This is a genomic window from Methylobacterium sp. Leaf87 (assembly GCF_001422775.1).
Classification (GTDB): Bacteria; Pseudomonadota; Alphaproteobacteria; order Rhizobiales; family Beijerinckiaceae; genus Methylobacterium.
On record NZ_LMMI01000056.1, the window covers coordinates 1 to 114,015 of the forward strand.

A 114,015-nucleotide genomic window follows, 5' to 3' on the forward strand; every position below is an offset into this window, starting at 1 on the left:
TCCTGGTGGTGTCGGCCGCCGACGGCCCGATGCCGCAGACCCGCGAGCACATCCCCGATGATCGAACGCCTTGAGGCGGATACGAATATTCTGACCGTTCATGACCTAAACCTTGGCGGGGCGATATAGGGGCGGGCGCGAGGACCCGCCCCTCTGTCGTTCCCTGCAGACGTGACCGTGGGACGGAAGACTACTCGTTGATGGCGGCGACGACGCCTGCGCCGACGGTGCGGCCGCCTTCACGGATGGCGAAGCGCAGCTTCTCTTCCATGGCCACCGGCACGATGAGGGTGACGTCCATGGTCACGCTGTCGCCGGGCATCACCATCTCGGTGCCCTCGGGGAGAACGCACACGCCGGTCACGTCCGTGGTGCGGAAGTAGAACTGCGGGCGGTAGTTGGTGAAGAACGGCGTGTGGCGGCCGCCCTCTTCCTTCGTCAGGATGTAGGCCTCGGCCTTGAACTTGGTGTGGGGCTTGACCGAGCCGGGCTTGCACACGACCTGGCCGCGCTCGACGTCCTCGCGCTTGGTGCCGCGCAGGAGCACGCCGACGTTGTCGCCGGCCTGGCCCTGGTCGAGGAGCTTGCGGAACATCTCGACGCCCGTGACCGTCGTGGTCTGGGTGTCGCGGATGCCCACGATCTCCACGGTCTCGCCGACCTTGACGATGCCGCGCTCGACGCGACCCGTCACCACCGTGCCGCGGCCCGAGATCGAGAACACGTCCTCGATGGGCATCAGGAACGGCTTGTCGATCGGACGCTCCGGCTGCGGGATGTAGTCGTCCACGGTCTTCATCAGGGCGATGACGGCGTCGTGGCCGACGGCCTTGTCGCCGTTGTCGAGGGCCACCTTGGCCGAACCCTTGGTGATCGGGATGTCGTCGCCGGGGAAGTCGTACTTGGAGAGGAGCTCGCGCACCTCCATCTCGACGAGCTCGAGGAGCTCCTCGTCGTCGACGAGGTCGACCTTGTTGAGGAACACCACCAGGGCCGGCACGCCGACCTGGCGGGCGAGCAGGATGTGCTCGCGGGTCTGCGGCATCGGGCCGTCGGCGGCCGACACCACCAGGATCGCGCCGTCCATCTGCGCGGCACCCGTGATCATGTTCTTCACGTAGTCGGCGTGGCCCGGGCAATCGACGTGGGCGTAGTGGCGGTTGGCCGTCTCGTACTCGACGTGCGCCGTCGAGATCGTGATGCCGCGCGCCTTCTCCTCCGGCGCCTTGTCGATCTGGTCGTAGGCCGTGAACGTCGCACCGCCCGACTCGGCCAGGACCTTCGTGATCGCCGCCGTCAGCGACGTCTTGCCGTGGTCCACGTGACCGATCGTGCCGATGTTGCAGTGCGGCTTCGTACGAGCGAATTTCTCTTTGGCCATCGTAGATCGCCGCCGTCAGCGACGTCTTGCCGTGGTCCACGTGACCGATCGTGCCGATGTTGCAGTGCGGCTTCGTACGAGCGAATTTCTCTTTGGCCATCGTCTCTTTCCTGCGGCAAGCTCACACGAGCGGGCGCCCGGTCAGTCGCTCGAAAACTTAATCGAGCCGGGCGAAAGACGCGGCTCGCTTAGAGGCTTGCCGTCCTTTGATCAAGGGCTTTGCCGACAATCGTCCCCGGGCCGCCGTGCCGGAGCCCCCTCACCCGATGGAACGCTTGATCGGAGACGCTTCGAGCAGGGCCGCCTTGTCGACGCCCAGCGCTTCGGCGATCTCGTCCAGCGCCGTCGCTTCGAGGGGGGAGATGCCGTCGTGATCGGCGACGTCGGCGGCGATCAGGAAGGCGGCGGCGCGCTCCGTCTCGCCGCGTCCGAGGATGCCGGCGACGCGGCGGAGGTTCTCCGCCCGTCCGGCGCGGGTCCGCGCCCGGGCGATGCCGTCGTAGAGCTCGCTCTCCAGCATCAGGCGGTCGTAGCCCTTCTCGAGGATCGGATTGGCCTGGATGCCGGCGAGCGCCGTGTCGAACTCCTCGCTCGCCACTTCCCCGTCGGCGACGATGACGTTGGCGGCGGCCGAGACCATGGCCTGCATCAGGGCCGTGTCGCCCGCATAGGCGGTGACGGTCTGGCTGAAGCGGGCGACGATGTCCTGAAAGATGTTCATGGGACGCTTCTCATGGGGCCGTGAGGATGGGGCGACCCGCGCTGTACGATTCCGGGGGACCTCGCCGTTTCGCGCCGGGAAGGCAAGGGGTCGTGCGACGCGAGACCGCCGGGTTTCAGAACAGGGCCACGAGGGTGACGCCCAGGACCATCAGCACGCCCCCGACGATCCGCCACGGGCTCGCCGCGTGGACGGCAAAACCGATCCAACCGAAATGATCGAGGACGATGGAGGTGGCGACGCCGGCCGTGACGAGGATCGCCAGGAACGGAGCTGCTCCGATGGCCTGCGCGGCGAAGAACTGCGACAGGACCACGAGGGCACCGAGGCATCCGCCGAACCAAGCCCAGGCCGGCACCTGCGCGGCCTGGGCGAGGCTCGGCAGGCTGAAACGGCCGGAGACGAGGCCGATGAACAGCAGGGTGGTCCCGGTGCCGAGGGCCACCGCGAGCCCGGCGGCGAAGGGCTGGCCGAGGGCCTTGGAGAGGGTGGCGTTCGTGCCGCCCTGGACGGCGTTGGCAATGCCGGCCACAAGCGCGAGACCATAGAGATACCACATCGGGATCACCACTCGGTTCGGGCGGTCACCGCCTGACGGAAGCGACCTCCCGCATATAGGGCAGCGACGGCCGAACATGACCGAAGGGATGGGACGCGAGGACGCGGCGCGCGCGCGGGTGGTCGATCAGGGCCTGCGCGGTCTCCTGCGGCGGGCGACGTCGGACGCGCACCACCGCCTCGATTCCGGCTGGGCCGGCCACGATCTCCAGGAACGCGGAGCCTATGTCGGGTTCCTCGCCGCCATGGCGGCAGCCCTGGTGCCCCTGGAGGCGGACCTCGCCGCGTCGCCTCCCGAAGCGCTGCCCCCGGACTGGCCGGCGCGCCGCCGCACCGACGCGATCCGGGCCGACCTAGCGGCCTTGGGGCATCCCGCCCCGCCTGCGCCGGCGATGTCCCGCGCGCAACCGCCGGCCGAGGTCGCGGGGCTGCTCTACGTTCTCGAGGGCTCGCGTCTCGGGGGCCAGATGCTCCTGCGCCAGGCTCTGGCGAGCCCCGATGCGACGGTTCGGGACAACACCCGCTTCCTTCGGCAGGGCGAGGGTCAGCGCCTGTGGCCGAGCTTCGCCGCATGGCTCGAAACCCGGCCCGCCTCGGATGCCGACGGCGCCGTCGCCGGTGCCCTCAGGGCCTTTTCACTGTTCGAGAATGCCCAGAGCGCCCGGGCCTAGCCGACCCGCTCGTCCGGCGCACTTTCGCACAGGGTGGTCGACGGTGCTGCAGCGCGCACCTGCGACGGACCGGGACCCTCGACAGGGTGAAGCCTTGGCTCCCCGACCGGAACTGGTTCGGCGCGGCGCGCCCGGGGCCAGGACCGGCCGCAGGATGGTGCCGGGTCCGGGCGGCATCGGCCAAGGTCCGGCCGCGAGGCAGGCCCGTCATGCCCTCGCGAGTTCCCGTGTGATGTGCTTCACCGAGGGCGTGACGATGGCCACGAACTGCGCCTCGCGCAGCCGTCGGAAGGGTTCTGAGCCTTCAAGATAGCCGCGCGCGCCGAACTGGAGCATGGTGGCTTGCGCCGCGTCCAGGGCGAGCCAGGACATGTCGAGGCGCAGGCGCAGGGTCTCGCGGAAGGCGCCCGCCGCCGGATCGGCATGGCGTTCGACCGCGTGCACCAGCCGCGTCCACAGGTCGGCCGCCCGCGCGTCGATCCCCTCGGCCCCGAGGGGGAGCGCCGCGCCGTCGCGGCTGCCTCGGGCATCCGCGCGCATCAGCGCGGCGACGCCACGGGCGAGCCCCAGTCCCATGCCGGCCTGGAGCAGCACGAAGCCGTTGCGGATGCGGGGGACGAAGGCCGCGGCGTCGGGGGCGATCACGTCGTCGTCAGGCACGAAGGCGTCGCGGACCATCACCGTGTAGGTCCCGGTGCCCTCAAGCGCCACGAAGCGGGCATTGGCCGCGATGTCGACCCCTTCCTGGCCTGCCGCGAACACGGCCATGACTCGGCGGCCGTCGTCGAGGGCGAAGATGCTGGCGAAGGGGTGACCGGGGCCGAGATTGGAGACCCAGGGCAAGCGCCCGCGCACCCGGTAGCCGCCCGGCACCCGCCGACCCGTGAGGGCGAGGGGCTCGATGCCGGCGAACGCCTTCATCGGATTGGACAGCCCGGTGCCGCCGAGGCGTACGCCGCTGGCGATGCCGGACAGATGGCGGTCGCGGGCAGGTGCGTCGCCGTGGGCGAGGTACCAGACGAGGGCGTCCTGGCACCAGACGCAGAAGGCCGTCGACAGGCAGGCGGACCCCACCAACGCCATCGCTTCCACGGCCGCGATCAGTCCCTCGGGCGTGCCCGGCGCGTGGTGGGCATAGGCACCAGCTGCGCCGAGGCCGCGCAGTACGCCATCCGGATAGAGCCCCCCGTCGATCGCACCTACGAGGGGCCCGAGTTCGTCCCGCACGACGCCGGCGACGTCCCTGGGGGCTTCGGGCAGCGCCGCGGGACGAGCAAGGGCCGCGCTCATCGATTGCGGACGAGGCTGACGGCGACGGGATTTCTGACCGTGTTGAGCACCGGCGACCAATCACCGGCATGGGCCACGAGGTCGTCGAGCTCGGCCTGGCTCGCACCCTCGATGTCGAGGTGCGCGGTCAGGCGCACGGCGGTGAGGCCAACGGCCTTCGACGACAGGTCGCCTGTCCCCCAGACCGAGGTGATGTTGATATCGCCCTCGCTCTCGATCTCGATGCCGCGCACGGTCCAGCCGCGCGCGACCGCGTTGGCCTGGAGGCCAACCGCCACGCAGGTGCCGAGGGCTGCGAGCAGCGCCTCGGTGGGGTTCGGGGCGGTGTCGTCGCCGAGGAGGCCCGGCGGCTCGTCCACCACGTGGGCGTCGAGGTTGCGCACGTAGTTGAGATGGCGGAAGCGCCGACCCTCGGCGATGGTCCGGGCGCGCACGGTGCGAACGGCCGTCGGATCCGCGCGGCCCTTCTCCGACAAGGCGGCTAGGGCATCCCGGTCGATGGTCTCGAAGGTCTGGACGATCTCTTTCACGGAGGCGGACGACATGGGCGTTCCTTTCAGGTCGCGGGAATCCAGCGGGCACGGGCGGCGAGCCGTCCGAGGCCGCTGTCGAGGGCGTAGCCGATCAGTCCGATCAGCAGGACGAGGGCGGCCAGGCGGTCGTACGAGAGGGTGTCGCGCGCATCGTTGATCGCGTAGCCGAGGCCGCTGGTGACCCCGAGATACTCGGCCGGCACGAGGACGATCCAGGCGACGCCGAGCGCCAGGCGCAGGCCGGTGAGGATGTCCTGCAGCACGGCCGGAACCACGATCCGGCGCAGGGTGGCGATCCGGCTGCCGCCGAGGTTTCGCGCGAGGGTGAGCCAGACCGGATCGATCCGCTTCACGCCGGCCGCGGTCGAGAACAGGATCGGCCAAATTGCGGCGGCTGCGATGAGGAACACGATGGCGCCCTCCCAGGTCGGGAAGGCCAGCACCGCCACCGGCATCCAGGCCAGCGGCGAGACCATGCGCAGGAGCTGGAAGGGAGGCTGCAGGGCGCGTTCGGCGAGCGGCGAGGCCCCGATGAGCAATCCGAACGGCACCCCGAGCGCGAAGGCGTAGGCGAGGCCTTGGCCTATCCGGGCAAGGCTCGGCAGCGCGGCCCGCCAGGCCTCGCCGGAGGTGAGAAGATCGGCGAACGACGCGAGGGCCGGGCCGGGAGCGAAGCCCGCGAAGGCGGTATAGGCCGGATCGTTCGCGAGGAGATGGCTGGCCGCGAACCACAGCACCAGGAGGGCGCCGACACCGAGGAGCGGCGCTGTCCGATTCAGCAGGCCGGCAAGGAACCGGCCCTCCGGCCAGGCGCGCGATGACGTGGGGCCGCCGATGTCCGATGAAGCGGTCTTCAGGAGGCCCGCGGTCATAGCGACAGCGTCTCGGTGCGGTCGGGGCCGGACCCGGGGAACGCATCGGGGAAACGCTTGAGGGATGCGGCCACGAAGCGGTCGTCGACGAGGTCGCGAGCGACGAAATCCGGATCGAGCCCGTTCAGGAAGGTGGCGTCGCCCTCCACCACGGTCCGGCCCATGGCTTCGACGATCAGGCGGGTCGCGGAGGGATAGGGCTAGGGCTGGAAATCGATGCGGCTCGCCCCCGACCCGATCGTCGACTACGGCGACCATTTCGACGGCTACGCGTCCTCGGTGCGGCTCACTGCGCAGCCGGACCTCGCGGGGCATGCCCTCGACGGTTCCGGTGGTGCGCGGGGCTCCTTGGCCTGACGTGTCGTGGTGGCAGGGCGGGCGCCTGAGCGAACTCTGGGAAATGAAGTTCCCAAGGGCCGGAGGTGGTGTTGATAGCAGAACGGATGCTCAGGAGTGGGTCTATTACAAATATATTGCAAAATACCAAAGCCAGCCTGGTGGAAATTGGTCAAAGTCAAAGAAATAGATGTTTCAGAAGATTGTAATTGCGGCAACATAAACAAAGTAACAGAAAATCGACAGAAGTCCCAGATTATATTCGTTGGCAAAGCAGGCGCGACCATTCTCAAATAGAAACACAACTGGTTTATCGGTCAAAAAAATTCAATAAAATCGTTTCACGTGTAGGCGGAATGGTATCGTTATATTTTCTGGATGGACACAGGCCCGACCAGCGGCAAAAAATTTCATTTATATTAGGGAATACATAGAAATATTTGAAAAAGGCTTACTCATTTCAAGGAGGCTGGAAGTCGTTCGTATAAAGAGTTGGATCCTGTCGAACTTAGAAAATATTGTAGAAAATTTATAAATTCTGGAAACACAGAGGATTTTTACTGCTCAATTATCAATTTTGATTCCCGTGAAGAAGACGATCCTTCCCTCTGGAGAGGAATCGCATTTGGCTTCGATCAAGAAAATACTACTCGCCGGCTGTCAGGTATCAAGTTTCATTTTCCGCCTTCGTTCATCCTAGACGATCCGGATCGTTTCGTCAGTCTCATCTGCGACTGGGCCGGAAGATTGGGGGTCTTACATGGCTCTGGAGGACTTGGAGTCTTAACCGAGCCGGGTCGTGAGACGGTTGGCAAGGTCTACTACTATCCCCTGATGCAGCGCTATCCCGCCCTCGAATACGACGCGATGGGCGACTACTGGTCAGAGACGCGGTTCGGCGGCTACGAGGTGCCTCGCGCCTCGAACTGGCTCACGCTGCTGGGGGACGCCAACATCGCCCGGCTCGGCGGAGAGGACGCTATCCGAAGCCAGCTCACCCCCGAGTTGAGCTTGGCGCCCTATGCGGGCGGTGTGCTGATCCGGGCCGGGCAGGCGCCGGTCGTGGACAGCAACGGCATCCGATCCGCTTTGAAGGATACGAGTACGGTATCATCGAAGTTCCGGAAGAGAAGGACGATCTCGAAGAGACGATGAAGTGGGTCCGCCGTTTCGACTGACGGTCGAACGGGCGCGAGGGACAGAGGATGTCGCGTCCCGATCCCTGGACCACGAATCGCCCGCTGGAGGGCGGCCGGGTGTTCCTCACTTGGCGCGCCGGCTTCCCCTGGGCCGAGAGCCTGTCGCTGTCGATCCTGGAGGCCAGCGCGAGGCCCCATGAGACGGCGCTATGAGCGACGGTCCGCCCTCGACCACGCTGGGGACGATCTCGGTCTATGGCTCGGGGCCGGTCTCCAACTCTGCCCTCTCTCAGGAGATGGGGGTGCCATCAAACGCGCTCCTGACGACAACGGCATCCAGTTCGCCGAGCTGCTCAGGAACCGTCGCGGCCCGACCGCTCTTTACCGCGTCAACCGCTTCGATCGGATCGGCCGGACGCACAACATCGAACATCGGCTCACGAAGCCAAATCACGCGTGGACCAGTGGCTAGGTCGAGCGCATGAACCGAACCCTCAAGGAAGCGACGGTCAAGCACTGCCACTTCGACAGCCACGATCAGCTGCGGGACCACTTCGCCGCCTCTCTGAATGCCTACAACTTCGCTCGATTGCCCATGTGATGCGAGGCCAGCGTGCCCACCACCATTCCATCCTGGCGCGAGGGTGAGGCGAAAGCCTCGCCGTTCTTCGTTTCGGATGTCGCGAACGGCGATTTCGTATTCCGATCAAGCATCCCCAATCATTGATTTTATCGATAACAGCTATCGATCCTATCTGTTTGAATGATGGTGCAGTGCGAAGCATATTCCTCTCATGAACCGGGGCAGGCCCCGGACCACCAGAGGAATCGACATCATGACCGTTCGTACCTTCGTCCTTGCTGCCTTCGTGTCCGTCACTCTGGCGCCCGTGACTCTGGCGGGCACCGCGATGGCCGACGAGCGCATCAACATCACCCCGACGCTCTACCGTGAGCAGGCGCGTGCCACCGCCGCGGTGCGGCCGGCTTCCGAGCTGACGACCACGCCCTCGCTGACCCCGCGGGCGCCGACGGCCCGGCGCGTCGTCGCTGACGCCTCGGCCCGTTGAAGCAGCCTCGTGCCTCGTGGTTCTGGAACACTTCGATCACAGCGTAACGGCGGGGCGAAAGTCCCGCCGTTTTGGCGTCGCGGCTGCGTTTTTGTGTCCTGCACGACGTCCCAAAGAACGGCGGAAGACGCTTGTCCGTCGACGTGGTCGCCCATAACTCCCGACCATGACTGCGATCCCGTTCGACAACAGCTACGTCCGCTTGCCGGACCGCTTCTTCGCCCGCCGTGCCCCGACGCCCGTCGCGGCCCCGCGCCTGATCCACTTGAACCGCGCGCTGGCGGCGAACCTCGGCATCGATCCGGATTGGCTCGCGGGTCCCGACGGGGTGGCGATGCTTGCCGGAAACAGCGTCCCGGAGGGCGCCGCCCCGATCGCGACGGCCTATGCCGGGCACCAGTTCGGCAACTTCGTGCCGCAGCTCGGCGATGGGCGCGCCGTCCTGCTCGGCGAGGTCGTCGACCGTGACGGGCGCCGCCGCGACATCCAGCTCAAGGGTGCCGGCCCGACCCCGTTCTCCCGCCGCGGCGACGGGCGGGCGGCGCTCGGGCCGGTGTTGCGCGAGTACCTCGTGAGCGAGGCCATGGCTGCGCTCGGGATCCCCACCACCCGGGCGCTGGCGGCGGTCGCCACCGGTGAGCGCGTCGTGCGCGAGACCCGGCTGCCCGGGGCGGTGCTCGCCCGCGTGGCGGCCAGCCACATCCGGGTCGGCACCTTCCAATACTTCGCCGCCCGCGGCGACACGGAGGCGGTGCGGGCGCTCGCCGACCACGCCCTTGCCCGGCACTATCCCGAGGCGTCCTCCGCGGGGCACCCCTATCGGGCGCTGCTCGACGGCGTCGTCGCCCGCCAAGCGGACCTCGTGGCGGCGTGGCTCCTGGTCGGCTTCGTCCATGGGGTGATGAACACCGACAACATGTCGGTGGCCGGCGAGACCATCGACTACGGCCCCTGCGCCTTCCTCGACGCCTACGACCCGCGCACGCGCTTCAGCTCGATCGATGCGCATGGGCGCTACGCCTACGGCCAGCAACCGGGGATCGCCCTGTGGAACCTGACCCGCTTGGCCGAGACCTTGCTGCCGCTCCTCGCCGATGACGAGGCGGCGGCGGTGGAGACGGCCGAGGCGGCGCTGGGTGGGTTCGGCCCGCGCTTCGAGGCCGCTTATCACGGGGGTCTCGCCCGCAAGCTCGGACTGTCCGGGGACCGGGACGGCGACACCGCCCTCACGGACGATCTGCTGGAGCGGATGGCGGCGAACCGAGCGGACTTCACCCTGACCTTCCGCCGCTTGTGCGACGCGGCCGAGCGACCGGAAGCGGACGCCGGAGTGCGCGACCTGTTCGTCGACCCGACCGCGTACGACGCCTGGGCGGTGCGCTGGCGGGGCCGGCTGGCGGCGGAAGGACGAACCCCCGCAGCGACGGCGACGGCGATGCGCGCGGTCAATCCGGCCTTCATCCCACGCAACCACAACGTCGAGGCGATGGTCGCGGCTGCGGTCGAGCACGACGACTTCGGCCCGTTCGAGGAGCTGTCGGCGGTGCTGGCGCGGCCCTACGACGACCAGCCTGCCCACGCCCGCTACGCCGACGCCCCCGAGGGCGGCGGCGCGGACTACCTTACGTTCTGCGGGACGTGACCGCGCGCCGCCGTCCGAATCATCCGGCCCTCGGACTCGGAAACCAGTTCCCGTGGAAGCCCGGCGGGATCCGGTGCCCGAGGTGGACCGTGGCGACGGGCGGTGCCTCGAACGCGCGCGCATCGAGGACGGTGAAGTCCGTCGTGTCGCTTGCCGTGTCGATGACGAGGCCAACGAGCCAGCCCTCGTCCTCGGCGGCCTCCGGCCTCGCCGGCACGAATACGAACTCCCCCGGGACGCGGTCGGTGCCGAACTCGTGCACGCGCCGCTCCCCCGTCGCCAAGTCGTGCTTGTAGATCTGCGTCGCGCCAACGAGCTGCGTGTTGCCGTCGGCCGGGACTGAGCCCGTATAGACGTACCGGTGGGGCCGCCCGAAGCGGCGTTCGTCGATCCGGGGGAACTCCTGCGCCGCGGGGTCGATCACCCGCCGGTCGACCCGCCCCGTCGCGGGGTCGGCGGTCCAGCGCTCTAGCCGGCCCGGCGCGTCGAGGCCGCCGCCGGCCGAGTCGAACACCCTGTCGTAAGCGACGACGTCGAGGACCACCCGCCCGTCGTCGTCGTAGGCATTGGCGACGTGGAAGACGAAACACGGCGAGACCGCGCACCAGACGATGTCGGCGGCGGTGCCGTGGCGACGGAGCAGGCCGACGCGGGCGCGGTGGGCGGGGTTCCAGCGAAACGGGAAGCGGTGCCCGGCCAGCACCGCCCGCATGGAGAAGGTGACGGGCAGGTCCAGCACGACCACGAAGCGCGCCGTGATCGCGCAGTCGTGGATGCACGGGCCGTGGTCGACCGGGATCGACACGTCGCGCACGACCCGGCCGCCGGGCGAGAGGACGACGTGGCGCACGCTGTCCCAGACGCGGCCGTCATAGGCGATTGCGTGGAGCTCTCCGGTCTCCGGGTCGCGGTGCGGGTGACCGCTGAAGGAGCCGATGAGCGTACCGTCGAACGGATCGTAGCGCTGCGTCTCGAGGTCCTCGGATAGCGCAACGGGGTAGCTGCCGGCCTCCACCACGGCGAAGGCGCGGCCGCCGATCTCGACGACGTTGGTGTTGACGGTGTCGTCGCCACGGCGCGGCCCTGGAGCAGCGGGCCGGCCGAGCGCTGCGGACGCCGCGCGCGAACCGATCCATCGGTTTCGGTACCACAGCGCCTTGCCGCCCTCGATGCATAAGCCGTGCACCATGCCGTCGCCCAGGAACCAGTCGTGGCCGCGCGTCGTCGGGCGGGCGGGGTTGGCACCCATCTTGAGGTAGCGCCCGTCGAGCCCTGCCGGGATCGTTCCGGTCACGGGTAGATCCAGCAGCGTCAGTTCCTCACGCATCCGGTTGCAGGCTGCCACCAGCGCGACGAGGCCCTCGGCGGCGGTGCGCAGGATCGACTCGACAGGATTCGGCATCGGTTGCGGTCTCGGGGAGATGCGTTCGGACCGAAATGGCCAGCTGTGGTCGTCGCGGCAACAGCCGTCGCCGTCGTTCCGATCATGCTCCCCTCGTCACCGCACCTTGCAGGACGATGACGCCTGTCCGAATGTAGGATGCTGCATACCAGGGCTTGGTCCCGCCGAGGGCCTCGCGCCAAGGCCCCTCTGCCAACGAGCTCGCTCCTCCGTGAACCTCGATCGCCTTTGCGCTGAGCCGGTGAGCACTTCGATCGCGACATCCCAGATTAACGGCCAGCGTCCTTTGAAACCTCCATCAGGAGGCGGGTCGCGAGGTAGAGCCGCGGCGTGATGCTGGCGAGGACCGCGAATTCGTCGGCGCTGTGATAGTGCCCGCCGACGATGCCGAGTGACTCGATGATGGCGGGTTTTGTCGGGCTATCGAGTTGGAAAGCATAGCCCGCATCGGTACCGCCACCGATCTCGGCGAGGGAAAGATCGGCGCCCAACTCTGCGTAGATGGTCCGCGCGCGTTCGCCGAGCGCCTGGGTCGCCGGGTTTCGGGGCAGCGGTGGGCGGCCTTTGGCGAGATCGAAGGTGACCTGCGTGTCGGGAACGCGGTGGGCGCCGATGATCCTGCGTGCCGTCGTCAGCACTCGGTCGTACTCGCTTGGTACGAAGTAGCGCATGTCGCCCTCCGCCTTCGCCTCCTCCGGGATGATGTTCGGCTTGGTACCGCCATGAAACACGGTCCAGTGCAGGCTGGTCCCCTTCGCCGGGTCGCCGAGATCCTGAAGCTGGAGGATCTGGTGGGCGAGCTCGACGACCGCGTTGCGGCCCGCTTCCGGCGCCCCGCCGGCATGGGCGGCGCGACCTTTCACGGTGAGGCTCGCGTAGTTGATGCCCTTGGTCGCCACGGTGACGGCGTCGACGCCGGCCTCGGCGAAGGACGGTTCGAAGGACAGAACCACGTCCTGATCACGGGCGATTTTCGTGATTTCGTCGCGCGACCCGCGTGAGCCGCGTTCCTCGTCGGGGTTGAGCACCACCGTGAGGGTGCCGTACCCATCGAAACGCAGCGCTTCCAGTCCGGCGAGGACATGCAGGATCATTGCGATGCCGCCCTTCGCATCGGCGACGCCGGGGCCATACGCGCTGCCGTCGCGCTCCGTATAGGGGCGCTTGGCGGCGTCACCGGTGCCGAACACGGTGTCGTAGTGCACCAGCAGCATGATCCTGCGCGTGCCCTTGCCCGATCTCGTGCCGATCAAGGTATTGCCGCCGAACACGGGGGCGGCTCGGGTGTCGACCGAGAGGCCCAACGCTTCGAGACGCGCCGTCAGGATCCCCTCTACCTTGGAGAGGCCGGACACGTCGCCGGTTCCGGAATCGACGTCGACCAACCCCTTCAAGGTCTCGCGATACGGACCGTCCTGGGCTTTGGCCACTGCAAGAACGGCATCGTCCGGCGCAGACAGGGCCGGGACGGACGCCAGGGCGATCAACAACGCCAGTGCGAATGAAGAGACGGTTGCGCGCATGACGGTCCTGATCATTGGCGCGTCGACGCAGCGATTCACTGAACGCGCAGGTTACGGATTTCCAAGGCCTTACGTACCAGTGCCCCCAAAATGCCGAGGTCGCAATTCGGCGCCCGGATCATGCGGCTTACACGTGCGGCCGCCCATTCGAGACGGCAGTCGGCGGTGCTGCGGTCGGCGGACACGTTCTCGAATGGATCAAGACTCATTCTCTGCGAGCGGACGCTTGTCGAAACAGCTTCGATGGAGTTCAGCCTGGATCGAAAACAGGCCCTTCGGAGTGTCGAAGGTGCCCCTGCCGGATCACTCCGCCGGATCCCGCCGCGCGCCCTGCGCTACGATCCGCATCTCGGCATCCGGCAGAGGGCGCTGAAGCTCCAGGGCGATCTCCGTGGGGGCGGCGAGCCACGTGCTCCACTCCTCCGGCGTCGTCAGCAGCACCGGTATGGCCTTGGGGTGGACGGGGCCGACGACGCCGTTCGGCTCGCAGGTGAGGAACGAGAACAGGCGGTGGTCTTCCTCGATCCGGTCGGGGTTTTCCGCTTTCGTGCCGCGCACACCGGTCCAGGGGCGCCGGATACCCGCGAAGGCGAACAGCGGGCGCGCGCCGTCGAGGGCGAACCAAGTCGGGGTCTTCTTCGGGTTGGTGTCGGCGTACTCGCTGAAGGACGAGACCGGGACCAGGCAGCGGAACTCGGGCTTTCAGCCAGGGGCGCCAGTGCGGACTCTTCACGTTGCGCACGTTGGTCACGGGATGCTCGCCGAACTGCTTCGGCCCCGGGATGCCCCAGTCGGAACATCTCCATCACGCGCGTGCCGTCCTCCCGCACCCGTACGATGGGCGCGCGCTGATCGGGGAAGATCCCCGGCATGGCCGGCAGGTTGCCGGTGCGATCGACCGAGACGCCGAAGGAGGCCCGTGTCTCGGCCTGTGGCGTCACCAGGGTGCAGCGGTTGCACATCGCTTATCCGCTCTTCGCCACAACCAACAAGCCGAAGCCGACGGCCAGGAAGGTGCGAGAGATCCACGAGAAGACGACAGCGCCGACGCCGTCGTCGATGGCCCGCAGATGAGCGATCTATGCGAACATCGCAGCCCAATACGCAGCCCACAGGCTCAAGACGGAAACAATCCACATCGGCATTGCTTCGGCCGAAGTTTCAGGCCGTAGGCCGGCGCTCGTGACGCCACAGGGCGACAGCCTGGCAACGTGCATCGTAAGCATGTCGGACGGCTGTTCCATCCTCGCCGCGGCCTTCACGCCTGTAGCCGAAGCGGAGAACGCCGTCGGGACCGTAAAGGCGCGTCACCTCCGAGCGCCACGCTCGATCGATCCGGGCGAGAACCGCTTCCGTCTCTACCAATCGGTTCGGATACATCGGCTGCCTCAGATATCGGTGTGCCGAGTCCAACGCGGTCCAGCGTCATCTGCTCCCATACAACGCCGATGAAGTCCGTGCCCGAAATGCGAGTTGGTTTTCCGCCACCGGCTATCGGGAAGACCTTCCCCGGCGCCTAGTTCAGGCGGATCGACGACTCGGTCGAAGGCTGGGAGGTCAACCCTCTTGGGGCGGTGGCAAGCCTGGAAGCCTGCCGTCCCAGCCTGAGAATGGCCGGCCTCAACCAAGTCGAGATCTGCCCGACCGTTCAGTCGTGGCGAGCTCTGCGGGCCGCCACCGCTGCAGTGGGGCTCGGCCTCGACCGGCTAGGGCACTGCTTCCTGCCGTGCCGCTGCGATCAGGCGATCGCCGTCCTCTCGAAGCAAGAGGCGATCCGACACGAGGGCGTCGACGGATTTCGTGACGGCCGCGACGTAGGCGTCCGGATCGGCGTAGCGCTCTTCGATCGAGGGGCGCGGATCCCCGGTCGCCACCCGCTCCGCCCGGGTGCGTGCGAAGGGGAGCTGGCTGCCTTCGCGGTCACAGAGGACACCCGCTGGAAACGGATCGGCATAGAGGTTCCAGCCCGTAAAGGTCGCGCGCGGCGCCGCCACGGCGGGAAGGCGGATGCCTGCCACATCGTTTCCGTCCGCATCGACGCGCGGGACGAGGGGCCGGTACTGCGGCCCGCTCTCGGGCCGCGGATCGACATAGGTGTCGAACCGCGCGAGGGCGTTCGGCGCCGTCGGAACCGGCACTCCGACGAGGAACGGAAAGCCGATGCCGGCGGCCTCGACCAGGGTGCCGTCCGACAAACGGGGGACGCGGCTGTCCGGCGGGGTCTTGCCGGACGTGACCCAGTCCTCGAGGGCTACGAGGAGCACTCGGACCGCCGGGGCCGGGTTGAGGGTGCTGCGCGGGTTGGTGCACGCTCCCTTGGTCGAGGCCAGACCGGCGCGGCCGTAATGAAAGCCGCTCGAGACCAGAAAGGCACGCGCCGTGCCCGGCAGGGGCACGTCGGTGCGGCCGAGGGGATCTGTCGTCAGCAGCGAGGCACCCTTTTGCCAGTACTCGGTGCCGGTGTTCACCTCGATCAGGAGGGGATCGAAGCCGTCGCCGCGTGGGAGCGCGCCGGTTCGTCCCATGACAGGGTCGTGCTGCTGGGCGGCGGAGAACGGGAAGGCGTTCTCCGGGTAGAAGTGGTCCTCGTGTTGCGTGTTGGTGCGCGAGGGCTGGCCGAAGCGGGCATTGAGAAAGATGCCGCCGACTCCCGCGATGTGCGACAGCACGCCGTCGAAGACCCGGCAGCCGGCCTCGTCGCGGTTGAAGCCTTGATGGATGAAGTCGCGCAGGTAGCGCCCGCTCTGCGACACGCCGAGGGCGACGGCATGGCGGATCGCTCCGGCGGCCGGGTTGGCCCCGCCGTCGGCGTCGCCGCGCAGGTAGGCCACCACGTCGCGGGTGGCGGCGAAGCCGATGCCGAGCACCTTCGGTTCCGTGGCCGTGTAGGTGAACTGGTAGATGGATCCCGGGAGCGGCTTCGTACCCTTCGGAAGTAGCTCGAGCTGACGCGGCGTGACGTAGTGCCAGGCCTCGGCCGGCACCGGTCGGGGCGGATCGCTCTCCCGGCGGCGGACGGTGAGCTGCGCGTGCGTCTTGTCCGAGCTGGCCGTCCTGAACGTGAGGTAGAACGGGGCCTCGGCCGGCCCGCGCGTCGCGCTGACGAGCTCGTCGCGGACGGTCTCGACGATGGGTTTGCCGTTCCCGAAACATCACGGCTATGTGAGCTGGGCCCGTGAGATAGTCCCACGAACGGGGATGCCCAGTGGGCTAAGTGATTGATGTCAAACGCGAAGGGAGTGGAGCGGGTACCGGGAATCGAACCCGGGTATTCAGCTTGGAAGGCTGCTGCTCTACCATTGAGCTACACCCGCATCGACGATCGTCCGACACGATCACCGAAGGTCGAGACAGGGAGCCGGAAACGTCGCTCGCGATCTCGTCAGACGTTTGGTGGGGGAAGTAGGACTCGAACCTACGAAGCTTACGCAGCGGATTTACAGTCCGCCCCCTTTGCCGCTCGGGACATTCCCCCAAACCGCTGCCCGTGGGCAGCGCGCGGGTCCTTATGATGAGGCCCCGCGCGGGTGTCAACGGGGATCGCTCAATCGATCGGCGCGAGGTCGCAAATCCGGACCTGGGCACGGTCGGCCCCACGCCAGGTGTCCACCGCCAGGGTTCCGGCGACGTGGAATTCACGACCGATACCGGCGAGGATGGCCTGACCGAGGGGGCCCTGTGCCGCGCGGAAGCAGATGGCGCCCACGGCCTGACCGTCGCGGCTGCGCAGGCGCGCCCGGACGTGGCCGTTGCCGACGATGCCGGCGTCGACGATGCGGTGGCGCGGCAGGGCGAAGATCGGTTCGGGCGCGCCCGAACCGAACGGGCCGGCGCGCTGGAGCAGGCGGACCATTTCGGCCGTGGCTCCGCCCGCGTTCACGGTGCCATCGAGGAGGAGCGCCTCGACGGCACGGGCCGCGCCGACGGCTTGCGCCAGATCCGACCCGAGGTAGGCCGCGAACGCCGCCGTGTCCGGCCCCGCCAGGGTGACGCCGGCCGCCATGGCGTGGCCGCCGCCCTTGAGGGCGAGGCCCGCATCCACCGCCGCGCGCACGGCCCGGCCGAGGTCGGCGCCGGGGATGGAGCGGCCCGAGCCCGTGGCGGTGCCGTCGGGCCGGAGCGCGAAGGCGAAGGCCGGGCGGCCGAAGCGTTCCTTGAGGCGTGCGGCGATGAGGCCGACGACGCCCGGATGCCATTCTGCCGAGGCCGCCACCAGGACCGGGCGCTCAGGGTCGCCCGTGAGCGCGTGGTCCATGTCGGCTTCGGCCGCCGCCACGGCCTGGGCCTCGATGGCCTGGCGCTCGCGGTTGAGACGGTCGAGTTCGGCGGCGATACCGGCGGCTTCCGCCGCGTCGTGGGTGGTGAGCAGGCGGGCGCCGAGGCCCGCATCTCCAATGCGGCCGCCGGCGTTGATGCGCGGACCGACAAGGTAGCCGAGGTGCCAGGCTTCCGGCGCTTCGCTCAACGCGGCGGCGTCCAGAAGGGCGGCGAGGCCGATGCGTCCGCGTCCGCGCATCACCTTCAAGCCCTGCACCACGAAGGCGCGGTTGAGGCCCGTCAGGGGCACCACGTCGGCGACCGTGGCCAGCGCCACGAGATCGAGGGCGGCGGCGAGGTCGGGGAGGTCCGCCACGCCGTCCCGGCGCAGGCGCCGGTTCAGGGCCACCAGGGCGAGGAACACCACGCCCGCCGCGCAGAGGTGGCCGAGACCCGACAGGTCGTCGAGGCGGTTGGGGTTCACCACGGCGCGGGCGGGCGGCAGGGTCTCGGGGGCGCCGTGATGGTCGAGGACGATGACGTCGAGGCCGAGGGCTTCGGCCGCCTCCAGGGGGGCGTGGCCGCTGGTGCCGCAATCGACGCAGACGAGGAGGGTGGCGCCGGCCTCCCACAGGGCGGTGACGGCGGCGGCGTTCGGCCCGTAGCCCTCGGTGATGCGGTCGGGGATGTGGATGCGGACCTCGAGGCCGAAGCCGCGCAGATAGGCGGCCAGGAGCGCGGCGCTGGCGGCGCCATCGACGTCGTAATCGCCGAAGATCGCCACGGTCTCGCGGGTCGAGACGGCTTGGGCGAGGCGGTCCGTCGCGGCCGCCATGTCCACGAGGCAGTCCGGATCCGGCATCAGGTCGCGCAGGCGCGGGTTGAGATGCGCGTCCGACTCCGCCGGGCGGATGCCGCGCCCCGACAGCACCCGGGCGAGGAGGTCCGGCAGGCCGTGGGCCTGGGTCATGGTGGCGGCGTAGGCCTGGAGCACCGGATCGGCGCAGCGGTCGTGCCACGGCCGTCCGAGGACCGAGCGGGTGACGTCGAGGAAGGCGCGGGGGATCTCGGCTGACACGGGGCGACCCTACTCCAGCCCGGCCGGCCCGAACTGCACGAAAACGACGACGGGGCCGGCGATGGACGCCGACCCCGTACGCTGTCCTGGCGGCGCGGGCGAGGCCCGCGCCAGAGGTTCAGAGGTTCTTGACGATGGAGTCGACGACCTTCTTGGCGTCGCCGAACAGCATCATGGTGTTGTCGCGGAAGAACACCTCGTTCTCGACGCCGGCGTAACCGGAGCCCATGCCGCGCTTGATGAACAGCACGGTCTTGGCCTTCTCGACGTCGAGGATCGGCATGCCGTAGATCGGCGAGGCCTTGTCAGTCTTCGCCGCCGGGTTGGTGACGTCGTTGGCGCCGATGACGAAGGCGACGTCGGCCTGCGGGAAGTCGCCGTTGATGTCCTCGAGCTCGTGGACCTCGTCATAGGGCACGTTGGCTTCGGCGAGCAGCACGTTCATGTGGCCCGGCATGCGGCCGGCGACGGGGTGGATGGCGTACTTCACGTCGACGCCCTCCTTCTTGAGCATGTCGACCATCTCGCGGAGCGAATGCTGGGCCTGGGCCACCGCCATGCCGTAGCCCGGCACGATGATGACGCGCTCGGCGTTCTTCAGGATGTAGGCCGCGTCGTCCGCCGAGCCCTGCTTGACCGGACGGGTCTCCACGGCTCCTCCGGCCGCGCCTGCCGCGGCATCACCGCCGAAGCCCCCGAGGATCACGGAGATGAACGACCGGTTCATCGCCTTGCACATGATGTAGGACAGGATCGCGCCCGAGGAGCCGACGAGGGCGCCGGTCATGATGAGCGCGAGGTTGCCCAGGGTGAAGCCGATGCCGGCCGCCGCCCAGCCCGAGTAGGAGTTCAGCATCGACACGACGACGGGCATGTCGGCGCCGCCGATGGGGATGATCAGCAGGCCGCCGAGAGCGAACGACAGCAGCACGATGACCCAGAACACCAGCTTGCTCTCGGTGCCGATGAACACCGCGATGAGGCCGACGAGGGCGATGGCCAGGGCGATGTTGAGGGCATGGCGCTGGGGCAGCATGATCGGCTTGCCGGACATGCGCCCGTCGAGCTTGGCGAAGGCGATGACGGAGCCCGTGAAGGTGATGGCGCCGATGGCGACACCGAGCGCCATCTCGAACAGCGACTCCTTGTGGATGTGGCCGTTCTCGAGGATGCCCACCGCCTGCGGTGCGTAGAGGGTGCCGGCCGCACCCGCCACGGCCGCGAGGCCGACGAGGGAGTGGAAGGCCGCCACGAGTTGCGGCATGGCCGTCATTGGCACGCGCTTGGCAATGACGGCACCGGCGCCGCCGCCGATGCCGAGGCCCAGGAGCACGAGGATCCAGGCGCCGAATCCCGCCGGCGGATGGCCGACGAGGGTGGTGAGGACGGCGAGCCCCATGCCGACCATGCCGTACAGGTTGCCCTGCCGGGAGGTGGTCGGGTGCGAGAGCCCCCGCAGCGCCATGATGAACAGGACGCCGGAAACGATGTAGAGGAGTGCCGAGACGTTCTGGGACATCGTCTCAGGCCTTCTTCTTGTACATGCCGAGCATGCGCTGGGTGACGAGGAAGCCGCCGAAGATGTTCACGCTGGCGAGAACGATGCCGAGGAAGCCGAAGAAGCGGGCCCAGCCGGTGCCGTGCTCGAGGAGCGGCACGCCGGCCGCCAGGATGGCGCCGACGATGATCACCGAGGAGATGGCGTTGGTCACCGACATGAGGGGCGTGTGGAGGGCCGGCGTCACCGACCAGACCACGTAGTAGCCGACGAAGATCGCCAGAACGAAGATCGCGAGCTGGAACACCGTCGGGTCGACGGCACCATGCGTCACGGCGCTGAGGCCGTGACCGATGCCATCGGCGTAACTCTGCGCCTTGGCGGCGTGCTGCTGCGCGATATCCGCAGCGGTTCGGGCTGCGGTGGCAGCGGCGCGCGCCTGCTCGGCGGCCTGATCGGGGGGGAGCGTGGCCATCGTATCCTCCGGCGGGATCAGGATTTGGTCTGGAAGGCGGGATGCACGACCTGACCGTCATGGGTCAGGTTCGTCGCCCGGACGAGTTCGTCGTCCCGCTTCACCGCCAGGGACTTCGCCTCCTTGTCGATGAGGGTCTCGACGAAGGCGTAGAGGTTGCGCGCATAGAGGCTCGACGCCGTGGCGGCGAGGCGGCCGGGCACGTTGAGGTGCCCGACGATCTTCACGCCGTGATCCGTGGTGACGATCTCGCCGGCCTTGGCGCCCTCGACGTTGCCGCCACGCTCGACCGCGAGATCGATGAGCACGGAGCCGGGCTTCATGGTGGACACCATGGCGGCGGAGACGAGCTGCGGGGCCGGCCGGCCCGGAATCAGGGCGGTGGTTATGACGATGTCCTGCTTGGCGATGTGGGTCGCCACGAGGTCGGCCTGCTTCTTCTTGTACTCCGCCGACATCTCCTTGGCGTAGCCGCCCGAGGTTTCGGCCTGCTTGAACTCGTCGTCCTCGACGGCGACGAACTTGGCGCCCAGGGACTCGACCTGCTCCTTGGTGGCGGGCCGCACGTCCGTGGCGGTGACCACCGCGCCCATGCGGCGGGCGGTGGCGATGGCCTGGAGCCCGGCGACGCCGACGCCCATCACGAAGACGCGGGCGGCGGGCACGGTGCCGGCGGCCGTCATCATCATCGGCATGGCGCGGCCATACTCGGAGGCACCGTCGACCACCGCGCGGTATCCGGCGAGGTTGGCCTGCGAGGACAGCACGTCCATCACCTGCGCGCGGGTGATGCGGGGCATCAGTTCCATGGCGAAGGTGTCGAGGCCGGCTTGCGCCATTTCACCCAGGGCGGCTTCGTTGCCGTAGGGATCCATGATCGCCACCACGGTGGCGCCACGCTTCAGCAGCCCGATCTCGTCGCCGTTAGGGCGGCGGACCTTGAGGACGAGGTCGGCCTCGTTGGCCGCGTCCTGGGCCGAGGAGGCGACGGTGGCACCCGCCGCCTCGTAATCGGCATCCGGGACACCGGCGGTCAGGCCGGCACCGGACTGGACGGTCACGTCGGCCCCGAGGGCGATGAATTTCTTGACCGTTTCGGGCACCGCCGCGACCCGCGGCTCCGCGGGATCAGACTCTGTCAGGACAGCGATGCGCATTCAGGAAGCCCCCTCGGCGATCCGTCCGGACCACCGTAACTCGGCAGGAATATAGAGCCCGACGACTGGTATACCAGTGCGCCCGGGCTACGTCACGCGAAGAAGAGGTAGAGCAGAAGCAAGACCGCGACCACGACGGGGGCCTTCCAGCCCACGGCCGGCGCGAGGGCGCCCACGGCACCGGCGGCGCCGGACACCACGACGGCGAGGATCGCAGTCAGCCACGCTTCATGAATGCCGCCGATGGCGAGGGCCAGCACCCAACAGATCACCACGGAGGTGCCGATTTCGACGAAACGAACGAAGCCGCGATAGGTCTGCTCGTGGGTCTTCTCGTCCATGGCGGGGCTGTAATGCACGCCGGACACGGTCTTCATATCGGCCATCGTGTGGTCGTCCCCATGGATCTGTCTTGATTTGTTCCAAGGGGATTTAGCGCAAGCCTCGGCGGCTCGCAATCAGCATGCATGCCACGCAATGGCCACGAACCGGTTTTTGTCGCGCCGGCCAAGTTTCGCAGGGCCAGCCGCGTGACGCCACACCGATAGGGTCACGCCGGCAGGGCGAGTCCCGCCCGCGTGAGAGCCTCGCCCTGCCGGGTCTCGAGTTCGGAGAGCGAGAAGCGCTCGATCTCGGCCTCGAACAACCGGTGGTAGTTCAGCTCCGAGCGCAGGTGGAGGAACACGGCGCCGAGGCCGACGGCGGCGCGGTCCATGAACACGAATTCCTGCGGCACGGTCACGGGTCCCCGGGCTTTCAGGGCCTGATGCACCTCGAAGGCCTGGCGCCGGCCGTACTCGCCGGGCTTGACCCCGTCGGCCACCGTGCGGGTGCGGTCCTCCAGGATCGGCCCGTAGATGAAGCGCGCCCAGATGTTGAGGATCTCGATGAGCTCCTTGTTGAGGTTCTTGAAGCCCCAGACCTCGTAGGCGTGGACGATGCGCGCGCCGTCGTTCTCCAGGAGCCCCCGATAGAGATCGACCACGCCGCCGACGAAGCGCGGATGGAAGATGCGCACGCAGCCGTAATCGAGGAGGTTGATGCCCTGCGCCTCGCCACCCTCGGAAAACACCGTGTAGTTGCCGAGATGCGGGTCGCCGTGGATGACGGCGGCGCGGCTGAACGGGTGCCACCACGCCTTGAACATCGCCTGGGCGAGGCGGTTGCGGATCTCGATGGGACTTTGAGAGAAGTTGAGAATGCCCTCGCCCTCGAGCCAGCCGAGGGTGAGGAGGCGCTTCGTGGAGAGATCGGTGTGAATGGCCGGCACGCGGACTTCGGGCACGTCGCGCAGGACGTTGCCATAGAGCACGGCGTGCTTGGCCTCGCGCGCGTAGTCGAGTTCCTCGCGCACCCGGGCGCCGATTTCCTTCGCGATCTCACGGGTATCGAGCCAGGAGCTCATGCGCCGGTGCAGGGCGAAGGCGACCTCCAGCTGCTTCAGATCGGCCTCCACGGCCGATTGCATGTCGGGATACTGGAGCTTGCAGGCGAGCGCCGTGCCGTCGAGGCCGGTCGCCCGGTGGACCTGTCCGAGGGACGCGGCCGCCGCCGGCTTGAGGTCGAAGTTCGTGAACCGCCCCTGCCAGTCGGCGCCGAGTTCGGCCATCATCCGGCGCTTGACGAAGGCCGCGCCCATGGGCGGCGCGTCGGCCTGGAGCTTCTGCAGTTCCGTCGCGTATTCCGGTGGCAGAAGGTCGGGCACCGTGGCCAGCAACTGGGCGACCTTCATGATCGGCCCCTTGAGGCCGCCCAGCGCCTGGGCCAGGGCGGCGGCGTTGCTGGGCGCCTCCTTGCCGCCGAACAGGCGGGCGCCGGCCATGCGGGCGGCGACCCCGCCGACATTGGCACCGACGCGGGCGTAGCGGCTGGCGCGCGCGGAGAAGCGGTTGGCTTCGCTGTCGTGATCGGCCATCGGGTTCTTCGGATCTCGGATAAGGGCGCGTCCGGCAATCCGGCCACTCTCTTGAGATAAGTCCGCCGGCGTCCCGCGCCAGGGCGCTGCGCCGTTGCGGCGCGGGAGAGGGGTCAGGCGGCCGGCCAGTTGTCGCGGATCCAGCGGGCGAGGCCCGCTTCGGTGATCTCGCCAGCGGCGAGGCCACGGATCATGACCACCGCCTCGGCCTCGTCGGTGACGAAGTCGATATCGTTGAGGCCGAGAAAGACGACGAGGGCGAGCAGGGCCGCGCGCTTGTTTCCATCGATGAACGGATGGTTTTTCGCGATCCCGAACGCGTAGGCGGCTGCGAGCTCGGCGAGATCGGCCTCGCCATAGGCGACCCGGTTCACCGGGCGGCCGAGGGCCGATTCGAGGGCACCCTCGTCGCGCAAGCCGCTGGGGCCGCCGAACAACTTGAGCTGGCGGGCGTGGATGGCCTGGACGAGGTCGCTCGTCAGCCAGACAAACGTCGTCATTTGGCCAGCTCGGACAGGGCGTTGCGGTAGGTCTTCATCGCCTTCTCGGCGATTTCCATGCCCTTCTCGAAGGTCGGGTCGAGGGGCGACAGCCGAACGGAACCGTCGCCGCCCTCCGTCAACGAGAGCCAGTCGCCCTGCGCGAGGTTGAGCCGGCTCAGGAGTTCCTTGGGCAGGATCAGCCCGGTGGAATTGCCGATTTTCTTGACTTCGAGTTTCATGACGCCCCGCCTTTCGTTGTACGGAATGTACAACGAAAGGCGGGGCATACCAAGCGGCGCTCAGCCCTCCATCGCCTCCAACTCCGCGATCATGCCCTCGATCATGGTGAGCCCGATCTGCCAGAAGCCCGGGTCGCGGGCGTCGAGGCCGAAGGGAGCCAGGAGTTCGCCGTAGGGCTTGGCGCCGCCGGCCGAGAGCAGGGCGAAATAGCGCTCCACGAATCCGTCCTCGGCCTTGGCGTAGACCCCGTAGAGGGAGTTCACGAGGCAATCGCCGAAGGCGTAGGCGTAGACGTAGAACGGCGAGTGGATGAAGTGCGGGATGTAGGCCCAGAACGGCTCGTAGCCCGCATCCAGGGTGATGGCCGGACCGAGGCTGTCGCGCTGCACCGACATCCACAGGGCGTTGATCGCTTCCGCCGTGAGCTCGCCCTCGGCACGGGCGAGGTGCACCTTGCGCTCGAAAGCGTAGAACGCGACTTGCCGGACCACGGTGTTGATCATGTCCTCGACCTTGGCGGCGAGCATGGCCCGGCGCTGGGTCGCGTTGGTGGTGGCGGCCAGCAGCCGGCGGAAGGTCAGCATCTCGCCGAACACGCTCGCGGTTTCGGCGAGCGTCAGGGGGGTGGGGGCCATCAGGGCGCCGTTGGGGCCGGCGAGCACCTGATGCACCCCGTGGCCGAGCTCGTGCGCCAGGGTCATCACGTCGCGCGGCTTGCCCTGGTAATTCACCAGCACGTAGGGGTGGGCCGAGGGCACGGTCGGGTGGGCGAAGGCGCCGGGCGCCTTGCCGGGCCGGGTCGGCGCGTCGATCCAGTTTCGGTCGAAGAACGTCTTCGCGATGCTCGCCATGCGCGGCGAGAAGGCACCGTAGGCGTCGAGCACCGTGTCGCGGGCCTCCGCCCAGGGAATCGTGCGCTGCTCGACCTTCGGCAGCGGCGCGTTGCGGTCCCAGTACGGCAGGGCCTCGACCCCGAACCACTTCGCCTTCAGGGCGTAGTAGCGGTGCGACAGGCGCGGATAGGCCGCCTGCACGGCCTCGACCAGGGCATCCACCACTTCGGGCTCGACGCGGTTCGACAGGTGGCGGGATTCGGCCACGTCCGTGAACCCGCGCCAGCGATCATTGATCTCCTTGTCCTTGGCGAGGGTGTTGGTGATCAGCGTGAACGTGCGCAGGTTCGCCCGGAACACCTCGCTGAGCGCGCCGGCCGCCTCCTTGCGCACGGCCCCGTCCGGGTCCTGCAGGCGGTTGAGGGTCGGCTCCAGGGTGAGCTGCTCGCCCTGTACGGGAAACCGCAGGGACGCGATGGTGCCGTCGAACAGGCGGTTCCACGCCGAGCGGCCGGTGACCGACTTCTCCAGGAACAGCTTCTCCGTGCGGTCGTCGAGCTGGAACGGCTTCTCGCGACGAAGGTCCTCGATCCAGGGGGCGTAGGTGGAAAGCGGCCCGTCCGCCATGGCCGCGTCCATGGCGGCGTCGTCGATGCGGTTGAGCTCGAGGGCGAAGAACAGGAGGTGGCTGGACGCCGTCGTCAGGCGCTCCTGGGTGTCGCCGTAGAATTTTTCGCGCGTCTCGTCGGTGGTGTCGCCCGAGTAGACGAGGCCGGCGAACGACATCAGGCGGCCGAGCAGATCCTCGATGGCCTCGTAGGCCCGGACCGCCTCGGCGAGGCGCGCGGAGGCGTCCGGGCCGGCGGCGAGGTCCGCCAGCCGGCCGGCATAACGCTCGGAGACCTCGCGGCAGGCCGTCTCGGCGCGGGCGAGGTCGGCGCGGAAATCGGGGGCGTCGATGCCGGAATAGAGGTCGCCGAGGTCCCATTCGGGCAAGGCGCCGAGGTCGGCGGCGAGTGCGGCCGCCCGTGCGGCGCTGGCCCCTTCGGCAATGGCGACGATGCCCGCGCGGCTAGCTTGGGCGACGGCTCGACTCGGCATGATGGGAGGCTTCCTGGGGCTGGGCACTGAAGCGCCGCTGCCCGGTGATATCGAGCGGGCCGGCCCCGCGATCAACCGCCTTGTGGGCGAAAGCCGACGTCCCGGCGCGGGAAAAGCAGGGGTGCGGCGTCGCCGACCGACAATCCCCGGAAAAGTCGGATCGTCGTTAAGCGCGGCTTTACGCTCTTGGGGCACCCTGCGGATCGAAACGAAACAGTCTGGTGCCGCATCACCGAGCCCGTCTCGCGGTGCGGCCACCTCCCCGCGAGACCAAGGCGCCCCCCATGTCGACAACGGTCCTCATCGTCGACGACGATCCCGTGCAGCGCCGCCTCGCCGAGGCGATGGTGCGCCGGCTCGGCTTCGACGCGAAGGTCGCAGAGACCGGCGCCGACGGGCTCGCCGCCTTGCGCTCGGGCGAGCCCATCGACGTGGTTCTCCTGGATCTCGTGATGCCCGGCGGTCTCGATGGCCTCGGCGTGATGGCCGAGATGCGCAAATCCGGCCTCGACGTGCCGGTCATCGTCCAGACCTCCAACGGCTCCATCGATGCCGTCGTCACCGCCATGCGGGCCGGGGCCGTCGATTTCGTGGTGAAGCCCGCCGGCGCCGAGCGTCTGCAGGTCTCCATCAAGAACGCCCTGAAGGTCGATCAGCTCGAGGAGGAGGTCCGCCGCATGCGCCGGCGCGCCTCCGGCTCCCTCTCGTTCAAGGATCTCACCTCGAAGAGTCCCGACATGGAGCGGGTCACGCGGCTCGCCGAGCGGTCGGCCAAATCCAACATTCCCGTGCTCATCGAGGGCGAATCGGGGGTCGGCAAGGAGGTCCTCGCCCGCGCCATCCAGGGCTCGGGCGACCGGCGCGGCAAGGCCTTCGTCACGGTCAATTGCGGCGCGATCCCCGACAACCTCGTGGAATCGACCCTGTTCGGCCACGAGAAGGGGGCGTTCACCGGCGCCACCGAGCGCCACATGGGCAAGTTCGTCGAGGCGTCCGGCGGCACCCTGTTCCTCGACGAGATCGGCGAGCTGCCCCTCGACGCCCAGGTGAAGCTCCTGCGCGCCCTGCAGGAGGGCGAGGTCGATCCCGTGGGCGCCAAGCGCAGCGTGCGGGTGGATATCCGCCTCATCTCGGCGACGAACCGCTCCCTCCTCGATCTGGTCAAGCAGGGCCGCTTCCGCGAGGACCTGTACTACCGCCTCAACGTCTTCCCCATGACCCTGCCGCCCCTGCGCGCCCGCCGCGAGGACATCCCCGATCTCGTGCGCTCGTTCTGCGCCCGGTTCGCGGCGGAAGAGGGCAAGAAGGTTCGCGCCGTCACCCCCGAGGCCATGGCGCTGCTGACCCGCTACGGCTGGCCCGGCAACGTGCGCCAGCTCGAGAACGCCCTGTTCCGCGCCGTGGTGCTGGCCGATGGCGATGAACTCACCGTGGCGGAGTTTCCGCAGATCGCCGCCCAGGTCGAGGGCTTCGACGTGCGCATCCCGGCCGCCCCCGTGCAGCCCATGGTGCAGGCCGGGGCGCCCGAGCCCGTGCGCGAGATCGTCCGGGTCGAGGTCCGCGATCCCCACGCCATGAGCCTGGTGGCCGAAGAGACCGGCGAGATGAAGACCATGGACGGCCTTGAGGCCGAGATCATCCGCTTCGCCCTGCAATTCTACCGCGGCCGGATGTCGGAGGTCTCGCGCCGCCTCGGAATCGGCCGATCCACGCTCTACCGCAAGCTCAAGGACCTCGGGCTCGACGGTGACGACAAGGCCGAAGAGGCCGCCTGAACCAAAATGGCACAGGTGCGCCCTCTCGCGAGGGCGTGCCGTTGCGCACCCGTACGCGCCGGTCGATATCTTTAACTGAAGCGACCGGCCGTCCGGTCCGCAGGAGTTGCACCCATGGGCGTCACGCGCTCCGCCTCCGTCGCCCTGTCGGCCCTCGTCGCGGGCTGCCTCGGCTACGGCGCCCACGCCGAGGTCGCCGCGCCGGACCGGCCGGACACCCCCGTCGTGCAGAAGGCCTCCGTCGATCCCGCGCTCCCGGAGACGGCGAGCCCCGTGGCCGTGCCCGCCTCCCCTGAAGCCGCCGCTCCGCCGGCCGACGCGTCCCCCACGCCCGTCGCCGAGGCGCCCCCGCCGGTGCCGAGCGATCCCCTGGGCGCCGCCGTGGCGGCGCGTCTCGCCGACCCCGCCCCCCTGCTGCCGCGCCTGACCACGAAGGACCGCGAGGCGATCCAGGCGTTCTACGCGCTCGGCGCCTTCAAGCCCGTGTGGATCGTCGACGGCGCCTACACGGCCGCCGCCAAGGCCGCCGCCGCGCGTCTCGCCGCCGCTGGCGAGGACGGCCTCAAGGCCGCCGCCTACCCGGTGCCGGTGCTCGGCACCCAACCGCTCACCGAGGCCCAGGTGGCCGACGCCGAGCTGAAGCTCTCGGCGGCCGTCGCCCTCTACGCCCGCGACGCACGCGGCGGACGCGTTCACCTGTCGAGCGTGTCGCGCCTCATCACGCCGACCCTCGACCTGCCCGCCGCCGACGCGGTTCTGGGCCGGATCGCCCCGGCCGGCGTCCAGGCCGGCGTCCTCCTCCAGGCCTACAACCCGAGCCAGCCGGGCTATCTCGCCCTGAAAGGCCGCCTCGCCGCCGCCCGGGGCGGGCAGGCCCCGGCGGGCGAGCCCACCGTGCACCTGCCCACCGGCCCCGTCCTGAAGCTCGGCATGCGCGATCCGCGGGTGCCGGCCCTGCGCACCCGCTTCGCCCTCGCGACCCGCACGGCGGGGACCCTCGACACGGCGCCGGGCGAATCCGATGCGTACGATTCCGCCGTTTCGGCCGCCGTCGCCGGGTTCCAGCGCCGCCGGGGGCTGCCCGTCACCGGCACCCTGACCCAGCAGACCGTGGCGGCCCTGGGGCGTCCCGACGCCGCGCCCGTGTCCGACGACAACGAGGCCGCGCTCCTCGTCAACATGGAGCGCTGGCGCTGGCTGCCGGCCGACCTCGGGCGCGACTACGTGATGGTCAACATTCCCGAGTTCCAGGTCCGGGTGTTCAAGGACGGCGTCAAGCGCGACGAGGCCCGGGTCATCGTCGGCAAGACCGAGAGCCCGACGCCGATCTTCTCCGGCCTCATGGAATACGCCGTCGTCAATCCATCCTGGAACGTGCCGCCCTCGATCCTGAAGAACGAGTTCCTGCCCGGCCTCGCCCGCGACCCGAACTACGCGGCGCGGCGCGGCTACGAGGTGGTCTACCGCAACGGCAACGTCTCGGTCCGCCAGCCGCCGGGCGAGCGCAACGCACTGGGCTTCATCAAGTTCATGTTCCCCAACAACCATGCGGTCTACCTGCACGACACGCCGAACCGGTCCCTGTTCTCCGGCTCGCGCCGGGCGCTGAGCCACGGCTGCGTGCGGGTGGAGGATCCCTTCCGCTTCGCCGATTCGGTGCTGCCCGCGGCCTGGTCGGGCGAGCGTCTGAAGAAACTCATCGGCAAGGGCGAGCGCACCATCCGCCTCGCCGAGAAGCTGCCGGTGCACCTCGCCTACTTCACCGCTTACGTCGACGATCTCGGCGGCTACCGGACCCTGCCGGATCTCTACGGCTACGATTCGCGCATGAAGATCGCGCTGGGTCTCGCCCCCGGCAGCCTGCTCGTGGCCAAGGCCCCGGCCGGCAAGGCGACGCCGAAGCTCGCGGGATCCAGATCCCCTGCAGCGGCGTCGAACGCCACGCCGTCGCCGGAGGTGCGGCGCAAGCCCGTGCGCGAGGTCCGGGCGGTGCAGCCCGCCCGCACCGCCGCGCGACCGCCGGCGGATTTCGGCGAGCCCGGCCTGTGGACCCCGACCCCGTCGCGGCCGTCCTCCGGCTGGTGGTAGGCAGGGTTTCGGCCCGGCGCGGCGCGGCCGCGAACCGGAAAACCCCGGGACAGCCGTCCGGCGTGTGCCGCCGCACGTCGGAGCACGATTTCGCCACGGTTGGATCTTAGCCATAAACGGCATCGACCGGCGGACAGTCGAGGATCCGATAACCGCGCGTTCATGGTTTTCGGCAACCTTGCGTTCACCATGATCCGCCCGGCGCGCGGGATCCGGCAGAGGTGAGGACGAACGTGCGTCAGTTCCTGCGACACGGCCCCCGGTCCGGCCCGCGCCCCGCGCGCCTGCGCCGTGTCGCCATCGCCGCCTCGGGTATCGCCCTGGCCCTCGTGGCCGGCACGCGCGGCACCCAGGACGCGGTGGCCAACGGCGACACCCGCACCCTCTCGATCTTCCACAGCCACACCAAGGAAAGCCTCACCGTCACGTTCAAGCGCGACGGGCGCTACGACCGGGCCGCCCTCGAGCAGTTGAACTGGCTCCTGCGCGACTGGCGCGCCGAAGAATCCATCAAGATGGACCCGCGCCTGTTCGACACCGTGTGGGAGGCCTACCGCTCCGTCGGTTCGCAGGAGCCCATCACGGTGGTGTCGGCCTACCGCTCGCCCGGCACCAACGCCATGCTGCGTCGCCGCTCCCGCGCCGTCGCCGAGTACAGCCAGCACATGCTCGGCAAGGCCATGGACTTCTACCTGCCCGACGTCTCCATCGACCAGATCCGCGCCGTGGGCATGCGGATGCAGCGCGGCGGCGTCGGCTGGTACCCGCGCGCGGGTTCGCCCTTCGTCCATCTCGATGTCGGCTCCGTGCGCTCCTGGCCGCGCATGACCCACGACCAGCTCAGCCGCCTGTTCCCCGACGGCAAGACCGTCCACCTGCCCGCCGACAACCGCCCCCTGCCCGGCTACGAGCTCGCCCGCGCCGAGGTCCTGGCCCGCGGCGGTACCGTGCTGGGCATCACCCAGGTGGCTCAGCAGGTCGACGAGGAGGACGGCCCGAGCATCCGGGGCTTCTTCGCCAGCCTGTTCGGCGGCGGCTCGAGCAGCGAGCCGCCCGCACCGGCCCCTGCCCCCGCGACGCGGGCCCGCGTCAAGCCGAGCGTGGTGGTGGCGAGCGCCGACCCGGACGACCAGACCGGCACCCGCGCGGCCCTGGCCTACGCGGCGCCCGCGGCCGACGACACCCTCAAGTCGGCCCTCCTGCGCCGCGATGGGCGCGATGCCCAGACCCTCCTGACCGCCGAGAAGTCCACGGAGACCAGGGTGCCCGACGGCAACACCGGGGATGCGGCCAGAGCGACGGCCGAGGTTCCGCTCCCGCCGCGTCGCCCGGCCGAGTTCGCCGCCGTGGCCGCCGCGCTCACGATGCCCCTGCCTCCGCAGCGTCCGCCGGTTCAGGTCGCGGGCCTCGGGACCGCCGGCATGGCCAACCTCGCCCCCGCCCAAGCCCAGATGTCCACGCAGGCGCCCTCGCCTGCCCGCCTCGTTGCCGCCACCGCCGACCCGAAGCTGCAGTTGCGCGCCCTGTTCGCCGCCGCCGCGCAGGGCGCCTCCGAGCCGGCGAGCCGCGCCGCGCCCGTGCGCCTCGCCGTGACCCGGACCAAGCTCGACGGCGCGCCCGCCGGCAGCCTGACCCAGCCGGCGGCCGTCGCCACCCGCTTCTCGGCGCGCGCGCCCGGCGATGACCTCAATGCAGGACGTTTCTCGGGTTCGGCCACCCGCCCGGTGCCGGGCGCGCGCTGATCCCCGCTCGGGCGATCCCCGAAACGACGAGGGCCGCGGCAGGAATGCCGCGGCCCTCGTCGTTGTGTGCCATGGGCCGGCGTCCGCCTCACACCATGCCCAGCGCCTGCATGTAGAGTTCGAGGATGGCCTCCTCCTCCTGGCGCTCGGCGTGATCCTTCTTGCGCAGGGAGATGATCTTGCGCAGGGCCTTCACGTCGAAGCCGGTGCCCTTGGCCTCCGCGTAGACGTCCTTGATGTCCGAGGCGAGACCGGCCTTCTCCTCCTCGAGGCGCTCGATGCGCTCGATGAAGCTCTTGAGCTGGTCGGCGGCGACGGACGAAGCATCGACGGCGGGTGCGGCGGAAGCGGCCATTTTCGTCTCAATCCCTGACTGGCGAGGCGCATCGTTCACGAGAATGCGCCGGAACCGCTTCACTAAGCGTTCAAGCTTACCGGGACCTTACGGCCCCGGACCGCAGACCGTCGTGGTCGCGTAAGCTTTTGTTCCTGAACGCGCTTTCGCCGAATCGTCGGGGCCGGCTTCAGTGCGGTTCAGCCGCCGCCCCGGTGAAGGCCGCCTGCTGCTCCGGCGTCGCCTCGCCCTGGTGCAGGCGCTTCCAGGCATCGTAGGGCATGCCGTAGACGGCCTCGCGGCTCGCGTCCTTGGTCAGCGGCACGCCCTTTTCGTCGGCGGCGTCCTTGAGCCAGTTCGACAGGCAGTTGCGGCAGAATCCGGCCATGTTCATCAGGTCGATGTTCTGCACGTCCGTGCGTCCCTGCAGGTGGGCGACGAGGCGCCGGAACACGGCGGCTTCGAGCTCCGTCCGGGTGGCGGCGTCGATCCCGGTCGTGCTGGTCCCGGGCGTGCTGGTCTCGGTCATGGGATGTCCTCGGTGTGACGGGCTGCTCGTTCAGGAAAGGTCGTGTCCAGGCCCGCGCCGTCAAGGACGGACGGCCGATTCGGATTCGGCGCCGCCGCTTCCAGTCTGGTGCCAAACCGCACGACGTTCGGTTCGAGGCGGGCCTACATCAGCGCTACACAAGAACTCACGGCCCACCGCCTTTTCGACGGAGACCGCGATACTGAAAGGTCCAACGTCATGAACATCCGTCTTGCTTCCGTCGCCGCCGCCGTCGTCTTGAGCCTGAGTGCCGTTGCTTCGCCGGTTCTCGCGCAGAGCTACACGGCACCCGCCGGTGTCTCGGCCCATGCGGCGCCCGGCTACACCGCCGGCCGCGCCCTCGACGATGAACTCACCACCGGTTCCATCGCCCCGCGCCGGGACGACGCCTCCGCGAAGGAAGGCAACGCCGAGCAGAACAGCTTCCCGGTCTGGCAGTACGGTCGGACCTCGGGCGGCACCCGGTAAGCCCGATCTCGGGATGAATTGGACGGCGGGGCGAGAGCCCCGCCGTTTTCGTGTGCGCGCCGCAGGCCGATCAGGGCAGCAGCGGACGCAGAAGCTTGGCGAACCGCGTCGCCCATTCGATCTGGCCGGGTTCTTCGGCGATTAGGTCCTGGCGGATCTCCACTAGGGCGTTGCGCAGGCCGCGCGCGAGGGCGTGCCGGTCGATGGTGTCTCCGGGAAGCCCTCCCCCGTAGGGTTCGTTGTCGCCGACCGTGAGATCGGCCGGGTCGGCGCGCAGACCCGCGATGAGGGGCGCGCTCAGGCGGTCGTCCCGGTCCCACAGGATGCCGACGTGCCAGGGACGCGGTACGGTGCGCCAGTACGGCGTGAAGCTGTGCATGGTGAGGATCGCCGGCGGCACGCCCGTCGCCTCGGCCGCCGCCACGTGGGCGTCGATGGCCGCGTCGAAGGGCTCGTAGAACCGGCGGATGCGCTCGGCCTTGCCGGCCTCGTCGATGCGGGCGTTGCCCGGCACGATGGCGCCGTCGGACAGGCGCATCACCAGGGTCGGGTCGGCCCGGCCCCGGTTGGGGTCGATGATGAGGCGTGAGAACCGGGTCAGGATCGCGGGCGCGCCCAATTGCACGGCGAGGTGCCGGGTCACGGCGGCCGCGCCGATGTCGTAGGCGATGTGGCGTGCGTATTCGTGGTCCGGTACCCCGAGCCGGTCGAGGTCGTCGGGCACATGGTTGGAGGCGTGATCGCAGAGGATCAGCAGGCCCCGGGCCGGATCGCCCGGGATGGTCTCGACGGGATGTGGAGGCTGCATGGGCGGCGGGGTCCGTGGATCCGTTCGGGGCTCGGGCGGGCGGAACGCGGACGGAGCCGTGCAAGCATCCGGCCGCGCCATCGCGGGGTGTCCCGTGTCATCGCATGCTTGCCGCGACCTTGCCGCGGCGGCGGGTGTCGGGCACAGCACGTATCGCGGACAAGCGCGGGCACGGCAACAATCCGGCCCGAGGGAATTCGTCCCGCGAAACAATCACGATCCGGCGACGCAACGCCGGGCGGCCTTCCACGACCGTCTTTCCGCGATACACGGACACGCCATGACCGCGCCCTCCCCCGCCGACCACGCCGCCGCCCGCACCCTCCTCCTCGGCATCCTCGACGAGGCCATCGCCGCCGCTCATCCCGCGCGCTGCCTCGTGCCGCACCTGCCCGCCCCCGGCCCCGGCCGGCTCATCATCCTGGGCGCGGGCAAGGCCGGCGGCTCCATGGCGGCGGTGGCGAGCCGGTTCTACCGGGAGCAGCACGGCGTCGACGCGAGCCGCATCGTCGGCCTGGCGGTCGCCCGCCACGGCTACGGCGAGGAGGCGCCGATGATCCGCATGGTCGAGGCCGGGCACCCGGTGCCCGACCAGGCCGGCATCGACGCGACCGTCGACGCCCTCAAGATCGCCGCCGATGCCGGGCCGGACGACGACGTGCTGGTGCTGCTCTCGGGCGGCGGTTCGGCCAATTGGATCGCGCCGGCCGGCGACCTGACCCTCACCGAGAAGCAGGCCATCACCAAGGCGCTCCTGCGCTCGGGCGCGCCCATCAACGAGATCAACTGCGTGCGCAAGCACCTGTCGCGGATCAAGGGCGGGCGCCTCGCCATGATGGCCCGCAACGCCCGCTCGATCCTGACCCTCGCGATCTCCGACGTGCCCTTCGACGACCCGGCGGTGATCGCTTCGGGCCCGACCGTCCCGGACCCCTCGACCCTGGCGGAGGCCCGTGCCATCTGCGAGCGGCGCGGCATCCCCCTGCCGGAGACGGCGAAAGCGCTGCTGAACGATCCCGTCAACGAGACCCCGAAGGCGGGCGACCCGTCCTTCGCCCGGGCCGAGTACCGCATCATCGCCCGGCCCATCGACGCCCTGGAGGCGGCGGCCGAGGCCGCGCGCCGCGCCGGCTACGAGCCGGTGATGCTCGGCCCCGATGTCGAGGGCGAGGCCCGTGAGGTCGCGGCCGAGCACGCCCGGCTCGCCCTCGACCACCACGCTCGCGGCGCCAAGGTCGCGATCATCTCAGGGGGCGAACTCACCGTCACCATCGTGGGCGAAGGCCATGGCGGCCCGAACCAGGAATACGCCCTGGCGCTGGCCATCGCGCTCGACGGCGCACCCGGCATCCTCGGCATCGCCGCCGACACCGACGGCACCGACGGCGGACGCGGCGAGGCGACCGACCCGGCCGGCGGCCTCGTCGACCCCACCACCCTGGCGCGTGCCCGCGCCGCCGGCCTCGACCCCGCCGCCATGCTGGCGGACAACGATTCGACCCGGTTCTTCGACACCATCGGCGACCTCGTCCAGCCGGGTCCCACCCGCACCAACGTCAACGATTGCCGGGTCATCCTTGTCGGGTAAGGGCATGGGTCGACAGGGCATGGGTCGACAGGGGATGAGCCGTCAGGGCATGGGCCGGCGCCGTCACCCGACCCTTCCTTCCCGCAAGGGGTGGAGCGTCCGGGCGGGCGTGCTCGCCGCTCTCCTCATGACCGCCGCCCCGGCCCGGGCCGACCTGCGCATGTGCAACCTCACGACCAGCAAGGTCGGCATCGCGCTGGGCTACCGCGACACGCAGGGCTGGGTGACGGAGGGGTGGTGGGACGTGGCGCCCAAGGGCTGCGAGACCCTGCTCAAGGGGACCCTGGCGGCCCGGTTCTACTACGTCTACGCCGTGGACTACACGCGGGGCGGCGAGTGGAGCGGGCGTTCGCTCATGTGCACCCGGGACCGCGAATTCACCATCCGGGGCGTCGAGGACTGCCTGGCGCGCGGCTACGATCGCAACGGCTTCTACGAGGTCGACACCGGTGAACAGAAGAGCTGGACGATCCAGCTCACCGATCCGAACCAGCCGGCGAATCCCGCGCCCTGAGCGGGCCTCAGAGCGCTTCGATCTCGGCGAGCAGCGCGTCGGAGAGGCTGATGCCCGCCTGCGCCGCGCGGGCGCGGGCGGCGAGCCGTTTGGTGCCGGGCAGCCGGGCACCGTCCTGATCCTCGATCATTCCCGCCAGCACGGCGAAGCGCTCGCACGCATCCGCCGCGAAGGCGGTGGCGTCGAGGACGAGAATGAGCTGGCCGGTGCCGGGCGGGCCGCCCACGGCGTCGAGGAACGAGGTCGCCTCGCCGGCAAAGCGTGCGCCGACGAGGCCGGCCGCGAGCAGCTCGACCATGAGGGCCAGAGCCGTGCCCTTGGCGTCGCCCAGCGGAATCATGGTGCCGGCGAGAGCCGCCGCCGCGTCGGTGGTGGGGTGGCCGTCCGCATCCACCGCCCAGCCCTCGGGGATCGTCTCTCCACGCTGCTTGGCGGCGATGATGTTGCCCCGCGCCACCTTCGAGAGCGAAAGATCGACCACGATGGGGGGCCGCCCCGGCAACGGGCAGGCGAAGGCGATGGGGTTGGTGCCGAACACCGCCCGGTTGCCACCCCAGGGCGCCATGGCGGCCGGCGCATTGGCGAACAGCAGAGCCACCAGCCCCTGCGCCGCCAGGGCTTCGGCCGGCCGCCCGGCGGCACCGCAATGGTGTGAGCGCCGGATGGCCGCGGCCGCCACACCCTGGCTCCGGGCGATCTCCGGGAGTTCGGCGACCGCCCGGTCGAGGGCCGGATAGGCGAAGCCGTGGCCGGCGTCGATGGCGAGCAGCCCGGGCCGGGGCCGCGTCACGGCCAGGGTCGCATCGCCCACGACCTTGCCGGCGCGAACCTGCGCCCCGTAGGCCAGCAGGCGCATGAGCCCATGGGTCGCGAGGCCGTCGGCCTCGGCGCCGGCCAGGGCGACGGCGGTGCTCTCGGCCTGGTCGTGGCCGGCACCACAGCGCAGGAGCGTGCGCACGGCGAGGTCGTGGGCGGCGGCCAGGGTCAGGGTGGGCATTGTCTGAGGCTCATCCCGTCGCGTCGATCGAACCGGAACCGGACCGGGTTCGATCCGCGGTCCCCCGGGTCGGTTTGACGTGTCCGGGACACGACGTCCACCGCAGGGACGGGTGTCGTCAGGATCGGTCGGTCGTGTCCGGGGTGAAGGTGGCGTCGTAGAGTTCCTGGTGCTGCCCCAGCAGGGCGTCGATCCGGGAACTCAGTTCGGCATAGGCCGCCCGCATCTGCCGGAAGTTCGCGTTCGTTTCCCCCTGAAGCGTACCGAGGCGGCCGCGCTCATCCGGGTCGGGATGTCCATCGAGCACCCGGCTCGTCTCGCGCAGGGCCAGGGCCCTCACCTGCCGCTCCGCCGCATCCAGGGCCGCGATCTGCTGCGCCAGGTGCTCGGCGGCATCCATGAGTTTCGCAACGCTCGCCCGGAGACTCTGCCGGATCCGCGCCACGTCCGAGAGTTTGTGGATCGCATCGTTCGCCGGCTCCATGAGGCAGGGATTCCCATCCTACAGACGCGGCCGCTCGCCCGTCGGGCAAGGCCACGAGATCGATGGTCGACCGTCGTCAGCGCGCCAGGACGCGGGCCGCATCTTTCGTCGTGTCGACGGCCCGGGAGACCGCGTCGATGGATCCGGTGATCGCGAGGGCGTTCTGGGCGATGGCCTGCACGGCCTCGGCCGCCTCCTGCATGCTCGACGACATCTCGCGCGTCACCACGCTCTGTTCCTCGATGGCGGCGGCCGTGCTGACCACGTAGTCGCGCATGGTCCCGACGGAGACCTGGATCGTATCGAGGGAGCCCGCGACCTGTTCGGACGCGTTCTGGACGCTGTCGATCTCGCTCGCGATCTGGTTCGTGGCGTGGGCCGCCTGGGCGGCGAGGTTCTTCACCTCCTGGGCGACGACGGCGAAGCCCCGGCCCGCCTCCCCGGCCCTTGCGGCCTCGATGGTCGCGTTGAGGGCGAGCAGGTTGATCTGGCTCGCGATGTTCTGGATCAGCGCCACGATGCCCGTCATGGCGGTGGCGGTACCCGTGAGCTTGCGGGTGACCGCGCCGGCCGCCTCCACCTGCCCGTGCGCGGCATCCGTCGCCGTACGGGCCTTCGACATGCCGTGGGCGATCTCGTTCACGGAGGCGGCGAGTTCCTCGGCGGCGGCCGCCATGGTCTGCACGTTGTGGGCGGTGCTGCCCGCCGACCGGGTCGCGGCGTTCGAGGCTTCCGACGAGCGCAGGACGGCGCCCTCGATCTCCCCGAAATTCCGATCGATGAGACGATTTAGATCACCCAGCAGGGCCACCTGCGCGGTGACGTCGGTTGCGAACTTCACCACCTTGTAGGGCCGGCCGGCGGCATCGAGGATCGGGTTGTAGGAAGCCTCGATCCAGATCCCGCGACCGCCCTTGCCGATGCGCTTGAACTGACCCTTCTGGTACGCGCCTTGCCGCAACGCGCTCCAGAACGCGGCGTAGGCGGGCGTGTCGCGCAGGGCCGGTTCGACGAGGAAGCGGTGATGCTGTCCGACGAGCTCGGGCAGCGTGTAGCCGACGACGGCGAGGAAGTTCGCGTTGGCGTCGAGGATGGTGCCGTCGAGACCGAAGGCGATGACGGCCTGGGACTTGTGGATCGCATCGATCTGACCCTGGCGATCCGCGTCCTGGGCTTTCTGGCGCGTGATGTCGGTCGCGAACTTGACGATCCCGTAGGGCTTGCCGCTCCGGTCGAAGACGGGATTGTAGGAAGCCTCGATCCAGATCTCGCGGCCGTCCTTGCCGATGCGCTTGAACTGCGCCGCCTGGAACGTGCCGCTCCGAAGGGCCGCCCAGAAGTCCGCGTAGGCCGGGCTCTCCCGCATGGCGGGTTCGACGAAGAGGCTGTGCGGCTTGCCCACGATCTCGTCCAGGCGATAGCCGACGACGGCGAGAAAGTTCTCGTTGGCGCGCAGCACGGTTCCGTCGAGGGCGAACTCTATGATGCCCTGGGATCGATCGAGGGCCGACATCTTCGCGGACGTCTCGGACCTGCCGCGGTGAAACTTCTCGAAGATCATGCGTCGTCCTGCCTTCAAAGCTATACTTGTCTTCGATGCATGCCCGCGGCGTTCGATAGCGAAGACAATGAACGTACTCACGGTTGCTTGTCCGACCGGTGATCACAATCGCGGCATTCCGGTTAAGACTCACTGAAGTTTCGCGAAAATAACAACCTGAATGCGAATGATTCTCATCAGAAGTCTGTTCCGCTGCGTGCCCTTGCGGTGGAAACGGGACGCTGGAGGTGGAGGACGCCCGCGCAAAGGCATTGCGGGCGGCCCGCGCCGGCTCACGGGTACCGCGAAGGCGAAAGCCTGGAGAGGGACCGGGTCGAGGGCGAGACGCCATCTCGTTGCGTCCTGCATCACCGAGGATTCCCCGCGTTGGAACGGGCGCCGAGTCGTTCGCCCGCGCGCGGGTCCGTGCTCGGGCCCATGTCTTGGCCGCATCGCACCGCCGCGGACGGAACGTCGTCTGCACACCGTGTTCTTGACGCGCTGGCCCCATGGGTGCTTGTGGCCGTTCGCTCAACGCCCGGTCGTTCGAAACCGGCGGGGCCGCTCTCGGAGGAGACTGCTTTGAAACGTTCACGCCGCACGAAGATCATCGCCACGTTGGGCCCGGCCTCCGACACGCCGGAGATGATCGAGAAGCTGTTTCGCGCCGGCGCCGACGTCTTCCGGCTCAACATGAGCCACCTTCCCCGCGAAAAGCTGCCCGAGAAGATCGAGGTGATCCGCACCATCGAGCGCGAGCTGCGCCGGCCCATCGCCGTGCTGGTCGATCTCCAGGGGCCGAAGCTCCGGGTCGCCGCCTTCGCCGAGGGTGCCGCGATGCTGGAGAACGGTGCGTCGTTCGTCCTCGACAGCGACCCGACGCCGGGCGACGTCACCCGCGTGTTCCTGCCCCATCCCGAGATCCTCTCGGCCCTCGAGCCCGGCCACGTCGTCATCGTCGACGACGGCAAGCTGCGCCTCGTCGTGACGGAGGTGTCCGAGGGGCGCGCGGTGACCCGGGTGGTCATCGGCGGCCGCATCTCCAACCGCAAGGGCGTCTCGCTCCCCGACACGGTGATCCCCGTCGCCGCCATGACGGAGAAGGACCGGGGCGACCTCGAAGCCGGCCTCAACGCCGGCGCCGACTGGATCGCCGTCTCCTTCGTGCAGCGGCCCGAGGATGTCGCCGAGGTGAAGAAGGTCGCGGCCGGCCGCGCCCTGGTCATGGCCAAGATCGAGAAGCCGCAGGCCCTGACCCGCCTCGACGAGATCATCGAGATCTCCGACGGCATCATGGTGGCGCGCGGCGATCTCGGCGTCGAGATGCCCCTGGAGCAGGTACCGGGCGTGCAGAAGCGCATCACCCGCTCTTCGCGCCGCATGGGCAAGCCCGTCGTGGTGGCGACCCAGATGCTCGAATCGATGATCACCGCCCCGGTGCCGACCCGCGCCGAGGTCTCGGACGTCGCCACCGCCGTCTACGAGGGGGCGGATGCCGTGATGCTCTCGGCCGAGAGCGCGTCGGGTGCCTTCCCCATCGAGGCCATCACCATGATGAGCCGCATCGCCGAGCAGGTGGAGCGCGATGCCCTGTACTGGACCATCCTGACGGCCCAGCGCTCCGAGCCCGACGCCACCGCCTCCGATGCCATCGCGGCGGCCGCCCACCAGATGGTGGACGCCCTGAACCTCACGGCGATCATGGCCTGGACCCATTCGGGCTCCACGGCTCTGCGGCTCGCCCGTTCGCGGCCCAACGCCACGATCATCGCGCTGACCCCGAAGCGCGAGACGGCGCGGCGCCTGGCCCTGTGCTGGGGCACGCACCCCATCGTCACCAACGATGCCAGCGACGTCGACGACATGGCGTTCCGGGCGGCGAAGTTCGCCGTGCGCGAGCGCTTCGCCGATATCGGCGACCGGGTGATCGTGGTGGCCGGCGTGCCGTTCGGGACGCCGGGCGCCACGAACCTCGTGCGCATCGCCTTCGTCACCCGCGAGCACGCCGCCAAGGCGTGACGCCCGCTCTCACGGATTTCCAGCCTGTGGTTGGGATCCGTGGGGTCCGGTGGACGGGCGGCCCGCGTCGGCGTCCGGTCCGGAGGCCTACGGCGCGACCGGCTCGCGTGCGGTGATTCCGTCGGCAAAGCGCTCCACCTCATGCACCAGGGCGTCCACGGCGACGTACTGGAGCATGTGGCCGATGCCGGGCAGGAGCACGAGGCGGGCGTCTCGGATCGCGGCCGCGAGGGGCACCGCCTGCCTGTTCACGGGTACGGCCGCATCGGCGTCGCCCGAGATCACCAGCGTCGGGACGGTGAGGCCGGCGTAGCGCGGTGCCTGGGCCTCCAGGGCTGCCGGCAGGCCGGCGAGGTCCTGGAGGTTGGCCACGATCGATCCGGGCCGCACGACGAGTGTCGCACGGCTGCGGTCGAGATAACCCGGGGGCGCCTCCTGGGGGCGGAACACGGCGCCGCCGGCGCGTGGCAGGTAATACAGCGCCACGGGCGTCGCCACGGTATGGCCGAGGAGCCAAGTCACCGGTGGCCACAGGGCGAGGCGGTAATACCACGGCACCGTTCCCATGCGCGGATACGGCATCGCCACGGGTGCCGCGAGGACGAGGCCCGCCACCCGCTCGGGGTGGTCGAGGGCGAGTGCCGTGGCCAGCGCCCCCGACCAGGAATGGCCGAGCACGATGGCCGGGCCGATCCCGAGACGGGCCAGGGCCGCCGCGATGGCGTGCGCCTGCGCGGCCGGTTCGGCCATGTCGGCGCCCCCCAGCCGGTCGCTCCAGCCCGAGCCCGGCCGGTCGAAGGCGATCACCCGAAACCCGTCCGCCGCGAGGCGCCGGCCGATGCCCTCCATGGGGTCGGAGGCGTTGGCGGAAGCACCGTGCAGAAGGACTACGGTTCCGCGCGTCGACGGGTTCGGGCCTGCTTCGATGCTGGCGAGGCGCCCGCCCGGTACCGGCACGAAAGGCCCCTGCGGCGGGTGCCGTGCCTCGACCCGCCAGGTGATGACGAGGGTCGCCAGGGCACCGGCACCCAAGACCATCGCGACGAGGCCGAGCAGCCCCGCGAAGACCTTCAGAAGCAGCATGGAGTCCTACAGGTCCCGCCCGTCGACGTCGGGGGCGAGGCGGTCGATGGCGCCCTGCAGCTTGTCCATGCGCGGATACAGGGCGGCGGCCCGGCGGAAGGCTTCCAGCGCCCGGACTTTCTCGTCCATGGAGAGGTAGATCCGCCCCAGAGCCGCCCAGGCCTCGTAGTGCCGGGGCTCGATCACCAGGGTGCGCTTGAGGTCGGTGATGGCGCCGTCCTGGTCCTTGAGCAGCCAGAACACCGTGGCCCGGCGGTTCCAGCCCTCGGACCAGCCCGGCTCCAGGGCGGTGGCCCGGTCGAGCAGCTCGACGGCTAGGGGGAAATCCTGGCCGCTCATGGCCTGGCGGGCGCGCTCCGTCAGAAGGTCGGCCGTGGCGCTGCCCGAGCGCCCGAGGCGCTGCTCGATGAGGCGGGCCACGCCCTTGGCCTCGGCATCGTCCTCCGCCGCCTTGAGGCGGGCATAGAGGTCGTCGAGACTGACGGCAGTCCGGGGCTTGTCGACCGGCTTCTCGGTCGCTTTGCTCTCGGTTGCCTTGGAAGGCGGCAGCGCGTGGGCGACGGGGACAAAGCCCACGCAAAAAGCCGCGATGAGCGCGGCTTTGAGAGACGTCCGAGGCTGGATCTGGGGTGGAATCTGGCACGGCATGAGGTGAGCTTCCTCGCCCTGCCCGATGCCGTCAACCCGCCGGCTTGCCGCGCCCCGAGAGGAGCGGGCGAACGGGCCTCAGCCCTGGCGCGCCTTGAAGCGCTTCTGGGTCTTGTTGATGATGTAGACGCGGCCCTTGCGACGCACGATCTGGTTGTCGCGGTGACGGCCACGGAGGGACTTGAGGGAGTTGCGAATCTTCATCGGTCTCACGTCGGCCGGACATCTAAGTCCGCCGCCTGTCCATAGGGTCTCGGGAACGAGGCACCCCGAACGGCGGCCTCGGCGATGTGTGTGGACGCATCGCGGAAAGGCGGTTGCCTTATCAGGATTCGTGACGCCAAGGCAAGGCGTACGCGACGCGAATCCCACCGCGTGGTGGTTGGTGGCCGCAGCGGGCGACCGTGGTCCATAGCACGGATCGCCAAGCAGGTTTCGCAAAAGTGGTCTCCGGTTTTGCGTCGAAGACCTGCGACAGACCAAGGACCCAAGCAGAGTGAAGCGTTGGCGTGCCAACGCGAGCCTGCTTGGGCCGCCGCCCTCGAAACGGAACGGCCGCCGGGCGGGTGCCGGCGGCCGTGGCTCGGTACGGACAGCGGGGCGGCGGCCCCGCTCTCGTCTCAGGGTTGGGGCGCGGCCGGGGCCGTGGGCGGCGTCGCGGGCACGGCCGGCGTTTCCGCCGGGGGGGCGTCGGGGGCCGGGGCCGGCGTCTTGACCACATCGGCCACGGTCACCTTGGTCAGTTCCGGATAGGCGTCGACCACGTGGGCGCCGTTGAGCGGCTTGCTCTGGCCGTTGTGGCAGGTGGTGCAATTCACCTTGGGCACGTCGCCGAGCACCCCGAGGCGGTTCCTCGGGAAGGTCGAGGTCAGGGGCTCCATGAAGTTTCCGTTGAGGTCCCGCACCATGCGGATGCCGTGCCAGGCGGTGGTGCGCTGGGGCGTGCTCTGCTGCCAGTTCGAGATGGCCCGGGTGTTGTGGCAGAAGGTGCAGTTGACCCCGAGCCCTTCCGACATGTGGATCATCAGGCCGTAGGTCTTCTCCGCATCCTGGATCGGCTTGCCCTTGGTGGTCGGCAGCGCCGTGGTGGCGTTCACCCGGATGGCGTTGTTGTCGATGGACTTGTCGGCGAGATACTCGGTCAGGGTGTCGTAGGGCAGCGAGGCGAGGCCGACGGAGGGGGCGGCCATGTTCTGCCCGTTGTTGCGGGAGACGAACCCGCCCGGACGGTTCGGGCCGGGGTTGGTGAACCAGATGTTGGCCGGCACGGGCTGGCCGCGGTGGCAGGTGTAGCAGGTGACGCCGGCCCCCCCGACGTGGTTCGCCTTCCAGTCGCTGTTGATGTGCTGGGTCATCTGCAGCATCCGGCGGGCGACGCGCTTCTGATAGAGGCTGTCGTCGGCCATGTTCTCGGTGTTGTGGCAGTAGGTGCAGCCCTGTTCGGGCGAGACCCACTCCGTCATCGAGACCATGAGGCGGTTGAATTCGTTGGTCGTGAGGCCGCTGAGAACCTTGACGTTCTCGTAGGTCTGGCCGGCGAGCTCGCCCCCCTCCTCCGCCGGATCGGCCGGCGCGGGCGCCACGTTGGCGTCCTTCTTCTCGGCGACCTCCGCGCGGGTATGGACTTGGTCCATGCCCGTGCCGCGAAAGCCGTTCTGGGTGGTGGTGAGCGGCGGCCGCTCCCAGCCGGAGGTTCCGAACATCGCCACCGTGAGGAAGAAGGCGATGGAGGCCCCGAGGACGACGAAGAAGGTCTTCATGGGGTCCCTCCGGGCTGGCTCAGGGGATCGACGATGGGCGCATAGACCTGCGGGTAGGCCGGGGCGACGCCGTGCTTGACCGCCCAGAGGTACCAGTTGTCGACCACGGTGCCGGTGAGCAGGATGCCGATGCCGCCCGTCAGCGTGGTGAGCACGGCGAACCACCAGGCCCAGCGGTGCACGGATTCCATCGTGGCGTTGAACCCCATGGTCCAGCGCCAGAACAGGGCGGCGCGTTCCGTCGCCGTGCCGCGATCGACGATCTGGTCGATCTCACGCTCGCCGCCGAAGCGGCTGACCGCCAGGATGGTGCCGCCATGCATGGCGAACAGCAGCGTCGATCCGTACAGGAATACGATCGAGAGCATGTGGAACGGGTTGTAGAACAGGTTGCCGTAGCGGAGCGAGAAGGCGGCGGTCCAATCGAGGTGCGGGAAGATGCCGAACGGCACCGCCTCGCTCCACGAACCCATCATCACCGGGCGGATGAAGCCCAGCACGAGAAACAGCCAGATGGCGGAGGCGAACGCCCAGGGCACGTGGTAGCCGAGGCCCAGGGCCTTGGCCCGGCGGAACAGGCGCAGCCACCACAGCAGCACCGAGGCCGTGAGGAAGAAGCCGGCGATGAGCCACCAGCCGCCCTCGGCCAGCGGCGGCAGGACCTTGAGGCCGTATTGCGGGCGCGGCGGCTCGAGGGCGAGCCAGGGCAGCTGGCGCACGAACTGGACCGGGTCCCAGTTCACGCTCGCCCACATGTTGAGACCGATGATCTCGAAGGCGATGAGCCCGCAGGCGAAGGACAGGGCGCCGAGGTACCCGATGTAGATCGGGCCGACCTGCGAATTGCCGATGAGACCGAACAGGTAGGAGTTGAACGGCTTGCCCCAGCGCTTGTCGGAATCGACGGGGATTCCGAGTTCCGGAATGACGGGTCGGACCTGCACTTCCGTGAAGATGTTCTGATAGTAGGCCATTGTTCGGTCCCCCCTCTCAGCGCCAGACCGGGAGATTGAGCCACCAGCCCCACCATTCCGGCCAGCCACGGGTCCAGAACGGGCCGCTGATGACGATGCAGACGGCGCTCCAGAAGCCCGCCGACAGGGCGAGGAACAGGCCGAGGCGGTGGATGCCGAGCGTTCCGATGGAATACCCGATGGTGTCGCGGAAGAAGGTGTCCTCGTGCTCGGGCGTCTTCACCACTTCGCCCTTGCCCGGATTGGTCGAGGACAGGATCAGCGCGCCGTGGAGCGAGAGCGCCAGCGTCGTCGTGAAGAAGAACGACACCGCGAGCATGTGCGCCGGATTGTAGTGGAAGTGCAGATACTGGTAGCCGGTGTTCGACACCCAATCGAGGTGGGAGAGGATGCCGTAGGGGAAGCCGTGGCCCCAAGCGCCCATGAGGAACGGACGGACCACCACCAGGGACACGTAGGCCAGGATCGCCACCGAGAAGGCGAAGGGCACGTGGTACCCGATGCCGAGCTTGCGGCAGATCTCGACTTCGCGCAGCGCCCAGGACGAGAACGCCCCGACGGCGCAGAAGGTGATGATCTGCCAGAGGCCGCCCTCCTTGAGGGGGGCGAGCGCCAGGCCGTATTTCAGGTCCGGCGGCGCGATGTTGATCTGCCAGATGTTCCAGGTCGGACCGAGGGCGGCGCCGTAGATGATCAGCGCCGTGCCGAGCACGGAGAAGAACAGCGTCGTCACGCCGAAGAAGCCGACGTAGAACGGCCCCACCCAGAAATCGAACAGGTCTCCGCCCACCAGCGTGCCGCCGCGGACGCGATATTTTCGTTCAAAACTCAGCATCGCCATCGCGAAACCCTCCCGGCGCCAGCGTCACGGTTCGTGTCGGGTTCTTATGGGTGGTGCGGGCGGGGGCCGGGGATCGGCCACCCGCCCGCTGACCTTGGCTCGGGTGTGCCCGTCAGGCGGGCATCGTCGGCAGGACGAGGCTCTGCGCATCGGCGGCGCGCGGGGCCTTGGGGCCTTCCAGCCAGTTGAACCGGTCGGTGCTGAGTAGAATGAAGTGGATCAGCAGGGCCAGGATGAACAGGAAGGTGAACAGCGCCACCAGGGTGCGGCGCGGATCGAACAGAAGCCAGACCTTGTGCATGGTGCGTCCTCCTCAGGAGATGAGCGAGGCGACGGTCTGGGCCGCCGTCTCCAGGGCCGCGTAGCCCTTGGGTCCCGGCAGCCACGGGCGCCACATCCACACGAGGATGTGGGCGACCACGGCGATGGCCGTGAAGATGATGAAGCTCGTCAGGAAGATCGCGTGGAACTCCTTGGCTTCGGGTTCCGTCAGCCCGGACAGGCTGCTGGGTTTCTCGACTATGCCGTTGGCCATCGGTTGAACCTCCGTGGGTCTGGCCGCGCGGGAGCGCGGCGGCTGTCACCGGGGCCTCGACGGACTCCGGCGGTCCTTCCCTCCAGTGCGGATGGGAGGTCGGTGGCGGGCGGGCTCGAGTGGCCGCGCCCGGAGAGGCAAATCATCCCATGAACACGAAGGGGATGGCCGAGACGGCCATGCTGCGCGCCTCGGCGAAGACCGAGCGCCGCTGCGGCACGATCCCGACCGGATGCGTCGGCATCAGGCGCTGGGCGCAGGCGGCGGCGAGGAAGAACGGGTAGGTCGCCGCCAGGATGAGGCGGAACTGGACCGCGTCCTGATGCAGGCGGGAGACCGGGTTCAGCGAGCGTTGCATGGGGCACGTCTCCTGTGGGCGGATCGTTGCGGCGCTTAGGCTCGGCAGGGGCCGGCCGGACGGCGCCGCGCCGCTCCAGCCGGAAAGGGATGGGGCGCGCGCGCTCATGCGGCCGCTCCGAGGGCGGTGTCGGCGCGCGCGCGCGCCACGTGATCGGGGGTGACGCGGGGCGCATCCTCGCGGCGCGCGGCCCGCTCGGCGGCGTCGCGCAAGCGTTTCGCCGCCGAGATCCGCACCAGGACGGGATGGGATTCGACGAGGGCGTCGAGGTCGGCGCGGGCCGCCTCGTCCCACGGCAGCTCGCGGTGGAACCGCGCCGGCGTCGCCTCGACGGCATCCATGTCGCGGGCGAGCGGCAGGATGTGGAAGAGCATGTCGAACAGGGCGTTGCAGACCTCCTGCACGAGGTAGGTCGCGCCCGAGAACCCCATGAACGGCGTGCCGGTGTGGCGCCGGATGATGGCGCCGGGAAACGAGGCCGGGACGAAGATCGCCCGGGCGCCGGCTTCCGCCGCGTACATCCGCTCGTTGAACGACCCGAACAGCACCAGGGGCGGATTTTTCGCGATGAGGTCGCGGATCGTGGCGTTGTCGGTCTTGGCGCCGGCCTTGCGGGACACAGCGAAGTGGCAGGGCAGGCCCATCTCGTCTTCGAGGAAGTGCCGGACGCCCCTCGCGTAGGTGTCGGACGCCACGATGCCGAAGCTCGCCGTGCCGAAGAAGTCCTGGGTCACCGAGCGCCACAGGTCCCAGACCGGCTTGATGGTGGTGTGCTTCTCCCGCTCGATGAACGGCTCGGGGTCGAGGCCGAGGATCTCGCCGAGCGAGCGCAGGAACTGGGTGGTCGAGTGGATTCCGATGGGGGCCTGGAGGTAGGGCCGCTCCAGGGCCTCGCAGAGCAGGCGCCCGAACTCGCGGTAGAGGCAGATGTTGGCATCCGCGTTGACGAGCTTCGGAACGTCGGCGAGGTGCGAGCCGAGGGGAAACGCCAGGTTCACCTCGGCGCCGATGCCCTCGACGAGCCGGCGGATCTCGGCGAGATCCGAGGGCATGTTGAAGGTGCCGTAGGCCGGGCCGATGAGGTTGACGCGGGGGCGCTCGCCGGCCTTGCGCTCGGGCCGGGCCGGGATGCCCTTCTTGGCGAATTTCCGCGCGCCGTATTCCTGCCAGAGCCAGGACATGGCCCGGTCGGCGGTCTGCCACTGGTCCTCGTCGATGGTGCGCGGCAGGAAGCGCTGGAGGTTGGTGCCCTCCGGGGTGACGCCGCCGCCGATCATCTCGGCGATGGAACCGGTGACGACCACGCTGGGCTGGCCCGGATCGAGGGTGGCGTGCGCCCGCTTCATCGCGGCTTCGGTGCCGTGGCGGCCGAGCTCCTCCTCGGCGAGCCCCGTGACCACGATGGGCAACTCGTGCGGCGGCAGGGCGTCGGTGTAGTGCAGCACCGAGGTGACGGGGAGATTCTCGCAGCCCACGGGCCCGTCGATGACGACCTGCAGGCCCTTGATGGCGGTGAAGACGTAGACGGCACCCCAGTAGCCGCCGGCCCGGTCGTGATCGAGGACGAGCATCAGGCCATCTCCCCGATCGGATCGTGCGCGGCCTTACCCCGGGGCGCGGCGGCGACGGCCTTGCGCAGCTGCGGGACGTCCTCCCAGATGCCGGCGGCATGGCCCTCTCCGACGCCGGCGAAGAACTCCCGCATGGCGTCGAAGCGGTGCTGGTTGCCGATGGCAGCGTTGATCACCTTGGCAAGCGACCCGGCGCCGGCGACGCCCATGAGCGGGCGGGCCGAGATGAGGTTGGTGAAGTACAGGGCCGGGATCGCCAGGGCCTTGGCCTTCTGCACCACCGGTGTGGTGCCGATGGCGAGATCCGGCCGGTATTCCATCAGGGCGGCGAGGTCGTCCTCGAGGGAGGCGCGGAACCGCACGGCGACGCCGCGCGCCTCGAGCCAGTCGCGGTCGGCCTCGGCATAGGGTGTCCGCGGGCAGGCGGTGCCGACGTAGCGCAGATCCGCGCCGCTCTCGACGAGGAGGCGCCCGACGAGGAGCTCCGAGCCCTCGTAGCCCGAGAGGGTGATGCGGCCCCGGATCGGGGTCGCGGCGAGCGCCCCCCGGATCATCGGCAGCAGCCGGTTCTTGGCGGCCTCCACGGTGGCGCGGGGGACGGCGCAGGCCTCGCCGATCCGGTCGAGCCAGTCGGCGGTGCCGTCATGGCCCACGGGAGCGGAGCCGACGATGGGGCGGCCCGCGGTCTGGAACTCGCGGATGGAGGCGGTATAGAACGGGTGGATCGCCGCCACCGCCGTGCAATCCAGCGCCGCGTAGAGTTCGCGCCATTCCCGTGTCGGCACGACGGGGCCGGCGGCGAGGCCCAGGGGTTCGAGGAGAGCGCCGATCACCACCGGGTCGGCGGGGAACATCTCGCCGAGCAGCGCCACGGTCGGGCGCTCGGCCCGCCCCGCCCGCGGGGCCTGGACCGGACCCTGCTCGGCTTCGGTGCGGGCGAATTTCAGCATGGCGCCGGCCAGAACGTCCTTGGCCTCGGCATGGGTCGGCACCCCGAAGCCCGGAACGTCGATGCCGATGATGCGGACGCCGTCGATCTGCTTGGGCAGCAGCCGCAGGGGCACGCCCGAGGCGGTCGGCACGCACAGGTTGATCACCACCACGGCGTCGTAATCGGCGGGTTTCGCCACGTCGAACACCGCCTCGCGGATGTCCTCGAACAGCTTGCCGGTGACCAGGGTCTCGGAGTTGAACGGCACGTAGCCCACGCTCCGCTTTGCCCCGTAGAAATGCGACGTGAAGGTCAGCCCGTAGACGCAGCAGGCCGAGCCCGAGAGGATCGTCGCCGTGCGCCGCATGCGCAGGCCGACGCGCAAGCTCCCGAAGGCCGGGCACATGCTCTGGGGCTGGTCGTGCGGCCCCTGCGGATAATCCTTTCGGAGTTGCTCCAGCGTGTCGGACATCCCGGCGGCCTCGGCCGCCGCCCGCATCGTCGCCTTGCCCGAATGGCAACCGAGGCCGTCGCCCTTCGTGGCGGCGAGCACCACCTCGGCCGGGACGGCCGGGGCCGCGAGGCTCGAAGCGGGGCGCTCCTTACGGGCGCGCAGATCGGCGATGTCGAGGGTGACGGCCATGCGCGTCAGACCTCGTCGTAGACGACTTCGAGGGACGGCTTCACCACGTGGGCCGTGCCGCACATGTCCTCGAAGGTGGCGGGTACGAGCGTGACACCCCTGCCGACCGCCTCGCCCTTGAACAGGCCGAGCAGCCCATCCTGGGAGAGCGGCGTCGGGTGGTTGGGCGCCGCGTCGTGGACGTTCTGGGCGAGATCGGCGAACAGCGAGCCCCACGGGCTCTCGGGCCGGCCGATGATCTCGTAGTTCGCGCTCTTCTTGCGGATGTCGTCGTCGGCCGGGATCGAGGCCAGGACCGGGATGCCGACGGCGGCGGCGAAGGCCTGGGCCTCTCCGGTGCCGTCGTCCTTGTTGATGACGAGGCCGCCGACGCCGACGTTGCCGCCGAGCTTGCGGAAGTATTCCACCGCCGAGCAGACGTTGTTGGCGACGTAGAGCGACTGCAAGTCGTTCGAGCCGACGACGATGACCTTCTGGCACATGTCGCGGGCGATGGGCAGGCCGAAGCCGCCGCAGACCACGTCGCCGAGGAAGTCGAGGAGCACGTAGTCGAAGCCCCATTCGTGGAAGCCGAGCTTCTCCAGGAGTTCGAAGCCGTGGATGATGCCGCGCCCGCCGCAGCCGCGCCCGACCTCCGGCCCGCCGAGCTCCATGGCGTAGACGCCGTCGCGCTTGAAGCAGACGTCGCCGATGGCGACCTGTTCGCCCGCGAGTTTCTTCTTGGTGGACGTCTCGATGATGGTCGGGCAGGCGCGGCCGCCGAACAGCAGCGAGGTGGTGTCGCTCTTGGGGTCGCAGCCGATGAGCAGGACCTTCTTGCCCTGCTGGGCCATCATGTAGCTGAGGTTGGCCAGGGTGAACGACTTGCCGATGCCGCCCTTGCCGTAGATCGCGATGATCTGCGTCTCCTTGGTGGCCTTCACCGGCACGGGATCGGGCTCGATGCCGGCCTCGGCGCGAAGCGCTTCCGATGCCTTCAGGGCGGCGCCGTTCAGCTGCATGTTCATGCGGCACTCCAATCGAGGATCATCTTGAGGCAGGCGGGCTCGCCGAAGGCCGTGCGGTAGGCTTGCGCCGCGTTGGCGGCCGGCTGGCGATGGGTGACGAGACCGTCGAGCGACAGGTGCCCCGACGCGACCAGCGCCGTGACGGTGGCGAGATCCTCCGGCTTCCACTGCGCCGCGACCCGGATGCGAGCCTCGCGCAGGAAGGCGGGTGGGAAGGTGAAGGCGAGCGGCGCCTCGTAGAACCCCGCCAGCACGATCTCGCCGCCGGCCCCCAGGCGTTCGATCAGGGTGTCGAGGAGGCCGGCATCGCCGCTGGCATCCGTGATCGTGGCGTAGTCGCGCCGGGCGTCGGCATCGGGGTGGAGCACGGCGTAGCCGTCGGCCCCCTCGGCGCGGATGGGATTGGTCTCCCACACCACCGGCGTGCCGCCGGCGGCCACGGTGAGGCGGGCCAGCAGGCGCCCGAGCACGCCGTGCCCGACGATGAGCGAAGGACCGGCCGGGACCGCGCCCAGAGCGTGCTGGGCGGTGGCCGCCAGGGCGAAGAGGATGCCGCGCTCGCCCAAGGACGGGTCGAGGGGGACGAGGCGTGCGCCGGCGCTGACGAGATGGGAGGCGGCGCCACCGAACAGGCCGCGCACCGGGCCGAAACAGCGGGCCCCCGGTACGAACACGGTCTGCCCGACCGCGACGCCGGATTCCGCGCCGGTTTCGATCACGGTGCCGACGGATTCGTAGCCGGGCACCAGGGGGTAGCCCATCCCGGGAAACGCCGGCATCCGGCCGGACCAGAGCAGGCGCTCCGTGCCGGTGCTGATGCCGCTCCAGGCGACCGCGACCAAGGCGTCGGCCGGGCCGGGGGTATCGAGCGTGAGGGTGTCGAGGGCGATCCGTTCCGGTTCGTGGAGGACGATGGCACGCGCTTGCATGGTTCTGGCCCTCCCCTTGTCCGTGGGGCCATCGACGTGCGGCCCGTATGTGTCATCCTAGATAGACACTTTTATTCGTCAAGCATTACTTACGATCGGTGCTGTCTAATCGGTTGGACACGAGCAGTCGGGTCAGGAGGGGGCGGCGGGTCGGAACCTCGCGGACCCCGCCGAAACCGGCCTCGGCGAGCAGCCGCGTCAGCTCGGCGGCCGTGCGGCAGCGGCCGGTGCCCATGGCGAGGAGGTAGAAGCCAAAATAGGCGTCGGCCATCGCCTCGGCTCCGGGCGTGCCCGCCATGGGTTCGGCGATGAGAAGCGTGCCGCCCGGGGGCAAAGCCGCGTGAGCCGCACGAAGGAGGGCGCGGACCTTGCCGTCGTCGTGGTCGTGGACCACCCGTACCAGCGAGACGAGATCGGCCCCGCTCGGCAGGGGATCGTCCGGGAAGGCGCCCCCGAAGGTTTTTGCGCGCGCGCTCAGGCCCGCTTCGGCGAAGGCCCTCTCCGCCCGGGCCGTCACGGCCGGCAGGTCGAACAGCATCAGGCCGAGGCCGGGGGCGTGGCGGGCGGCCTCCCGCAGGAAAGCGCCCTCGCCACCGCCGACATCGAGGATGCGCCGATGGTCGCGGAGTGGATAGGCCTCGACGATGTCTTGCGCGATCAGGGACTGGGACGCGCCCATCAGGGTGCTGTAGGCCGCGACCGATTCAGCGCTCGCGGGATCGCCGCGGGCGGCGTCCGCATAGGCCCAGTAGCGCGACAGGTGGGTGGGGCCGGCTTCCCCGCGCAGGAGGGCGACGGGGTCGGCGAGGTCCGCGTAGAGAAGCGCGTGATGCTCGATCATCGCCGCAACCGAGGGGTTTCCGATGAGCGCCGCGCCGAGGTCGGCGAGGGCGAAGCGGCCGTCGGGCAGGCGGGCGAGGAGATCGAGGGCGGCCGCGGCCTTGAGGAGGCGTTCGGCCCGGTCCGGTGCGAGGCCGACGCGCGCCGCCACGACGTCCGGCGCCAGGGGGCCGTCGAACAGGATGCGGAACAGGTCGAGGCGCACGCAGGCGAACAGGGTCTGCGCGTAGACGAAGCCGGCGCAGAGATCGAACAGGGCCTTCGTGTTCGCCCGGGCGATGTTGCGCGTGAGGGGAAAGCCGGCGGCCCAGCGCTGGAAGCCCGGCTTGGCGATCGTGCGGGTGCGGAAGGCGCGCCACCGCGCCCGCCAAGAGTCTTTCGGCGGCGCGCTACCGCCGGGGAGCTTGTCCATGCCCGCCGCCGACGCCGTCACCGGTGGGGTGGCCATGGTGGCCGCCCGCCGTCAGGCCAGTTCCCGCACGAGATGGGCCGGCAGGAACAGCCGGGTCTGCGCTTCGATCTCGGCCCGGAGAGCATCGGCACCCGGGCAGGCCGGGATCACCTCGACGGCCTCGCGGGCGAGGCGCTTGAGGCGGGCGAGGGCGCCGCCCATGCCCAGCAGGGCGGCGGCGTTGGGCCGGCCCAGCGTCGCGTCGCGGCCCACCGGCTTGCCGACCTCCTCCTGGCGGCAGGCGACGTCGCGCAGGTCGTCGGCGACCTGATAGGCCTCGCCGAGGCATTCCCCCAGCAGACGCCACGGCAGGGCCGGTGCACCGGCCGCCGCTGCGCCCGTCACGGTGGCGGCGGCGAACAGGGCGCCGGTCTTGGCCTGCTGGTACTCGGTGAGCGCCACGGTCGGCTCCGATTCCCAGGCCTGGCCCGCCACGATGCCGTTGGGCGAGCCCACCGCGCGGGCGACGAGGCCGACGAGGGCGGCGAGGCGTTGCGGCGAGCGCGTCGCCCCCCGCGCCAGGGTTTCGAAGGCCGAGACGATGAGGGCGTCCCCGGTCAGCACCGCCAGGGGCTCGCCGAAGGCGGCGTGGACGGAGGGCTGGCCCCGGCGCAGGGGGGCGTCGTCGAAGCACGGCAGATCGTCGTGGACGAGGGAGGCGCAGTGCAGCAGCTCGATGGCGGCGGCCGCCGCGTCCGAGGCCGCCGGGTCGTCGTCGCCGCAGGCCCGCGCCACGGACAGGCACAGGCGCGGCCGGATACGGTGACCGCCCGGGAACACGGCGTAGCGGATCGCCTCGGCGAGGCGCGGCGGGGCACCGGGTGCTTCCGCGTGGGCCACGGCGGTGTCGAGGGTGCGCTCGATGCGACGGTTGGCATCCATCTGACGTCTCTCCCGGCGGAAGCATCTGTCTTTTTAACTTGCCAACTGAAAGTGTCAGATAATATTGACACTCGTCAAGGATTGGTTTGGGTGGCGGAGGAGCCGGCGCGTGCGGGTCGTGGTCATCGGAGCGGGGATCGGTGGATTGGTGGCGGCCCTCCGGCTGGCCCATGCGGGCCTCGACGTGACCGTGCTCGAACGCGCCGCGCATCCGGGCGGCAAGATGCGCAGCGTCTCCGTCGACGGCCAAGCCGTGGAGGCCGGCCCTACGGTCTTCACCATGCGCTGGGTCCTCGACGAGATCTTTTCGGAATGCGGCGCGAGCCTCGAGGGGCGCGTCGCGCTCAGCCCGGCGGCGATCCTGGCGCGGCATACCTGGGGGCCGGACGGCCACCTCGACCTGTTCGCCGATCCGCGCGCCTCCCGCGACGCCATCGGGGCGTTTGCCGGCGCCCGCGAGGCCGAGGGCTACGACCGCTTCCGCGCCCGCGCCGAGGCGGTCTACCGGACCCTCGAAGGCCCGTTCATCCGGGGGCAGCGGCCGAGTCCCCTCGCCCTCACCCGCCGCGCCGGTCTGTCGGGGCTCGGCGACCTCTGGCGCATCCAGCCCTTCACCACCCTGTGGTCGGCGCTGGGGGATTATTTCGCCGATCCGCGCCTGCGCCAGCTCTTCGGGCGCTATGCCACCTATTGCGGCGCCTCGCCCTACCGGGCGCCCGCCACCCTGATGCTCGTCGCCCATGTCGAATCGCAAGGGGTCTGGCATGTCGCGGGCGGCCTCAGCGCCCTCGCCCGGGCGGTGGCGGATCTGGCCGCCGAGCGCGGTGCGCGCCTGCGCTATGGCGCCCACGTGGCACGCATCGTCACCGACCGCACCGGCGTCACCGGCGTGGACCTCGCCGATGGCGAGCGCATCCCGGCGGACGCCGTTGTCTGCAACGCCGACGCGGCGGCGCTGGGCGACGGGCTCCTCGGCGCGAAAGCCGCCCGGGGGGCCGAGCGGGTTCCAGGAGCCGAGCGCTCGCTCTCGGCCGTGACCCTGTGCATGAACGCCCGCGCCGAAGGCTTCCCGCTCCTGCGCCACACGGTGTTCTTCTCCGGCGACTATGCCGCCGAGTTCGACGCCATCGCCCGGGGGCGGCTGCCCACCGACCCCACGGTCTATGTCTGCGCCCAGGACCGGGGCGACACGGCCCCTGACGTGTCCGGGGCCGAGCGCCTGCTCTGCCTCGTCAACGCGCCTGCGGGCGGCACCTTCACGCCTACGGAGATCGCCACATGCACGAGCGCCCTTCATCGCCGCCTGGGGGCCTCCGGGCTGACACTGACGGATACGCCCGCGACGGTGACGACGGAGCCGGCGGGGTTCGGGGCGCTGTTTCCGGGGACGGGGGGCGCCCTCTACGGGCGGGCCTCGCACGGGTGGATGGCCTCGTTCCAGCGTCCGGGGGCACGGACGGCGATTCCGGGGCTGTACCTCGCCGGGGGCAGCGTCCATCCGGGGCCGGGGGTGCCGATGGCAGCGCAATCGGGCCGGCTCGCGGCGGACAGCCTGCTGGCGGACCGGAGCACCGCCCGCGCTTCGATACGCCGGTCGGCCGCGGCGGCTACGTCTGGTGGTACGTCGATGCCCTGAGTGCCGATGGGCGCCAGGGGCTGACCATCATCGCCTTCATCGGCTCGGTGTTCTCGCCCTACTACGCCTGGGACAGGAGCCGCGACCCGTTCCGGCACTGCGCCGTCAACGTGGTGCTCTACGGGGAGCGGTCGAACCGCTTCTGCATGACCGAGCGCGGGCGCCGGGCCGTGTCGCGGGACGCGACGCATCTCGCCATCGGTCCGAGCGATCTCGCCTGGGACGGCACCACCCTCACCATCAACCTTGACGAGGTGACGGCACCGATCCCCTCACGGGTCCGCGGCACCGTGCAGGTTCGCCCCACCGGCCTCACCCCCGGCCCGTTCAGCCTCGATGGACAGGGCCGGCATCGCTGGTGGCCGATGGCGCCGTCCTCGCCCGTCGAGGTCGCCCTCACCGAGCCGTCGCTGACCTGGACCGGGACGGCCTACTTCGACACCAACCACGGCGATACGCCCCTTGAGGACGCCTTCACGGATTGGACCTGGTGCCGGGCCGATCTCACGGACGGCGCCGCGATTCTCTACGACGTGCGGCGCCGCGACGGCACCGTTCAGAACCTGTCCCTGCGCTTCGACGCCACCGGCGCGCCGCGCGACATCGATCCACCCCGCCCCGCCGCCCTGCCGGCGACTCGCCTGTGGCGCATTCCCCGCTCGACCCGCAGCGACGATGGCACGGCCCGGGTGGTGCGGACCTTCGAGGACACGCCGTTCTATGCCCGCTCCCTGCTGGAGACGACCCTCTGCGGGCAACGGGTGCGCCCGGTCCACGAGAGCCTGTCGCTCGACCGGTTCAAGAACCCCCTGGTGCGCTGGATGCTGCCGTTCCGGATGCCGCGCCCGCTCGGGTGAGGCGGGCCTTCGTGTCCGACGGATGGTCGGTCGCGTTCACGAATCGCCGGCCTCGGCCTTCGCGCGGGCGGCCGCCTCCCGGTCGCGGCGGATGCCGCGCTTGAGCGCCACGAGCTGCCAGAGGGCGAGACCGAGCGCCAGGCCGAACACGAGGCCGATGTCGAGGGCGGCGAAGAACGGGTCGCTCACGGGACGGCGTGCGAGGACCCCTCGGGCGCGAAGGCGGGTCCCGCAAAGGTCTCGCGCTCGCGCAGGGTCTCGACGAGGTCGAGGACCCGGGCCATCTGGCCGGGCACGTCCCACCAGGCCGGACCGGCGGGCACCGGCTGTGCGGCCACGGCCGCGACGAGGAACGCGACCTCGGCCAGGGGCGGCGCATGGCGATCCTGCGCGGGCGCGAAGGTGGGCGTCAGGGTGGCGCGGGCCAGGAGCGCCGCCTTGCGCCGGCCATCGACGCGAGCCCGGGTGGTCACCGGATCGAGGTCCTGGCGCTCCAACTCCCGTCCGATCTCAGCGTAGATGAGCCGGGCCGCGCGGATCGCCGGCCGGCAGGCGCGCGGCAGGCCGGAGAGGCCCGCTTCCGAGCGGATGTAGAGGAGGTCCGCCGCCGCGAGCAGCCTGGCGACGACGCCCGCCAGGGCCGGGCTCGGGTGCGGGTCGGTCAGGAAGGCCTCCGGCTCGATTCCGGCTTCTCTCAGCCAGTCGACGGGCAGGTAGAGCCGGCCCGCACGGGCATCCTCGCCGACGTCGCGGGCGATATTGGTGAACTGCATGGCGATTCCGAGGTCGCAGGCCCGGGCGAGGACGGCCGGATCGCGTGACCCCATGATCAGGGTCATCATCACGCCGACGCTGGCGGCGACCCGGGCGGCGTAGGCGGTGAGGTCGGAGAGCGTCGCGTAGCGCCGGCCCTCCCCATCCCAGGCCAGCCCCTCGATGAGCGCCATGGGCAGGGCCTGCGGGATGGCGTGGGCGACGACGAGGTCGGCGAGCGCCCGGTCGGCGGGGGCGTCGGCGGGGCGCCCGTCATAGGCGCGGGTCAGGCGGGCGGACAGGCGGGCCGCGGCCGCTGTCCGGGCGACGGGCGCCACGTCGTCGACGGCGTCGTCGGACAGGCGGCAGAACGCGTAGAGCCCGTAGGCCGGGCGCCGGACATGGGCCGGCAGAAGGGCGGAGGCGGCAAAGAAGCTGCGCGAGCCCGCCCGGATCGCGTTCCGGCACGCGGCCCGGTCGGCGGCGTCGGCGTGCGGCGTCGCCCAGAGGGGCGGCCTGTCGGGCTCGGGGGTTGCCCAGAAGGACGGCCTGACGGCCTCAGGCGAAGACGCGCGCATCCGGCACCACGGAATCGAGGACTCGGGCAGAGGAGAGGACGCCGGGCAGTCCGGCGCCCGGATGGGTGCCGGCCCCGACGAGGTAGAGGTTGCGCACGTTCTCGGACGCATTGTGCGGCCGGAACCACGCCGATTGCGTCAGCACGGGTTCGAGGCCGAAGCCGGATCCGCGATAGCTCAGGAAATCGCTGGCGAAGTCGTTGGGGGTCGTGACTTTCGACGTAACGAGGCTCTCGGAGAGCCCCGGCATCACCGTGGCTTCCAGATGCCGCGCGATGGCCTCCCGGTAGGGTTCGGCGAGCGCCGCCCAATCCTGGCCGCCGTCTAGGTTCGGCACCGGCGACAGCACGTAGAACGCGTCGTGTCCGGGCGGGGCCAGCATCGGGTCGGTGGCGGTGGGCCGATGCAAGTAGAGGCTGAAATCCTTCGCCAGACTCTTCTTGGTGAAGATGTCCTCGATGAGGCCGCGATAGCGCGGGCCCATCAGGATGGTGTGGTGGGCGACATCGGGAAATTTCTTGCTGGTGCCGAAGTACCAGACGAACAGGCCCATGGAGGAATGCGCGCGCCCGAGGCGCCGGGCATTCCAGCGTTTGGCGGTGCCGCCGAGCAAAGTCCCGTAGGTGAAGGCCGAATCGGCGTTCGACACCACGATCTCGGCCGGGATCGCTTCGCCATTCGCCAGGGTGACGCCCGTGGCTTTTCCACCCGCCACGGTGATGCGGGCGACGTCGGCGCCGCAGCGTAGCGCCCCGCCCTGCCCCCGGATGAGGTCGCATAGGCCGTCGACGAGGCGTCCGGTGCCGCCCATGGCGAAGTGGACGCCCCAGCGCCGCTCGAGATGGGCGATGAGGCAGTAGATCGCGCTCGCCCGGAACGGGCTTCCGCCGATGAGCAGCGGGTGGAAGGAAAAGATCGTCCGCAGGCGCTCGTCGCGGATGTAGCTGGCGACGAGGTCGTAGACCGAGCGGTGACCACCGAGGCGCAGCAGGCTCGGCATGATCCGCAGCATGTCGGTGACCGACGAGAACGGCACGTGGCCGAGTTCCTCGAACCCGACCCGGCAGATCGCCTCGGAGCGGGCCATGAAGGCCTCGTATCCGGCGACATCGGCGGATGAGAACTTCGCGACTTCGGCCCGCATGGCGGCGATGTCGCCGCTGTAGTCGAAGGTGGCGCCGTCGTCGAAGCGGATGCGGTAGAACGGCCGCATGGGCACGAGCGTCACATCGTCGTCCATGCGCCGGCCGCACAGGCGCCACAGCTCCTCGAACAGGAACGGCGCCGTGACGATGGTCGGGCCGGCGTCGAAGGTGAATCCGTCCTGGCGGTGGACGCGGGCGCGACCGCCGGGCTGCTCCAGGCGCTCCAGCACCGTGACCCGGTAACCCCGGGCGCCGAGGCGGATCGCCGCCGCCAGACCGCCGAAGCCGGAGCCGATCACCACCGCGTGGGCGCGCGGATCGGAGCTCGTCACAGGGTTCGGCATGTCGGCGAGTGTCAACATAAAGTGACACTAATCCGCGTCCGCGACGGGACGCAAGCGCTGTTTTACGCCTCTGCCGCGGCCCGTGCCGGGCTGAGCTGGCGGATGATCCCGGCGACCGCCACGGGCGCCTCCTCGTGGGCGAGGTGGCCGAGGTTGCGCAGCAATTCGACCCGCGCATGGGGCAGGCGCTTCTGCAGGGCGAAGGCGGTGTCGGGCGAGATCGCCCGGTCGTCGCCGCCCACCACCAGGGTCGTCGGCACGGTGAGCCGGGTGATGGCGCGGTCCAGCGCCGCCAGATCCCAGTTCGCCATCATGCCGAGTGCTCCGGCGACGTGGCCGGGGCAGCGGAACAGGCGCCGATAGAGATCGAGCCCCCCGGCATCGAGACGCGAGCCGGTGCCGCGGATGAGGCGCTCCACCGCCGGGCGGTCGGCGGTCCAGGCGAAGATTCGCGGCGTCACCGAATTGAGGAACAGCATCCGGGCGAGACTCGGGAACAGCACGGATGCGAGGCCGGGAAACGGCGTCAACGCCCCGTTGAGGGCGACGAGGTGGCGGGGGGCGAGGCCGTCGAGGCAGAGCCGGACGAGGAGCGCGGCGCCGGCAGAGTGGCCGACCATCACCTCCGGGACCACCCCGAGGGCGGAGAGGAGATCACGGATCGCCGCCGCCATGCCGGGCAGGGACAGGCGGTTCGCGGGCAGCGGATCGGTGAAGGCGTGGCCGGGGAGATCCGGCGCCACGACGAAGAAATCCTGCGCCAGCAGGGGAGCGAGGCCGCGCCACGAATGGGTGGCCGCGCCGGTGCCGTGCAGGAGCAGGAGCACCGGAGCAGCGGCGTCGCCGAAGGTCTGGACGTGCCAGGTCAGGCCAGAGGCTTCGACGAAACGGCTGGCCTCGCGGTGGGGCCAATCCGCGCCTTCGCGCTCCCAGGCGGGTCGATCGCTCGGCGCGGACATGATCGCTCCCTCAGGTCGCCGCCCGGATGGCGGCACGCATCGCCCCCGCATCGGCGTAGGGCAAGGGGAGATAGCGCGCCCCCATGGCCTCGGCGATGCGGCGGGCGGTGTCCTGCGGCCGGGCCGCCGTGTCGATGAGGATGGTGCGGACCCCGTCGGCCCGCAGGGCCGTGGCTGCCGCGAGGGCGTCGGCGCCTGCCTGCGTACGGCCGGCCGCACCCGCGCGCGTGATGTTGGCGCGTCCGTCGGTGAGCACCACCACCACCGGCGTTCCCCCGCCCCGGTGCACGCTCCGGGCGAGTGCCGCCGCTGCATCGAGGCCCGCGGCCAGCGGCGTGCCCCCGCCTCCGGGCAGGGCGCTCAAACCCCGCCGCGCCCGCGCCAGGGCGCGGGTGGGTGGTAGGATCAACTCGGCCCCGAGCCCGCGAAACGCCAGGACGGCGACGCGGTCCCGGCGGATATAGGCTTCGGCCAGGAGCAGCTCCACGGCGCCCTTGGCCTCGGCGAGGCGTTCGAGGGCGGCCGAACCCGAGGCATCGACGGCGAAGATCGTCGTGGTCTGCGTGCGCTGGACGAAGCGCGTGACGCGTAGATCCTCCGGGCGGATCCGGATGCCCTGGGGCTCGCCCGCCGTCCGGCGCAAACGCTGCCAGGGTGCGGCGGCGCGCAAGGTGTCGACGAGGGAGAGGCGTCCCTGGCGCGGATCGCCGGCGCGCGCGCCCAGGGGCCGTCCGGCGCGCGGCGACGCGGCGGCGGCCCCCGCTTTGCCGGCCCGCGGTTGGCGCGGGCGTGCTCCCGCCGCGATGAGCCCGGAGAGAAGATCGCGCGGAAGGGCGCTGCGCGCGGCCTCGACCATGCGCTGGTCGAGGGAGGCGGAGGTCTCCTCGTGCTCGGTGGGGGTATCCGGTTCGGGCGTGGTCTCCTCCGGCGCGGACTCCTCGGGCACGGCGGCCTCGGGCGTCGGTTCGGCTGTGGGCATCCGCGTCGCCCTCGGGCCGAGGACGAGGCGTGCGGCCCGGATCGTATCGTTCTCGCCCGGAACCGCACGCCCCTCGAGACGGGCGAGCAGCCGCGCGACTCGGGCGGCCAGGAGCGGACCGCGGAGCGACACCACCCCGAGGGCGTCGGCGGCCCGGCACAGGGCGCCGAGAACGTCCTCTGCCCCCGGATCGGACGCTTCGGCGTGGGACGGGTCGTCCACCGGGACCGCATCGCGCCAGGGGACGTCCGTGAGATCGATGTGCAGGGCGAGGCGGTCGGCCAGGGCGTCCGGCACGGCCTCGCCGTCGCCCTGACCCTCATCGAGAAGGATCACCCCGAGGCGTGCCGGGTGGCATCGTCCGAGGCCGTCGCGCTCCACCCGTACGGTGCCGGTGTCGAGGATCGCGGCGAGACGGGCCGCCTGCCCGGGTGACAGGCGTTCGGCCATGGGAACGACGAGGAGGCCGCCATCGGTCTCGGCCAGAAGCCCGGTCTCCGCCACGGGACGTCCGGCCGCGAGGGTGGCGGGTAGATCGAGGCCGCCGAGCAGGCGCGCATCGGTGATGCTGCCGGGCATCCGCCTCATCGGCCTGTCGCTCGGAAGGGCTACGCGAAGGGCTGCGAGCCAGGCCTCGCGTACGGGGCCCGCGCCGGCACGCACGACCACGCCGCCGACCCCGTGTGGATCGGCCGCCGCGAGGCGCGCCACCAGCACCGCGTCGGCCCAGGTGGTCACGGGGCGAAAACCTCCGCCACGGCCCGGGTGACGCGGGCGGTGGACCCGGATTCGTCGAGCGGATTGCGGCGCAGGCGATGGCGCAGGGCTGCCGGAGCGATGCGGGCGAGGTGATCGACGCCGACGGTGTCGGCCGCCTCCAGGGCCGCGAGCGCCCGGGCCGTGCGCATGAGGGTGAGTTCGCCCCGCAGTCCGTCGGTCCCGAGTGCGAGGCAGAGCCGGGCGGCCGCCTCCAGGGTGGCGTCGGGCACGGTGAGCGACGGCAGGTGCGCGCGGGCGCGGGTGAGGGTCTCGCGGATCGCCGCGTCCGCCCCGGCATGGGCGGCGCAGAACGCCTCCGGATCGCGCTCGTAGGCGTCGCGGCGACGCACCACGTCGATGCGGGTCGGCAGGTCCGTCGGCGTCGTCACCTCGACGGCGAGGCCGAAGCGGTCGAGGAGCTGTGGGCGCAACTCGCCCTCCTCCGGGTTGCCGCTGCCCACCAGCACGAAGCGGGCGGGATGGCGGATGCTCAGGCCCTCGCGCTCCACGGTGTTGATCCCCGACGCCGCGACATCGAGGAGGAGGTCGACGAGGTGATCGTCGAGGAGATTGACCTCGTCGATGTAGAGGAAGCCCCGGTTGGCCCGCGCCAGCAACCCCGGCTCGAACGCCTTCTGCCCGTGGGCGAGCGCCCGTTCGAGGTCGAGGGCGCCCACCACCCGGTCCTCGGTGGCGCCGAGCGGCAGGTCCACCACCGGCACCGGGACGGTGTGGACCTTCAGGCCGCCGGCGTGGTCGCGGCAGAGGTGGCACAGATCGCCCGGCCGGGCGGGATCGCAGGCATAGGGGCACCCGGCTACCGCCCGCATGGGCGGCAGGAGGGCGGCGAGCCCCCGGATCGCCGTGGATTTGCCCGTGCCGCGATCGCCGAAGACGAGGACGCCGCCGACGGACGGGTCCACGGCCGCGATGAGGAGCGCCTGGCGCATCTCGTCCTGGCCGACGATGGCCGAGAACGGGAAGCTCGGGGCCGGCGCGTACGGCGCCGTGTCCGGACGCGCCGGCTTCGCCCGTCCCGCCGCCCGGATCACGCCGGTCTCCGCGTTCGGGGGTGCGACGGAGGCCGGTTCACGATGCACCGCGTGGGTCGATCCGTTGACGATCATGGGGCCGATTTCACCTTGTCTCGACGCGTCGTTCGCATCTCCCCGTGTGATGGGGAGCAGGGTCTACTCGGCTGCCGCGCGCTCGACGCCCATCCGGCCCCAGATGGTGCTGAGCGCATTCACCAGGTGGTCGATGTCGGCATCCGTGTGGAGCGGGGACGGGGTGATGCGCAGGCGCTCGGTGCCGCGCGGGACCGTGGGATAGTTGATCGGCTGGACGTAGATGCCGAACGTGTCGAGCAGGGTGTCGCTGATCGCCTTGCACAGCACGGGGTCGCAGACCATCACCGGCACGATGTGGCTGTCGTTGGGCAGGTACGGGATGCCGGCCGCGTCGAGGCGCGCGCGGACGGTGGCGACCCGCTCCTGATGCCGGGTGCGCTCCGATCCACTGGCCTTGAGGTGACGGATGCTGGCCGCCGCGCCCGCCGCCACGGCGGGCGGCAGCGAGGTGGTGAAGATGAAACCCGAGGCGAAGCTGCGGACGAAATCGCAGAGCTTCGCCGAGGCGGTGATGTAGCCGCCATGCACCGCGAACGCCTTGCCCAGCGTCCCCTCGATGACGTCGAGGCGGTGGGCGAGGCCGTCGCGCTCGGAGATGCCGCCGCCGCGTTGCCCGTAGAGGCCGACCGCGTGGACCTCGTCGAGGTAGGTGAGCGCGCCGTGGGCTTCCGCCACGTCGCAGATCTCCGCGATGGGGGCGATGTCGCCGTCCATGGAGTAGACGGACTCGAAGGCCACGAGCTTCGGGCGGGAGGGGTCGACCAGACGCAGCTTGCGGTCGAGATCCTCCGGGTCGTTGTGGCGGAAGATGTGGCGCTCGGCCCGGCTCGCCTTGATGCCCTCGATCATCGAGGCGTGATTCTCGGCGTCGGAAAACACCGCGCAGTTCGGGAGCTTGCCCGCGAGGGTGCCGAGCGCCGCCCAGTTGGAGACGTAGCCGGAGGTGAACAGGAGCGCGGCCTCCTTGCCGTGGAGGTCGGCGAGCTCCTGCTCCAGCAGCACGTGATAATGGTTGGTGCCCGAGATGTTGCGGGTGCCGCCGGCCCCGGCGCCGCAGCGGTCGAGGGCCTCGTGCATGGCATCGAGCACAACCGGGTGCTGGCCCATGCCGAGATAGTCGTTGGAGCACCACACGGTGACCGGGCGGGTGCCGCCGGGGGTGTGATGCGTGGCGTGGGGGAAGCGGCCGTTGTGCCGCTCCAGGTCCGTGAACACCCGGTAGCGGCCCTCGCGGTGGAGGCCGTCGAGTTCGGCGGCGAAGAAGTTTTCGTAGTTCATGGCCTGTCCCCTTCCCGTTCTCTGCAGTGGTCTTTGCCCGTTCTTGTGGCGAAGGTCGCGAGGCGACGCTCAGCCGACGGTTTCGTGCGCCTCCCGGCTCCGGGCCGTGAGGGGTGGCGTAGCGACCGCGCCGTAATCCGCCCCACCGCCCATGGGGGCTGCGCGCGGGGCGGCGTTCTTCCCCGGCAGGCTCCACTGCCACAGGGCGGCCGAGGGCAGCGGCAGCATGAGGAAGCCGTGCTCCAGGGTGGCGAGTGCCATGAGCGTCGTGACGACGGTGAAGCCGACGAGCTCGTGGGCGCCGATGCCCTCCCCCAGGGCGGCGGCGGCCAGCCAGAGGGTGCCGGACGCGGCCGCCGCGACGGAGAGCGGGAACAGCGGGTTCATCGCCCGGTTGCGCAGGAAGCCGGCGAGATAGGCGAGGTGGGCGGGCAGGAACTCGGCGTTGAGGTTGCGCACGCCGAGAAACATGTTGAGCCGGGCCGAGAGGTTCATGGCCGCCAGGATGAGGTAGGTCCACAGCGCGAAGCGGTTGGGGCCGCCCCAGGTCAGCCACAGGATCGCCAGGCCGCCGGCGATGATGGCGACTTCGTGCCAGAGGCTGGTGGCCAGCGCCGCCCGGAAGCGGGCGAACCCGCGTGCGCCCGGTGGGCACGCCACCGTGCGTGGCCCGGAGACGAAGCCCATGTAGTAGCTCATCTCCTGCCAGCCCCAGACGAGCAGCGCGCCGGTGAAGGCGGTGTAGGCCCCCGCTTCGGTGGTGTCCGCCGCGCTGGTGCCGATGGCCCACAGGGCTCCGGCGAGCACCAGGGTGCCGCCCGCCATGCTCCAGGGATGGGTGGAGCGCGGGCGGTGATCGAGCAGGATGATGAGCCCGGTGGAGAACCACCAGATCACCACCGCGTAGAGGGCGGGGACGGCGTAGGCGGCCATCGCCCTACCAGACCGGCTCGAGGCGGATTTCGGCCGGCATCGGATTGTCGAGGGTCGGCAGTGCGTAGAGCCGGGCGAAGTTCACCGCCGAGGCCGCGATCCAGGCGCCGTGCTTGAGCTTGCCCATCAGTCCGCCCTGCGCCTTGGCGTCGGCGATGCCGTTGGAGCAGGCGAGCAGCCGGTCGAGGGCCCGCTTGAACTTCGGGCTCTCGAGATCGAGGGTGAGCGGGAAGGTCTGCTTCGAGATTTCCGAGGTGATGCGGAACACCTTGAAATCGTAATCGGTCGGATCGACGCCGAGCGCCTTGTGGAAGGCCGGGCGGCAATGGTCACGCACATACATGGTCGCGAACACGGCGAGCAGGAAGAACTTGATCCAGTAGCGGTTCACGCCCGTGGTCAACTTCGGGTTGGCGCGCATCAGCAGGGCGAAGGCTTCGCCGTGGCGGAACTCGTCGTTGCACCACTTCTCGAACCACTTGAAGATCGGGTGGAAGCGCCGCTCGGGATGGCGCTCCAATTCGCGAAAAATGGTGATGTAGCGGGCGTAGCCGATCTTCTCGGAGAGGTAGGTGGCGTAGAAGATGAATTTTGGGCGAAAGAAAGTGTATTTCTTGGACTTGGTCAGGAAGCCCAGGTCTACGCCGATACCGAAATCCTTCAACACGTCGTTGATGAACCCGGCGTGGCGAGCCTCGTCGCGGCTCATGAAGCCGAACAGTTCGCGGATATCGGGGTTCTTGGCGCGCTTGCGCATCTCCGCGTAGAGCACGCAGCCGGAAAACTCGGCGGTGATGGACGACACGAGGAAGTCCATGAACTCCTTACGCAGGTCCGGATCGAGACCGGACATGTCGGCGTCGAAATCGGAATTGCGGGTGAAGTGGCGCTTGTTCGGGTCGTCGCGCAACTCGGCGATGAGCTTGTCCCAGTCCGCGCGCACGGGCTCGACGTCGGTGCGGTCGAGTTCCTCGAAGTCCGTGGTGTAGAAGCGCGGCGACAGGAAGGTGGTCTCGTGCGCGGCCTTGGTGCCCTCATTCATGGGCAGCTTGGGCTTCACGGTCTGGTGCTGGATCGAGACGGTCACAGGCGCCTCCTCTCGGAAAAGCTGACTTCGTAGAGTTCGGTGAGTTCGAGGTGCCCGGCGAGCTTGGTCCAGAACCGCTCCAGGCGTCCGGCCCGGATCACCGTGGCGGTGCGGCGGACCGTGAGACGCTCGCCGTAGGGGACGCTCACGGGGGAATCGTGGACGAGGACCTCGTCGCCGGGCTCGATGTCGAAGTCGGCGTCGAGGGTCACGTGGGCATGGAGGCTCTCGGGCGTCTGCTCGATCTCCACGGTACAGGGCACCTCGACGGTGCGGCGGCCGTTCAGCCAGGCGATCATCGGGGGGCTCCGGGCTCGGGCAGCAGGCGGGCGAACGCGACGAAGTTCGACGGACCGAAGGCGCCGAGATTGACCGCGCGGCCGGTGAGCTCGTCGTCGAGGGCAAGGCTGCCGTCGTCGAAATGGGTGAGGCGGAACGGTGCCTCACGGCCGAACCCGGCACGCAGGCGAGCCTGGCCGAAGCCCCTCAGGGTGGCGCGCATGAAGTTGTCCTGGCCCGGCTCCACGGTGGCGACGAGGGTGCCCTTCACCGCGTCGCGCAGGAGGATCGCCCCGTCCGCCCGGTCCTCGGCGGTCAGGCGCAGGGTACGGACGGGCTGGGCCGGGGGCATTCGCGTCAGGCCGACCCCTTCGTACCGGGCGATGCCGATGGTCCCGAGAGCGAAGGCGAGGAGAAGGCCGGCGCCGACGGGGAACCAGCTCGCTCGGCCCATGGGGGCGTTCAGAGTGCGTCCACTCACGGGATGGCTCCTTCAGCTGGCGGTGGCGAGACGGGGGCCGCGGGCGCGGGGCCGGATCACCGGGTTGGCGGCCTCCTCTTCGACCTCCCGGGCCGCCGCGAGGGCGCGGGCGAGGATGGCCGAGACATCGGCCGCGTCGGGCACCGAGCGCATCATCGGCTCGGGGGCCGTCACGTGCCACGGTCGGGCATGGGGCCAGAGGTGGAGATAGGCGATGCGGTTGCCGGGCTTCACCCGCAGGGCGAGGTCGCCGGTGCCGTCGGAGAAGTGCCGGCAGCCGGCGCCGTCCACGAGGCCGAAGGGCAGGTTCAGGGTCATGGGCAGGGCGATGCCGACCCGCATCACCACCCGGCGGTTGGTGATGGTGTAGGTGGTCGAGCGCGCCGAGAGCCAGCCGAGGAGGCCGAGGAGCGCCACGGCGCCGGTGCCGATGGCGAGCGTCGGCCCGGCGGCGATCGCGGCCTCGACGAGCCGGCCCTCCGCCGCGAGGGGGACGGCCGCCCAGAGGGCCAATCCGAAAAACCACAGGGCCACGAGGCGGATGTGCAGGGCGCGCAGTCCGATGGCGAGGCCGCCGGGGCGGCCCTGCCAGAGGATGTGTTCGCCGGCGGGCAGCGGGGCCGGCAGGCCGGGCGGCGCGTCGAAGCGGTTGGCGGGGACGCCGTGGGTCTGGCTGAGGGCTCGGGTCACAGGAAGGCCTCCTGTCGTCCGGGGGTCGCGTAGAGGGTGCCGGCACCGAAGAAGGCCATGATCCGTTCCTCCTCGTAAAGGGTCACCGAATCCGGGTCCCTGTGGGCGGGGATGTCGGCGAACTGGTGGGCCAGCAGCGCCTCGGTCTTCACGGTGCGCGAGAAGCGGCCCGTGCGGCAGAAGGTGTTGGGCATCAGCACGCGCCGACCGCCGGCACCGAGTTCCACCTCGTAGTAGCGCACCATGGATTCTCCCCGATCGACCCAGAGGTCGGAGACGGTGCCGGCGGGTTGCCGGTCGGCGCCGAACACGGTCATGCCGATGGGGTTGGGGCCGTCCTCGTGGACGACGAAATGCTCGGCCACCCGCAGGGGAACGATCCGCTTGTCGCCGTCCCAGGTGCGGTCGTGGGAATCGTCTCGGTCGGCGAACGAGCCGGGGCCGATCTGGTCGTGCAGACCGTCGGTGTCGGGCTCCAGGGGGGCGCCCGGCCAGACCTCGTGCTTGTGGCCGCGGTAGTTCCAGGTGTTGGGACCCTCGTGCGGCGGAGCGGTCTTCACCTCGCCGTTGGAGAGGTGGAAGAATTTCGGCGTCGGGATCAGGATGGGGTCCGGGGTGGCGCGCCGGCCCGGCAGCCCCTCGGCCTCCAGGGGGTAGCCCTCGCGCCGATCCTCGCGGCGCAGGTAGAAGATCAGGCCGGCGAAGAAGATCCAGAACGCGTAGAGGACCACCTGCGCGACGTCGACATAGCCCGTGATTTCACCTCTGCCCATGACGTGTCTCCCGGTTCTCAAGCTGACGGGTTGGGTAGGGCGACGGGCGAGGCGGAACGCCCCGCGCGGCGCCGGGCGGCGGGGTCGCGCACCAGGGGGCCGATGGCGACGAGGGTCGCGAACAGCAGCGCGATCTCGAGGTGGTAGACCATGAGATAGCCGGTGGAGGGCTGGTTCATCCCCTCCCCCAGGGCGCCGGAGGTGGCGAGGTACGAACCGAGATCGCGCAGGATGCCGCTCGCCGCAATGGCGACACCGGCGGCACTCGCCTGCACGGCGCCCCAGGCGCCGAGCGCCAGCCCCGTCTCCTCCGGGCCCGCCTTGGCCATGGAGGCCGTGAGGGTGCCGTGGGCGAACAGGCCGCCGCCGAGGCCGATGAGGGTGACGCCCAGCGCGAAGAGGGGAATGGAGTTCAGGGGAGCGGCGAAGATCACGGCGGAGAAGGCGAGGATGCCGACACCGGAGCCCGCCGCCGCCACCCGGAACGCGTCGCCGCCCCGGCCGAGCCAGCGTGCGGCCAGCAGCAGGCCGAGGCCGCCGCCGGCCGCCAGCATCGCGGTGAGCGCCGTGGTCGCCGCCACCGGCAGGTGGAGGATCTGCCCGCCATAGGGCTCCAGCAGGATGTCCTGCATGGAGAAGGCGGCGGTGCCGAGCCCCGTGGCGACGAGGCGCCGGCGGGCGAGGCCGTTGTTGGCGTAGGCCGCCCAGGATTGCGAGAAGGTCTGGCGCGGCGCGCGCTTGTCGGTGCGCGACGGATCGCGCGCCTCCTGCTTCCACAGGGCGATGCCATTGAGCACGATGGTGACCACGGCCGCGCCCTGGATCACCTTGATGAGGCGGAGCGCCGAGAAATCGGCGAGCAGCAGGCCGAACACCACGGCGCTGACCAGCATGCCGAGGAGGAGCATCACGCAGAGCAGCGCCACCACCTTCGGGCGGACATGGGCGGGCGCGAGGTCGGTGGCCAGCGCCAGGCCCACGGTCTGGGTGGTGTGGAGGCCTGCGCCGACGAGGACGAAAGCCAGGGCGGCCGCCACATGGCCCGGCCAGGTCGGCCCGGTGGTGTCGCCCGACAGGATGAGGAGGGCGAACGGCATGATGGCGAGCCCGCCGAACTGCAGCAGGGTGCCGAACCAGATGTAGGGCACCCGACGCCAGCCGAGCACCGAGCGGTGAGTGTCGGAGCGGAAGCCCACCAGCGCCCGGAACGGGGCGAAGACCAGGGGCAGCGACAGCATCACGGCGACGATCCAGGCCGGCACTTCGAGCTCGACGATCATCACCCGGTTGAGGGTGCCGATGAGGAGCACGGCGGCCATGCCGACGGTGACCTGGAACAGGGCCAGACGCAGCAGGCGCCCCATGGGCAGCTCGACGGTGGCCGCATCCGCGAACGGCAGGATGCCGGGTCCGAGCTTCATGAAGCCCCGGGCCATGGTCTCGCCGAGGCGGGTCATGGCGTCCCCCTCCCCGGCGACGTGCGGGTCAGCTCGAAGGCCTGCGACAGGTAGAAGCCGCTGTTGACCCGGTGCGTCCGGGCGAGCCCGAATCCGGAGAGCACCGGTTCTGCGGCGACCCGGCGGCGCAGGGTCCTCTCCGCCACCGGCACGATGGCGGGCGCCCGGTCGGCGCGGGGAAAGGCGCGGCCGGCCCAGTGCATGAGGGTGAGCAGCGGCGTGCGCGGGGCCACGGTGAACACCACGGAGCCGTCGGTGCGCAGGGACAGTTCGGCGAGCGCCCGGACGATGTCGGGGGTGGCGTAGTGGATCAGGGAATCCATCGCCACGACGTGGTCGAAGCGGCCGAGCCAGGGATCGAGCATATCGCCGACGCGAAAGTCGATGCGGGCGGCTTCGGGGACTTCGGCGAGGCGCTCGCGGGCGAGGCCGACGAGGGTCGGCGAGACGTCGATGGCCACCACCTCGGCGCCGCGGCGCGCCGCCTCGATGCTGAGCGCTCCGGTGCCGCAGCCGGCGTCGAGGACGCGCCGGCCGGTGAGGTCTTCCGGCAGCCAGGACAGGAGGTTCGCCCGCATGGCGTCGCGCCCGGCCCGCACGGTGGCGCGGATCTTCGACACCGGCGCGTCGGAGGTGAGGCGCGCCCAGGCGTCGACGGCGGTGCGGTCGAAGTAGGTGGTGAGCTGCGAGCGGCGGGTCGCGTAGCTGGTCATGGCGCGCCCTCCCCTCAATCGAAGCCGAGGAACTCGAACAGGTCGCGGTCCTTCATCGGGAGCGCGGCCAGGGACTTGCCGCCGGCCCAAAGATGGGCGGCCAGCCGCATGTACTCGTCGGTGACGGCGATGAGCTCGGGCGTCGGCTCCATCTCGAACAGGGTCGATTTCTTGAGGCGCGAGCGGCGCACCACGTCGAGGTCGGGGAAGTGCGCGATGCGCTCCAGGCCGACGGCGGCGTTGAAGCGGTCGATCTCGTCGGTCTTGGCCGAGCGGTTTGCGATGACGCCGCCGAGGCGGACGTTGTAATTCTTCGACTTCGCGTGAATCGCCGCGACGATGCGGTTCATGGCGAAGATCGAATCGAAGTCGTTGGCGGTGACGATGAGCGCCTGGTCGGCGTGCTGGAGCGGCGAGGCGAAGCCGCCGCAGACCACGTCGCCGAGCACATCGAAGATCACCACATCGGTGTCTTCCAGAAGATGATGCTCCTTGAGGAGCTTGACCGTCTGGCCGACGACGTAGCCGCCGCAGCCCGTACCGGCGGGCGGGCCGCCGGCCTCGACGCACATGACGCCGTTGTAGCCTTCCGCCACGAAGTCCTCGATGCGCAGTTCCTCGGAGTGGAACTGCACCGCCTCCAGGGCATCGATCACGGTGGGTGCCAACCGCTTCGTCAGCGTGAAGGTCGAGTCGTGCTTCGGGTCGCAGCCGATCTGGAGGACGCGCTTGCCGAGCTTCGAGAACGCCACCGAGAGGTTCGACGAGGTGGTGGACTTGCCGATGCCGCCCTTGCCGTAGACGGCGAACACCTTGGCGGTGCCGATCTTGAGGTTCGGGTCGAGTTCGACCTGAACGCTTCCTTCAGACTGCCGCGACGCGACCGGGTTCCGGATGGCGATGTTCATGCTGCGACCCCTGCGGTGATGCCTTCGAGACGGTCTTCGAGCTCGTCGCCGGCCTCGCGCAAGGCGTCGAGCATGGCGGCGTCGGGCTGCCAGAAACCGCGTTCGTGTGCCTCGATCAGGCGGTTGGCGACCTTGGCCGACGCCGTCGGATTGAGGGCCGCCATGCGTTCGCGCATGGCCGGATCGAGGACGAAGGTGGCGGTGATCTCGCGGTAGACCCACGGATCGACCTGCGCGGTGGTGGCCGACCAGCCCATGGTGTTGGTGACGTGGGTCTCGATCTGGCGCACGCCCTCGTAGCCGTGGGCGAGCATGCCCTCGTACCATTTCGGGTTGAGGATGCGGGTGCGGGTCTCGATGGCGACCTGCTCGTTGAGGGAGCGGACGCAGCCCTCGCCCCGGGTCTGGTCGCCGATATAGACCGGTGCCTCGACCCCGCCTTTCGCCCGCTTCACCGCCCGGCTGATGCCGCCGAGCGTATCGAAGTAATGGTCCACGGTGGTGACGCCGAGTTCCACGGAATCGAGGTTCTGGTAGGCGAGATCGACGTCGGCGAGCACGCTCTTCAGGAGCGCGGAATGCTGCACCGGGCGCCCGTCGCGGCCATAGGCGAAGCCCTTGCGCCGGGAGTAGGTCTCGGCGAGTTCGTCTTCCGCGTCCCAGCGGCCGTTCTCGACGAGGTGGTTGACGTTGGAGCCGTAGGCGCCCTCGGCGTTGCCGAAGACCCGGAGTGCGGCCGTCTCGAAGTCGCCGCCGTGGACGCGCTGGTATTCGAGGGTGTGGAGGCGGACGAAGTTCCGCTCCACCGGCTCGTCGGCCGAGGCCGCGAGCAGGCAGGCCTCGGCCAGCAACTTGATCTGCAGGGGCAGCAGGTCGCGAAAGATGCCCGAGAGGGTGACCACCACGTCGATGCGCGGTCGGCCGAGCTCTTCGAGGGGGATGAGTTCGGCGCCGGCGAGCCGGCCGTAGCCGTCGAAGCGGGGCCGGGTGCCGAGCAGCGCCAGGACCTGGGCGATGGGGCCGCCCTCGTTCTTGAGGTTGTCCGTGCCCCACAGCACGATGGCGATGGAGCGCGGCAGGGGCAGGCCGTCGGCGCGGTGGCGGTCGAGGAGGCGCTTGGCTTGGGCGGCGCCGTCCTGGACCGCGAAGGCGCTGGGGATGCGGAAAGGATCGAAGCCGTGGAGGTTGCGCCCCGTCGGCAGGATCGCCGGGGTACGCAGGAGGTCGCCGCCGGGGGCGGGGCGGATGAAGCGGGCATCGAGCGCCCGCAGGAGGGCGGGGATCTCGTGGTCCTGCCCGAGCAGCGCGTCGGTGGCCCCGAGCTCGCGCAGGATCGCGAGATCGGCGGCCCTCGGCACCGGGCCGCCGGCCTTGAGGGCGGCCTCTGGGCTCGCCCCCGCCACCAGGGCGGCGACGCTGGCGCGCTCCAGCCGGACCCCGTGGATGGAATCCGCCATGGCGATGAGCATGTCGACCCGCGCTTCCGTCGAGAGCGGCGCGCCGACCACGTGGAGGCCGTGGGGGATCAGGGTGTATTCGAGGTCCAGCACCGCGCGGCCGATGCGGGCGATCTCGGCCCCGGAGTCGGTCCAGGCCGGTTCGGCCGGGGAGAGTTCCACCAGGGCGGCCTGCGCCTGGATCAGGGTGGCGAGGTCGCCGCGCTCACGGTTTGATTCCGGATCCAGGCCGCGCCAGCGCTCGATGGAGCCCTTGAGGTCGACGAGGCCGCGATAGAGCCCCGCATGGGCGATGGGCGGAGTGAGGTAGCTGACCAGGGTCGCGGCCGAGCGGCGCTTGGCGAGTGCTCCCTCGGAGGGGTTGTTGGCGGCGTAGAGGTAGATGTTGGGCACGTCGCCGATGAGGCGGTCGGGCCAGTCGGCGGCCGAGAGGCCGGTCTGGCGGCCGGGCATGAATTCGAGCGCGCCGTGGGTGCCGAAATGGATCAGGGCGTGGGCTTTGAAGTCCTCGCGCAGCCAGCGGTAGAAGGCGCAGAACGCGTGGGTCGGCGCGAACCCCTTCTCGAACAGGAGCCGCATCGGATCGCCCTCGTAGCCGAAGGCGGGCTGGATGCCGACGAAGACGTTGCCGAACTGGGCGCCGAGCACGAAGATCGAGGCGCCGTCCGATTGCTGCCGGCCCGGAGCCGGCCCCCACTGTGCCTCGATCTCGGCGAGGTGGCGCTCGCGCCGCACATGGGTGTCGGTGGGGATGCGGGTGTGGACATTGGCGGTGGCCCCGAACCGGGCCGCGTTGCCCGTGACCACGGCTTCGCGGAGCGCCGCGACGCCGCCCGGCACCGCGACGTCGTAGCCCGCCGCCTTCATGGCCACGAGGGTGTGGTGAAGGGATTCGAACACCGACAGGTAGGCGGCGGTGCCGGTGTTGCCGGCGTTGGGCGGAAAATTGAACAGCACGAGGCCGATCTTGCGTTCCGCCCGCTCGGAGCGGCGCAGGCGCACGAGGCGTTCGACGCGGGCGGCGAGCATCCCGGCGCGCTCGACGCAGGAATGCATGTCCCGGTCGTCCTCGCCCACGGGGAAGACGCAGGCGACGTGGCAGCCCTGGCAGGGCGCGCCCGATTTGTCGGACCGGCCGCCGAACACCATCGGTCCGGTGGCGCCGTCGAGTTCGGGGATCGCCACCATGATGGTGGATTCCACCGGCAGCAGCCCGCGGTCGGAGGCGCCCCATTGCTCCAGGGTCTGCAATTCGGCCGGATGGGCGGCGATGTAGGGCACGTCGAGGCGGGCCAGGATGTCCTGGGCGGCGGCCGCGTCGTTGTAGGCCGGGCCGCCGACGAGGGAGAAGCCGGTGAGCGAGACAAGGGCGTCGATGGCCGGCACGCCATCCTTCAGGAAGTAGCGCTCGATGGCCGGGCGCGCGTCGAGGCCGCTGGCGAAGGCGGGGATCACCGCGAGGCCGCGTGCCTCCAGGGCGGCGATGACTCCGTCGTAATGGGCGGCGTTGTCCGCCAGCATGTACGAGCGCAGGCCGAGCACGCCGACGGTGCCGCGGTTCCCCCGACCCTGGTGACCCGGCAGCGCGCCGGCATCCTCGCCCATCCGGCCGGGCAGGCGCGGATGGTAGACGCCGACCTCGGGGTACTCGACGGGCGGGCTGGCCTTGAGGGTGCCGCGATAGATCCGGCGCGGACCGTCGGCGTAGCGGTCCACCAGGGCGCGGATCATGTTGAGGACGTTCTCGTCCGAGCCCGCGAGCCAGTATTGCAGGGTGAGGAAGTAGGCCCGCACGTCCTGGGCGGTGCCGGGGATGAAGCGCAGGATCTTGGGCAGGCGCTTGAGCATCTTCATCTGCTCGGCGCCCGAACTGGCGGCACGCGTCTTCGGCGAGCCGCGCAGGCGCTTCAGCAGCGCCATCGGCCCGGTCTGGCTGCCGTCCATGCTGAAGGCGCCGATGCGGGTGAGCCGGGTGGCCGGTGTCGCGCTCATCATGCAGACGAGGGCGTCGCAGCCAGCGCGCCGGGCCGCGAGATCGGCCAGGACCGGCTGGAAATGGTCCTCCATGAACAGCATCGCGCAGAGCAGGATGTCGGCCGTGGCGATGTCGGCCCGGCAGCGCGCGAGCTTCTCGGGGTCGGTGCTGAACTCGGTGGCCGCGTGCAGGACGATGGAGAGGCCCGGGGCCTCGCGGCGCAGGATCCTGCCCGCCCGCTCGACGGAACTGGCGAGATGCGTGTCCATCGTCACGATGACGACACGCATGGGAATGGCCTCAGCGGCCGAAATGCGCTTTTGCATCGTACAACGTCTCGACGGTGATGCGGGACAGGGCGCGCTCGCGGGCGAACCGCTCGGTGTTGGCGCGGGCCTTGCCGCGCACGAAGAACGGGATCTTCTTCAGTTCCTTCTCGGCCGAAGCCTCCCAGGCGGCCGGTGCGTCGTCGGGAGCCGAGGTCTGCGGTGGCGTGTCGATCACCGGGGCGGCGGGCTCCGGTGCCTCGGGCACGGAGGGGGCCGTTCCGTGTCGTGTGAGATGCGAGGGCGCGGCGCCGTCGTGGAACTCGGCATCCTCGCGGAACATGCCGAGGAGGTGCTCCTCCAGCCCCATCATCAGGGGGTGGACGAGGGTGTCGAACAGGACGTTGGCGCCCTCGAACCCCATCTGCGGCGAGTGCCGGGCGGGAAAGTCCTGTACGTGGATCGGGGCCGAGATCACCGCGCAGGGCACGCCCAAGCGCTTGGCGATATGGCGCTCCATCTGGGTGCCCAGGACCAATTCGGCCTGGGCGGCCTGAATCGCCGCCTCGACGTCGAGGTAGTCATCGGTGATCGTCGCCTCGATGCCGTGGAGTGCGGCTTCCGCCCGCACCTCCCGGGCGAATTCGCGGGTGTAGGTGCCGAGTCCCACGACCTTGAAGCCGAGTTCCGCCGCCGCGACCCGCGCGATGGCCAGCGCGTGGGTGGCATCGCCGAAGATGAAGACCCGCTTGCCGGTGAGGTAGGTCGAATCGACGGAGCGCGAGTACCACGGCAGGCGCGAGGGGGCGCCGGCAAGGACAGGGGCCGGATCGACGTTCGCCAGCGCCGCCACCTCCTCGACGAATCGGATCGTGGCCCCGACCCCGATGGGCACGGTCTCGACCAGGGGCTGGCCGAAGGTCTTCTGGAGGTGCTGGGCCGCCGCGCGGGCGATCTCGGGATAGAGCACCACGTTGAAGTCCGCCGCCGACAGGCGTCCGAGATCGGCCGGGCTGGCGCCCCGCGGGGCGACGACGTTCACGTCGATGCCGAGGGCGCCCAGGAGCTTCTCGATCTCGACGAGGTCGTCGCGATGGCGGAAGCCGAGCGCCGTCGGACCCAGGATATTGCAGAGCGGGCGCCGGCCCGCGCGCGGTGCGGGCTCGGCCTTGGGGCCGGCGAGCGCCCGCACCAGCCGATAGAAGGTCTCGGAGGCGCCCCAGTTCTCCTTCTTCTGGTAGGCCGGCAGCTCGAGGGGGATCACCGGGATCGGCAGGTCGAGGGCACGGGCAAGGCCGCCCGGATCGTCCTGGATCAGTTCGGCCGTGCACGAGGCGCCGACGATCATCGCCTCGGGCTGGAACCGGGCATAGGCCTCCGACACGGCGTTCTGGAAGATCGCGGCGGTGTCGGCGCCCAGGTCGCGCGCCTGGAAGGTGGTGTAGGTCACCGGCGGGCGGGCGTCGCGCCGCTCGATCATGGTGAACAGAAGGTCGGCGTAGGTGTCGCCCTGGGGGGCGTGCAGCACGTAGTGCAGGCCCCGCATGGCGGTGGCGACCCGCATGGCGCCGATATGGGGCGGTCCCTCGTAGGTCCAGAGCGTCAGCTGCATGGTCCTAGACCTCCAGCCGGGTGCGGCGAACGAGGGGGCGGGCGAACAGCTCGGCGAGATCACCGGCCTGGTCGTAGCCCTGGATCGGGGTGAACAGCAGCTCGATGGACCACTTGGTGGCGAGCCCCTCGGCCTCCAGCGGGTTGGCGAGGCCGAGGCCGCACACGGTGAGGTCCGGCCGGGCCGCGCGACAGCGGTCCATCTGCGCGTCGAGGCTCTGGCCCTCCACGACCTCGGTGCCCGCCGGCAACAGGGCGAGTTCCGGGGCCATGTGGCCGCGATGCAGGTAGGGCGTCCCGACCTCGATGAGCGTGGCGCCCATTTCCCGCGACAGGAAGCGGGCGAGCGGTAGCTCGAGCTGGGAATCGGGGAAGAAGAACACCCGGCGGCCCCCGAGCAGCGCTCGATAGGGCCCGAGCGCCCGCTCGGCCCGGCGCAGGCCCGGCGCCGTGGCTTCGGCGAAGCGCCGGGGATCGACTCCGAACGCGTCGGCCGCGGCCCGCAGCCATGCGGTGGTGCCCTCGGCCCCGAGGGGGAACGGGGCGGGCAGCCGGGTCGCGCCGCGCGCTTCGAGCGCCCGTGCGGTGTCGGCAAGGAAGGGCTGGGCCAGCAGGATGCGGGTGTTCGGCCCAACGGCCGGCATCGCGCCCGCCCGCCGCGCGGGCAGGAAGTCGACGTGCTCCAGGCCCATCTCGGCGAACAGGCGAGCGAACTGGTCCTCCACCACATCCGCGAGGGCGCCGACGACGAGGAGCGAGGGGACGGCCTCGGCCTCCGTGCGCGGCAGTTCGGGGACGAGGGCTGCGAGGCACGCATCCTCGCCCTGCGTGAACGTCGTCTCGATGCCGCTGCCGGAATAGCTCAGCACCCGCACGTCCGGACTGAGGCTCTGCGACAGGCGCTGGGCGGCGCGGGGCAGATCGAGCTTGATCACCTCGGAGGGGCACGAGCCCACGAGGAACAGGAGCCGGATGTCCGGCCGGCGCTCGATGAGGCGGCGGGTGACCCGGTCGAGCTCCTCGTTCATGTCGGCGAGGCCGGCGAGATCGCGCTCGTCGATGATGGCGGTGGCGAAGCGCGGCTCGGCGAAGATCATGACGCCTGCGGCCGACTGGATGAGGTGGGCGCAGGTCCGCGAGCCGACCACGAGGAAGAACGCGTCCTGGATCTTGCGGTGCAGCCAGACGATGCCCGTGAGCCCGCAGAACACCGCGCGCTGCCCGCGTTCCTGGCGGATGGTGACGCCGCAGCCCGCATCGGCCGTGGGGATCGGAGCGTGGGCGTTCATCGGGCGCCCTCCGCGGCGAGGCGGGAGGCGGGTCCGGCATCGAGACGCGCGGCCCGCAGCTTCAGGAGGAACTGCGTCGCGTTGATCGCGTAGGAGCCATAGGCGGCAAGCGCCAGGAGCATCAGGCCGTTGGTCTCGATCCAGCCCGTCGCCAGGGCCACGAGGTAGGCGCTGTGCAGGGCCAGCACCAGCATGCTGACCATGTCTTCCCAGTAGAAGGCCGGGGCGAACAGGTAGCGTCCGAAGACGACTTTCTCCCAGATCGAGCCCGTGACCATGATCGCGTAGAGGAGCCCCGTCTTGGCGACGATCGAGACATTGGCCGCAAAAGCCCCCTCGCCCGTGGCCAGGGTGCGCAGGACGAGGGCGAGGCTGACCAGGAACACGAGAAATTGAAGCGGGGCCAGAATGCCTTGGACAAGGGTCCAGGCCGTGGCGTCGCGGCGCGCCCTTTGCTGCACGTCGTAGAGAGGCTGTCTGTGCCGGCCCTCTCTCTGGCTCATCGCCCGCGCCCCTGTTTCACCCGTCCGACCCCTCACAGGGGGGTCGCTGAGGGGAGGTTAGGAACGGCCAGGACGAGTGTCAAGCTGGCTTTACGTCAATGGAGATTTACTGAATGAATGCAGAATAGTTACAGCTTTGGGATTGTCAAAATGGTTCCGAAGCGTATCGTCGCGGCCTGCACCGACACGGCCACGGTCGCTGTCGAGGGTTTGAGAAGCCCCCGAAAAGACGTGCTTGAGGACGCGGAAGCTCGACGATCAAGATCGTAGCGAAGCAAGAATGCCGTCAGCGACATTGGGAGATTCCAATGGATGAGATGAGGCAGTCCGTTGAGGGCTTCGCTTACGAGGGATCTGGCGGCGACATGCCGGATCTCTGTCGATCGAGCCTCGAGTCCAGGCTCAGCCGCGTCGCCCAAGGGGGACACTGGGGCGATGAGCTCGCGCGCCTCGTCGAAGCGGAGATCATTCCCCGCCTGATGATCGTTCACCGGCCAGAGCCGCGCGGTGAAGTATGTAGTATATTGCCTAGCGCTGAGCAGATCGAGACCTTCAGCACGCTCATGCTCGCACCCGCGGGCGACGCCGTGGAGGCTCGGATCGCAGCGCTGATCGAAGAGGGGCTCACGCCCGAAAGCCTACTCCTCGACCTCCTGGCGCCGACCGCACGCCACCTCGGCGTCCTCTGGGAAGAGGACCTGTGCGATTTCGCCGAAGTGACCGTGGCCATGGGCCGGCTGCAGCGGATCATGCACGAAGTCACCCGGCGCTTCGGCGGCGAGACCCCGCAGCATCGGCACGGGCGCAGCATCCTTCTGTTGCCGTGCCCGGGCGAGATGCACAGCTTCGGTCTCGCCGTGGTCGAGCAGTTCTTCCGCGATGCCGGCTGGGACGTCACCAGCACCGCGCGCGATCCTGAGGGCGACCCCTTCGCGCGGGTGCGGACCACATGGTTCGATGTCATCGGCCTGTCCCTGGCCTGCGAGGCGCTGCTGCCGAGTCTGAACGACGCCGTCGCCGGCCTGCGGCGGAATTCGCAGAATCGTGGGGTTCGTGTCATGGTCGGTGGACCGGTCTTCACGGCCGCTCCGGATTCCTGCAAATGCGTTGGTGCGGATGCAACCGCAGGTGACGCTCGCCAAGCGATCAGCATCGCCGAAAGCTTGCTTGATCTTCCGGCCAGACCCTGCTGAAAGACCCGCCCGACCACATTACCACGTGGTGCACCTTGAATAGCCTGGCGCTTCCAGCCGCGAGCGACGCGTTCGCGGCGCTTCACAAAACCCTCGGCCCCCTCGACGCTCAAGCCGCCGGGCTCCTCGTCGCGGCCGCGACGGATCTGTCCCTCGTCGTCGACGGTGAAGGCGTGATCTGCGACGCGGCCTTCGGCAGTAGCGATCTCGTGGGCGAGGGCTGCGAGACCTGGCTCGGCCAGCGCTGGGCCGATACCGTCACCATCGAGAGTCGGCCCAAGATCGCCGCCTTGCTGAAGGATGCGCAACCGGGTTCCGTGACCCGCTGGCGGCAGGTCAATCACATGTCGGCCAAGGGCATCGATCTGCCCGTGCGCTACGCCGCCATGCGCCTGAAGAGCGACGGCCCGGTCATCGTCATCGGGCGGAACCTGCGGGCGATGGCCTCGCTCCAGCGCACCCTGGCCGAGACCCAGCAGGCCCTCGAACGCGACTACCTGCGCATGCGCGGAGCCGAGACGCGCTACCGACTGCTGTTCCAGCTCGGTGCCGAGCCGGTTCTGGTGGTCGACGCGTCGACCCGTCGGGTCACCGAGGTCAATCCGGCCGCCGCACGCCTGCTCGGCAAGGCCGACAAGCGCATCGTCGGCCACGATGCCGTGGACTTGTTCGACGCGACCAGCACCCGCGACCTCGAATCGCTGTTCGCCGGCCTGCGGGTCACGGGCCAGGCGGGCGATCTCGATGCCCGTCTGGGCAATGCGCGCGGCGCCGTGCGGCTCTCCGCTTCCCTGTTCCGGCAGGAGAGTGCGACGAGCGTCCTCCTGCGTCTCACGCCCGACGCGAATCATGCCTCCGAGGCCGGACTGAGCCGCTCCAGCGCCGGCACCCTCGACGTTCTCCACAACCTGCCCGAGGGGTTCGTGGTCACGGATCCGGCGCGGCGGATCCTCGCGGCCAATCCGGCATTCCTCGATCTGGCGCAGCTCGCCACGGAGGAGCAGGTGCGGGGCGAGCCCCTCGACCGCTGGCTCGGGCGCGAGGAGACCGAGGCCGCCGCCCTGTTCGCGACGCTGGTCCAACACGGTTCCGTCCGGCACTATGCGACGAGCTTTCGCGGCGAGTACGGGGCCGTGGAGGATGTCGAGGTGGCCGCCGTCTCGGTCCCGGGTGGTGCGCAGCCCTGCCTCGGTTTCACCATTCGCAGCGCCCCGCGACGCACGACGCCGGTGGCGTCCGGTGGCCGCGAACTGCCGCGCTCCGTCGAGCAGATGACCGAACTCGTCGGGCGGGTCTCGATGAAGAACCTCGTGCGGGAATCCACCGATCTCATCGAGCGTCTGTGCATCGAAGCGGCCCTGCGCATCACACGCGACAATCGCGCCTCCGCGGCGGAGATGCTCGGCCTCAGCCGGCAGGGTCTCTACGCCAAGCTGCGCCGCTACGGGATCGGGGACCTCGACGGACCGGATACCACCGACGAGGCGTGAGCGCTCCGGCACCGGAATCGTGATGCGGAGTGTGTAAATCAAACTTGACACCGATCGGTGTCGGTCACTAGCGTTCCCGGGTGGTGTCGGCCTCGGCCGAAGTGCCGATGGCGCCAGGGAGGCCGGTGGATGGCACCGTTCGCATTCAGTTGGTGGCAGATCGTTCGCCTGGGCTTGGTCCAGACTGCGCTCGGTTCGGTGGTCGTCCTGATGACCTCGACCATCAACCGCGTGATGGTGGTGGAACTCGCCCTGCCGGCCATCGTCCCCGGCGGCCTCGTCGCCCTCCACTACGCCGTCCAGATTCTCCGGCCGCGCTGGGGCTACGGTTCCGATGTGCACGGCCGTCGTACCCCATGGATCGTCGGCGGCATGGCCGCCCTGGCACTCGGCGGATTCGGCGCCGCCGTGGCCACGGCCCTCGCCGAGACGCATCAGACGGCCGGTCTCGCCCTCGCGGTGCTGTCCTTCCTCACCGTCGGCATGGGGGCGGGCGCGGCCGGCACCTCGCTTCTCGTTCTCCTCGCCACCGGGGTCGAGGACCGGCGCCGGGGGGCGGCCGCCACCGTCGTCTGGGTGATGATGATCGCGGGCTTCGCCATCACCGCACCGCTCGCCGGCCATTTCCTCGATCCGTTCTCCGGTGCGCGCCTCGTCGCCGTTTCCGGCACGGTTTCGGCCATCGCCTTCAGCGTCGCGGCCCTGGCCGTGCGCGGTGTCGAGCCCGTCGTGGCGGCCCGCGACACGCGGGACGCCACGACGAAGAAGCCGTTCCGGGCGGTGCTCGCCCAGGTGTGGGCCGAGCCGGCCTCGCGGCGCTTCACGGTGTTCATCTTCGTGGCCATGCTCGCCTACAGCGCGCAGGAACTCATCCTCGAACCCTTCGCCGGCCACGTATTCGCGATGACGCCTGGGGGGACCACCAAACTCGCGGGGCTCCAGCACGGCGGCGTGCTCGCCGGCATGCTTCTGGTGGCCGGGCTCACCATGGGGATCGGCGGCCCCGTCCTCGGCTCCCTCAAGGTGTGGACGACGCTCGGGTGCGTCGGCTCGGCGGCGGCGCTCCTCGCCATCGCGGGCGGCGGTCTCGTCGGCCCGGACTTCCCGCTGCGCACCGCCGTGTTCGCCCTCGGGCTCGCCAACGGCGTCTTCGCGGTGGCCGCCATCGGGTCGATGATGGGGCTCGCCGGAGCCGGCGGCGAGGCCGAGCGCGGCACCCGGATGGGCGTGTGGGGCGCCGCGCAAGGCGTCGCCTTCGGTGCCGGTGGCTTTCTCGGCACCGTGGCGGTGGACGCAGCCCGCCTCGTCCTGCCGCCGGTTCAGGCCTATGCCGGCGTGTTCGCGGCCGAGGCCGCACTGTTCCTCGTCGGCGCAGCCCTCGCCCTACGCGTCGCCCACACCCCGGCCGCGCGCCGCGCGCCCCGCTCCGATCACGCCCCCTTCGCGCCGAGCCTGTCCACGAGGTGACGTCCATGTTCAGCATGTCCGAGCCGGAAACCTTCGACGTGGTGGTGGTGGGCGGCGGTCCCGCCGGGGCCACGGCCGCCACCGATCTCGCCCGGGCGGGACGGCGGGTCCTCCTTCTCGACAAGCCGGGCCGGATCAAGCCGTGCGGCGGCGCGATCCCGCCGCGCCTGATCCGCGACTTCGCGATCCCCGACGATCTGCTGGTGGCCAAGGTCCGCTCCGCCCGGATGATCTCGCCGAAGGACCAGCGGGTGGACATGCCGATCGGCGACGGCTTCGTCGGCATGGTCGATCGCGAGCATTTCGATCCCTGGCTGCGCAATCGCGCCGTCCTCGCCGGGGCGGACCTGCGCGCGGCAACGTTCGACCGGATCGACCGCGATGCCGAAGGGCTGGCGACGGTCCATTACCGGCAAGGCAACGCGCCGCGCCGGGTGCGAGCCCGCCTCGTGATCGGGGCGGACGGGGCGAGTTCCACGGTGGGGCGGGCCGAGATCCCCGGTCACGCCGCCATGAAACAGGTCTTCGCCTATCACGAGATCGTCCGCCTGCCGCCCGAGGGCGGCGACGTCGAGGCGACGCGCTGCGACGTCTATTATCAGGGGAAGCTCTCGCCCGACTTCTACGCCTGGGTCTTTCCCCACGGCGATACCATCAGCATCGGTACGGGCAGCGCCCGCAAGGGGTTCTCCCTGCGCGGCGCCATCCGCGAATTGCGGGCATCCACGGGTCTCGATGCCGGGCAGACCGTGCGCCGCGAGGGAGCCCCGCTGCCCCTCAAGCCCCTGCGCAAATGGGACAATGGTCGCGACGTGCTGCTGACGGGGGATGCCGCGGGCATCGTCGCCCCGGCCTCGGGCGAGGGCATCTACTACGCGATGCTCGGCGGGCGGCTGGCGGCGGAGGCCGCCGAGCGTTTCCTCGTCACCGGCAAGGCCTCGGCCCTGGCCCTGGCCCGTAAGCGGTTCATGCGCCTGCATGGCCGCATCTTCTTCATCCTGCGCATCATGCAGGGCGTCTGGTATCGCAACGATTCCCTGCGCGAGCGCTTCGTCGCCATCTGCCGCGACAAGGACGTCCAGCAGCTGACCTGGGATTCCTACATGAACAAGGAGCTGGTCCGCGCCAAGCCCGTCGCCCACGTGCGGATCTTCTTCAAGGACCTCGCCCATCTGTTCCGGTGGGTTTCACCGTGATGGAATCCGGCCAGTGGAACTGGACGCCGATCGCCGTGGCGGCGGGCATCGCCCTCGTGGTCGCGGTGGCCGGCGGCGTGCTCACCACCATCGGTCCCTGGTACCAAAGCCTGCGCCGCCCGGACTGGAAACCGCCGGATTGGGCGTTCGGGCCGATCTGGACCACGATCTTCACCCTCGCGGCGATCTCGGCCGTCCTGGCCTGGAACGCCGATGCGAGCCCGGAGCGGCGCAGCGCGCTCCTGGTCGCCTACGCGGTCAATGCCGTCCTGAACATCGCCTGGAGCGCGATCTTCTTCCGGATGCGCCGGCCCGACTGGGCGCTCGCCGAGGTGGTGCTGCTGTGGCTGTCGATCCTCGCCCTGATCCTCGTGACATTGCGGGTCTCCACCCTCGGGGCTGTGCTCCTCCTGCCCTACCTCGCCTGGGTCGGCATCGCGGCCGTGCTCAACCGCGCCATCGTGCGCCTCAACGGCCCGTTCGGGGCGGCGTGAGGCGATGGCTTGGCTGTTCGCTTCCGGGCACGTCGTCGACGCCATCCTCGTCCTCGTCGCCTGCGAAGCCCTCGTCCTCGTGGCATGGGGGCGCCGGCTCGCCCTGCGCCCCCTCCTGTTCAACCTCGCCTCGGGCGCGGCCCTGATGCTCGCCGTCCGGACGGCGCTGACGGGCGGCCCGTGGTGGACGACTGCCGCGTGCTTGTTCCTCTCGTTCCTGGCGCACGCGACGGAGCTCGGACTGCGTCTGCGAACTGCCACCAAAGCGTGCGCCGCCTGCGGCAACGCACCCGGATCGGCTGGCGGAACAATGCCGAAAACCGTCGCGTTCCCGAGCCATGAGTTAATATAGTTCCAGTTTTTCGATCGTGTGGAGAACAGGTGTGATGCATCGCCTCGTCGCCCTCGGCCTCGCCCCAGGCTTTCTCCTGTGCTCCGCGATCGAGCCGGCAGTTGCCCAGGACGCCCAGGCCGCGTTGATCAAGCGCGGCGAGTATCTCACCACCGCGGGCGATTGCGTCGCTTGTCATACCGCTCCCGGCGGCAAGCCGTTTGCCGGCAACTATGTCCTCGATACGCCCATCGGCAAGATCCGCACGCCCAACCTGACACCCGACAAGGAGACGGGGCTCGGCAATTGGAGTGCCGACGAGTTCTACCGCGCCTTCCACGACGGCATCACCAAGGACGGATCGTATCTCTACCCGGCGTTCCCCTTCGCCTGGTACACGAAGGTCACCCGGGAGGATGCCGACGCAATCTTCGCCTACCTCCAGTCCCTCGAAGCCGTGCGCGAGGTCCGCAAGCCTTCCGAGATCCCGTTTCCGTTCAACATCCGCACGGCTCTGATCACGTGGCGCACGGCGTTCTTCACGCCGGGGGAGTTCAAGCCCGACCCTGAATCGTCCGCCGAAGTGAACCGGGGCGGCTACCTCGTGGAAGGGTTGGGCCATTGTGGCATGTGTCACAACGCCAACAAGATCGTCGGCAACAGCGGCTTGGCGGGCAAGCTCGGCGGTGGCGTCATCGACGGCTGGTATGCGCCCAACATCACGCCCGACGACCACACGGGCATCGGCGCCTGGACCGATGAGCAGGTGGTGACCTATCTCAAGACCGGAACCGCTCCGGGTGACCGCCCCGGCGTCGCCGCTGGCCCCATGCGCCAGACGATCCAGGAATCCCTGTCCAAGATGACCGATGCCGACCTCAAGGCGATGGTCGCGTATCTGCGCACACAGAAGGCCAAGGAAACCTACAAGACCAAGGATCTCCAGGCTTTCAACGCGGCCGGAGCGCCGGGCGCCGGGACTTACCTGAGCTACTGTTCCTCGTGTCATAAACCGGACGGCAAAGGCGTCGAGGGCGCGATTCCGGCTCTTGCCGGCAACACTTCGGTTCAGGCACAAGGGCCCGAGACGGTGATCCGCGTCATCCTGGGCGGCCTCGCCGCCCAGAACGATTACGCCCCGATGCCCGCCATCGGCGCCGGCATGACCGATGCGGAGGTGGCCGACGTCACCGATTACATCCGCAATGCCTGGGGCAACAGCGCCCCCGTCATCACCGAACGCGGCGTGGTGGCCGCGGCGCGGGAGAAGACGCAGACCATGCTGGCCGGAAGCGCGCCATGCGCGGAGGTCGCACAGCCCGAGGTCGCCAAGGCCCTCGACGAAGCCGGGGCTGACGAAGCTCTGAAAGGCCTGACGCCGGCCGACTTCATTCCGCGTCTCGACGCTCTCTTGCCCCGCATCAAGGCGGCGGCCCCGGGAGCCAAGGACGACGACATCGTCAACGCGGTCACCACGGCCTTCTGCAAGGCGAGCCGTGACGATCCGGCCTACCGGAAAACCGGCTGGCATGCAGTCATCGGAAGTTTTTCGAATGTCGCCTATAGTCAGATCAAGAATCCAGAGAAGCAGGCTTCGACCCCTGGACCGATTTCTCCCGGAGCGCCCCGTCCGAACTAGACTCGCGACTGCAGCTGGGGGTGGAATTCCATCGAACTTGTTTGCGATCACGGGTCTGTGATCGCGAGGCGTTTGTACGGTATCGCTTCGTAAATCTCTCCCGCTCACTGTGCTTGGTGAGGAGTTCAGCGAAGGACGATGCGCGTGACAGCGAGTGCCGAGAGCGCGACGGAATTGGCGCGGCGCGAAGTGCGCAGCGAAACGAACTGGATCGCGACGATTCGGTTTCGCGACGGCACAGAGGTTCCGTGCACCGTGAAGGACGTATCGAAATCGGGTGCGAAGATCGGCGTTCCGGCGAGTTTGGCGTTGCCGGATGTCTTCATGCTGCGGATCATCGGCCGCGATTTCCTCTGCCTCGTCCGTCTGGCCTGGCGCCGGGGTGATTACGTCGGCGTGCGGATCGAGCGTGTCGGCAAGGTGCCGACGCCGGCCGCCCCGGTGGAGGCGCCGGTGCTTACCCCTACCCCGCCCGTGAACGAGCCGCAGAGCACGCCCTCGTCCGGGGGCCTTCGGCGCGCACGCGGTATCTCGGCGTTCTAGGCTTCTGCCCGCTCGTTTCGAGCCGGATCGGGGATGTGGGTCACGCGCCTTCCGAGCAACCGGCCTTCGCATCGTCGAAGCGCTCTACAGCGAAGACGGCACGCCTCACGCGCGAAGGCTCGGCATATCCGACCGCTGCGGTTCCCGGGCCGCGTGAACCGCAGCGCCGGTCTCACAACATCTCCGGTACGGCCTGTGCGGGCGGGCGCTGGAGTACCCGCCAGATCAGTCCCACCAGTCCCACCAGTCCAACACCGGCCAGAGACAGGGGCATCGCCCCGAGGGCGAGGCCTTCTTCGCCGTACCAGACACGCAACGCACCCGTCATGGCCAAGCCCCATCCGGAGGCGATCCAGGCGAGGGTGAAGACGGCCATCCGTTCGCGCGCCGTCGTGCGCGCCATGAGATCGGGGGCGAGGAGCGCCAAGCCGACACCGAGGATCGGAAGATCGTAATCGTAGGCGTAGGGGCTCACCAGAAGGCTCGCGACGGCAGTGAGCCCGATCACCTGGCGGGTCGGCATCCGGCGGCGGATGGCGAGGGCCACCAGACCGAGGGCGAGGAATGCGACGCAGGCCTGAACCGCCATGGCCACCGCGGCGGACGCGCCGAGGGTCCGCACGACGGCATAGGCCGAGATCATCCGGAACAGGGGATAGAGCCCCTGTTCCAGGAAGGCCCCCGCCTCGGCGACACCACCGAGGAACGCCCTCCAGACGGACGGGCCGAGCACCAGGGTGGCGAGCGCGGCCGATGCGCCCGCCACGCCCGCGGCGATGAGTGCCGTGCGCCAGTCGCGGGTCATCGCGGCCTGGAGCGCGAAGCCGACGGCGAGATGCGGCTTGATCGCCATCAGGCCCAGGGGCAGCCCGGCGCGCGGGTCGTGGCGCGCGAGATAGAGGCAGGCCAGGCCGATGAGGCTGCCGCTCAGGAACCCGTTCTGGCCGCAGGCGATGGTGACGATCAAGGCGGGAAACACGAGGGCGAGGAGCGCGCCGAGATGCTGTGGGGCCAGACGCCGCAGGACCATCAGATAGGCCGCCAGGGTGCCGCCCGTGAACAGCAGGTAGGCCAGTCCACGGGGGAGGAGCGCGAAGGGCGCCACCACCAGGTTGAAGACGGGCGGGTAGGTCCAGGGCAGGAAGGTATCGGGCGCCCCGAGGGTGCGCTGTGCCAGAAGCAGCGTCGTAAAATGGTACGCCTGTTCGACCTCTCCGCGCCAGACCAGGCGGCCCGCGATCAGGAACGCGTCGAAATCGATGAGCACCGTGATCCGCCCGAGCGATGGCCAGGTGAGCTCGATCGCCTTCGTGACCAGCAGCACGAAGAGGAGAGAGAAGATCACCCTTTGCAGCAGGGGCGACCGGAGCGGATCCGCGACGGATCGGGCGACGGCCTGATCGTCGGAGGCTCCGGCCAGGGCAGTGCGCATGATCTTCGTCTCGGTTGGGACCGGCGGCGAGCCGACCCCCGTCATCGTGCGCCGACCCTTGCCGATAGGCCTTTAAGAGTCCGTGAAATGGGCCGTGCCGCTGCTTTGCGTGGGCCCTCGGCGGATCGCTGGCGCGGGCCGGCGGACGTGATAGGACATCGGCACGTCGGCGGCGGGGTGCGGCCCGCGTTGCGCAGGTGCGGCCGATCCATGTCGGCGGTCGGCACCATCGGAGAGGATCGAGATCGTGCGTTCTGGACTTGCCGTCTTCCTCGGTGCCCACCTCGGGGCGGCCCTCCTCGGTTCGGTTCCGGCCCGGGCGCAGCTCGATATCGACGATCTCGTTCCCTGCGCGCAGGAAGGGCAGGTCTGCCGCATGCCCCACGCGACCAACGTCTATTTCGGCGTCACCGGCCGCACGAACGGGCGCCCCTTCCCGCAGGGCGGCTCGATCCTGTGCGCCGTCTCGACCTTCGGCGATCCGGCTCCGGGCCTCAGCAAGATGTGCTGGTACGCGCCGCTGGCCGCCTCCGGCCGTCGCGAGGAGCCCCGGCGACGGGATCTTCGCGATGACGACTGGCGTGGCCGCCGCGACAATCGCCGGGACGAGCGCGACGACGACCGTGATGATCGCGTCCGCGGTCGGGGCGATTCCGAGCGCCGTTCGGACGGCTACGACCGGCGCGGCTCGGATGCCTACGAGCGTCCCCGGCGCGATCGGGATTCCGGCCGGTACTGAATCTGTGGCTCGGTCACGCTCCGGCGGGGCGACCAGCCGCGTCGGCGCTCCGATGAACGTCAGGCGGCACCCGCATGCGGCGCCGGCACCTCCGTCGAGATGGCGTCCACCGTTCGCTGGGGCGGGCTGCCCAGACCGTCCGAGCGGACGATGCGGATCTGCTGGTTGATGGGCTGCATGTTGCCGTAGGGCGTCGAGAATGCGATCTCGGCGGCATCCCGGCCGACGCCGATGCGGACGAGACCGTCGAGGTCGGCCTGTCGCGTCGCGTCGAACAGCCACCAGCGCCCGTCGAGATAGGCCTCGAAAACCGCGTGGAAGTCGCTCGGCACGAGGCCGTGGGCGTAGCAGCTCACGAAGCGGGCGGGGATGCCGAGCGCCCGGCAGAACGCCGTGCCGATATGTGCGAAGTCGCGGCAGACGCCGGCGCGCTTCAGCAGGCTCTCGTCGGCGGTGGTCTCGCCGTCGCTGGTGCCGGGCTGGTAGGTCAGGTGGTCGTGGATCCAGTTGCAGATCTGGTTCACGCGGGCATGGCCCTTGGGCAGGGCGCCGAACTCGGCCTGGGCGAAGGGTGTCAGGCGGTCCGACGAGACGAAGCGGCTCGGCAGCAGGAAGGGCAGGATGTCGAGGGGCAGTTGGCCGATCGGCGTCTCGTTGATGGTGGCCGGGTCGGCCCGGTGGACGGTGAGTTCGACCTCGGCGTTGTATTCCAGCGCGAACTGCCCCATCGGCACGTTGACGCCGAGATAGCGGTTCAGGAGATCGGGCGTCGTGTAGATGTCGCGCTTGAGATTGGGGGTCAGCACCAGGGATTCACTGAGGATCTCCAGGCTCCGCAGCTTGGCGACTTCCAGGTTGAAGATGAAGGTCGTGTCCGAGAGGATGTTGTACGACAGGCTGCAGCCGAGGGTGTAGCGCATGGAAGCTCCTTCCTTTGTGCCCGCACGGGTGCAAGCCTTTGTGCCCGCACGGGTGCAAGGTTTACGCCCGTTCGGACGGAAAAGCTCCGCGATCGAGCCACCGCTGCCCTTCCCGCGCGCCATGCGCGGATCGCTCAGGCCCGGGGCAGCAGGATCACCGTGAGGGAGCGCACGCCCTGCGCCCCATGGATCAGCACACCCTCGATATCGGCGGTGGCCGAAGGGCCGGTATGGAGCACGGCGTAGGCGGCGCGGCCGAAATCGGGCCGGCGATAGGCCGCCTGGATGTTGACCAGGATATCGGCCGGATCGAGCAACACCACGAGGTGCTGGGCGAGGTAGGCCACGGCGTTCACCTGCAACTCGTCCTGGGTGAACAGCACCGAGCCGGTCTCGGCGACACCGAACACCGCGCGCACGATGGCGACATCGACGTCGGCGAGGTCCTGCGGGCGGGCGACCGCTCCGAGATCACGGTTTCCCGTGATCTCCGGCACGGCGGAGGCGATGACGGCCGCCGTGTCGAGACGCTCGCGCACGGCGGCGAACGGATCGGCGCCTGGGACCGGGGCGGCGATGCGGCCGCCCATGCGCTTCAGGCGCTCGCCGAACTCCGCCACGTGGTCGTCGCCCACGAGGGGGGGAAACACCGGCACCTCCGGCAGGGGATGGTCGCCCGCCGGGCGGTTCTTCCGGATGCGGGCCAGGGTGTCGTCACGGGCGCTCATTTGGCGCCGTCCTGCTTGGTCATCCGGTTCTGCTTGTACCAGCTATGGAAGCTCTGGCGCGGGGTCTCGGGCATCTCGCGGCCCTTCCCCCAGGTGTTGAGCGGGTTGTAGACGGCGAAGCGCGGCAGGGCCCTGAGGGCGGAATCGGCCGCCCCGATGGCGGCGCGGTAGGCGGCCGGCCGGCTCAACACCTGACCCGCCGCCTTCATCATTCCCTGCTTTAGCAAAGGAATCTGGTGCTCCTCGGCCAGGACCTTGCGCCACGCGAAGATCTGCTCGTGAATGTTGATCTTCACCGGGCAGACGTTGGTGCAGGAGCCGTTCATGGTCGAGGAGAACGGCAGGGTCGAATACTTGCGCTTGTTGAAGGTCGGGTCGATGATGAGCCCGATGGGTCCCGAATAGGTGGCGCCGTAGGACAGGCCGCCCGAGCGCCGGTAGACCGGACAGGTGTTCATGCAGGCGCCGCAGCGGATGCATTTGAGCGAGGTCCAGAACTCCTCCATCCCGAGGCGCTCGGAACGGCCGTTGTCGACCAGCACCATGTGCATTTCGGTGCCTTCACGCGGCCCCCTGAAATGCGAAGTGTACTGGGTGATCGGCGAGCCCAGCGCCGAGCGCGACAGCAGGCGGATGAACACGCCGAGATGCTCGATGCGCGGGATCAGCTTCTCGATGCCGATGGAGTGGATCTGAAGCTTGGGCACGTTGCCCGAGAGGTCGGCATTGCCCTCGTTGGTGCAGGTGACGACGGTGCCGGTTTCCGCAATGGCGAAGTTGCAGCCGGTCATCCCCGCATCCGCCTCCAGGATGAGGGGGCGCGTGTGCATGCGCTGGCTCTCGGCCAGGTAGTGGGCGTCGTCGTTCTCCGGGTCGGTGCCCATGGTCCGGGCGAAGACTTCCGCCACGTCGAACCGGGTCTTGTGTACCGCCGGCACGACGACGTGGCTCGGCTCCTCGTTGTCGAGTTGCTGGATGCGCTCGCCGAGATCGGTCTCGATCACTTCGATGCCGGTGCCGGCCATGTAATGGCGAAAGCCGCACTCCTCCGTGAGCATGGATTTCGACTTGATCAGCGTCTTCGCGCCGTGATCCTTGAGAATGCCGTGGACGATGCGGTTGTGGTCGGCCCCGTCCGCCGCCCAGTGGACGTGAACACCGTTGGCCCGGGCGTTCGCCTCGAACTCCTCGAGGTATCGGTCGAGGTTCGACAGGGTGTGGGTCTTGATCTGGGAGGCGAGTTCGCGAAGCTCCTCCCATTCTGGAATGCCGAAGGCCGCGACATCGCGCTTGCCGCGCAGGTCCCACAGGCGGGCGTCGTGCGCCTTCTGGTGCAGGGGGGCGGCCAGAAAGCGCTCGGCGGCCTCGGCCTGGTCGATGGGCCGGTCGCCGCGGATCTTCGCGCCGCGCGGCTGCGGTTCGCGGGGCGCCTTCACCGCCACAGGCTTCGTCGCGGCTTCCGCGTGCTGGAGGCGCCGGCCGTCCTGGCCGTGGTCGCTCTCGGGAGCCGTCTCGCGCAGGCCCTGATCCTCGATGCTCATGCGGCGGCTCCGTTGAGGATGCGGGCGATGTGGATGAACTTCAGGGGCGTGCCGAGCCGGGCGGCGCAGCCCTTCTGGTGCATCATGCAGGAGGAATCGGCCGAGACCACGTAGGCGGCGCCGGCCTGGGCGTGGTCGGTCACCTTGTCGTAGCCCATCTTGGCCGAGACGGCGGGCTCGAACACCGAGAAGGTGCCGCCGAAGCCGCAGCACTCGTCGGGGCGGGCGGGCGTGACGATCTCGATGCCCTTGACCTTGCTGAGGAGGTCGAGGGGCTTGGAGTAGTAGGGCTTGTTCAGCTCGGACGGCCGGGCGTGGTGGATGCCCCGCAGGGCGTTGCAGTTCGAGTGGTAGCCGACCTTGTGCGGGAAGGAGGCCCAGGGGAATTCCTCGACCTTCAGGATGTCGTGCAGGAATTCCACCAGTTCGAAGGTCTTTGCCCGGACATCCTTCACGTCGTCCGTCTGCGGGATGGCGGTCAGGTGCTCGCGGACCTGATGCGCGCACGAGCCCGACGGCGTGACGACGTAGTCGAACCCGGTGAAGTTCTTCACGAACAAGGCTTCGGTGGCGGCCGCCTCGGCATGGCAGCCGGTGTTGGTCATCGGCTGCCCACAACAGGTCTGGTCGAACGGGTAATGGACGTCGAGGCCGAAGCGTTCGAGCAGTTCGAGGGTGGCGATGCCCACCTCCGGCTCGAAGGCATCGACGTAGCACGGCACGAACAGTCCGATGCGCATGGCGTTTTTCTTCATTTCGTGGGCGGCGCCGGAGCGCCGCCCACCCTGGAAACATTCGAAACGATGGTTCCGGTTCTAGCGAAGCAAGTTCGTCTTGGCGAGGTCGAGGACGGAATCGCCGCGCCCGCTCATGACCGCACGCATGACGTAGAGGCTGAACCCCTTGACCTGCTGACCGTCGATCTTGGGCGGCATCGACAGCTCCTGGCGGGCCACCACCACATCGAGGAGCGCAGGGCCGTCATGGGCCAGCACCTCCCGCACCGCGCCCTCCAGTTCGGCCGGGTCCTCGACCCGCACGGCATGGATGCCCGCACCCCGGGCCATGGCGGCAAAGTCCGGATTGTCGAGGGCGACCCCGGTCTCGATGTAACCGGCAGCCTTCATCTCCATCTCGACGAAGCCCAGCGTGCCGTTGTTGAACACCACCACCTTCAGGGGGAGCTTCTCCTGTCGCAGCGTCAGCAGGTCGCCCATCAGCATGGTGAAGCCGCCGTCGCCCGAGAGCGAGACCACCTGCCGCCCCGGCTGCGCCGCCTGCGCACCGATGCCCTGCGCCATGGCGTTGGCCATGGAGCCGTGGACCCACGAGCCCAGCAGGCGGCGCTTGCCGTTCATCTTGAGGTAGCGCGCCGCCCAGATCGTCGGCGTGCCGACATCGGCGGTGAAGACCGCGTCCTCGGCGGCCGCTTCGCTCAGGAGCTTGGTGAGGTATTGCGGGTGGATGTGGTTCGTTCCGGCCTTCAGTCCGAACCAGCCCTTCTTCGGGGCGCCGGTGGCGAGGTCGTCCAGGTCCTCGCGGGCCTTGGCGTAGTGCTTGAGCGCCGCGTCGAGGTGCTTGCGGTCGTCCTTCGGGGCGAGCTTCGGCATCAGGGCCGCGATCGTGTCCTTCACGTCGCCGACGAGGCCGAGATCGAGCTTGCACCGGCGGCCGAGCTGTTCGGGGCGGAGATCCACCTGGGCGATCTTCGCATCCGTCGGGTAGAACTGCCGGTAGGGAAAGTCGGTGCCGAGCATCAGCAGGGTATCGCAGCCCATGATGGCGGCGTAGCCCGACGAGAAGCCGATGAGGCCCGTCATGCCGACATCGTAGGGGTTGTCGTACTCGACGAACTCCTTGCCGCCGAGCGCGTGGACGATGGGACTCTTCAGGGTCTCGGCGAGCTGCAGCAACTCGGCATGCGCTCCGGCGCAGCCCCGACCGCACAGGAGTGTGACGCGGCGCGAACCGTTGAGGAGGTCGGCCAAGGCGTCGAGTTCCCGGGTGGCGGGGCGCACCATCGGCTTTCTCGGAATCAGGCCGGCATTCGGCGCGATGTCCCGCTCCGGCGCGTCCTTCAGTGCGACATCGCCCGGGATCACCACCACGGCGACGCCGGACAGCCCGATGGCCGCCCGCATGGCGTTCTCCAGAACCTGTGGCAGTTGCGAGGGGTCCGAGACCATCTCGCAGTAATGGCTGCATTCGCGGAACAGGTTTTCGGGGTGGGTCTCCTGGAAGTACCCGGAGCCGATCTCGGCAGACGGGATGTGGGCCGCGATGGCAAGCACCGGCGTCCGCGAGCGATGGCAATCGAACAGGCCGTTGATGAGGTGCAGGTTGCCCGGGCCGCACGAGCCGGCACAAACGGAGAGTGCGCCGGTGAGCTGGCTCTCGGCTCCGGCCGCGAAAGCCGCGACCTCCTCGTGGCGCACATGCACCCACTCGATGGTGTCGCGGGCCCGCAGGGATTCCGTCAGGGCGTTCAGGCTGTCGCCGACGAGGCCGTAGATCCGGGCAACGCCCGCCTGCTCGAGGGTCTCGACGATAAGGTCTGCGACGGTGACGATCTTCATGGGCTTGATCCCTCTGCTGGGATTTCAAACCGTACGGGATCGCCGCGCGTTCCCGGATTGCTGCGTTGCGGCAAAGTCAAGCGCGCTGTCCGCCGGGCCGTCGCGGAAATTGCCGGCGGACGGAGGTGGTGCGCGGCCAAACCCCGAAGTGTCTGCGCCGAACGTCGCCGCAGCCGGTTCTTGCACCGCGCAACGACCTCGAACGCTCCGAGACGAGCACCCGGAGGGTATCGTCACCGACAGCTATTCGTTGGTAAAGTATTTGTTCGTGAGGTAGGCGACCTCGGTTCGATTCTTTGCCTTGAGCTTCTTCATGATGTTGCGAACATGAACTTTTACGGTGCTCTCGCACATGTTGAGTTCGTAGGCGATGATCTTGTTCGGCGTGCCTTTCCGCAGGGCGCGGGCGACGCTCATCTGTCGCGGGGAAAACGCTTCATCGTCCGCCCTCACCGGTTGTGGCTTCGCGGAAGCGTTGGCCAGGGCGTTCAGCATGCAGGCCGCGGGCACATAGACGCCGCCGGCACGGACGAGATGCAGGGCCTGCACGGCAACGTCGAGGGAGCTGGTCGTCGGGATATAGCCCTTCACGCCCAACTGAAGAATCTTGACGATGGTTTCGGGGCTCTCGCTGTCCGACATCACCATGGTCGGGATCGTCTCGTTCCAGGCGCCGAGCTCGGCCAGGTCGTGGCTGATGGCGGCGAGGTCCGCGTCCGCCGCCTGGTGTCCAGGCAGGCAGAACACCACGAGGCAGGCAGCCAGACGCGAGACCTCGCTCTTCCATTGGTCGAGACTTGGATACAGTTCGAAGGTCGAGATCTTGTCGGTAGTGCGAAGCGAGGCGAGGAGGCACTGTCCGACCAGAGGACGGCGATCGATCAGAATGATCGTGTTGCCGATCGCGTTGGCCAGAACCACGCCGGCCGCCGTCAGGTCATTCTCCGAGGGGAGCGTATGATGACGATTCAAGTGACTTTCGAACTTGAAATTTTGTCCGGACGAGAGGCCGGCACGCACAATATCAATATTGCTCATGATAAAGCCCCTCTTTAATATAAATCTAGATACCAATACTATTTTCTAACAATTTTTAGTTTTTGCCCGAGCCTTGACGCTCGTACCCATCTCCACGGTCCGACACGCCATCGGCGATGAGAGATGTTAGTGAAATCTTAACGGATTTGTCAAGCTAACTCATTACCCCTTTTGGCGTATTCGCGTCCTTGTCCTGGTGTTCGTCTGGTCGAATGCCTTGGGATGGAATCACCGAATGCAGTCTCGGCCGTGCTTTCGATGAAATGGTGCCTATCGCATTTCTCCAGCCGCGGACGACAAACCCATTCGTAGGAGCCATGTCTTCTGTCGGTTTCTCATCATCGGGAAAAAGGATCGTCCTTCGCGGGGCCGACCCATACGCTTCAGTTCGAGTTCCTGGGGGCGGCAGTCGACGGCGATACTGATGACGCAACGGTCGTCCACTGCCGCCCCCGCTTCCACCCGTCGCGATCGCCGGCTTCCTGTGTAGGGCGTTGCTGGGTTTCCCCGGCATCCCGACGGGCGCCTGCCGCGCATCGTGCACCGCCTGCCGCCCCTCGGCGACGGCTCCTACGCTCTCTGCCTGCTCCACAATCTCATACTCGATCTCGCCTTCGCCGCCCTCGTGGCGGTGGGCGCGAGCGACCGCTACGGCTGGGGGCCACCCTGGCGGTCCTCATCTGCCGTATCGCCTCCACGTTCGCCCAACGCTTCGCCGAGGCACCGTCGACGGCGGGCCTCATCCGGTTTCGCCGCGCCCCAGTGGCCGGCGTCACCGTGGGCTGAACAGCCGATCGCCCGCATGCAGAGACGAAGTCAGTAATCATCCGCACCCGAAACATGCCGCATCCGGCGGCGGGCTTGGGATTCGCTCACCTTGAGACTTAAATTCTCCGTTGCGAGATGATAGTGTCCGTCTTACGGCGAAACATCGCTGCATTTGGTGTCTGCTTTTGGACGTACGGATATCCTGGGTGTTCTAATCCCGACGACAGATTTCAAGGGAGGTCTGAGCCGATGTGGGCCCTCGTTCATGACAATGGCAGTTCCACACCGGACCCCATCGCCGATGAGCGGGAAGCGGTGCGCGCGCATCTCCGCAAGATTTTGAAGCGACTGTCGCGGAGCGGGAAATCGAACGACAATCAGCCCTAGATGCCATGGCGCGTCGCCTGTGCCGCTCGACGGCACTGGATCTCCGCAAATAGATCGCGCACTCGAGCCCCTTCTCCAGGGTAGAAGGCACTGGCCTGGCTCGTATAAGTCTCGCCTCCGGGGCGACAGGATCGATGTCCATACTCGGGCCGAACCGCCTGCGGCTCGCCTTGGGGAACGACGAGATCCGATGTGCATCGCGATCTCGATGCGCGTTCTCCGGTGCAGCTTGCGCGTGGATCGTGCAGGGTGGGCCTACCGACGCACGTCGATCGGGATGAGACCGTGATACCGGTCCGTACCTCCAAAGTGCATGCCTCGGAAGTATATTGCAATGATATCGGCCTGATCAATATCAGACAGTAAATTAATTTATATGATCTGATGAGTATCGGTCGGATTTGGTACGGGAGCCTTCTCCGGATACGAAGGTATTCTTCCCGTTGTCGAGATGCAGCCTGCATCCATGGGAGGTTGAATTGCAGTCTCGCTTTCACTTCGACCTTGAGAACAAGCGTGAGGCGATCCGCGACGAGGAGGGCGTTCTGGCGGCCGATCTTGCGTGCGCACTCGAACAGGTCGTTTCTGGCGTCGAGGAAATGCGCGCCTCCGGTGAATTGGAGGGGGCCGGCCGGGGCTGGTTCCTCGTCGTCCGGGACGCGGACGGCATCGTCAGGAAGCGTGTGCCGGTCTGAGCGACATCGCCCATCAGGCAGGCCGAGCCCCCGCATCCGCCTGACCGCTGGGCATCCGCCTGACCGCCCGGCATGGACGGCAACCCGCTGCCCCGGAAGCACCGGGGAAATGAGACCGGGTCCGCCGGTCCGATCCAATGCACCGATCAGGCGCGAGCACCGGCCCGGCCGCTCGCGCGGTACAGGAAGGCGGCGGCCGGGGAGCCCGCACGGCGGAGTGCGGCGACGTTTACCCGATTGAGGACGGTACCCAGCAGCTTGTCCCGAAGCAGGCCGGCTTGCGCGACGCCGATACCCAGATGCTCCGCCTCGACCTGTCCCCAGCCCGCGACCAGGATGACGCCGCCGAGATACTGTACCGCCGCTCGCACCTCGGCGCCGGACGCGAGGGGGGCGAGGTCGCAGATGACGTAATCGTAGTCCTTCTTCGTCCCCTTGAGCAGGGTGTGCATCGCCTCGGTCCAGATCGGCGCGCTGCAGTGGGACGTGGCGTGGCCGATGGGCAGGAAGTGGAGCCCGTCCGCGGGGTCGGTCTGCACGAGGTCGGCGGGCCGCGCCTTGCCGACGGCGAGGCATTCGATCAGGCCGTCCTGCGACTGGCGCAGCAGCCGCTTCGTGAGCCCGGAATCCGTGGCGTTGCAGTCGATGAGCAGCACCCGCTCGCCGCACGCCGCGATGACGTGCGCGAGGTTGGCGGCCACCGTGGAGGCGCCCTCCCCCGGGAAGGTCGAAGTCACACCGATCCAGCGCGGAGCCCGGCCAGCGAGGCCCGCGTCGATGGCGACCTTGGCGTGGCTCATGGTCTGGGCGAAGGCCGAGAACGGATGCTTCGCGGCGTAGCCGCTGAGCGGAAGCTGCCGCAGCAACGGGCCCTTGCGGCGCAGGCGCTCGCGCCAGCTGCGCAACCGCGCGACACGGTGCAGCCGCGGCACGATGCCGAGACATTCGGCCCCGGTGGCCCGCACGATCTGCTCGGGGCTCTGCACGGTGCGGTCGAGCATCTGCCGCAGCAGGGCGTAGGTGACCCCGAAGGCGCATCCGGCCAAGGCCGCGAGCGCGACGATCAGGAGACCGCGCGGGTTGCTCTTGTCGGTGGGAGGGGCGCCCTGGGCGATGATGCGCGTCTTCGGCCCGACATCGCGCAGACGCTCGCGCAGCCAGATGCTCGCCGATTGCGCCGCCTCGATCCGCGCGGCGACCTGATCGTCGACATACGCTCGAGCGATCTCGTTGGCGATCCGCGCCGCCTCTTCGGGATCCGGGGCGGTGGCGACGATCATCACGATGTTGCTCATGCCGACCCGTTCGACGCTGTAATCCTGCTGCAGCCGTCGCATGGCAGCGCGACGCATCTCCCCCGGGTTGCGGGGTCCCTCCGCCGCGGTGGGCTGGAGCGCCTCCGCGATGCCGCGCAATGCGCCGTCGAGGGGGCTGCGTGCCGCACCGTCCGGTTCTTCGGGGATGAGCCCGGAGACCCAGCTCGCGGCGCCTTCACGGAGCCGCTCGACGAGACCGGGCATCTCCGTGCTGCCCTCGGCGAGCCGCAGACGATCGACCACCGCAAGGGCGATCCTCTCGGAGCGCACGATCTGCATCTGAGTCTCGAGGAAGGACGGATCGGGCAGCGATTCGGCGAAGAGCGCGTCGTCCCGGCTGAAGGTCAGCTTCAGGTTCGTCAGCAGGAGTTGGGTGTGCGACTTGTAGATCACCGGTCGCATGACGACGTAGACCGCCGCCAGCGCCGCGCAGACCAGCGCCAGCTTGACGATGAGACCGAGCCGGCGGTGGACCGCGCTCATCATCCAGCGCCAGTCGATCGTTTCGCCCTCCCCCCCGAGGAAGAGCGGGTTGCCCACGAGGCTGGCGGGACTTCCCTTGACGTGCAGCATCGTTCTCGGCCTTCGATTGAAGCGGGTTTCGTCGGGGGCGTCGGGGCCGTTTCGCCCCGGGTTGCCCGTATGAATACCTGCCGCGGAGCGTCCGGCGCCCGGCTCTCCCTCGGCGGTTTCAGCGCACCACGTCGGCGGTGCGCTTCGCCCGCGCCTCCTCGGCGACGCGCGGGACCGGGGGGCGGGTCTGAGCCATGGCGGGCGTCGATCCCTCGCGGCGCTGCAGCTGCACCTTGAGGATGTCCCCGGGCAGCACGGGCGTCGTCTCGAACGCCTCGAACTCCCGGGTCTCGCCATCCTCGACCCGCACGACCGAGAACGTGAAGTGCACGGTGGGCTCGCCCCGAGCGCTCAAGGTGCTTTCGCCGGCCTGAGCGAGGCTTTCGCGCACGATGCGCTCCGCCGAGGCGATCCGGCCGTTGGTCTCGGTGATCTGCGTCTGGGTTTCCAGAAGGTCGCGCAGGGCGGCCACCGTACGCTCGGAGCGAACGGTGGCGAGGGTCCGCTCGGCGGTGTTGATGTTCTGGCGGGCCCGCAGGGCCAGGGTGTCGAACTCCTTCTGCTCGCGCTCGATCTGGGCCAGGGTGCGCTCCAGCGGCAGGACGCGCGACGTCGCGGTCAGGCCGCGGACGATGAGATCACGCACTTCGGCAAGCTCGCGCAGGACCGACTGCCGGAGCTTCTCCGTCGCCTCGCGCTGTCCCTTGAGGGAGACGATCTCGTCTTGATGCAGGGTGATGGACTGCTGCAGGGCCCGCAATTCGCTCTGCTGGTGCCCGCGCTGAGCGCGCAGCATCGACTGTTCGCTGCCGGAAAGGCCCGGCGCGGTCTCAGGCGCGGCCTCCGCCCCACCGATGGCGGCCGGTTTCTCGAGCCAGGCGATCTCGGCCTTGAGCCGCGTCTCGCGGGCGGCGAGTTCCCGGCTCTTCTGGGCGAGGATCGGCAGCTCGCCCTCGGTCTTCAGCCGCTCCTGGACCACCGAGAAGGTCATTGCGTCCGGCCGGCGGTAGGCCCCCCCGGCGATGCTGACGGCGTTGAGCACCAGCATGCCCGGCCGATAGGCGTACTCGCCCGAGCGCTCGACGCTTCCGATGATGTAGTAGGGGCGGTACTGCGCCACCCCGACGGCGGTGTTCGGCGGTTCCGACAGGCCGGCCCGCGTCCTGAGGCGCGTCGAGATCTCCTGGGCGAGGTCGGCCGGCTGGAGGCCGGAGACCGGCACGTCGCCGATGAGCGGCAGCGAGATCAGCCCGTCCGCGCCGACGGTGAATTCGCCGGTGAGGGCCGGCCATTCGTAGACGTGGATGCGCAGGCGGTCCTGGGCGCCGAGCCGGTACTGCACGGCATCGGTGGCCCGAAGCGGGGTCGATCCGATGACGCACAGCCCGAGGCACAGGGCGGCGCGCAGGTGATTGACGGACGAGGTGATGCTTGAGGGGAACATGGCCAACCCATCGCTGCCGGTCGCCGGAGGATCATAGCTGCGGCCAAGATCGGGCCCGGACTCGGCCATTCGAGGATCGGAGCGCAAAGGACGGATCACCCGTGGGACAGGGATCCGTCCAATGGGGCCTGGACTACCCCCTTGGACTGAGGGCCCGGCGCGGGGCGGTCGCACGGTGACTTCCAGCCGGGATCTCCGGGACGGCGTAGGGCCGGCCCCCGGCGAATCGCTCGCCGTGAAGCCGGCCCCGTGATGGCCGGTCCGCGTGCCGTCGATGGGCATCGCGGGTGTCGTCGGAACCCGGCGTGCCCCCTTCGCTCGGGAACGCCGCCGACCTGAGACGCCCCGGTGATTTGGGACGCTCCGCCGGCTCGGCGATACGGCGTCCGGCCGCTTCAGCCGGATGCCGTATCGCGCACCGAACCCGCGCGGGCCCGGAGCGCGTTGCGCCGCTGGGCGGCACGGTCGGAGACGCTCGCCAGCGCCGCTCCGGCGGCGGCGCCGTCGGCGAGGTGGCGGGCCAGCGCCCGTGCCGTGGGGAAGCGGAACAGGTCGGTGATGGCGAGACGGGGCGCGAGGCCGGCCTTCAGGTCGCGATGGGCCTGAACCGCGAGGAGCGAGTGACCGCCCAGGGCGAAGAAGCTGTCGCCCGGACCGACCCGCTCCAGGCCGAGCACCCGGCGGAAGATCTCGGCGATCGCGACTTCGAGGGCGTTGCCCGGCTCGCCGGCCTCCGCGACCGCGGGCGCCACCATCGCCGCGACGGGCGCCGGCAGCGCCTTGCGGTCGATCTTGGCGTTGGGCGTCAGCGGAAGGCGGTCGAGGGCGACGAAATGGGTCGGGACCATGATCTCCGGCAGGGTGCGGCCGAGCGCTGTGTGCAACGTCTCCGCCGCCGGGGCCGGCCCGTCCGGGACGAGGTAGCCGACGAGGCGCTGATCGCCCGGCCTGTCCTCCCGCACGGTGACGACCGCCTCACGCACCCCCGGACAGGCCCGCAGGGCCGCCTCGATCTCCCCGAGTTCGATCCGGTGGCCGCGCAGCTTCACCTGATGGTCGAGGCGTCCGAGGAAATGCAGGGTGCCGTCCGCCTCGAACTGCGCCAGATCGCCGGTCCGGTAGAGGCGTCCGCCCGACACGAAGGGATCGTCGAGGAAGCGCTCGGCCGTGAGGTCCGGGCGATCGAGGTAGCCCCGCGCGACCCCGGCGCCCCCGATGTAGAGTTCGCCCGGGCAGCGGGGTGGCATGGGCCGCATCCGCGCGTCGAGGACGTAGAGCCGCGTGTTGGCGATGGGGCGGCCGAGGGGCACCGTCCCGGCGCAGGCCACGGCCTCCTGCGTCGCGGACCAGATCGTCGTCTCGGTCGGGCCGTACATGTTGGTGATCTCGGCAATGCCCGCCGCCCGCAGATCGGCGAGCAGATCCCCGGACAGCGCCTCGCCGCCGACGTAGAGGTGGGACAAGCCCGCCAGCGCCGCCCGGTCCTCGGGCGCCATCAGCATCATGCCGGCCATGGACGGCGTGCATTGCAGGTGCGTGACCCGGTTCCGCCGGATCTGTGTGCCGAGCCCTTCGGGCTCGCTCGTTGCCGTGGAAGGGACGTTGCAGGCGGCCACCACGGCGGCGAGCGGGCGGAGGCCGTCGAGCACGGTCGCGGTCGGGAGGCCGAAATCGATGAGGCAGGCGATCTCGTCGACGCCGACGTCCTTGATCTGCGCCACCCGCGCCAGGGCGTCGGCCTCGGTTCCGAACAGGCCGCTGTCCTCGAAGTAGCGTTCGAAGGCGAAATCGAGGATCGCGTCCATCTCCTCCGGGGCGACGGCCCGCAGGTCTATGGCCATCGGCTGGGTGATGCCGGTCGGGCGTTTGAAGGCCGGGAATGCCCAGGCGTACTGCTTGATGAGGGCCGCGGCACTGCGCAGGTAGTCCCGCATCGGTTCCCGCGTCAGCGCCCGCACGGCGTCCCGGTCCTCACCGAGGAACGTGTGGAGCATCAGCGTGACGGTGTGGGCGGCCGGGTCGTGGCCGGCCTCGACCAGGGCGCCGCGATAGAGGGCGATCTTCTCGGCCAGTTCGTCGATGGACTGCCCGAGCAGATGGGTCAGCAGGTTGGCGCCGAGGCGTCCGGCCTCGCGAAAGCTCTCGGGGTTGCCGGCGGTGGTGATCCAGACCGGCAATTCTCTCCGGACCGGGCGCGGCTGCGTCACCACGTCGACCGTTCCTCCGCCGGGCGCCTCGAACGGCACGGCCTCGCCGCGCCACAGGCGCCGCACGGTCTCGACATCGCGCAGGAGGGCCTCCTTGTTGCGCGGCGGCGCATTCTCGGGCCGCAGCACGAAATCCTCGGGCATCCAGCCGGACGCGAAGGCGATGCCGGCACGTCCCCCGCTGAGGTTGTCCACCACCGCCCATTCCTCGGCGACGCGGGCCGGATGATGCAGGGGCAGGACGCAGCTGCCGCCCCGGATCTCGACCCGCCGCGTCACCGCCGCCACCGCCGCACCGGTCACCGCCGGGTTCGGGTAGGGCGCACCGAAATCGTGGAAGTGGCGCTCGGGGGTCCAGACCGCCGTGAAGCCGTGGGCGTCGGCAAAGCGCGCGCTCTCCAGGAGCAGATGATACATCTGCGCGTCGGACCGGTCCGATTGGCCCCAGTGGAACAGGCTGAAGGCCATCGGACCGGCAGTTCGCGCCCGTGCCGCACCGGTCGGGGCCGCGGCGACGACGACCTTGAAGCCGCGCGCGAGGGTCCAGAACAACTCCAGCACCGAGATGTCGAAGGACAGGCTCGTCACAGCGAGCCAAGTCGGCTCCGCCTCGTCGTGTGCGATCCGCGCATCCATGCCGGTGAAGAAATTCGCGACGTTGCGATGCTCGATCACCACGCCCTTCGGACGCCCCGTCGAACCCGAGGTGTAGATGACATAGGCGGCGTGCGCCGCCGTGACGCCGGATTCGGGGCGAGTTTCCGGGAGATCCGTCGCGTCGGCGTCCTCGATGGACAGAACCGTCCCGGGCGTGCCCGGCACCAGACCGGCGAGGGTCTCCTGTGTGAGGACGACGGACAGGCCGCTATCCGCGATCATCAGGGCGAGGCGCTCGCGCGGGTAGTCGGGGTCGAGGGGCACGTAGGCGCCGCCGGCCTTCTGGATCGCCAGCGCCCCGACCACGAGGTCGAGCCCCCGGGCGACGTAGAGCCCGACGGGCCGGTCCGGCCCGACGCCATGGGCCCGAAGCGCGTGGGCGACCCGGTTGGCGCGCCCGTCGAGGTCGCGGTAGCGCAAGGTCTGCGTACCGCACACGAGGGCGGTGGCATCGGGCGTGCGATCGACCTGGCGCTCGATCAGCGTGTGGAGGCAGGCGGTCTCGTCGTACGCCGTCCCGGTGCTGTTCCAGTCGAACAGCATCCGCTCGCGCAACGCCTCCGAGATCAGCGGAAGGTCCTCCACCGGACGATCGGGTTCGGCCGCGTAGGCGGCCGCCAATGTCTCGAGGCGCTCGGCCAGGGCCTCGGCCTCCGCCGCCGGCAGGCGACCGGCATCGTAGACGATCAAGGCCTCCCCCGTGCCCGCCACCAGGGTGAGCGGACAATCCGGGAGCGCGTGCTCCGGCGCGGGGGCTGTGGCCTCGACGAGGCCGATCCCGTAGCGCGAGGGGGAGAGCCCCGGGGTACGCCGTGGCAGGTCGGCGAAAGCGGTGGCATGCGCCCGCAGGGAGGCGATCTCGGCCGCGACCGCACGTTCCAGGGCCGCCCCGGACACGCCCTCGGCCTCGATCCGCATCGGCTGGACGGCGGCGAACAGCCCCGGATCGGTGCGCCCGGCCGCCCCCACCGTCGCGTCCGCGTAGGCGACGTCGAAGCGGGGCTCTCCGGAGACGCGGGCGAGATAGGCGGCGAGCGCCGCGATGGCACGGACGCCCGACAGCTCCGGCGGCAGCGCGAGCGGCAGGCTCCGCATGACCGCCGCGCCCGTCCCCGGGGGCCGGATCTCCGGCAGTGCCAGCGGTGCCAGACTAGCGAGGCGTGCCCGCGTCCAGGCCTCGTTGCGGGCCGCCGCTTCCGTCATGGCGGCGAGGCGTTCGAGTTCGTCGGCATCCGGCACCCCCAGGGTATCGCCGACGGCACACCGTGTGTCTGGATTCACGGGTGCGCCGTCCCCATCGGTCAACCCCTCGATCCGAATGGCCTGGTCCAGGGCCGCCACCGTGAGCCCGTCCGAATCGACGCCCAGCACCGTCCCGGGGGGCGACAGCGTCAATGCGCCGGTGGGCGCCACGGAGGCGACCGCGTAGGCGTCCGCGCCGATGCGGATCTTCGGAGTCACCAGGGGATTGGCGTATCCGGGCCCGAAATCGAGGGCGCGGGCGAACCTGGCGAGATCGGCGCCGGACCGGTCGAACCGGAGCAGACCGGCGGCGGCCGGGCGCCGATGCCGGCGGTACATCGTGAGGGCGCCCGCATCCTGCGGCCGGGGTACGAGCCCGCCCGCCTCGATCCCGTCGAGCAATTCGCCGAAAGCTTCGATCCCGGCCTCGAAGCAGCGGCTGTTGAGGGTGAAACCGGTCTCGTCCGGGGCGATGTCGAAGTGGCGCGCGACGTAGATACCGCCCGCATCGATCGTGTCGGTCATGGCGTGCCAAGTGATCGCGTGCGCCGTCTCGCCGTTCAGGATCGCCCAGGCCGGTGTGTTGACGCCGGCGTAGTGCGGTAGCGGACCGTCGTGGAAGTTCGCCGCTCCCTCCAGGGCTCTGCCCCAGACGCTGCGGGGCACGATGCGCAGGTTCGCGATGGAGAGGAACCAGTCGTAGTCGAACTCGGCCAGCGAGGCCGCGACCTCGCCCTCGGCGCCGACGACGCTCAACCCGACGCCCTCGGCCCAGCGCGCGACCGCATCGCTCCCCGTGACCACCGCCATCACGCGGTACCCGCGGTGGAGCGCGATCGCGCCGCACTGCACGAGCAGCGACTGGTCGCCCATGAGAACGAGCCGGATTTCGGAGGGAGCCCTCATCGCACGTCACCTCGGTTCGGAATGCGCTGGCCCAAACGGCTGCGGCCCGTGTCCGGGGCCATTTTCGAGCCGGGCCGCCTCCGGTCTAGGTCGGGGGCCGAGCGAGGCTCCACGCCTTCAATCGGGCGACGCCTACGCCTTGTGGACAGGGGGATTCACCGCATGGGGAACGGGCAGGCCGCCTTTTTGGCCGGACCGCCCATGGGGCCGGCCTCGCTAGCGTGAGGTCCATGCCCGGTGCCCCGCCGCGAGGAGGAGCCGGAACCAGGGTCACGTCGCAAGGGAGCCCGTACGTCCCATGTCCGCGTTCACGCAGCAGGCACCGGAAGCCGAAATCCACGGCGTCGACAGCTCGGAGACCGACATCGCCGTCATCGGTATGGCGCTGCGGGTCCCGGGGGCCCGCAACACGCGGAAATTCTGGGAGAACCTGCGCGGCGGCGTCTCCTCGATCCGCCGGCTCTCGACGGAGGAGCTCGACGCCGCCGGCGAATCACCCGCCCGCTATAGCCTGCCGAACTATGTGCCGGTCTCCGCCGACTTGCCCGACATGGAGATGTTCGACGCCGACTTCTTCGGGATGAGCCCGAAGGACGCCGCCGTGATGGACCCCCAGCACCGCCACTTCCTCGAATGTGCCTGGGAGGCGATGGAGAGCGCCGCCCGACCGCCGGAGTGCGAGGCCGGGCCGGTCGGCGTCTTCGCCGGCTGCGGCATGGGCAGCTACTTCTACGACAACGTCCTCAGCCATCGCGATCTGGTTGAGCAGACCGGCCTGTTCCTGCTGCGGCACACCGGCAACGACAAGGACTTCCTCACCACGCGCGCCTCGTTCCTGTTCGACCTGAAGGGGCCGAGCGTGAGCGTGCAGACGGCCTGCTCGACCTCCCTCGTCGCGGTCCACGCCGCGTGCCAGAGCCTGCTCGCCCGCGAATGCGACATGGCGCTCGCCGGCGGCGTCACCATCGAGCTGCCGCACCGGCGCGGCTACCTCCATCAGGACGGCGAGATCCTCGCTCCGGACGGTGTCTGTCGCGCCTTCGATCATCGGGCCGCCGGCACCGTCTTCGGCTCCGGCGTCGGCGTCGTGGTGCTGCGCCGGCTCGCCGACGCCCTGCGCGACGGGGACCCGATCCAAGGCATCATCAAGGCGACGGCGATCAACAACGACGGTGCCGAGAAAGCCGGCTACCTCGCCCCCAGCATCGACGGGCAGGCCCGCGCCATCGTCGAGGCGCAGGGCCTCGCCGGGATCGGCGCCGACGCGATCCAGTACGTCGAGTGCCACGGCACCGGTACCTACTTGGGCGATCCCATCGAGATCGCGGCGCTCACCCAGGCATTCCGCCAGAGCACCGGGCGCAGCGGCTTCTGCCGCGTCGGCTCGGTCAAGACCAATATCGGGCATCTCGACACGGCGGCGGGTGTCGTCGGCCTGATCAAGGCCCTGCTCGCCCTGCAGCACGGGGAGATCCCCGCGAGCCTCGGCTTCGAGCGGCCGAACCCGTCCATCGATTTCGCCGGCAGCCCGTTCGCGGTCGCCGATCGGTTGACGCCCTGGCCGCGGATCACGGGGCCGCGCCGGGCCGCCGTGAACGCCCTGGGCGTCGGCGGCACCAACGCCCACGCGATCCTCGAAGCCCCTCCCAAGATCGCCGCGTCACCCGCCGGGTCCGGCGGCCCGGAGCTGATCCTGCTCTCGGCCCGGAACCGCGCTGCCCTCGACGCGGCGGGCCGCGACCTCGCGGCCGAGCTCGAACGCCGGCCCGAACTGTTGCTCAGAGACGTGGCCTACACGCTGTTCTCGGGCCGCCGGCACTTCGAGCACCGCCGGGTCCTGGCGGTCGCCGACCGGGCCGAGGCGATCGTGCTCCTGACCGGTGGGGACAGCCGCCGCAGCCACACCCATACGGTGGTGCCGGAGGCGTCCGGCGCCGTCTTCCTGTTTCCGGGCGGAGGTGCGCAGCACCCCGGCATGGCGCGCGGACTCTACGACGGCGAGCCGGTCTTCCGTGCCGCCGTCGACGAGGGCCTCGGCTACCTGCCGCCGGCGGTCGCTTCCGAAATCCGAGCGCATTGGCTCGGCGCGTCGTCGCACGGGGCGGAGGCCGCCGCGTGGCTGCTGCGCCCCTCCCGCCAGCTTCCGGCGATCCTGATCTGCGAGGTCGCCCTCGCCCGGCTCTGGTCGAGCCGGGGCCTCACGCCCGCGGCGCTGATCGGCCATTCCATGGGCGAGAACGCCGCCGCCTGCGTCGCCGGGGTCATGACCTTCCGCGAGGCGGTCGGTCTCGTGCGCCTGCGCGGCGAATTGTTCGATACGGTGACGGGCGGCGGCATGCTCAGCGTCGCCCTCGACGCCAGCCTCTTGCGCGCCCGGCTGCCGGCGGACCTCGACCTCGCCTCCGTGAACGGCCCGGGCCTGTGCGTCGTCTCAGGCCCCGAGGCCGCGCTCGCGGCGTTCGCTGCGGCGCTCGCCGCCGAGGGCGTCGAGGCGGCCCCCGTCGCCATTGCCATCGCCGCGCATTCGCGGATGCTCGACCCGATCCTGCCGCGCTTCGAAGCCTACCTGCGCACGCTGGACCTGCGCACGCCCATGATCCCGGTGGTCTCGAACCTCACCGGAACATGGCTCACCGATGCCCAGGCCCGCGATCCGCTCTACTGGGTCTCGCACCTGCGCGGGACGGTGCGCTTCGCCGACGGGCTCGCGCTCCTCGCCGCCGACCGGGCACGCGTCTACGTCGAGGTCGGCCCCGGTCGCGCCCTGTCGTCCCTCGTGAAAGCACAGGGGACGATCCCGGCCGATGCCATCCTCAACACGCTGCCGCATCCCGACGAGGCGACGGATGTCCGCCTGTCGTTCCTCGCCGCGTTCGGCCGGGCGTGGGCGACGGGCCTGACGCTCGATCCCGGCCGGCTGTGGGCCGGGCGCGGTTGCCGGCGCGTCGCGCTGCCGACCTACCCGTTCCAGCACAAGCGCTACTTCCTCGATGCCGTGGCACGGCGTGCGTCCGACCCGGCCGAGGCGGTGCCGACGCGCCGGCCCGATATCGCCGAATGGGGCTACCGACCGGTCTGGCGCCAGTCGGCGGCGCCCCTGGAGGCACAGTGCGATCCCCTGCCCCGCACGTGGCTGGTGTTCCACGATGGGGAGGGCGTCGGCCCGGATCTCATCGCCCGCCTGCGCACCGCCGGCCATAGGGTCACCGAGGTGGTGCCGGGCGATCAGTTCGGCCGCCGTGGCCTCGACTCTTACGCACTCTGCGCCGAAGAGGGCCGGCCCGCCTACGAAGCCCTGGTCCAGGCCCTCGACGCGGATGGACGCCGGCCCGACCGGATCCTCCACCTGTGGCTGCTGACCCGCGAAGAGCGGGTCCGGCCCGGGTCGAGCGCCTTCCACCACACCCTGGAACGCGGCTTCTCCTGCCTCGTCGGGCTGATGCAGGCGTTGGGCGAGGCCGCGCCGGTCCACGTCACCGTGGTGACGAACGGGATGCAGGCCGTCGGCGGTCGTGTGCCCGCCCATCCGGACAAGGCGACGGTGCTCGGGCCCGCCCTGGTCATTCCGAAGGAGATGGCGGGCGTCACCATCCGCACCATCGACATGGATTGGCCCGAACCCGCCGCTCCGGCACGCCTCGGCCGGCGGCCCCGCCCCGCAGCGCCGGAGGGCGGCGACCTCGAACGGCTGTGGGACGATCTCATCGCCGAGCCCGGCACCGAGACGGTGGCCTACCAGTGTGCGCGGCGCTGGACGCAAGGTTTCGCCCCCCTCGCCCTCGACGCGGCGGAGGCGGGCCGCGCGCGTCTGCGCGAGGGTGGCGTCTACCTCGTCACCGGCGGCCTCGGCGACATCGCGGGCACGATCTGCGAGGCGCTGGCGCGGCAGTACCGGGCGCGCCTCGTGCTGGTCGGACGCTCGATCCTGCCCGAGCGCGACCTGTGGGACGATCTCCTGCGGGTCCATGGCATCGAGGGGCGGACAGGCCGCTCGATCGCGCGGATCCGCCAGCTGGAAGCCCTTGGGGCGGAGGTGCTCTACGGGTGCGCCGACGTCAGCAATCCGGAGGAACTGCGCGCGATCATCGCGCGGGCCCACGCCAGGTTCGGGCCGATCAACGGCGTGATCCATACAGCCGGCCTGGTGCGGGACGGCCTCGTCGCCATGAAGTCCGAGGCCGACATCGAGGCGGTGTTCGCCCCGAAGATTCAGGGCACGCAGAATCTGCACGCCCTGCTGCGCGACGACCCCCTCGATCTGTTCGTGCTGTTCTCCTCCACCAGCGCCGACACCGCGCCGGCCGGTCAGGTCGATTACGTGGCGGCCAACGCCTACCTCAACGCCTTCGCGGAGGCGGCCGCCGGGCACGGCACCTGCCGGACGGTGGCGATCCACTGGGGCATCTGGAACGAGATCGGCCTCGCCGCCCGCTCCGTTGCGCCCGCGCGGACGCCGCCGGTGCGGCCGACACCGCGTGGTCCGCTGTTCACGGCCTGGACCGAGGACGGGGCCGGCGGCACTTGTCTGGAAGGGCGCTGGAGCGCGACGGACCATTGGATTCTCGACGAGCACCGGATGGCCACGGGCGAGGCGATCTGGCCCGGGACCGGCTATCTGGAAATCGCCGCCCAGGCCCTGCGCGAGCACGGCATCGAGGGCGGGTTCGCCCTCGAGGATCTGATCTTCCTGCGCCCGCTGCACGTGCCGGACGGTGAAGCCTGCCGGGTTCAGGTGCGCCTGGAGCCCGACCAGGACGGTTTCCGCCTCGACGTGCGCAGCCTCGTGTCGGCGGGCGCCCGGACGGGGTTTCGCCGCCACGCGCGCGCCCGGATCCGTCTGCTCCCTGCCGCATCCCCGCGCGGAGATGCGCCACAGGCCACCGGGACGTTGCCGTCGGCCATTCCCTCCGTACAGGAGGCGCATCTGCGCTTCGGGCCGCGCTGGCGTGTCCTGCGCGGCCTTGCCATCGCGGACGGTACCGCGACGGCGCGCCTCGCCCTCGATCCGGCCTTCCGGGCCGATCTCGACACGGGCTACCGCCTGCATCCGGCGCTCACCGACATCGCCACCGGCTGCGCCATGACCCTCGTGCCGGCCTACGATGCGGGCGCGGCCCTCTGGGTGCCCGTCTCCTACGGACACGTACGGGTGCATGCCTCGATGCCCGCGGAGGTGACGAGCCGGATCCGGCTCGGCGTCGCCGAGGGCGGCGAGGGCTTCGCGAGCTTCGACATCGTGATCACCGATGCGGCGGGCGAACCCGTGCTGGAGATCGAGGGCTTCACCGTGAAGCGCCTCGACGGCGGCGTCACCCTGGGCGCGTCCGATGCCGGCATCGAGTTCGTGGCCCCGCGCGCCGATCCATCGCAGGCGTCGTCGCCGGCGGTGCAGGCCCTCGCCGCGATGGTCCGCCAGGGCATCCGGCCGGAAGAAGGTGGCGAGGCGCTGTTCCGGGCGATCGGGGCCGGGCGGCCGCAGGTCATCGTCAGCTCGATGGATCTCGAGGCCCTGCGCGCCCGCGCCGCCGCACCGCAAGCCGAGGCCGCCGCCCGGACCGAGCTTTTCGAGCGGTCCGGGAACGAGGACGCCTACGTGGCGCCCCGCTCCGAGACCGAGCGGGTGCTCGCCGGCTTCTGGACGGAACTCCTCGGCATCGGCCGGGTCGGCATCGAGGACAACTTCTTCGACGTCGGTGGTCATTCCCTGATCGCCGTGCGCCTCCTGCGCAAGATCCGCACGCGCTTCGCCACCGATCTGCCGATCTCGGTTCTGTTCGAGGCGCCGACGATCGCGGCCTTCGCGGTCCTGCTCGGAGACCGGCCCGAGGCGGCGGCACTTTCCGGGACGGGCGACGCGGATCCGGCCCCGGCGGAGGCGGCGCCCAGACGGCTGCACGTCGTGCCGATGTGGGTGCGGGCGGACGATGCGCGCACGCCGTTCTTCCTCTGTGCCGGCATGTTCGGCAACGTGCTCAACCTGCGCCACCTCGCGCTCCAACTCGGGAGCGAGCGGCCGGTCTACGGCCTGCAGGCCCGCGGGCTCTACGGCGAGCACGCTCCCCACGAGACCTTCGAGGACATGGCACGGGACTATTGCGCGGAGATCCGCGCGGTCCAGCCGCGGGGGCCCTATCTGCTCGGCGGCTTCTCCGGCGGCGGCCTCGCGGCCCTGGCGATGGCCCGGCGCTTGGCGGAGGAAGGCGAGGCGGTGCCGGTCGTCCTGCTCCTCGATACGCCGGTTCCCCAGCAGGTGACGCTCTCCCTCTCCGACCGCCTCGCGATGAAGGTGCAGGAATTCCGGTCGCAGGGGGGGAGCTTCCTCGGCGCTTGGATCAAGCGGCGCGCCCGCTGGGAGGCGATGCGCCTGCGCGAGCGGATGCAGGCGCCCGAAACACTCGGGACCGAGCAGTTCCACGACGGCGCCATCGAGGCCGCCTTCCGTCGTGCCCTCGAGCTGCTCGTGCTGGAGCCGTATTCCGGACGGGTCGTCCTCTACCGGCCGGAGGTCCAGGTCGCCCACCGCCTCTCGGGAGGACGCCGATTGGATGTGAACCGCTCCCTCATCCTGGAGGACAACGGCTGGGCGCCCTACGTGCCGGACCTCGATATCGTTCACGTCGCCGGCAACCACGACAGCATGGTGCTGGAGCCCAACGTCCGGGTGCTCGCCGCCCGGATGCGCCGCCATCTCGCCGATGCCGAGGCGGCCCCGGCCGAGCCCTCCCGCTTCGACCCCTCCCGATCCGCGCCCGCCGCGGCCCTCGCCTGATCGGCCACGCCCGATGCGGCGTCGAAGGCCCGGCCGCCGGACAGGCGGCCGGGCTTTCGTACGGTCGGCCCCCCGTTAGCGTCGGTCGTCGATGGGCTGCCTTCAGCCCGTGCCGTCGGAGGATGGGTCGAACGGCGTCCAGCCGGGTGCGCGCCACAGTTTCCAGCGCCAGCGCAGGGCCTTGCTCAGCCGTTCGACCCGGGCGCCGAGGAGGCCCGCCTGCGGGCGCCAGTGCGCGCGCTCCATGTAGGGCCAGAAGATCTCCGTCGCCTGGCTCCGCAAGCGTGCCGCGCAAGCCGCCGGATCGGGTTCCGGCTCACGCGCGGCGGTTGCGGCGACGGTACCGGCGA

97 protein-coding genes, 2 tRNA genes and 3 pseudogenes (1 of these 102 only partly in view) are annotated in these 114,015 nt (G+C 69.8%); 28 read left to right on the forward strand and 74 right to left on the reverse strand.

Features of this window, described 5'->3' with window-relative positions; translation table 11 throughout:
* Positions 1-190: 190 nt before the first annotated feature.
* The 3 genes from tuf to ASF22_RS19010 all read right to left on the reverse strand — a co-directional run bounded on the left by tuf (position 191) and on the right by ASF22_RS19010 (position 2,661).
* Positions 191-1,381 carry an elongation factor Tu gene (gene tuf, locus ASF22_RS19000; protein ID WP_056171356.1) on the reverse strand — a complete coding sequence of 397 codons (1,191 nt, stop codon included), beginning with the start codon at positions 1,379-1,381 and terminating at the stop codon, positions 191-193.
* 259 nt (positions 1,382-1,640) lie between these two features.
* The gene (locus ASF22_RS19005) at positions 1,641-2,102 is read right to left on the reverse strand and encodes a tellurite resistance TerB family protein (protein WP_056172274.1); all 462 of its coding nucleotides are present in this window, start codon (positions 2,100-2,102) and stop codon (positions 1,641-1,643) included.
* A 115-nt stretch (positions 2,103-2,217) separates the two neighbouring features.
* Entirely contained in the window at positions 2,218-2,661 is a 444-nt protein-coding gene (locus ASF22_RS19010) for a DMT family transporter (RefSeq protein WP_056172277.1), read from the reverse strand.
* A gap of 76 nt (positions 2,662-2,737) precedes the next feature.
* Between ASF22_RS19010 and ASF22_RS19015 the strand changes: the two genes are divergently transcribed.
* The gene (locus tag ASF22_RS19015) at positions 2,738-3,331 is read left to right on the forward strand and encodes a biliverdin-producing heme oxygenase (RefSeq protein ID WP_244473802.1); all 594 of its coding nucleotides are present in this window, start codon (positions 2,738-2,740) and stop codon (positions 3,329-3,331) included.
* Positions 3,332-3,538: 207 nt separating this feature from the next.
* On the opposite strand, the gene ASF22_RS19020 is transcribed toward ASF22_RS19015, so the two are convergent.
* Genes ASF22_RS19020 through ASF22_RS23440 form a run of 4 tightly spaced genes read right to left on the reverse strand, consistent with a single transcriptional unit; the run spans position 3,539 to position 6,190 of the window.
* Complete coding sequence (locus tag ASF22_RS19020; protein WP_056267230.1) at positions 3,539-4,621, reverse strand: acyl-CoA dehydrogenase family protein; 1,083 nt, start codon at positions 4,619-4,621, stop codon at positions 3,539-3,541.
* On the reverse strand, positions 4,618-5,166 hold the full coding sequence (locus tag ASF22_RS19025) for an OsmC family protein (RefSeq protein WP_056167612.1): 549 nt from the start codon (positions 5,164-5,166) through the stop codon (positions 4,618-4,620). The genes ASF22_RS19020 and ASF22_RS19025 overlap by 4 nt, the downstream gene beginning before the upstream one ends.
* A gap of 11 nt (positions 5,167-5,177) precedes the next feature.
* Positions 5,178-6,026, reverse strand: coding sequence for an ABC transporter permease (locus ASF22_RS19030; RefSeq protein WP_056267232.1), 849 nt, complete (start codon positions 6,024-6,026; stop codon positions 5,178-5,180).
* Positions 6,023-6,190, reverse strand: a complete 168-nt coding sequence (locus ASF22_RS23440; protein WP_244473032.1) for a hypothetical protein — start codon at positions 6,188-6,190, stop codon at positions 6,023-6,025. The genes ASF22_RS19030 and ASF22_RS23440 overlap by 4 nt, the downstream gene beginning before the upstream one ends.
* 52 nt (positions 6,191-6,242) lie before the next feature.
* On the opposite strand from ASF22_RS23440, the gene ASF22_RS24235 reads away from it, so the two are divergent.
* The 6 genes and pseudogenes from ASF22_RS24235 to ASF22_RS19045 all read left to right on the forward strand — a co-directional run bounded on the left by ASF22_RS24235 (position 6,243) and on the right by ASF22_RS19045 (position 10,213).
* Positions 6,243-6,383 carry a hypothetical protein gene (locus ASF22_RS24235; RefSeq protein WP_156647873.1) on the forward strand — a complete coding sequence of 47 codons (141 nt, stop codon included), beginning with the start codon at positions 6,243-6,245 and terminating at the stop codon, positions 6,381-6,383.
* Between the two features lie 459 nt (positions 6,384-6,842).
* Positions 6,843-7,517 (forward strand): annotated as a pseudogene (locus ASF22_RS23445) (type VI immunity family protein); the annotation flags it as partial.
* Between the two features lie 50 nt (positions 7,518-7,567).
* The gene (locus ASF22_RS24240) at positions 7,568-7,714 is read left to right on the forward strand and encodes a hypothetical protein (RefSeq protein WP_156467580.1); all 147 of its coding nucleotides are present in this window, start codon (positions 7,568-7,570) and stop codon (positions 7,712-7,714) included.
* 205 nt (positions 7,715-7,919) lie between these two features.
* Positions 7,920-8,090 (forward strand): annotated as a pseudogene (locus ASF22_RS25060) (integrase core domain-containing protein); the annotation flags it as partial.
* Between the two features lie 247 nt (positions 8,091-8,337).
* Positions 8,338-8,571 carry a hypothetical protein gene (locus ASF22_RS19040; RefSeq protein WP_056168643.1) on the forward strand — a complete coding sequence of 78 codons (234 nt, stop codon included), beginning with the start codon at positions 8,338-8,340 and terminating at the stop codon, positions 8,569-8,571.
* 166 nt (positions 8,572-8,737) lie between these two features.
* On the forward strand, positions 8,738-10,213 hold the full coding sequence (locus ASF22_RS19045; RefSeq protein ID WP_056267238.1) for a protein adenylyltransferase SelO: 1,476 nt from the start codon (positions 8,738-8,740) through the stop codon (positions 10,211-10,213).
* A gap of 19 nt (positions 10,214-10,232) precedes the next feature.
* Here ASF22_RS19045 and ASF22_RS19050 read toward each other — a convergent pair whose 3' ends face one another.
* From ASF22_RS19050 to ASF22_RS19060, 3 genes and pseudogenes are all read right to left on the reverse strand, one after another.
* Positions 10,233-11,615 (reverse strand): carotenoid oxygenase family protein, encoded by a 1,383-nt coding sequence (locus ASF22_RS19050; RefSeq protein ID WP_056267241.1) that lies wholly within the window; start codon positions 11,613-11,615, stop codon positions 10,233-10,235.
* Between the two features lie 269 nt (positions 11,616-11,884).
* Entirely contained in the window at positions 11,885-13,138 is a 1,254-nt protein-coding gene (locus ASF22_RS19055; protein ID WP_056267529.1) for a glutamate carboxypeptidase, read from the reverse strand.
* Positions 13,139-13,441: 303 nt separating this feature from the next.
* Positions 13,442-14,100 (reverse strand): annotated as a pseudogene (locus ASF22_RS19060) (SOS response-associated peptidase family protein).
* Between ASF22_RS19060 and ASF22_RS24430 the strand changes: the two are divergent.
* Complete coding sequence (locus tag ASF22_RS24430) at positions 14,009-14,212, forward strand: hypothetical protein (RefSeq protein ID WP_162239590.1); 204 nt, start codon at positions 14,009-14,011, stop codon at positions 14,210-14,212. The pseudogene ASF22_RS19060 and the gene ASF22_RS24430 overlap by 92 nt on opposite strands.
* 632 nt (positions 14,213-14,844) lie before the next feature.
* Here the strand turns inward: ASF22_RS24430 and ASF22_RS19065 are convergent.
* The 12 genes from ASF22_RS19065 to ASF22_RS19120 all read right to left on the reverse strand — a co-directional run bounded on the left by ASF22_RS19065 (position 14,845) and on the right by ASF22_RS19120 (position 26,174).
* Entirely contained in the window at positions 14,845-16,122 is a 1,278-nt protein-coding gene (locus ASF22_RS19065) for an alpha/beta hydrolase domain-containing protein (protein ID WP_244474345.1), read from the reverse strand.
* A 256-nt stretch (positions 16,123-16,378) separates the two neighbouring features.
* A tRNA-Gly gene (locus ASF22_RS19070) sits at positions 16,379-16,452 on the reverse strand.
* Positions 16,453-16,529: 77 nt separating this feature from the next.
* Positions 16,530-16,613, reverse strand: a tRNA-Tyr gene (locus ASF22_RS19075).
* A gap of 69 nt (positions 16,614-16,682) precedes the next feature.
* Complete coding sequence (recJ, locus tag ASF22_RS19080) at positions 16,683-18,365, reverse strand: single-stranded-DNA-specific exonuclease RecJ (protein WP_244474352.1); 1,683 nt, start codon at positions 18,363-18,365, stop codon at positions 16,683-16,685.
* Positions 18,366-18,591: 226 nt separating this feature from the next.
* A complete protein-coding gene (locus ASF22_RS19085) occupies positions 18,592-19,992 on the reverse strand; it encodes an NAD(P)(+) transhydrogenase (Re/Si-specific) subunit beta (RefSeq protein ID WP_056168656.1) in 1,401 nt (466 codons plus the stop codon).
* 4 nt (positions 19,993-19,996) lie between these two features.
* Positions 19,997-20,446 carry an NAD(P) transhydrogenase subunit alpha gene (locus ASF22_RS19090; protein WP_056168659.1) on the reverse strand — a complete coding sequence of 150 codons (450 nt, stop codon included), beginning with the start codon at positions 20,444-20,446 and terminating at the stop codon, positions 19,997-19,999.
* A 17-nt stretch (positions 20,447-20,463) separates the two neighbouring features.
* Entirely contained in the window at positions 20,464-21,603 is a 1,140-nt protein-coding gene (locus ASF22_RS19095) for a Re/Si-specific NAD(P)(+) transhydrogenase subunit alpha (RefSeq protein ID WP_056168661.1), read from the reverse strand.
* Between the two features lie 92 nt (positions 21,604-21,695).
* On the reverse strand, positions 21,696-21,989 hold the full coding sequence (locus ASF22_RS19100) for an aa3-type cytochrome c oxidase subunit IV (RefSeq protein ID WP_056168668.1): 294 nt from the start codon (positions 21,987-21,989) through the stop codon (positions 21,696-21,698).
* A gap of 164 nt (positions 21,990-22,153) precedes the next feature.
* Complete coding sequence (locus tag ASF22_RS19105; RefSeq protein ID WP_056267246.1) at positions 22,154-23,518, reverse strand: AarF/ABC1/UbiB kinase family protein; 1,365 nt, start codon at positions 23,516-23,518, stop codon at positions 22,154-22,156.
* 113 nt (positions 23,519-23,631) lie between these two features.
* A complete protein-coding gene (locus tag ASF22_RS19110) occupies positions 23,632-24,018 on the reverse strand; it encodes a type II toxin-antitoxin system death-on-curing family toxin (RefSeq protein WP_056168675.1) in 387 nt (128 codons plus the stop codon).
* Entirely contained in the window at positions 24,015-24,239 is a 225-nt protein-coding gene (locus ASF22_RS19115) for an AbrB/MazE/SpoVT family DNA-binding domain-containing protein (protein WP_056168680.1), read from the reverse strand. The genes ASF22_RS19110 and ASF22_RS19115 overlap by 4 nt, the downstream gene beginning before the upstream one ends.
* 60 nt (positions 24,240-24,299) lie before the next feature.
* Entirely contained in the window at positions 24,300-26,174 is a 1,875-nt protein-coding gene (locus ASF22_RS19120) for a M3 family oligoendopeptidase (protein ID WP_056168683.1), read from the reverse strand.
* A gap of 284 nt (positions 26,175-26,458) precedes the next feature.
* Here ASF22_RS19120 and ASF22_RS19125 point away from each other — a divergent pair, with 284 nt between their 5' ends.
* The 3 genes from ASF22_RS19125 (at position 26,459) to ASF22_RS19135 (ending at position 31,779) form a co-directional block, all read left to right on the forward strand.
* Positions 26,459-27,949 (forward strand): sigma-54 dependent transcriptional regulator, encoded by a 1,491-nt coding sequence (locus ASF22_RS19125; protein ID WP_056168686.1) that lies wholly within the window; start codon positions 26,459-26,461, stop codon positions 27,947-27,949.
* 114 nt (positions 27,950-28,063) lie between these two features.
* Positions 28,064-30,037, forward strand: a complete 1,974-nt coding sequence (locus tag ASF22_RS19130; RefSeq protein WP_056267249.1) for a L,D-transpeptidase family protein — start codon at positions 28,064-28,066, stop codon at positions 30,035-30,037.
* Between the two features lie 221 nt (positions 30,038-30,258).
* Positions 30,259-31,779 (forward strand): DUF882 domain-containing protein, encoded by a 1,521-nt coding sequence (locus ASF22_RS19135; protein ID WP_244474346.1) that lies wholly within the window; start codon positions 30,259-30,261, stop codon positions 31,777-31,779.
* Positions 31,780-31,867: 88 nt separating this feature from the next.
* Here the strand turns inward: ASF22_RS19135 and ASF22_RS19140 are convergent, their stop codons facing one another.
* Both ASF22_RS19140 and ASF22_RS19145 read right to left on the reverse strand, forming a co-directional pair.
* Positions 31,868-32,134: a DUF2312 domain-containing protein gene (locus ASF22_RS19140; protein ID WP_056096607.1), complete on the reverse strand. Its 267-nt coding sequence runs from the start codon at positions 32,132-32,134 to the stop codon at positions 31,868-31,870.
* Between the two features lie 169 nt (positions 32,135-32,303).
* Positions 32,304-32,642, reverse strand: coding sequence for a DUF1244 domain-containing protein (locus tag ASF22_RS19145; protein ID WP_056267253.1), 339 nt, complete (start codon positions 32,640-32,642; stop codon positions 32,304-32,306).
* A gap of 219 nt (positions 32,643-32,861) precedes the next feature.
* On the opposite strand from ASF22_RS19145, the gene ASF22_RS19150 reads away from it, so the two are divergent.
* Positions 32,862-33,131 (forward strand): hypothetical protein, encoded by a 270-nt coding sequence (locus ASF22_RS19150; protein ID WP_056168695.1) that lies wholly within the window; start codon positions 32,862-32,864, stop codon positions 33,129-33,131.
* A gap of 70 nt (positions 33,132-33,201) precedes the next feature.
* On the opposite strand, the gene ASF22_RS19155 is transcribed toward ASF22_RS19150, so the two are convergent.
* Complete coding sequence (locus tag ASF22_RS19155) at positions 33,202-33,939, reverse strand: N-formylglutamate amidohydrolase (protein ID WP_056168698.1); 738 nt, start codon at positions 33,937-33,939, stop codon at positions 33,202-33,204.
* A 280-nt stretch (positions 33,940-34,219) separates the two neighbouring features.
* Between ASF22_RS19155 and ASF22_RS19160 the strand changes: the two genes are divergently transcribed.
* Both ASF22_RS19160 and ASF22_RS19165 read left to right on the forward strand, forming a co-directional pair.
* The gene (locus ASF22_RS19160) at positions 34,220-35,527 is read left to right on the forward strand and encodes a glycerate kinase (protein WP_056168701.1); all 1,308 of its coding nucleotides are present in this window, start codon (positions 34,220-34,222) and stop codon (positions 35,525-35,527) included.
* A gap of 127 nt (positions 35,528-35,654) precedes the next feature.
* Positions 35,655-36,041: a DUF1036 domain-containing protein gene (locus tag ASF22_RS19165; protein ID WP_082515202.1), complete on the forward strand. Its 387-nt coding sequence runs from the start codon at positions 35,655-35,657 to the stop codon at positions 36,039-36,041.
* A 7-nt stretch (positions 36,042-36,048) separates the two neighbouring features.
* On the opposite strand, the gene ASF22_RS19170 is transcribed toward ASF22_RS19165, so the two are convergent.
* From ASF22_RS19170 to ASF22_RS19180, 3 genes are all read right to left on the reverse strand, one after another.
* Positions 36,049-37,038, reverse strand: a complete 990-nt coding sequence (locus ASF22_RS19170) for an Ldh family oxidoreductase (protein ID WP_056267255.1) — start codon at positions 37,036-37,038, stop codon at positions 36,049-36,051.
* A gap of 118 nt (positions 37,039-37,156) precedes the next feature.
* Complete coding sequence (locus tag ASF22_RS19175; RefSeq protein ID WP_056168710.1) at positions 37,157-37,522, reverse strand: hypothetical protein; 366 nt, start codon at positions 37,520-37,522, stop codon at positions 37,157-37,159.
* 76 nt (positions 37,523-37,598) lie between these two features.
* Positions 37,599-39,083, reverse strand: a complete 1,485-nt coding sequence (locus ASF22_RS19180) for a PAS domain-containing methyl-accepting chemotaxis protein (RefSeq protein ID WP_056267261.1) — start codon at positions 39,081-39,083, stop codon at positions 37,599-37,601.
* Between the two features lie 561 nt (positions 39,084-39,644).
* On the opposite strand from ASF22_RS19180, the gene pyk reads away from it, so the two are divergent.
* A complete protein-coding gene (pyk, locus tag ASF22_RS19185) occupies positions 39,645-41,081 on the forward strand; it encodes a pyruvate kinase (RefSeq protein ID WP_056168714.1) in 1,437 nt (478 codons plus the stop codon).
* An 87-nt stretch (positions 41,082-41,168) separates the two neighbouring features.
* On the opposite strand, the gene ASF22_RS19190 is transcribed toward pyk, so the two are convergent.
* The 15 genes from ASF22_RS19190 to ASF22_RS19260 form a co-directional block, all read right to left on the reverse strand.
* Positions 41,169-42,164, reverse strand: coding sequence for an alpha/beta hydrolase (locus ASF22_RS19190; RefSeq protein WP_056168717.1), 996 nt, complete (start codon positions 42,162-42,164; stop codon positions 41,169-41,171).
* A gap of 6 nt (positions 42,165-42,170) precedes the next feature.
* On the reverse strand, positions 42,171-42,740 hold the full coding sequence (locus tag ASF22_RS19195) for a tetratricopeptide repeat protein (protein WP_244474347.1): 570 nt from the start codon (positions 42,738-42,740) through the stop codon (positions 42,171-42,173).
* Between the two features lie 150 nt (positions 42,741-42,890).
* On the reverse strand, positions 42,891-43,016 hold the full coding sequence (gene ykgO / locus ASF22_RS19200; protein ID WP_055886195.1) for a type B 50S ribosomal protein L36: 126 nt from the start codon (positions 43,014-43,016) through the stop codon (positions 42,891-42,893).
* A 416-nt stretch (positions 43,017-43,432) separates the two neighbouring features.
* Entirely contained in the window at positions 43,433-44,572 is a 1,140-nt protein-coding gene (gene pufC, locus ASF22_RS19205; protein WP_056267268.1) for a photosynthetic reaction center cytochrome PufC, read from the reverse strand.
* Positions 44,569-45,546, reverse strand: a complete 978-nt coding sequence (pufM, locus tag ASF22_RS19210; protein ID WP_056168726.1) for a photosynthetic reaction center subunit M — start codon at positions 45,544-45,546, stop codon at positions 44,569-44,571. The genes pufC and pufM overlap by 4 nt, the downstream gene beginning before the upstream one ends.
* 16 nt (positions 45,547-45,562) lie before the next feature.
* Positions 45,563-46,387 carry a photosynthetic reaction center subunit L gene (gene pufL / locus ASF22_RS19215; protein ID WP_056168729.1) on the reverse strand — a complete coding sequence of 275 codons (825 nt, stop codon included), beginning with the start codon at positions 46,385-46,387 and terminating at the stop codon, positions 45,563-45,565.
* Positions 46,388-46,499: 112 nt separating this feature from the next.
* Positions 46,500-46,688, reverse strand: a complete 189-nt coding sequence (gene pufA, locus ASF22_RS19220; RefSeq protein ID WP_056168732.1) for a light-harvesting antenna LH1, alpha subunit — start codon at positions 46,686-46,688, stop codon at positions 46,500-46,502.
* 12 nt (positions 46,689-46,700) lie between these two features.
* Positions 46,701-46,922: a light-harvesting antenna LH1, beta subunit gene (gene pufB / locus ASF22_RS19225; protein ID WP_056096638.1), complete on the reverse strand. Its 222-nt coding sequence runs from the start codon at positions 46,920-46,922 to the stop codon at positions 46,701-46,703.
* A 142-nt stretch (positions 46,923-47,064) separates the two neighbouring features.
* A complete protein-coding gene (locus ASF22_RS19230) occupies positions 47,065-47,280 on the reverse strand; it encodes a hypothetical protein (protein WP_056168735.1) in 216 nt (71 codons plus the stop codon).
* 104 nt (positions 47,281-47,384) lie between these two features.
* The gene (gene bchZ / locus ASF22_RS19235; RefSeq protein ID WP_056267270.1) at positions 47,385-48,851 is read right to left on the reverse strand and encodes a chlorophyllide a reductase subunit Z; all 1,467 of its coding nucleotides are present in this window, start codon (positions 48,849-48,851) and stop codon (positions 47,385-47,387) included.
* Positions 48,851-50,425: a chlorophyllide a reductase subunit Y gene (bchY, locus tag ASF22_RS19240; RefSeq protein WP_056267273.1), complete on the reverse strand. Its 1,575-nt coding sequence runs from the start codon at positions 50,423-50,425 to the stop codon at positions 48,851-48,853. Before bchY ends, bchZ begins: the two co-directional genes overlap by 1 nt.
* A 5-nt stretch (positions 50,426-50,430) precedes the next feature.
* Entirely contained in the window at positions 50,431-51,432 is a 1,002-nt protein-coding gene (locus tag ASF22_RS19245) for a chlorophyllide a reductase iron protein subunit X (protein ID WP_056168743.1), read from the reverse strand.
* Complete coding sequence (gene bchC, locus ASF22_RS19250; RefSeq protein WP_056267274.1) at positions 51,429-52,361, reverse strand: chlorophyll synthesis pathway protein BchC; 933 nt, start codon at positions 52,359-52,361, stop codon at positions 51,429-51,431. Before bchC ends, ASF22_RS19245 begins: the two co-directional genes overlap by 4 nt.
* Before the next feature lie 85 nt (positions 52,362-52,446).
* Positions 52,447-53,613, reverse strand: coding sequence for a methyltransferase (locus tag ASF22_RS19255; protein WP_056267539.1), 1,167 nt, complete (start codon positions 53,611-53,613; stop codon positions 52,447-52,449).
* Positions 53,614-53,664: 51 nt separating this feature from the next.
* Positions 53,665-54,534, reverse strand: a complete 870-nt coding sequence (locus ASF22_RS19260; RefSeq protein ID WP_056267276.1) for a polyprenyl synthetase family protein — start codon at positions 54,532-54,534, stop codon at positions 53,665-53,667.
* A 109-nt stretch (positions 54,535-54,643) separates the two neighbouring features.
* Between ASF22_RS19260 and crtD the strand changes: the two genes are divergently transcribed.
* Together crtD and ASF22_RS19270 are read left to right on the forward strand one after the other, a co-directional pair.
* Positions 54,644-56,170 carry a 1-hydroxycarotenoid 3,4-desaturase CrtD gene (gene crtD / locus ASF22_RS19265; RefSeq protein WP_056267279.1) on the forward strand — a complete coding sequence of 509 codons (1,527 nt, stop codon included), beginning with the start codon at positions 54,644-54,646 and terminating at the stop codon, positions 56,168-56,170.
* Positions 56,167-57,027, forward strand: coding sequence for a carotenoid 1,2-hydratase (locus ASF22_RS19270; protein WP_056267542.1), 861 nt, complete (start codon positions 56,167-56,169; stop codon positions 57,025-57,027). Before crtD ends, ASF22_RS19270 begins: the two co-directional genes overlap by 4 nt.
* Before the next feature lie 36 nt (positions 57,028-57,063).
* On the opposite strand, the gene ASF22_RS24575 is transcribed toward ASF22_RS19270, so the two are convergent.
* From ASF22_RS24575 to bchF, 20 genes are all read right to left on the reverse strand, one after another.
* Positions 57,064-57,216, reverse strand: a complete 153-nt coding sequence (locus ASF22_RS24575) for a hypothetical protein (protein ID WP_200918887.1) — start codon at positions 57,214-57,216, stop codon at positions 57,064-57,066.
* Complete coding sequence (locus ASF22_RS19275; protein WP_056267282.1) at positions 57,213-58,358, reverse strand: phytoene/squalene synthase family protein; 1,146 nt, start codon at positions 58,356-58,358, stop codon at positions 57,213-57,215. Before ASF22_RS19275 ends, ASF22_RS24575 begins: the two co-directional genes overlap by 4 nt.
* Positions 58,339-59,865 (reverse strand): phytoene desaturase, encoded by a 1,527-nt coding sequence (locus ASF22_RS19280; RefSeq protein WP_056267283.1) that lies wholly within the window; start codon positions 59,863-59,865, stop codon positions 58,339-58,341. The genes ASF22_RS19275 and ASF22_RS19280 overlap by 20 nt, the downstream gene beginning before the upstream one ends.
* A 44-nt stretch (positions 59,866-59,909) precedes the next feature.
* On the reverse strand, positions 59,910-60,806 hold the full coding sequence (gene bchO / locus ASF22_RS19285) for an alpha/beta fold hydrolase BchO (RefSeq protein WP_056267287.1): 897 nt from the start codon (positions 60,804-60,806) through the stop codon (positions 59,910-59,912).
* A 10-nt stretch (positions 60,807-60,816) separates the two neighbouring features.
* Positions 60,817-62,523 carry a magnesium chelatase subunit D gene (locus ASF22_RS19290; RefSeq protein ID WP_056267290.1) on the reverse strand — a complete coding sequence of 569 codons (1,707 nt, stop codon included), beginning with the start codon at positions 62,521-62,523 and terminating at the stop codon, positions 60,817-60,819.
* Positions 62,520-63,671, reverse strand: a complete 1,152-nt coding sequence (bchI, locus tag ASF22_RS19295; RefSeq protein WP_082483845.1) for a magnesium chelatase ATPase subunit I — start codon at positions 63,669-63,671, stop codon at positions 62,520-62,522. The genes ASF22_RS19290 and bchI overlap by 4 nt, the downstream gene beginning before the upstream one ends.
* Positions 63,672-63,734: 63 nt before the next feature.
* Complete coding sequence (hemA, locus tag ASF22_RS19300; RefSeq protein WP_056267292.1) at positions 63,735-64,952, reverse strand: 5-aminolevulinate synthase; 1,218 nt, start codon at positions 64,950-64,952, stop codon at positions 63,735-63,737.
* A 69-nt stretch (positions 64,953-65,021) separates the two neighbouring features.
* Complete coding sequence (gene puhE / locus ASF22_RS19305; protein ID WP_082479315.1) at positions 65,022-65,885, reverse strand: putative photosynthetic complex assembly protein PuhE; 864 nt, start codon at positions 65,883-65,885, stop codon at positions 65,022-65,024.
* A 4-nt stretch (positions 65,886-65,889) separates the two neighbouring features.
* The gene (gene acsF, locus ASF22_RS19310) at positions 65,890-66,945 is read right to left on the reverse strand and encodes a magnesium-protoporphyrin IX monomethyl ester (oxidative) cyclase (protein WP_280137430.1); all 1,056 of its coding nucleotides are present in this window, start codon (positions 66,943-66,945) and stop codon (positions 65,890-65,892) included.
* Between the two features lie 23 nt (positions 66,946-66,968).
* Positions 66,969-67,271 (reverse strand): hypothetical protein, encoded by a 303-nt coding sequence (locus ASF22_RS19315; protein WP_056267295.1) that lies wholly within the window; start codon positions 67,269-67,271, stop codon positions 66,969-66,971.
* On the reverse strand, positions 67,268-67,732 hold the full coding sequence (gene puhC / locus ASF22_RS19320; RefSeq protein ID WP_244474348.1) for a photosynthetic complex assembly protein PuhC: 465 nt from the start codon (positions 67,730-67,732) through the stop codon (positions 67,268-67,270). Before puhC ends, ASF22_RS19315 begins: the two co-directional genes overlap by 4 nt.
* Before the next feature lie 12 nt (positions 67,733-67,744).
* Entirely contained in the window at positions 67,745-68,422 is a 678-nt protein-coding gene (puhB, locus tag ASF22_RS19325; protein WP_056168779.1) for a photosynthetic complex putative assembly protein PuhB, read from the reverse strand.
* Complete coding sequence (puhA, locus tag ASF22_RS19330) at positions 68,419-69,195, reverse strand: photosynthetic reaction center subunit H (protein WP_056168782.1); 777 nt, start codon at positions 69,193-69,195, stop codon at positions 68,419-68,421. Before puhA ends, puhB begins: the two co-directional genes overlap by 4 nt.
* A gap of 17 nt (positions 69,196-69,212) precedes the next feature.
* Positions 69,213-70,652, reverse strand: coding sequence for a BCD family MFS transporter (locus ASF22_RS19335; RefSeq protein WP_056267300.1), 1,440 nt, complete (start codon positions 70,650-70,652; stop codon positions 69,213-69,215).
* Positions 70,649-71,365: a magnesium protoporphyrin IX methyltransferase gene (bchM, locus tag ASF22_RS19340; protein ID WP_056168786.1), complete on the reverse strand. Its 717-nt coding sequence runs from the start codon at positions 71,363-71,365 to the stop codon at positions 70,649-70,651. Before bchM ends, ASF22_RS19335 begins: the two co-directional genes overlap by 4 nt.
* A gap of 14 nt (positions 71,366-71,379) precedes the next feature.
* On the reverse strand, positions 71,380-72,273 hold the full coding sequence (bchL, locus tag ASF22_RS19345) for a ferredoxin:protochlorophyllide reductase (ATP-dependent) iron-sulfur ATP-binding protein (RefSeq protein WP_056267302.1): 894 nt from the start codon (positions 72,271-72,273) through the stop codon (positions 71,380-71,382).
* Positions 72,270-76,031, reverse strand: coding sequence for a magnesium chelatase subunit H (locus ASF22_RS19350; RefSeq protein WP_056267304.1), 3,762 nt, complete (start codon positions 76,029-76,031; stop codon positions 72,270-72,272). Before ASF22_RS19350 ends, bchL begins: the two co-directional genes overlap by 4 nt.
* Positions 76,006-77,583 carry a ferredoxin:protochlorophyllide reductase (ATP-dependent) subunit B gene (gene bchB, locus ASF22_RS19355; protein ID WP_056267309.1) on the reverse strand — a complete coding sequence of 526 codons (1,578 nt, stop codon included), beginning with the start codon at positions 77,581-77,583 and terminating at the stop codon, positions 76,006-76,008. The genes ASF22_RS19350 and bchB overlap by 26 nt, the downstream gene beginning before the upstream one ends.
* Before the next feature lie 4 nt (positions 77,584-77,587).
* Complete coding sequence (locus ASF22_RS19360; protein WP_056267311.1) at positions 77,588-78,871, reverse strand: ferredoxin:protochlorophyllide reductase (ATP-dependent) subunit N; 1,284 nt, start codon at positions 78,869-78,871, stop codon at positions 77,588-77,590.
* Positions 78,868-79,374, reverse strand: coding sequence for a 2-vinyl bacteriochlorophyllide hydratase (gene bchF / locus ASF22_RS19365; RefSeq protein WP_056267314.1), 507 nt, complete (start codon positions 79,372-79,374; stop codon positions 78,868-78,870). Before bchF ends, ASF22_RS19360 begins: the two co-directional genes overlap by 4 nt.
* A 479-nt stretch (positions 79,375-79,853) precedes the next feature.
* On the opposite strand from bchF, the gene ASF22_RS19370 reads away from it, so the two are divergent.
* The 8 genes from ASF22_RS19370 to ASF22_RS23465 all read left to right on the forward strand — a co-directional run bounded on the left by ASF22_RS19370 (position 79,854) and on the right by ASF22_RS23465 (position 87,727).
* Entirely contained in the window at positions 79,854-80,567 is a 714-nt protein-coding gene (locus ASF22_RS19370; protein WP_056267550.1) for a cobalamin B12-binding domain-containing protein, read from the forward strand.
* Between the two features lie 35 nt (positions 80,568-80,602).
* Positions 80,603-82,057, forward strand: a complete 1,455-nt coding sequence (gene ppsR / locus ASF22_RS19375; protein ID WP_082483850.1) for a transcriptional regulator PpsR — start codon at positions 80,603-80,605, stop codon at positions 82,055-82,057.
* A 129-nt stretch (positions 82,058-82,186) separates the two neighbouring features.
* Positions 82,187-83,524, forward strand: coding sequence for a BCD family MFS transporter (locus tag ASF22_RS19380; RefSeq protein WP_056267318.1), 1,338 nt, complete (start codon positions 82,187-82,189; stop codon positions 83,522-83,524).
* Between the two features lie 14 nt (positions 83,525-83,538).
* A complete protein-coding gene (locus tag ASF22_RS19385) occupies positions 83,539-84,720 on the forward strand; it encodes a geranylgeranyl diphosphate reductase (protein ID WP_056168843.1) in 1,182 nt (393 codons plus the stop codon).
* The gene (locus ASF22_RS19390) at positions 84,720-85,214 is read left to right on the forward strand and encodes a TspO/MBR family protein (RefSeq protein WP_056168846.1); all 495 of its coding nucleotides are present in this window, start codon (positions 84,720-84,722) and stop codon (positions 85,212-85,214) included. The genes ASF22_RS19385 and ASF22_RS19390 overlap by 1 nt, the downstream gene beginning before the upstream one ends.
* Positions 85,215-85,218: 4 nt before the next feature.
* Positions 85,219-85,566: a hypothetical protein gene (locus ASF22_RS19395; protein ID WP_082479323.1), complete on the forward strand. Its 348-nt coding sequence runs from the start codon at positions 85,219-85,221 to the stop codon at positions 85,564-85,566.
* A 34-nt stretch (positions 85,567-85,600) separates the two neighbouring features.
* Entirely contained in the window at positions 85,601-87,184 is a 1,584-nt protein-coding gene (locus ASF22_RS19400; RefSeq protein ID WP_056267321.1) for a cytochrome c, read from the forward strand.
* A 138-nt stretch (positions 87,185-87,322) separates the two neighbouring features.
* On the forward strand, positions 87,323-87,727 hold the full coding sequence (locus tag ASF22_RS23465; RefSeq protein WP_082483854.1) for a PilZ domain-containing protein: 405 nt from the start codon (positions 87,323-87,325) through the stop codon (positions 87,725-87,727).
* 172 nt (positions 87,728-87,899) lie between these two features.
* On the opposite strand, the gene ASF22_RS19415 is transcribed toward ASF22_RS23465, so the two are convergent.
* On the reverse strand, positions 87,900-89,159 hold the full coding sequence (locus ASF22_RS19415; RefSeq protein WP_056267555.1) for a glycosyltransferase family 87 protein: 1,260 nt from the start codon (positions 89,157-89,159) through the stop codon (positions 87,900-87,902).
* Between the two features lie 247 nt (positions 89,160-89,406).
* Here ASF22_RS19415 and ASF22_RS19420 point away from each other — a divergent pair, with 247 nt between their 5' ends.
* Positions 89,407-89,898 (forward strand): hypothetical protein, encoded by a 492-nt coding sequence (locus ASF22_RS19420; RefSeq protein WP_056267329.1) that lies wholly within the window; start codon positions 89,407-89,409, stop codon positions 89,896-89,898.
* A gap of 59 nt (positions 89,899-89,957) precedes the next feature.
* Here ASF22_RS19420 and ASF22_RS19425 read toward each other — a convergent pair whose 3' ends face one another.
* The 6 genes from ASF22_RS19425 to ASF22_RS19450 form a co-directional block, all read right to left on the reverse strand.
* Positions 89,958-90,818, reverse strand: a complete 861-nt coding sequence (locus tag ASF22_RS19425) for a transglutaminase family protein (protein WP_056167310.1) — start codon at positions 90,816-90,818, stop codon at positions 89,958-89,960.
* A 134-nt stretch (positions 90,819-90,952) separates the two neighbouring features.
* Positions 90,953-91,546: an LUD domain-containing protein gene (locus ASF22_RS19430; RefSeq protein ID WP_056267332.1), complete on the reverse strand. Its 594-nt coding sequence runs from the start codon at positions 91,544-91,546 to the stop codon at positions 90,953-90,955.
* Positions 91,543-93,087, reverse strand: coding sequence for a lactate utilization protein B (locus ASF22_RS19435; protein ID WP_056267334.1), 1,545 nt, complete (start codon positions 93,085-93,087; stop codon positions 91,543-91,545). The genes ASF22_RS19430 and ASF22_RS19435 overlap by 4 nt, the downstream gene beginning before the upstream one ends.
* On the reverse strand, positions 93,084-93,827 hold the full coding sequence (locus tag ASF22_RS19440) for a (Fe-S)-binding protein (RefSeq protein ID WP_056167303.1): 744 nt from the start codon (positions 93,825-93,827) through the stop codon (positions 93,084-93,086). Before ASF22_RS19440 ends, ASF22_RS19435 begins: the two co-directional genes overlap by 4 nt.
* 75 nt (positions 93,828-93,902) lie before the next feature.
* On the reverse strand, positions 93,903-95,663 hold the full coding sequence (gene poxB, locus ASF22_RS19445) for a ubiquinone-dependent pyruvate dehydrogenase (protein WP_056267337.1): 1,761 nt from the start codon (positions 95,661-95,663) through the stop codon (positions 93,903-93,905).
* Between the two features lie 243 nt (positions 95,664-95,906).
* Positions 95,907-96,701 (reverse strand): response regulator transcription factor, encoded by a 795-nt coding sequence (locus ASF22_RS19450; protein WP_082483855.1) that lies wholly within the window; start codon positions 96,699-96,701, stop codon positions 95,907-95,909.
* 1,634 nt (positions 96,702-98,335) lie between these two features.
* Between ASF22_RS19450 and ASF22_RS19455 the strand changes: the two genes are divergently transcribed.
* Positions 98,336-98,551 carry a hypothetical protein gene (locus ASF22_RS19455; protein ID WP_056167296.1) on the forward strand — a complete coding sequence of 72 codons (216 nt, stop codon included), beginning with the start codon at positions 98,336-98,338 and terminating at the stop codon, positions 98,549-98,551.
* A 146-nt stretch (positions 98,552-98,697) separates the two neighbouring features.
* On the opposite strand, the gene ASF22_RS19460 is transcribed toward ASF22_RS19455, so the two are convergent.
* The 3 genes from ASF22_RS19460 to ASF22_RS19470 all read right to left on the reverse strand — a co-directional run bounded on the left by ASF22_RS19460 (position 98,698) and on the right by ASF22_RS19470 (position 106,896).
* On the reverse strand, positions 98,698-100,440 hold the full coding sequence (locus tag ASF22_RS19460; protein WP_056267343.1) for a Wzz/FepE/Etk N-terminal domain-containing protein: 1,743 nt from the start codon (positions 100,438-100,440) through the stop codon (positions 98,698-98,700).
* Between the two features lie 118 nt (positions 100,441-100,558).
* Positions 100,559-101,884 (reverse strand): polysaccharide biosynthesis/export family protein, encoded by a 1,326-nt coding sequence (locus ASF22_RS19465; protein WP_162239592.1) that lies wholly within the window; start codon positions 101,882-101,884, stop codon positions 100,559-100,561.
* A gap of 395 nt (positions 101,885-102,279) precedes the next feature.
* A complete protein-coding gene (locus ASF22_RS19470) occupies positions 102,280-106,896 on the reverse strand; it encodes a MupA/Atu3671 family FMN-dependent luciferase-like monooxygenase (RefSeq protein ID WP_082483858.1) in 4,617 nt (1,538 codons plus the stop codon).
* Positions 106,897-107,194: 298 nt separating this feature from the next.
* On the opposite strand from ASF22_RS19470, the gene ASF22_RS19475 reads away from it, so the two are divergent.
* The gene (locus ASF22_RS19475) at positions 107,195-113,665 is read left to right on the forward strand and encodes a type I polyketide synthase (protein ID WP_056267348.1); all 6,471 of its coding nucleotides are present in this window, start codon (positions 107,195-107,197) and stop codon (positions 113,663-113,665) included.
* A gap of 102 nt (positions 113,666-113,767) precedes the next feature.
* On the opposite strand, the gene ASF22_RS19480 is transcribed toward ASF22_RS19475, so the two are convergent.
* Positions 113,768-114,015 carry the 3' portion of a hypothetical protein gene (locus ASF22_RS19480; protein WP_056267351.1) on the reverse strand. It continues 853 nt past the right edge of the window, so the window shows 248 of its 1,101 coding nt (coding positions 854-1,101); its start codon lies beyond the right edge, outside the window; it ends in the stop codon at positions 113,768-113,770.

Coding starts and splice junctions, on each gene's coding strand:
- tuf (WP_056171356.1), bottom strand. CDS start 1,381: ATGGCCAAAGAGAAATTCGCTCGTACGAAGCCGCACTGCAACATCGGC.
- ASF22_RS19005 (WP_056172274.1), bottom strand. CDS start 2,102: ATGAACATCTTTCAGGACATCGTCGCCCGCTTCAGCCAGACCGTCACC.
- ASF22_RS19010 (WP_056172277.1), bottom strand. CDS start 2,661: ATGTGGTATCTCTATGGTCTCGCGCTTGTGGCCGGCATTGCCAACGCC.
- ASF22_RS19015 (WP_244473802.1), top strand. CDS start 2,738: ATGACCGAAGGGATGGGACGCGAGGACGCGGCGCGCGCGCGGGTGGTC.
- ASF22_RS19020 (WP_056267230.1), bottom strand. CDS start 4,621: ATGAGCGCGGCCCTTGCTCGTCCCGCGGCGCTGCCCGAAGCCCCCAGG.
- ASF22_RS19025 (WP_056167612.1), bottom strand. CDS start 5,166: ATGTCGTCCGCCTCCGTGAAAGAGATCGTCCAGACCTTCGAGACCATC.
- ASF22_RS19030 (WP_056267232.1), bottom strand. CDS start 6,026: ATGACCGCGGGCCTCCTGAAGACCGCTTCATCGGACATCGGCGGCCCC.
- ASF22_RS23440 (WP_244473032.1), bottom strand. CDS start 6,190: ATGGGCCGGACCGTGGTGGAGGGCGACGCCACCTTCCTGAACGGGCTC.
- ASF22_RS24235 (WP_156647873.1), top strand. CDS start 6,243: ATGCGGCTCGCCCCCGACCCGATCGTCGACTACGGCGACCATTTCGAC.
- ASF22_RS24240 (WP_156467580.1), top strand. CDS start 7,568: ATGTCGCGTCCCGATCCCTGGACCACGAATCGCCCGCTGGAGGGCGGC.
- ASF22_RS19040 (WP_056168643.1), top strand. CDS start 8,338: ATGACCGTTCGTACCTTCGTCCTTGCTGCCTTCGTGTCCGTCACTCTG.
- ASF22_RS19045 (WP_056267238.1), top strand. CDS start 8,738: ATGACTGCGATCCCGTTCGACAACAGCTACGTCCGCTTGCCGGACCGC.
- ASF22_RS19050 (WP_056267241.1), bottom strand. CDS start 11,615: ATGCCGAATCCTGTCGAGTCGATCCTGCGCACCGCCGCCGAGGGCCTC.
- ASF22_RS19055 (WP_056267529.1), bottom strand. CDS start 13,138: ATGCGCGCAACCGTCTCTTCATTCGCACTGGCGTTGTTGATCGCCCTG.
- ASF22_RS24430 (WP_162239590.1), top strand. CDS start 14,009: ATGGCCGGCAGGTTGCCGGTGCGATCGACCGAGACGCCGAAGGAGGCC.
- recJ (WP_244474352.1), bottom strand. CDS start 18,365: ATGACCCAGGCCCACGGCCTGCCGGACCTCCTCGCCCGGGTGCTGTCG.
- ASF22_RS19085 (WP_056168656.1), bottom strand. CDS start 19,992: ATGTCCCAGAACGTCTCGGCACTCCTCTACATCGTTTCCGGCGTCCTG.
- ASF22_RS19090 (WP_056168659.1), bottom strand. CDS start 20,446: ATGGCCACGCTCCCCCCCGATCAGGCCGCCGAGCAGGCGCGCGCCGCT.
- ASF22_RS19095 (WP_056168661.1), bottom strand. CDS start 21,603: ATGCGCATCGCTGTCCTGACAGAGTCTGATCCCGCGGAGCCGCGGGTC.
- ASF22_RS19100 (WP_056168668.1), bottom strand. CDS start 21,989: ATGGCCGATATGAAGACCGTGTCCGGCGTGCATTACAGCCCCGCCATG.
- ASF22_RS19105 (WP_056267246.1), bottom strand. CDS start 23,518: ATGGCCGATCACGACAGCGAAGCCAACCGCTTCTCCGCGCGCGCCAGC.
- ASF22_RS19110 (WP_056168675.1), bottom strand. CDS start 24,018: ATGACGACGTTTGTCTGGCTGACGAGCGACCTCGTCCAGGCCATCCAC.
- ASF22_RS19115 (WP_056168680.1), bottom strand. CDS start 24,239: ATGAAACTCGAAGTCAAGAAAATCGGCAATTCCACCGGGCTGATCCTG.
- ASF22_RS19120 (WP_056168683.1), bottom strand. CDS start 26,174: ATGCCGAGTCGAGCCGTCGCCCAAGCTAGCCGCGCGGGCATCGTCGCC.
- ASF22_RS19125 (WP_056168686.1), top strand. CDS start 26,459: ATGTCGACAACGGTCCTCATCGTCGACGACGATCCCGTGCAGCGCCGC.
- ASF22_RS19130 (WP_056267249.1), top strand. CDS start 28,064: ATGGGCGTCACGCGCTCCGCCTCCGTCGCCCTGTCGGCCCTCGTCGCG.
- ASF22_RS19140 (WP_056096607.1), bottom strand. CDS start 32,134: ATGGCCGCTTCCGCCGCACCCGCCGTCGATGCTTCGTCCGTCGCCGCC.
- ASF22_RS19145 (WP_056267253.1), bottom strand. CDS start 32,642: ATGACCGAGACCAGCACGCCCGGGACCAGCACGACCGGGATCGACGCC.
- ASF22_RS19150 (WP_056168695.1), top strand. CDS start 32,862: ATGAACATCCGTCTTGCTTCCGTCGCCGCCGCCGTCGTCTTGAGCCTG.
- ASF22_RS19155 (WP_056168698.1), bottom strand. CDS start 33,939: ATGCAGCCTCCACATCCCGTCGAGACCATCCCGGGCGATCCGGCCCGG.
- ASF22_RS19160 (WP_056168701.1), top strand. CDS start 34,220: ATGACCGCGCCCTCCCCCGCCGACCACGCCGCCGCCCGCACCCTCCTC.
- ASF22_RS19165 (WP_082515202.1), top strand. CDS start 35,655: ATGACCGCCGCCCCGGCCCGGGCCGACCTGCGCATGTGCAACCTCACG.
- ASF22_RS19170 (WP_056267255.1), bottom strand. CDS start 37,038: ATGCCCACCCTGACCCTGGCCGCCGCCCACGACCTCGCCGTGCGCACG.
- ASF22_RS19175 (WP_056168710.1), bottom strand. CDS start 37,522: ATGGAGCCGGCGAACGATGCGATCCACAAACTCTCGGACGTGGCGCGG.
- ASF22_RS19180 (WP_056267261.1), bottom strand. CDS start 39,083: ATGATCTTCGAGAAGTTTCACCGCGGCAGGTCCGAGACGTCCGCGAAG.
- ASF22_RS19190 (WP_056168717.1), bottom strand. CDS start 42,164: ATGCTGCTTCTGAAGGTCTTCGCGGGGCTGCTCGGCCTCGTCGCGATG.
- ykgO (WP_055886195.1), bottom strand. CDS start 43,016: ATGAAGATTCGCAACTCCCTCAAGTCCCTCCGTGGCCGTCACCGCGAC.
- pufC (WP_056267268.1), bottom strand. CDS start 44,572: ATGAAGACCTTCTTCGTCGTCCTCGGGGCCTCCATCGCCTTCTTCCTC.
- pufM (WP_056168726.1), bottom strand. CDS start 45,546: ATGGCCTACTATCAGAACATCTTCACGGAAGTGCAGGTCCGACCCGTC.
- pufL (WP_056168729.1), bottom strand. CDS start 46,387: ATGGCGATGCTGAGTTTTGAACGAAAATATCGCGTCCGCGGCGGCACG.
- pufA (WP_056168732.1), bottom strand. CDS start 46,688: ATGCACAAGGTCTGGCTTCTGTTCGATCCGCGCCGCACCCTGGTGGCG.
- pufB (WP_056096638.1), bottom strand. CDS start 46,922: ATGGCCAACGGCATAGTCGAGAAACCCAGCAGCCTGTCCGGGCTGACG.
- ASF22_RS19230 (WP_056168735.1), bottom strand. CDS start 47,280: ATGCAACGCTCGCTGAACCCGGTCTCCCGCCTGCATCAGGACGCGGTC.
- bchZ (WP_056267270.1), bottom strand. CDS start 48,851: ATGCTCGTCCTCGATCACGACCGGGCCGGCGGCTACTGGGGTGCCGTC.
- bchY (WP_056267273.1), bottom strand. CDS start 50,425: ATGGCCGTCACCCTCGACATCGCCGATCTGCGCGCCCGTAAGGAGCGC.
- ASF22_RS19245 (WP_056168743.1), bottom strand. CDS start 51,432: ATGAACATGCAGCTGAACGGCGCCGCCCTGAAGGCATCGGAAGCGCTT.
- bchC (WP_056267274.1), bottom strand. CDS start 52,361: ATGCAAGCGCGTGCCATCGTCCTCCACGAACCGGAACGGATCGCCCTC.
- ASF22_RS19255 (WP_056267539.1), bottom strand. CDS start 53,613: ATGGACAAGCTCCCCGGCGGTAGCGCGCCGCCGAAAGACTCTTGGCGG.
- ASF22_RS19260 (WP_056267276.1), bottom strand. CDS start 54,534: ATGGATGCCAACCGTCGCATCGAGCGCACCCTCGACACCGCCGTGGCC.
- ASF22_RS19275 (WP_056267282.1), bottom strand. CDS start 58,358: ATGCGCGCGTCTTCGCCTGAGGCCGTCAGGCCGTCCTTCTGGGCAACC.
- ASF22_RS19280 (WP_056267283.1), bottom strand. CDS start 59,865: ATGTTGACACTCGCCGACATGCCGAACCCTGTGACGAGCTCCGATCCG.
- bchO (WP_056267287.1), bottom strand. CDS start 60,806: ATGTCCGCGCCGAGCGATCGACCCGCCTGGGAGCGCGAAGGCGCGGAT.
- bchI (WP_082483845.1), bottom strand. CDS start 63,671: ATGATCGTCAACGGATCGACCCACGCGGTGCATCGTGAACCGGCCTCC.
- hemA (WP_056267292.1), bottom strand. CDS start 64,952: ATGAACTACGAAAACTTCTTCGCCGCCGAACTCGACGGCCTCCACCGC.
- puhE (WP_082479315.1), bottom strand. CDS start 65,885: ATGGCCGCCTACGCCGTCCCCGCCCTCTACGCGGTGGTGATCTGGTGG.
- ASF22_RS19315 (WP_056267295.1), bottom strand. CDS start 67,271: ATGATCGCCTGGCTGAACGGCCGCCGCACCGTCGAGGTGCCCTGTACC.
- puhA (WP_056168782.1), bottom strand. CDS start 69,195: ATGGGCAGAGGTGAAATCACGGGCTATGTCGACGTCGCGCAGGTGGTC.
- ASF22_RS19335 (WP_056267300.1), bottom strand. CDS start 70,652: ATGACCCGCCTCGGCGAGACCATGGCCCGGGGCTTCATGAAGCTCGGA.
- bchM (WP_056168786.1), bottom strand. CDS start 71,365: ATGACCAGCTACGCGACCCGCCGCTCGCAGCTCACCACCTACTTCGAC.
- bchL (WP_056267302.1), bottom strand. CDS start 72,273: ATGAACATCGCCATCCGGAACCCGGTCGCGTCGCGGCAGTCTGAAGGA.
- ASF22_RS19350 (WP_056267304.1), bottom strand. CDS start 76,031: ATGCAAAAGCGCATTTCGGCCGCTGAGGCCATTCCCATGCGTGTCGTC.
- bchB (WP_056267309.1), bottom strand. CDS start 77,583: ATGCAGCTGACGCTCTGGACCTACGAGGGACCGCCCCATATCGGCGCC.
- ASF22_RS19360 (WP_056267311.1), bottom strand. CDS start 78,871: ATGAACGCCCACGCTCCGATCCCCACGGCCGATGCGGGCTGCGGCGTC.
- bchF (WP_056267314.1), bottom strand. CDS start 79,374: ATGAGCCAGAGAGAGGGCCGGCACAGACAGCCTCTCTACGACGTGCAG.
- ASF22_RS19370 (WP_056267550.1), top strand. CDS start 79,854: ATGATCGTTCACCGGCCAGAGCCGCGCGGTGAAGTATGTAGTATATTG.
- ASF22_RS19380 (WP_056267318.1), top strand. CDS start 82,187: ATGGCACCGTTCGCATTCAGTTGGTGGCAGATCGTTCGCCTGGGCTTG.
- ASF22_RS19385 (WP_056168843.1), top strand. CDS start 83,539: ATGTCCGAGCCGGAAACCTTCGACGTGGTGGTGGTGGGCGGCGGTCCC.
- ASF22_RS19390 (WP_056168846.1), top strand. CDS start 84,720: ATGGAATCCGGCCAGTGGAACTGGACGCCGATCGCCGTGGCGGCGGGC.
- ASF22_RS19395 (WP_082479323.1), top strand. CDS start 85,219: ATGGCTTGGCTGTTCGCTTCCGGGCACGTCGTCGACGCCATCCTCGTC.
- ASF22_RS19400 (WP_056267321.1), top strand. CDS start 85,601: ATGCATCGCCTCGTCGCCCTCGGCCTCGCCCCAGGCTTTCTCCTGTGC.
- ASF22_RS23465 (WP_082483854.1), top strand. CDS start 87,323: ATGCGCGTGACAGCGAGTGCCGAGAGCGCGACGGAATTGGCGCGGCGC.
- ASF22_RS19415 (WP_056267555.1), bottom strand. CDS start 89,159: ATGCGCACTGCCCTGGCCGGAGCCTCCGACGATCAGGCCGTCGCCCGA.
- ASF22_RS19425 (WP_056167310.1), bottom strand. CDS start 90,818: ATGCGCTACACCCTCGGCTGCAGCCTGTCGTACAACATCCTCTCGGAC.
- ASF22_RS19430 (WP_056267332.1), bottom strand. CDS start 91,546: ATGAGCGCCCGTGACGACACCCTGGCCCGCATCCGGAAGAACCGCCCG.
- ASF22_RS19435 (WP_056267334.1), bottom strand. CDS start 93,087: ATGAGCATCGAGGATCAGGGCCTGCGCGAGACGGCTCCCGAGAGCGAC.
- ASF22_RS19440 (WP_056167303.1), bottom strand. CDS start 93,827: ATGCGCATCGGACTGTTCGTGCCGTGCTACGTCGATGCCTTCGAGCCG.
- poxB (WP_056267337.1), bottom strand. CDS start 95,663: ATGAAGATCGTCACCGTCGCAGACCTTATCGTCGAGACCCTCGAGCAG.
- ASF22_RS19450 (WP_082483855.1), bottom strand. CDS start 96,701: ATGAGCAATATTGATATTGTGCGTGCCGGCCTCTCGTCCGGACAAAAT.
- ASF22_RS19460 (WP_056267343.1), bottom strand. CDS start 100,440: ATGCTGCACGTCAAGGGAAGTCCCGCCAGCCTCGTGGGCAACCCGCTC.
- ASF22_RS19465 (WP_162239592.1), bottom strand. CDS start 101,884: ATGTTCCCCTCAAGCATCACCTCGTCCGTCAATCACCTGCGCGCCGCC.
- ASF22_RS19470 (WP_082483858.1), bottom strand. CDS start 106,896: ATGAGGGCTCCCTCCGAAATCCGGCTCGTTCTCATGGGCGACCAGTCG.
- ASF22_RS19475 (WP_056267348.1), top strand. CDS start 107,195: ATGTCCGCGTTCACGCAGCAGGCACCGGAAGCCGAAATCCACGGCGTC.